This window comes from Mycolicibacterium nivoides (assembly GCF_003855255.1).
Classification (GTDB): domain Bacteria; phylum Actinomycetota; class Actinomycetes; order Mycobacteriales; family Mycobacteriaceae; genus Mycobacterium; species Mycobacterium nivoides.
In genome coordinates, this window is record NZ_CP034072.1 from 2348430 (window position 1) to 2463772 (window position 115343).

Consider the following 115343-nt stretch of genomic DNA (forward strand, 5'->3'; position numbering starts at 1 on the left):
GTGTCCTGGACACCCCCGACGGCTGGCACGTGACGGTGGCCGGCTCTAACGAGACCCTGCTGCCGGTGGCACCGCTGACCACCGCGATATCGTCGCGCGAATACCTCGTCGGAGGGACCTTCACCGGAAAGGTCTCGGGTGGCGGCAAGACCAAGCTCACCGGCGGCACGCTGGAGGCCGGCGCCCAGATCGGCTGCGGCATCATCAGCGATGAGGCCGAGATCAACCCGGGCCTCAGCTTCACTCCGGGTATCAAGATTCCGTTCACCGGTTCCGCGGGCGACGCCAGCCTCGGTACCGGAATCAGCTTGCAGGGCAAGGTGTACCTGAAGCCGGGCACGGTCACCATCGTCCCGATCGACAAGAAGTCGTTCAAGGGCACAGGTACCCGCGTGACCATCACGGGCGTCCGCATCAAGTTCGATCAGTGCGCCGGTCAGTCGTTCATCCGCACCTACGCGACGCTGACCAGTTCCACCGACAACACCGATGACGTCATCACCTACCTCGGCGTCACCAAGGCCGTCTGACCCCGGCCCGGATACCACACCATGATTCGCCCTGATCACCACGCTGATCCCTCGGATTCGAACCCCACGAGAGGCACAAGTTCCCGCATGTTGAATCGTTTCGCCACCCTGGCTGCTGTCTGCCTGTTGGCCCCGGTTGCGCTGGCGCCCCTCGCGTCGGCGGACCCACCGCCTCCGCCGCCGGACCCCGCCGCACCCGCCGTTGACGCCGGACCCCCGCCGGACAACGGGCTCGTCGCATCCGCCGAGCCGGGTGTCGTCAAGACCCCGGACGGTTGGACACTCACCGTCTCCGCGAAAGACGAGAGCCAGCTGCCGGTCGCCCCACTGACCACCGCCGCGTCGTCGCGTGAGTACCTGGTGGGTGCCACCTTCACCGGCACCGTCACCGGCGGCGGGTCCACCACGCTGTCCGGCGGCACGCTGGACACCGGCTATCAGATCGGCTGCGGCATCGAACTCGGACAGGTTCGCCTCATCGGATCGATCGGTCTGAGCACGTCGGGCTCCACCCTGGCCGGCATCATCCCCACCGGTGTGAGCATGCCGATCTCGGGCACCATCGAGATCCATGCCAAGCCCGGCACTGTCACCAATGTCTCGGTGAACAAGAAGTCGTTCAAGGCCGCGCCCGTGCGCGTCACCGTGAAGGACGTTCACATCAAGATCGACGGCTGCGTCGGCCAGTCCTTCCTGCGGTCGTACGCAACGCTGACCAGCTCCACCACCGATACCGACGATGTGGTCGCGTACTACGGCGTTACCAAGGCAGTCTGACGGGCTGGACGTGAAAGCGAAACACGAAGGCATGAGCGAGAACTCGGACGGCGCGGTCGCGGTCAAGAACGCGATGGCCACCCTCGCCGCAGCCGGGCTGTTCGCGGTAGGCGCGGCGGTTGCCTGTTCGGCCACCGCCGCGGCCGACCCGGCACCGCCGGAGGTTCCAGGCGCGCCCGCGGTCGCCGCACCCGCACAGGAACCGGCTCCGCCACCCGGGCCGGAGGTACCCCTCATGGGGGCACCTCTCGGGCCGGGCGGGTTGTCGGTTCTGGGACAGACCGGCACAGAAACGGCGCCCGGCCGGCTCGGCGTCCCGAACGGGGTCGACATGAGCCCGGGCGCGCTGCTCGGCCAGTATGCGGCTCCGTCTGCACCAGGCGGTCCGCCACCGACCGAGGCGCCCAACCTCAGGGCGTTCAACAACGGACACTTCTTCCCGCAGAACGAGAAACCGTCGGCGCCCGGCCAGGGCACCGTGGTCGGAGTTGAGCCGGGCCAGGAGAATGCGGACATCTCCGGGCTCGACTGGATGCGGCAGATGCACACCATGTACCGCAACGGGAACCTGCGTGGTGCAATGCTCGGCCAGTTGCCCAAAGAGCAACTCGGTGAGCCACTTCCGGGCACCGCTCCCCCACCCGGGACGAACATTCCGTCCGGTCTCGGGGAGAACCTTCCGGATCCGGCGGCGCCGGGAGTGCCGGTACCAGCCCCTCCCGCACCGCCTGCTCCATGACACATTCGGGCAGCGTCCGGTAACCCCGGATGCTGCCCGATTTTTTTGCCCTCGATACCGCCCGGCAGAGAATTCGTCACTTCCTGTTAACTTCCTGTACACCCGGAATACACTGGTGGGTGACGGCCGGTGCTACCGGTGAGAGCGACAGCGTGAGATCCGACCGCCAGGAGGGTCGGGATGCTGTTCCATGCGCGATGTAGGAAAATCACTGGACTGGCCATGCTCATGCCGGCCGTTGCAATCGGGGGTGCCCCGCTTGCCGCGGCGGAACCGACTGCGGGCAGCGGGCAGCGGGCCGACGAGACCATCTCAGCCCTGAGTGCCGAGGGCTACACCGTGGCGATCAACTGGGTCGGCGGCACCAGCACACTGCCGCTCGACAGATGCCGGGTGAATTCGATCCACAACCCCAACCGTGGGGTGCCTGCGCTGCCGAAGACCTCGGTGACGGTCTACGTGGATGTGCAGTGCCCGGACGAATCCGAAACATCCTGAACCACGTCAACCCCCGTCCCGGCGGAATAGACTGACCAGACCGGTCCGGCCGCCGGGAGGGTGATCATGCTGCGAGCAAAGCGGTGCGTAAAGACGTTCTCCCCCTTGATGTTGTGCTGCGCGTGGACTCTTGTCATCTGCACCCCTCACGCTGGAGCGGACCCCACGGCCGGCGAGCAATCGGCCGACACGGTCATCAGCGACCTCGAGGATCAGGGCTACAACGTCGAGATCAATTGGGTCGGGGGTGTCAGCACGACCCCGTTGTCGGAGTGCTCGGTCAAAGGCATCCAAAACCCCGACCGGTCCTCGCCGCCTGCGCCGAAATCCTCGATCACGGTGTACGTCGACGTGTCCTGCCCCAACGAACCCGACGACTCCTCCGTGATCTTCGGTCCGATAGGGCCTTTCGGCCCGTTCGGTATCGGCTAGAACGCACCCGCATTGGGTACCGACGTAGTGGCGTAGGGATTCGACATGGTCGTGGTCGGCGGCGCGGTCGTCTCCACCGGAACTTCTGGCGGCGGCGGTGGCGCACTTGATGTTCCGATGTCTTCGCTGGTGCTCACCGGTGTCCGCGGCGAGGTACTGGTACTGGTTGTCGTCGAACGCGACGACACCGGCTTCGTCGACGTCACCGGGGTGAGCCGCTCAGGCTGGGCCGGCAGCACCGAGTGGTGCGACGTCATGAGGATCGCGAACACCAGCGCACCGATGGCCACCACGCCACCGATCCCCGCGACCACGATCGCCGCGGTGGTCTCGTACCACGGAGTTCTCGGCGGACTCTCCTCTGAAGCGGCGTGGTGGTCCAGGTCAACTTCCGGCATGCGGCCCCGGGTCCCTGGCGGCGCCATTGAACGGAAAACCCGACAGCGACAACGCAATCAGCCAGACCACGCCCGCCAGCACGGCGAGATCCGCGATGTTGAAAACCGGCATCGGGCCGATGGCCAGGAAGTCGACTACATGACCCCGCAGCGGGCCCGGGGCGCGGAAGAACCGGTCGACGAGATTGCCTGCAGCGCCGCCCAGGATCGTCCCGAGGCCCAGCGCCCACCACGGTGAGCGGACATGCGCTCCGATCCAGGCGATGGCCGCGGCCACGGACAGGACGACAACGGTCAGCATCACGGTCCGGTCCGCGGCCATCGACAATGCCGCACCGGAATTACGGGTGAGCTCGCACGCCAGCCAGTTGCCGAGCAACGGGACTGCGCGGCCGGGTTCGAGCATCCCGACAGCCAGGGCTTTGGTCGCGACGTCGAGCAGAAAGACCGCACCGGCGGCCAACAACAGCAGACGCCGCCGCGTCGGCCGCACCGACCCGGCGCCCGGAGCGCCAGAAATACCGGCAATGTCGGCCGTCACCGAATCATTGTCCGCTCGCGAAAGCCGGATCGCTGGGCAACGCGGCTGACGTTTCGGTGAACATTTGTGGCGGATCAGGGATTCGCTCGGCCACCTCGGCACACAAACGACAACGATCGTTAGGCTAACCTAACGCAATGACCCTCTTCGATGAAGCTGCGTACGGGACCGGTCAGCCGCAGCCGCGGTGATCACCTACCAGCCGGCGGCCCCACCGACCGGACCCGTCCGACGCCGCCGCGGTTTCGGGCTGGCGATCGCTGCCACGTTGCTGGCGGCAATGTGTTTGGCCAGCCTGGCAATCGGCACCGAGAACGTGTCCCTACCGACGGTCTGGCACGCGGTCACCGACTACCGCGACATCGGCGACCAGTGGATCGTGCGTGACCTGCGGATCCCCCGCACGGCGCTCGCACTTCTCGTCGGGCTCGCCCTGGGCCTGTCGGGCACACTCATCCAGGCGGTCGGACGGAATCCGTTGGCTGACACCGAGATCCTCGGAATCAACGCCGGTGCGGCGTTGTTCGTCGTCAGCGCAATCGCCTTCTTCGGCCTGACCGGCATCTGGACCTACATCTGGTTCGCCTTTGCCGGAGCGCTTTTCGCGATGGTGGTCGTATATCTGGTCGGCATGACCGGCCGGGTCACCGTCGCCCCGGTGCGGGTTCTGCTCGCAGGCGTAGCAGTGGGCGCCGTGCTCGACGGCATCGGATTCGTCGTGCGGTTACGCAATCCCCGCGCCTTCGACAACATGCGCTTCTGGGATGCCGGGGCGCTCGACGGCCGGTCGCTTGAGGTGGCGGTGGCCATCAGCCCGTTCATCGCCCTCGGCGCGGCGCTGTGCGTCATCGTCAGCCGTTCACTCAATGTCACCGCCCTCGGTGAGGATCTGGCGAAGAGCATGGGCGGCAACGCCGCACGCACACAAGCCCTCAGTCTCATCGCCGTCACGCTCCTCGCCGGGGCCGCGACCGCGGGTGCGGGACCGATCGGCTTTGTCGGCCTGATGGTTCCGCACGCCGTGCGGCGATTCACCGGCCCGGACTGGCGCTGGATCCTGGCGTATGCGTGCTTCGTAGCCCCTGCACTTCTGCTGGGGGCCGACATCGTCGGCCGCGTGATCATCCGGCCCGCCGAACTACCCGCAGGCATTGTCACCGCGTTTCTCGGTGCCCCGGTGCTGATCTGGCTGATCCGTCGCCGTGGGACGGATCGCGGATGAGCGTCGAGTTCGGTCACCGCCAGGTTGTCCTGCGCTGCCGCGGCATATCGGCCCGGGCATCGTGGCGCTCGATCCTCGTGGTGGTTTCGCTTGTGGCCACTGCCGTCGTCGTCGGTGTGATCGCCATCGGATTCGGCAAGTACACCGTCGCGCCGCTGGAGGTCGTGAAGGTTCTGCTCGGCGCCAACACCTCGTTCGACCGCGTGGTGGTGCTCGAATGGCGAATGCCACGGACCGTGATGGCGTTGCTGGTCGGTGCCGCGCTGGGTGTCTCGGGTGCGATTTTTCAAGCGCTGACCCGCAACCCGCTGGGCAGCCCCGACATCATCGGGGTGAACACCGGCGCCTACACGGGAGCCTTGATCGTCATCGCCGGATTCGGCGGCGGGTACTACGCCGTCGCGGCCGGCGCGTTGGTGGGCGGCCTGATCACCGCACTCGCGGTGTATCTGCTGGCTTACCGCAACGGGCTGGCGGGATACCGGCTGATCGTGGTGGGTATCGCGCTGGGTGCGGTTCTGAGCTCGGTAAACCAGTGGATCGTCATCAAACTCGACTTTCACGCTGCGGTGACCGCATCGGTGTGGCAGCAGGGCACCCTGAGTGGGTTGAGCTGGGTGCAGGTCGTTCCGATGACGATCTGCCTGCTGGCCATCACCGTCGGATTGGTGGCGCTTGGCCCGCAGCTTCCGATACTGCAGCTCGGCGATGACGCGGCAGGCGCCCTCGGGGTACATCCTGAGCGAGCGCGATTGGCCTATCTGGTCGCCGCGGTGGCACTGGTGGCACTGGCTTGTGCCGCCGCGGGACCGATCACGTTCATCGCACTGGCGGCGCCGCAACTCTCGCGCCGGCTGACTGCCAGTGCGGGCGTCGGCCTGATGCCGTCCGCGGCGATGGGCGCTGTCCTGCTGCTCGGCAGTGACGTCATCGCCCAACATCTGTTCGGCGGCAACGAACTCCCGGTCGGTGCGGTGACGGTGTCGCTGGGCGGCGCCTACCTGATCTATCTGCTTGTCACGCAGGCACGTAAACGGTGAAGGGACAATGCATATGGAGGGCAGTCGGCTACATGCCAGCCATCTGTCGATCGGCTACGAGGACAACACCGTCATCGCCGGCCTGTCGGTGCAGGTGCCCGACGGACAGGTCACCGCGATCGTCGGCCCCAACGCGTGTGGCAAGTCCACCCTGTTGCGAGGGCTGGCCCGGCTGATCAAACCGTCCGGCGGCCAGGTGGTTCTCGATGGCCAGGACATCGCGTCCCTGCACACCAAGGAGGTGGCCCGGAGACTGGGCCTGCTGCCTCAGACATCGATCGCCCCCGAGGGCATCACGGTGGCCGATCTCGTGTCCCGAGGCCGCTTCCCACATCAGAGGGTCATGCGACAGTGGTCGGCCGACGACGAAGCCGCGGTCGCCGATGCGATGGGTCAGACCGGGGTGACGGAGTTGGCCGGTCGGCTGGTCGACGAGCTGTCCGGCGGTCAGCGGCAACGTGTCTGGGTGGCGATGGTGCTCGCCCAGCAGACCCCACTGATCCTGCTCGACGAGCCAACCACCTACCTCGACATCGCCCACCAGGTGGAGTTGCTCGACTTGTTCGCCAAACTCAACCGCGAGCAGAGCCGCACGGTCGTCGCGGTCTTGCACGACCTCAACCACGCGTGCCGCTACGCCGATCACATCGTCGCCATGAAGTCCGGGAAGATTGTCGCGCAGGGTGATCCGGCAGCAGTCATCACCGAAGAATTGGTCGAGGACGTCTACGGCCTTGCCTGCCAGATCATCGAGGACCCTCAGACCGCGACACCGCTGGTCATCCCGCGGGCGTCTGCCTACACCAGGAGGCCGTCGTGAGTTCCGGTGGGGCGGTGCTGCGCCGCACCGTAACCCGCAATCTGCGCTGGTTGATTCCTGGTACCGCACTGACGTCACTGCACCAGGTGTGTGAGGCCGCAGTGCCGGTGCTGATCGGGGTGATCGTCGACCGCGCGGTCGGCACCGGAAGCGTGCCGGCCATCGTCGCCTGGATCGTGGTGCTGGCCGCCCTTTTCCTCGTGCTGTCGGTTCTGTGGCGGTTCGGGTCCCGGCTGCTGATGTATGCGGTCGCGCGCGAATCGCACCTGTTGCGCATCGAGATCAGCGCCAAGCTCCTCGACCCGCTGGGCATCCAAACGGATTTCAAAGCCGGTGAACTACTCTCGATTTCGTCTACGGATGCCGATGAAACCGGCTACGTCATCGACTACCTGCCGCGCGTCGCCGGTGCGGTTGTCGCCACAGTCGTATGCGGCGTCGTGCTGCTGAGCATCGACCTGCCGCTGGGCCTGATCGTGCTCATCGGCATTCCCCTCGTAGTGTCCGCACTTCAGTTGACCGCACCGCTGATCGCCCGGCGTGTGGAGGAACAGCAGGCAGAGATGGGGCGGGCGACCGCGTTGGCCACGGATCTGGTCAGCGGGCATCGACCGTTGCAGGGCATCGGGGCGCAAGCCAATGCCGCGGCACGCTACCGCGTGGCCAGCCGCACATCGCTCGCCGCCACCTTGCGCGCCGCCCGGATCGAAAGCGTCCAGGAAGGTGTTGCGGCAGCAGCGGGAGCGCTGGCGGCCATGACCGTCGCCGTCGCAGCCGCCTACTTCGCACTGCACGGCGACCTGTCACTGGGCCAGTTGATCACCGTGATCGGTCTGGCACAGTTTCTGATCGAGCCGTTCTCCACACTTGCGATCGTGCCGAGTTGGGTGGCCGAGGCGCGGGCCTCGGCCAATCGTGTCGCGGCGGTGCTGAATTCCCCTACGGCCCATTCCCCCGATCCTGTGACCGCGGCGCCTGAGGAGGTACTCCCCGGTGCCCTGACCGCGCAGCTCGACGGCTGGACCCTGCAGCTTCAGCCCGGCGAGTACGTGGCCGTGCTGACTGCTGACGCGCGCGACGCGACGACGCTGATCGACGTGCTTTCGGGCCGGGTGCGGTCAACCGCTTCGGTGCATGCCGGCGGGCACCCGATCGGCGCGATCAAGCACGGCGAGCGACGCCACAGACTGCTGGTCGAGCACCACAACGGTGAACTGTTCACGGGCACCCTGGAATCCAACCTGCACGTCGGCGCGCAGGACCGAGACGCAGGGCCCGCGCTGGCAGCCTCGTGTGCGGTCGATGTCGTCGAACTTCATCCCGACGGACTGTCGCACCCCGTCCTGGAGCGCGGAGCAAGCCTGTCCGGCGGTCAGCGACAGCGCTTGACGTTGGCCCGGGCATTGGCCGCCGACCCCGACATCCTGGTCCTGCACGACCCGACCACCGCGGTCGACGCCGTCACCGAACAGGCCATCGCCGACGGCATCCGGCGGCTGCGGCCGCCCTCGGGTCGCACCACGCTGATCGTCACCAGCAGTCCTGCCCTGCTCGCCACCGCCGACCGCGTTGTCGTGGTGGCAGACGGCCGGGTGCGCGCCGAGGGAACGCATCGCGAGCTGGCCGACTCTGACCCCGTCTACCGAAAGTTGGTTTCCCGGTGACGATCAGCGAATCGATCACCCCACCTGTCCTGCCGGTGGCCTCGGCCGCGCGCAGTCGTCGGTGGCTCGTAGCCGAACTGCGGACCAGGCCGGCCCGGACCACCGCAGCGTGCGCAATCGGACTTGCCGCGGCAGCCGTCGCCACGGTGCCGGTCTACCTGCTCGGTACGCTCGTCGATCGAATCCGAGACGGCGCCACCGTGGGCAGCCTCGCAGGCCTGGCGGCGTTGATCGGTGTGTCCGCGGTTCTCGGTGGCTTGGGCAGCGGACTGTCGGCGTACCTGATCAACCGGCTCGGCGAGCATACGGTCGCCGACCTCCGCGAGGACGTGCTCGCCCGAGCCTTGAACCTGCCCGCCACCACGATCGAGGAAAGCGGCCGAGGCGATCTGCTGTCGAGAGTCGGCCCAGACGTCGCCGCGGTGGCCAAGGCGGTGTCACAGGTATTGCCCACCATGTTCAATGCCCTGTTTCTCGGTGTGGTCACGCTTTTCGCGATGGGAAGCCTGGACTGGCGGCTTGGTCTGGCCGGCGCGCTGTGCATCCCCGCCTATGCGGCGGGCCTGCGGTGGTTCCTACCGCGATCAGCACCGCTGTATGCCGAACAACGCATCGCGATGGCACAGCGCACGCAGCTCACCATGGAGTCGGTCCAAGGTGTCAGAACCATCGACGCCTATGAGATCCACGCCCAGCAGCTGGCCGGAATCGAGGACGCGTCGAACCGCGTGCGGGACCTCTCGGTGACGGTCTTCACCCTGTTCACCCGCTTGGTCGGGCGCGTCAACCGTGCCGAGTTCATCGGATTGTCAGCGACATTGGTGGTCGGGTTTCTGCTGGTGCGGTCCGATTCGGTCACCATCGGCGCGACGACGGCGGCCGCCTTGATGTTTCATCGGTTGTTCAACCCGATCGGCATGCTCATGTACAACTTCGACGAGATCCAGGCCGCGGCAGCGTGCCTGGCGCGGCTCGTCGGAATCGTCGACCTGCCCGAGCCGGCCGGACGGCCCGGCTCGGCGACCCCGGCCGGATCCGACGTCGAGATCCGCGCATTGTCGTTCCGCTACAACGCCGGACCCGAAGTCCTGCAGGATGTTTCCCTCAGCATTCCCGCCGGGACCCGCTGCGCGCTGGTCGGCTCCACCGGCGCGGGCAAGAGCACGCTGGCCGCCATCGTGTCAGGTCTGTACGGGGCCACCCGGGGGCGTGTCGAGATCGGCGGTGTCGCCGTGGGCGACATCGATCCCCACCTGTTGCGTCGCTGCGTGGCCACCGTCACGCAGGAGATCCACGTTTTCTCCGGTCCGCTCATCGATGATCTGCGCCTGGTGGCACCGGAGGCCACGCGTGACGAGATCTGGGATGCCCTTCGCGTGGTCGGCGCGGACGACTGGGTCGATGCCCTCGACGCGGGGCTCGACACCCCCGTCGGGGAGCAAGGCGTATCCCTGACCGCCGCCCAGGCCCAGCACATCGCGTTGGCGCGACTGGTGCTGGCCGACCCCGCGGTGGTGGTTCTCGACGAAGCAACCGCCGAAGCGGGTTCGGCCCATGCCGTCGGGCTAGAACGCGCGGCCGCCGCGGCGACCGAGGGCCGAACGACGTTGATCGTCGCGCATCGGCTCACCCAGGCTGCCACGGCTGACCAGATCGCGGTGATGGAGGGAGGGCGCATCGTCGAAAACGGGACGCACACCGAACTTCTCGGGCACGGCGGCCGCTACGCGCAGCTGTGGGCCGCGTGGAGTGCGCCCGGGTAGATCAGCCGTTCGACAGGTCGGTCACCGGACGGCCGTTGAGCGCATTCGCCAGCTGTGGGGTGAGCACGTCGAGTGAGTACAGCAGGGCGCTGGGCCCGCCGTAGGTCAGCGCGCCGTTGAGGTTGGACTCGAAATTCGTGTACAGCGTGCGGCCGTCACGAACCACACCGAGGCGCGCGAAGGCCGGCGAGGCCAGCATCTGATCTTTGGTGGCGCCTGCGACGAACAGCACGTCGTGATCGAGCAAGTCGAGTTTCTCCTCGCTGACATCACCATCGACATCCTGGGTCTTGAAACCGAGCGCGTTGAACACCGCGCGCCGAGGATCGTTCTGCGGCAACAGGTAATGCCCGCCGTTCTCGGGTCCCTGATCGACCACCAGCGTCTTGCCGTCGAATTCCGGATTGGCCTTGCGTACGTCGTCGATCCGGCCCTGGACCTTCTCGACGAGCGCTGTGGCCTCGGCTTCCTTGCCCAACGCCGTACCCGTGGTCAGCAACTGCACGTTCCACGGAGTCTCCTCGTCGGCGTAGTCAGCGGACTGGATCACCGTGGGCGCGATCTGGGAGAGCCGGTCGTAGGTCGGCTGATCGATCGACTCGTAGATCGCGAAGATCAGGTCCGGCTTCTGCGCGGCGATCGCCTCGAAGTCGATCTCATCGCTACCCCATGTCGGGATTGCCTTGCCGCCAGTGGCCGAGGCAACCCACGGATAGTTGCTGTAGTTCTCCTCGAAGTCTCGCGTGCTCACCGGGATCACACCGAACGGCAGCACGAAGTCCTGATCGGTCCACCCGACGGTGACCACGCGTTGTGGAGCCGGAGGCACCTTCGTCTCGCCGAATTTGTGCGTGATGGTCACGGCATCTGCCTGCGGCATCTGGTTCTCGCCGGATCCACAGGCGGTCAGCAAGCCCACCGACATCGCGACTGCCGCAACGACGCGGCCCCAATGACCCAATTTCACCCGCACATCTCCCCCTCGGCCGGACGACTCCGACGGAGCATAGCTTGGTTAGGCTAGGTTTACCTGCCTTGCCGCAGTGCCGCCGGGCCTCACGTGACGCTCACGGGGCGATGCGCACGGAGGTTAGGGTGACAACGTGTCCGATTCAGTGTTGGTCAGCGTCGACGATCACATCGCAGTCATCACCGTCAACGACCCGGATCGCCGCAATGCGGTGACCTTCGAGATGTCGGCGGCCCTGCGCGCCGCGGTCGAGGCCGCCGAGGCCAACCCCGATGTGCACGCCGTGATCGTCACAGGGGCCGGCAAGGCGTTCTGCGCCGGTGCCGACCTCACCGCGCTGGGCGAGGCCACCGAAGACGGACTCCGCAAGATCTACGACGGGTTCCTGGCGGTCGCCAATTGCACGCTCCCGACGATCGCCGCGGTCAACGGCGCCGCCGTCGGCGCCGGCCTCAATCTGGCACTGGCCGCCGACGTCCGGATCGCCGGCCCGAGCGCGCTGTTCGATCCACGGTTCCAGAAGCTGGGCATCCATCCCGGCGGCGGCGCCACCTGGATGCTGCAGCGAGGCGTCGGCCCGCAGGTGGCCCGGGCGGCATTGTTGTTCGGCATGCGCTTCGACGCCGAGTCCGCGGTGCGCCACGGGTTGGCGCTCTCGATCGCCGAGGATCCGGTGGGCGCCGCACGCATGCTCGCCGCGGGGCCCGCGAGCGCCCCGCGCGACGTGGTGATCGCGACGAAAGCCTCGATGCGGGCCACCGCCAATCCGGGGACGGTCGACATCGACCAGCACGGGACTGCCGTCGACATCGAACTCGGCCCGCAGGCACGCTCCATCGAATCTCCGGAATTCGCAGAGCGTTTGGCCGCCGCCAAGCGCAAATAGCCACTACAGGTCGATCAGAGCCAACTCCGGCGCCTCGATCAGCGAACGCAGGTCACGCAGGAACGCGGCCGTCATCGCGCCGTCGACGATGCGATGGTCGAAGGCACAGGTCAGTGACATGGTGGGACGGGCCACCACAGCCCCGTCGACCACGACCGGCCGCGCTTTCATCGAGCCCATCCCCAGAATGGCCGCCTCCGGATAGTTGATCACCGGTACGCCGTCGTCCAGGCCGAGCGCACCGAAGTTCGACACCGTGAACGTCGATCCGCTCAGCTCGGCCGGGCTGAGCGTCCCGGCTCGCGCCTGTTCGATCAACCGGGCCACCGCTGCGGCCAACTCGCGGGTCGTCATCGATTGCGCGTCGCGGACCACCGGGACCAGCAGTCCGCGCGGCGCCGCCACACCGAAGCCCAGGTGTACGGCCGGATGCCGGTGAATCTGAGGACCTTCGGCGGTTTCGAGCCACGTGGAGTTCAGCATCTGATGGCGCCCGAGCGCCAGGACCAGCAGCCGCAGCGTCAGCACGAACGGCGTGGCAGGCAGTGCCGCATCGGCTGCCATGATGCGGTCACGCAGCTGCAGCAGCGCGGAGCAGTCCACCTCCACCCGGGCGTGCGCATCGGGAATTTCCTTACGTGACAATGACATCCGTCGCGCCATCGCGGCCTGAACGCCGCCGACGTCGACGATGTCCGAACTGCCCGCGGCGGCCAGCACGTCGGCACGGGTGACGATCCCCTCGGGGCCGGATCCCGGTGCCAGCTTCTGGAGGTCGACGTGCAGATCGGCGGCCAGTTTGCGGACCGGCGGTTTGGCCCGCGCCCGCGTGCTGCCGGGCGTCGCCGTGCGCCTGCTGACATCCATGGTGTCGTCGGCGCCGTAACCGACCAGGACGGACTTACGCGGTGTACCGCCATTTTTCGTGGTTGCGGCTGCGGCAGCGGCCGGCTCACGGGTGTCGATCCGGACCAACAGTGACCCGACGGTCAAGGTATCCCCCGCCGCACCGCCGAGTTCGAGCACCTGGCCGGCGAACGGGCTGGGGATCTCCACCTCGGCCTTGTTGGTCTCGACCGTGCACAGCGTCTGATTGAGCTCGACGGTGTCGCCCACGGCAACGCTCCAACTCGTGATCGTGGCGTCCTGCAGCCCTTCACCGAGGTCAGGGACCAGGAACTCCCGGTTCACGGCTGGCCCACCGAACGCTCGACGCAGTCGAGCAACCGGTCGACGCCCGGCAGCCACACCTTCTCCAGCCGGGCCGGCGGGTAGGGAGTGTCAAACCCGGTGGCACGCAACACCGGTGCCTCAAGATCGTAGAAGCACTCCTCGGAGATCCGGGCGGCCAGTTCGGCCCCGAAGCCCAACGTGCGAGGCCCCTCATGCATCACGACGGCCCGGCCGGTGCGCCGCACCGAAGCGGCGACCGTGTCGAAATCCAGCGGGTTCAGCGAACGCAGGTCGACAACCTCGAGGCTCCAACCGCGTTCGTCGGCCAGGTCCGCGGCGTTGAGCGCGGTGGCCACCAGGCCGCCGTAGGTGATCACGGTGACGTCGGTTCCGTCGCGCCGCACCAGTGCCCGGCCGATCGGCGGAGCGGGCGCACTGGTGTCGACGAGTTCGCATGCCCAGTAACGTCGTTTGGGCTCCAGGAAGATCACCGGGTCGGCGCTGCTGATCGAGTGCCGCAGCAGCCAGTACGCGTCGGACGGGGTGGACGGTACGACCACCTTGAGCCCGGCCGTATGCAACCAGTACGACTCGGTGGACTCCGAGTGGTGCTCCACCGCGCCGATGCCGCCGAACGACGGGATCCTCACCGTCACCGGCATGTTGATGTCCCCGTGGGTGCGCATCCGGTATTTGGCCAGGTGACTGGCGATCTGGTCGAAGGCCGGATAGCTGAACCCGTCGAACTGGATCTCGGGCACCGGGATGAACCCGCGGATCGCCAGACCGATCGCCACACCGATGATCGCCGATTCGGCCAGCGGGGTGTCGAAACACCTTTCGGCACCGAAGGTCTCGGCCAGCCCCTCGGTGACCCGGAAGACGCCGCCCAAGGTGGCGACGTCTTCGCCGAACACGAGCACATGGTCGTCGGCGACCATCGCATCGTGCAGGGCCCGGTTGATCGCCGCCACCATGGACAGTTCGGTGGTCACCGGGAAGTCCGTCGGCGGTGCCGCCACGTCGGCAGAGGTGAAGTCCGGCTCCCACGGCTCCGGCGAATCACCTTGAGCGGCAGGCCGATCGATAATCAGGGTCACTGGTCTCACGCCTCCTTCGCCAGTTCGGCCAACAACTGATCGCGTTGGCGTGCCAGATCCGGGGTGATCTCGGCGTACACGTTGTCGAACAGTTCGGCCGGATCGGGGTCTGCCGCCCCGACCAGCGAGTCGCGCACCTCGGCGCACAGCCGCCGTGAGCGTGCGGCGACGCGCTGCTCAAGCCGCTCGTCGAGCACGCCGGCGTTCTGCAGGTAGGTGCGGTACCGCGCGATCGGGTCGCGGGCAAGCCACTCGTCGACCTCATCTGCCGACCGGTAGCGGGTGGGATCGTCGGAGGTGGTGTGCGGCCCCATCCGGTAGGTGATTGCCTCGATGAGCGTGGGGCCTGCGCCCGCGCGGGCCCGCTCGGCGGCCTCGGCCATCACCGCATAACAGGCCAGGACGTCGTTACCGTCGACGCGGATACCCGGCATGCCGTAGCCGATGGCCCGGTGCGCGATCGACGGCCCGGCATGCTGCTTGCTCACCGGCACCGAGATCGCCCACTGGTTGTTCTGCACGAAGAACACGCACGGCGCCTTGAACACCGAGGCCAGGTTCAGCGCCTCGTGCACATCGCCCTCACTGGTGGCGCCGTCACCGAGGAACGCGACGGTGACCGAATCCTCGCCGAGGCGCTGCGCGGCCATCGCAGCGCCGACCGCGTGCAGTCCATGGGTGCCGATCGGAATCGCGATCGGGGCGACGCAGCGGCTGGTGAACTCCAGGCCACCGTGCCATTGACCGCGCCACACCGCACCCATCTGGGCCGGGGCGATCCCGCGCAGCAGGAACGCCCCGATCTCCCGGTACTGCGGGAACAGCCAATCGGTCTTCCGCAGGCAGGCGGCCGCCCCGATCTGGGCGGCCTCCTGGCCGCGGCACGACGCGTACAGCGCCAGCTCACCCTGACGCTGCAGATTGACGAACTCGACGTCCAGGTCACGGGCCACGACCATCGATTCGTAGAGCCAGGCCAGTGTCTCGTGGGGCAGATCGCGGCTGTAGCGCGTTTCGCTCGTGGGAGACCCTTCGGCGTCGACCAGACGCATCGGATCGAGATCGACACTCAACGGTGCCGAGAGCCGCTCAGCCATACCGCCTCCTTCTCGGGTGACGGCATGTCGCGCCGCCAGTCCATGAGGTGCTCAGAGCAGCGGCGGTACGCGCAAAACCCCTGGTGAGAGGCCTCCGGCTAGATGCCTGGGTGTGGCGCTAGCTGGACGATCCGCTCGGCCCGTCGCAGCACTGGGGCATATCGCCATTATGCGCCCGAAACCGATGCGGCCACGCTCATCGCCGGTTACGGAACGGAGGCGTGTCGTTTTCCCGGCGCGAGCAGACGCGCAGGTACCCGAAATCAGTGGTTTTGGGGTACCTGCGCGTCTGTTCGCGAGTGAAGCTACGGAGCCAGCGCGACGATGCGCTCGGCACGCCGCAGAACCGGAGCGTCGACCATCAGACCGTCGTGCTGGAAGACGCCACGCTCGGTCGCCACGCGGTCGAGCACCGCCCGCGCCCAGGCGATCTGCTCATCGGTCGGCGCATAGGCCGAGCGGATGACGGCGACCTGAGTCGGGTGGATCGCCACCTTCGCGTCGAAGCCGACGGCAACGGCGTCATCGGACTCCGCCCGCAGGCCGTCGAGATCCTTGATGTCGAGGTACACCGAATCCAGGGCCAACTTCCCGTAGGCCTTGGCCGCCAGCAGGGTCTGCGACCGCACGTGCTGGGCGACGTCGCGGTAGGTGCCGTCGGGCCAGCGGTTGGCGGTGCCGCCGGTGACCGCGAACAGGTCCTCCGCGCCCCACATCACCGCCAAGGCGTTGTCGGGCGGCACCAACTCCGCCACCTTCAGCGCGGCGAGCGGGGTCTCGATCAACACCACGACATCCAGTGGGGCCAAGGCCGTCACCTGGTCGACAGCCTCGGTCTTGGCGAGCATCACGGTGGTGTAGTCGGTGGCCGCGACCGCCTTCAGGTCGAGCTCGTGGTCGGCGGTGCTGGTCGGGTTGACCCGCACCACTGTGCGCGTCGGATCCAGCGGGGTGTCGATCAGCGCCTGACGCGCAGCCGGGCGGTCCTTGGCCGCGCACCCGTCCTCGAGGTCGAGGATCACCACATCGGCTGCTGCCGCGGCCTTTTCGAACCGCTCGGGACGGTCGGCCGGGCAGAACAGCCAGCCCGGGCCCGGCGCGCTCAAGCCAATTCGCTCCTCGCGTGCGCGGTGAGCCATCAGGAATCCCCCTCCGGACGCATCCGCACCATGGTCTTGCGCGATGCCGTCGCCACGATGTCACCGTGCTGGTTGCGGCCAGTGTGGGCGAAGGTCACGATGCCCTCGCCCGGCCGGCTCTTGGATGCCCGCTTCTCGGTGATCTCGGTTTCGGCGTACAGCGTGTCACCGTGGAAAAGCGGCTTGGGGAAGGCGATCTCGGAGAATCCGAGGTTGCCGACGATGGTGCCCTGGGTCAGCTGCGCCACCGACAGGCCGACGAGCGTCGACAGGGTGAACATCGAGTTGACCAGCCGGGCGTTGAACGGCGGCAGGGCATCCGAGAACGCCGCATCCAGGTGCAGCGCCTGGGTGTTCATCGTCAGCGTGGTGAACAGCACGTTGTCGGCCTCGGTGATGGTGCGCCCGGGACGGTGCAGGTAGCGCACCCCGATCTCGAACTCCTCGAACCACAGTCCGCGCTGCTCTATTACTTTCTGGGACGCTGCTTCCCCCGCACTCACAGGCCCGCCTCCCGCGCGATCAGCATCAGCTGCACTTCAGTTGTCCCCTCGCCGATTTCGAGAATCTTGCTGTCACGGTAATGCCGCGCCACCGGGTATTCGTTCATGAACCCGTAGCCGCCGAAGATCTGGGTGGCGTCACGGGCGTTGTCCATCGCGGCCTCGCTGGACACCAGCTTGGCCACCGATGCCGCTTTCTTGAACGGCTTGCCGGACAGCATCAGCGCCGCGGCGTCGTAGTACAAGGCGCGCGCCGTGTGGGCCCGGGCTTCCATCCGGGCGATCTTGAAGGCGATGGCCTGGTAGGTGCCGATCGCCGCCCCGAAGGCCTGACGTTCCTTGGCGTACTTCACACATTCGTCCACACAGCCCTGTGCGACACCGACCGACAGCGCCGCGATGGCGATGCGGCCCTCGTCGAGGATGCGCAGGAAGTTGGCGTAGCCGCGGCCACGCTCGCCGAGCAGGTTCTCGGCCGGCACCCGGACATCGTCGAAGCTCAGGGGGTGGGTATCGGAGGCGTTCCAGCCGACCTTGTTGTAGGCCGGTTCGGCGGTGAACCCTTCGATGGGCACCGGCACCAGGATCGACGAGATCTCCTTCTTGCCGCCTTCACGCTCACCGGTCACGGCGGTCACGGTCACCAGCTTGGTGATGTCGGTGCCGGAGTTGGTGATGAACTGCTTGGAGCCATTGATTATCCAATGACCGTCGTCCATCTTCGCGGTGGTCTTGGTGGCACCCGCATCACTGCCACCGCCGGCCTCGGTCAGGCCGAACGCACCCAGCGCCTTGCCGCTGGCAAGCAGCGGTAGCCACTCCTGCTTCTGTGCTTCGTTGCCGAAGCGGTAGACCGGCATGGCGCCCAACGAGACGCCCGCCTCCAGCGTGATGGCCACGCTCTGGTCCACCTTGCCGAGTTCCTCCAAGGCCAGGCACAGCGCGAAGTAGTCGCCGCCCATGCCGCCGTACTCCTCAGGGAACGGCAGACCGAACAGCCCCATGTCGGCCATGCCGGAGACGACCTCGTAAGGGAACGAATGTTCCTCATCGTGCTTGGCGGCCACCGGAGCGACCACGCTCTGGGCGAAGTCGCGGACGGTCTTGGCCAGTTGCGCATAGTGATCCGGCAGGGTGCCGGTCGACAAGAAGTCGCTCATTGTTCGTTCTCCTGTGTGTGAGCGGTGATTCGAGCCAGTGGCTGACCCACCTTGACCTGGTCGCCGACGGCGACGAGTAGTTCGGCCACACCGTCGATCGGTGCGGTCAGGGCGTGCTCCATCTTCATCGCCTCCACGGTGACCACCGTGGTACCGGCCGTCACCTCGGCGCTGTTCGTGACGCCCACGGCGACAACCGATCCCGGCATCGGGCTGACGAGTTCGGCGTCGCCGCTGTGCTCGTCGTCGGGGCGCACCGGCGCCTCACGGACCTCCTCGACGACATAGCTGTGTCCCGTGCCCGCAAGCCAGAGCTGGCCTATCCCGCCGCTCAGCTGTGCGGCGATGAGATACTCGGTCCGCAGGCCGTCGAGCGTGACGGTGAACCGGTCGCCGACGAATGCGGCGCTGACAGTGTGGGTTTCGCCGTTCTCAACGGTGGCGGTGGCCTGCTCCGGGGTACCGGTCAGGTACACGTGATCGGTGCGATCCCCGGCCCGCAGCCGGAACGCCGCCGGGGCGCGCTCCCCGACCCGCCAGCCCGTCGGGCGGGCCCATAGGCAGTCACCGGCCTCTGACCAGTCGTTGATCCACTGGCAAGCCGCGGCGGCGATCAGCTCTACGTCGCCGACCACCTGGGGCGCGAAATCCGGTGCGCGACGGTCCAGCAGGCCGGTGTCCAAGCGGCCCGCGGCCACATCGGGATCGGCCAGCAGGAAGCGCAGGAACTCGGTGTTGGTCGTCAGCCCCAGCACCGCGGTGTCGGCCAGCGCCCGATCCAGCTTGTGCAGCGCCGCCGTCCGGTCGGCGGCGTGGGCGATGACCTTCGAGAGCATCGGGTCGTAGTCGCTACCGACGACGGTGCCTGCGGCCAGGCCGGAGTCCACCCGCACGCCCGGTCCGCTGGGCTCACGCAGTCCGAGCACCGGGCCGCCGGTGGGCAGGAAGCCGTTGGCGGGATCCTCGGCATAGACCCGCGCTTCCACGGCATGGCCGGTCATGACGATGTCGTCCTGGCCGATGGCGAGCTTCTCACCGGCGGCGATCCGGACCTGCTGCTCCACCAGGTCGACTCCGGTGACCATCTCGGTGACCGGATGTTCGACCTGCAACCGGGTATTCATCTCCATGAAGAAGAACTCGTCGGGTGCATCGGCGGACACGATGAATTCCACGGTGCCCGCACCCGTGTAATCGACACTACGCGCGGTATCGCAGGCGGCCGCACCGATGCGCGCCCGGGTGGCCGGGTCGAGCAGCGGCGACGGCGCCTCCTCGATGACCTTCTGATGCCTGCGCTGCAGGCTGCATTCCCGCTCGCCAAGATGGATCACGTTGCCATGGCCGTCGGCCAGCACCTGCACCTCGATGTGCCGGGGCCGCAACACAAATCGTTCCAGGAACAGGGTGTCGTCGCCGAAGGCGGCGGCGGCCTCGCGGCGGGCACTCGCCAACGCCCCAGGCAGATCGGCGGCCTGCTCGACCACCCGCATGCCCTTGCCGCCGCCACCCGCCGACGGCTTGACCAGGACGGGGAAACCGACCTCGGGCGCCCCCGCGATGAGATCCTCATCGGTCAGGCCCGGACGCGATATGCCTGGCACAACCGGGACGCCGAATGCCGACACCGCGGCCTTGGCCGCGATCTTGTCGCCCATGGTGGCGATCGCCGATGCGGGCGGTCCGATGAAGGCGATGCCCGCGGCCTGCAGTGCGGCGGCGAACTCGGCGTTCTCGGAGAGGAATCCGTAGCCGGGGTGCACCGCCTGCGCACCGGTGCGCTGCGCGGCCGCGACGACCGCTTCGATGTTCAGATAGCTCTGCCGCGCCGCGGCCGGCCCGATGTTGACCGCCACGTCGGCCTCGGCCACATGCCGGGCACCGGCGTCGGCGTCGCTGAACACCGCGACCGAGCGGATTCCCATCTCGTGCAGGGTGCGGATGACCCGCACCGCGATCTCGCCGCGGTTGGCGACGAGGACTGTGTTGAAAGTCGTCATCTTCACATCACATCCGGAATACGCCGTAGGAGACCGGCTCGAGCGGAGCCTGGCCGACAACCGAAAGAGCAAGTCCGAGCACGGTTCTGGTGTCGGCCGGGTCGATGACGCCGTCGTCCCACAGCCGGGCCGTCGAGTAGTACGGGTTGCCCTGGTGCTCGTATTGAGCCCGGATCGGCGCCTTGAACTGTTCTTCCTCTTCGGCGCTCATGTCGCCGCGCACGGTGGCCAGCACCGATGCCGCCTGCTCGCCGCCCATCACCGAGATACGGGCGTTGGGCCACATCCACAGGAACCGCGGCGAATACGCGCGCCCGCACATGGAGTAGTTACCCGCGCCATAGGAGCCGCCGATCACCACGGTCAGCTTCGGCACCCGGGCACAGGCCACCGCGGTGACCATCTTGGCGCCGTGCTTGGCGATGCCCGAGGCCTCGTAGTCGCGGCCGACCATGAACCCGGCGATGTTCTGCAGGAACAGAAGCGGTGTCTTGCGCTTGTCGCACAGCTCGATGAAATGCGCTCCCTTGAGCGCGGATTCACCGAACAGCACACCGTTGTTGGCGACGATGCCGACCGGGTGGCCGTGGATGCGGGCGAACCCCGTGACCAGGGTGGTGCCGTACTCGGCCTTGAATTCGTTGAACTCGCCACCGTCGACGATGCGCATGATCACCTCGTGCACGTCGTAGGGCACGCGTGCGTCGACCGGGACCACGTCGTAGAGCTCGGTCTGGTCGGCGACGGCATCCACGGTGGGTGCCACCGCCCACGGCGGCGCTTCGGCCGGCCCCAGGGTGGCGACGATGTTGCGCACGATCCGCAGCGCGTCGCGATCGTCGTGGGCCAGGTGGTCGGTGACGCCCGAGGTCTTGGAGTGCAGGTCCCCGCCGCCGAGCTCCTCGGCGGTGACGACCTCACCGGTGGCGGCCTTCACCAGCGGCGGACCGCCGAGGAAGATCGTGCCCTGATTGCGCACGATGACGGCCTCGTCGCTCATCGCGGGCACATAGGCCCCGCCCGCGGTGCACGATCCGAGCACGGCGGCGATCTGCGCGATGCCCTGCGCGCTCATGGTGGCCTGGTTGTAGAAGATGCGACCGAAGTGCTCACGATCCGGGAACACCTCATCCTGGCGCGGCAGGAACGCGCCACCGGAGTCGACCAGGTAGATGCACGGCAGCTTGTTCTGCAGCGCGATCTCCTGGGCCCGCAGGTGCTTCTTGACCGTGACCGGGTAGTACGTGCCGCCCTTGACGGTGGCGTCGTTGGCGACGATCAGGCATTCCCGGCCGGACACCCGGCCGATGCCGGCGATCATCCCGGCGCCGGGACATTCGTCGTCGTACATCCCGTCCGCTGCCAGTGCGGCGATCTCCAGGAACGGGCTGCCCGGGTCCAGCAGGCCGTCGACGCGGTCGCGGGGCAGCAATTTACCCCGGTCGACGTGGCGTTGACGGGCCCGCTCGGGGCCGCCGAGGGCGGCGGTGGCGAGCTTGGCGCGCAACTGGCCAACCAGCGCCAGATGCTCGTCGCGGTGCGATGACAAGGCAGCTCCCATTTCGGTTAATGACAACTAACTCGTGATAGGTTAGTTTTCATTAACTGAGTTGTCTACCCTCCGGAGGCGCCATGTCCGACAGCGCCGTCACCCGTCGCAGCAAGGCCAAGTCCGATCGCCGCGGCCAGCTGATCGCTGCCGCCGAACGGCTTGTGGCCGAACGCGGTTATCTCGCGGTGCGCCTGGAGGACATCGGCTCTGCCGTCGGAATCAGCGGACCGGCCATCTACCGGCACTTCCCCAACAAGGAAGCCCTGCTGGTCGAACTGCTCGTCGGGATCAGTACCCGCCTGCTCGCCGGGGCACAGGAAGTCACCGCGGCCGACGAAGATCCCGCCGACACCCTAAACAGCCTGGTGGACTTCCACCTCGACTTCGTCTTCGGCGAATCCGATCTGATCCGCATCCAGGATCGCGACCTGGCCCACCTGCCCGACGCGGCCCGGCGACAGGTGCGCCGCGCCCAGCGGCAGTACGTGGAGATCTGGGTGACGGTCCTGACGCGGCTCGACCCGGGCCTGGCCGAGGACGATGCCCGGGTAATGGCCCATGCCGCGTTCGGCCTGCTGAACTCGACCCCGTACAGCGTGAGACCCGCTGTGCCCAAGACACATTCACGCGCAGTGCTGCGCCGCATGACGCTGGCGGCGCTCACCTCGGGCTAGTTCATCGATTGGCGGTAGCAGGCAGTCGAGCCTGGCCGAGCCCTCTTGACTATGAATCAAGACGGCTGGCAGACTGCCTGTTAACCGTCAGTTAACACATTTCCTAGGAGCCACGATGGCCTCACCCGCCAAACTCGCCCACGTAGTACTGCGCACCGGGCAGCTGCAACCGATGCTCGATTGGTATCTCGAAGTTCTGGAGGGCACGGTGACCTTCGCCAATGAGGCCATTGCCTTCCTGACCTACGACGACGAACACCATCGCATCGCGATCGCGAACACCGGAGCCAGCCAGAGGCCGGGAGACAGCCATACCGGCATGCATCACATTGCCTTCACCTATGCCAACCTCGCCGACCTGCTGGGAACTTACCAGCGACTGAATAACCAAGGGATCAAGCCTTTTTGGACCATCAACCATGGTCCAACCACATCGATGTACTACGCCGATCCGGACGGCAACAACATCGAACTGCAGATCGACAATTTCGAGACCGACGAGCAGCTTCAGCAGTTCTTCGACTCCGGAGCCTTTGCGGCCAATCCGATCGGGGTGGAGTTCGATGCAGCGGAACTACGCGCGCGCTACGAATCCGGTGAGCCGATCGCGGAACTGGTGAAGCGGCCGTGACGGGCTCACTGAGAGCATCTGTCGTCATCGTGGGTGCCGGACCGGTCGGCATGGCAACGGCATTGTCTCTGGGGCGCCACGGCATCCGAACCGTCCTGCTCGACAAGCACAAGGGCATAAATCCTCATCCCCGAGCTCATGTGGTGAACACACGTTCCATGGAGTTGTTTCGCCGGTGGGGAATCGTCGACGGGATCGTCGAGGACGCCGTCAGCCAGGAGTCTGCCCGCAACATCGTCTGGCGCACGACTCTGACCGGAGAGGAACTCGGAAGAATCGACGTGTTCGGCGATGCTGCCAGTGCTGCAACACGCCGACACTCATCTCCACAATCCATCGTCTCGTGTGCCCAGAATCGCGTTCAACAAAGATTGCTCCAGCAATTGATGGAGCTCGGTCACACCAACATCCGGTATGGAGCGCGCGCCGCGGGTGTCACGCAGGGGCCGTCGGGTGTCACGGTCGATATCAGCACCGATGCCGGGAGCGAAACGATCGAGGCCGAGTATTTGGTCGTCGCCGACGGCGCGTCGGGGAGCATCAGTGCCACCATGGGCCTGGAAATGGAGGGCCTACCGCCCTTCGGCCATCAACTCAACATTTACTTCCACGCCGATCTGCGTCCGCTACTGGGAGACAACCCGGCGATGCTCGTATGGGTTCTCAACTCGACGGCACCAGGCGCGTTCATCGGTATGGATGGCGCGCACCGGTGGACGTTCAACATCGGGTTCGACCCGGAAACCGAAACCGTGCAGGACTATCCACCAGCGCGATGCATCCAGCTGATCAGGGATGCGGCGGGGGTCAGGGACCTACACGTCGATATTCAATCGGTGGGCACCTGGAGCTTTGCGGCCCGCACTGCCAATCGCTACCGCCACGGCCGGGCATTCCTCGCCGGTGATGCGGCACATCAGTTTCCACCCACCGGCGGGCTGGGTATGAATACCGGATTGGCCGACGCCGACAATCTGGCGTGGAAGCTGGCTGCAGTTCTGCACGGTTGGGCCAGCGACAGTCTGCTCGACACTTACGAAGCAGAACGACGCCCGGTTGCTCTGTCGAGTGCACAACAAAGTGTCGCCAATGCACTGAACATGTCCGAAGTTGGAATCGGACCTTCGGCGGTCGCTGTCGCCGGTCGACTGGAAAGCGCCGATGCCTCGGTTCGGGCCGCCGAGCGTGCGCATCTCTCCGTGGCGATACCGCGTCAACGCGGGCACTTCGACGCCCTGGATCAGGAGATCGGCCACATCTATTTCCACGATGGTCCGCCCCGCGTCGTGGACGTGGCGACCGTCGGCGCCCGGCTGCCACACGCCTGGATCCTACGAGATGGGACACCTTGTTCGACAATTGATTTGGCAGCATCTGGCTACATATTGGTAGTGGGGCGGTCCGGATCTGCATGGGCCGGGAAACTGGCCGACTCTGCGCTGGGACGGCGCATTCCGTGGACTGAGTTGACTATTGGCCGCGACATCGAACTGCTGAACACCGATCCCTTCGACATCGGCGACGACGGTGCCGTATTGATTCGACCTGACGGGTATGTGGCATGGATCAGCGGTGAGTTAGCGGTCGGCACCCGCTCCGGAGCATTCAGCGAAGACCTATGCGCAGGACCTTCGGTCGGGTGAAGCGCATGGACATCATGGAGGATGAATGCATCGTGCACTTGACGGGGATCCAGGCGCTGGCCCGCATGGTCTTCGAGGTCCGGCGTGCAGATCTACGTGCTGGCATGGACACGGCCGGCTTCGTGTCGGGATATGAAGGATCGCCGCTGGCGGGTTTCGATACCGAGCTGAGCAGACACACCGATCTCCTTCATCATCTGGGGATCGTGTTCCAGCCCGCGGTGAACGAGGAACTGGCGGCCACAGCGGTCCAGGGCTCTCAATTGGCGGCGACGCAACCAGGCAGCCGGGTTTCGGGGGTCACCGGATTCTGGTACGGCAAATCTCCGGGCCTGGACCGCGCATCCGACGCGATCCGGCACGCCAACCTGATGGGAACCCATCCCGACGGGGGCGTCGTAGCGCTGGTAGGCGACGACCCGGCCGCCAAATCGTCAACAGTGCCGGGCGCGTCAGAGTACCTGCTCGCCGACTTGGGCATCCCGACGCTCTATCCGGCAGACCCGCAGGAACTCATCGACTTCGGGATGCACGCCGTGGCGTTGTCACGTGCTTCGGGACTGTGGACGGCACTCAAGGTCGTGACCAATGTCGCCGACGCCAGCGGGACCATCAATCCGGCTGGCTCCAGGATCGGTCTCGTTGAGCATGCTGCGGGCGAATCGCCATACCGACACCGTGTCAGTGCGCACATGCTGCAACCGTCACTGGAGCAATACGAGATCACCCGCGACGGCATCCGCCGTGACATCGCCACCCGCTACGCCGCGGCCAATGGCCTCAACCCGATAACTGGAGACCGCACCGAGGCCCGTATCGGTATTGCAGCAGCCGGCAAGACCTACCTTGACCTGATGGCTGCCCTGCGCATTCTCGGGTTGGACCAACAGGAGTGCGGCCAGCGTGGAATCCGACTGCTCCGCTTCGGAATGATCAATCCGCTCGACAGTCAGACGCTGTCGAGCTTTGCGGCCGGGCTGTCGGAGCTCATTGTGGTGGAGGACAAGCGGCCGTTTCTGGAGTCTGCCATCAAGGACGCGCTCTACGGTGTGGCCGGAGCACCCCGCGTCACCGGCAAGAAAGACATTGTCGGCCAACCGCTGTTCGCATTGCACGGCGAACTTGAGCCGGACACGATTGCACTTGGCCTGGCCCGTCGACTGCGCGACATCGGTGGATTCCCGTCGGTGGACGCCTGGTCGGAGCGTCCGAGGCCACGGCCCAGCATCTCGGCACTGCCTTTGATCAACCGGACGCCTTACTTCTGCTCAGGGTGTCCGCATAACAGCTCCGCCAAGGTGCCCGACGGAACTCTGGTCGGTGCCGGGATCGGCTGCCACGGAATGGTGACATTGATGGACGAGGGCCAGGTCGGCCACGTCACGGGCATGACCCAGATGGGCGGCGAGGGAGCCCAGTGGATCGGGATAGCCCCGTTCGTCGAGCCCACCCGCTATGTGCAGAACCTGGGCGACGGAACATTCCATCACTCCGGGAGCCTGGCGATCCGCGCAGCGGTGGCAGCTGGTATCACAATCACCTACAAACTGCTTTACAACTCCGCGGTCGCAATGACAGGCGGGCAACAAGCCGTCGGTTTGATGACTGTCGCGCAGATCTGCCGAACGATGGCGGCCGAAGGGGTTGCGCGCATCATCATCACCACCGAGGACACCACCCGCTATCGCCGCACCGACCTGCCCGCCAATACCAGCGTCTGGGATCGCACCCGCCTCGACGAGGCGCAACTGACACTGACCGACACCGCGGGTGTCACCCTACTGATCCACGACCAAGAGTGCGCAACGGAACTGCGGCGCAAGAGAAAACGCGGACTGACACCCGCACCTTCCCAGCGGATCTTCATCAACGAACGGGTATGCGAGGGATGCGGTGACTGCGGGCAGAAGTCCAACTGCCTGTCGGTGATTCCGGTTGACACCGAATTCGGCCGCAAGACGCACATCGACCAGTCGTCGTGCAACCAGGATCTGGCATGCCTGGCCGGTGACTGCCCGTCGTTCATCTCGGTCACCACCTCGGGTTCCGGACGCCGCAGATTCGACGCGATTCCTGAAGTCGCCGCTGTCGCCGATCCGTCGGTTCCGGAGTGGTCCGTGCACACCACCCGCATCGCCGGAATCGGAGGATCCGGTGTAGTCACGCTGGCGCAAATCCTTGCCACCGCGGCAGCACAGTCAGGTATCCATGTCCGGGCTCTCGACCAGACCGGCTTGGCGCAGAAGGGCGGAGCGGTAATCTCCGACATCAAGCTCACCCGCCGGGAATCCGTGACCGCGCACAAGGCAGCGAGTGGTGAATGCGATCTATATCTGGGCTGTGACCTGCTGGTAGCCGCGGATCCGAAGCACTTGACGGCGGCAGATCCGCACCGGACCGTTGCCGTCGTCTCGAGCAGCGAGGTGCCCACCGGACGCATGGTCGTCGACCCGACTGTCGGCTATCCAGACCACGATCTGCTGGAAGCCCCGATACGGGCTGCGTCCAGGCGCACCATGGTTCTCGACGCCCGACGCGCTTCCAACACATTGCTGGGTGACGAGCAATACGCAAACCTGCTCCTCGTCGGGGCCGCCTACCAAATCGGTGCTCTGCCACTGCCCGCATCAGCCATCGAGAACGCCATCGCCACAAACGGCGTCAAGGTCGAGGCCAACATTGCAGCACTGCGCTACGGGCGGTTCGCCGTCGCCGACCCAGGAGGTTTTGCCGAGATGTTGGCAGCTCGATCAGCCGCGCCGGCGTCGCCGCCACAGAGCCCCACCGCAGATCGGCTCATCGATCGTGTGGGACCCACAGCAGGATCGGAACTGTTGCGGCTCTTGCGGATACGGATACCGGAGTTGATCGCCTATCAGGACGTGCGCTATGCCGAACAGTACAGCGATTTCGTCTCCGGGGTGCTGCGTGCCGAAGCCGCCAAAGCGCCTGGTTCCACGGCGTTAACCGAGGCGGTCGCCGCCAACTTGTACAAGCTGATGGCATACAAAGACGAGTACGAGGTGGCGCGCCTGTCCCTTGACCCAGCCGTACATGCCGCGATTCGTGCGGAATTCGGTGCGGACGCTGCGGTGAGCTACCGCCTGCATCCGCCCGCGCTGAGAGCGATGGGGATGCAGCGCAAACTCGAACTCGGACCCTGGATCAGGCCGGCATTTCGGGTCCTGATCGCCATGCGCAGGCTCCGCGGTACCGCACTCGACCCCTTCGGCCATGCACGCGTGCGTCGACTCGAGCGCGCGCTCATCGGCGAGTACCGCCAGACAGTCGAGGCCGTCCTTCGCGGACTGTCACCGGCGAATATCCAACTGGCGGTGGAGATCGCCAGGCTGCCGGACGGTATCCGGGGTTACGAATCAATCAAGACCGAGTCGGTGCACCGCTACCGCGCAGAGCTTGCTGAAGCCCTGGCCCGGTACCCTGCCGGTCACGACTGAGCCTACCGTTCGGGGCTGACCGCGGATTCCGCCGTTGCCGAGGCCACCAACGCGTCGATCAGCAACCGCACGATCTCACCGATCGGGCGGTCCAGGTCGCGTTGGCTTACCAGCAGCCCCTCGAACAGCACGTGCGCAACGTCGGCAATCGCGGCCGTGTCGTACCCAGCAGGCAATCGCTGTTCCACCGACAACAGCAGCTGGCACTCCAGCCACTCGGCCGTCTCGGAGTACACCGCGCGCAGCCCTTGGGATTCGGCCATTCTTTCGTACGCCTCGCGGTGAATGATCCGGTAAGCCTTGGTGGCCTCAAGAAGCCTGACCAATTTCTCCTCGGGTGTGACGTCGAGATCCTCGACGTCAGCACGAGCCTCGTCGAAGATCTGGCCGAGCACGGCAGCGAAAAGATCGTCTTTGGTGGGGAAGTACCAATGCACGGCGGCGCTGGCAATGCCGGCGGCCTTGCCCACCTGGGTGACGCTGGTGGCGCGATAGCCCTTGGCCACGAACAGCTGTCGTGCATGGGAAAGCACTTCGGCCTGGCGGTCGGCCTTTGGTATCTGTTGGCGGTTCCGAGCCATGACCTCAACCCTAGTCCCGCGCACCCCTCTTGACTAATGATCAAGATCCGTCTTGACTATGAATCAAGAGACCTGGTTCGAACCGAGAGGTTGTTTCATGCGGCTGTACAACACGACGAGCGGTTGGGCTCGCGAGGACCAACCAGGAGTGCTCTCACTCCTGGCAGCCTCCGAGGGGACGGGGATCGATTCCGTCGAAACGCTGGCCACATCGGCGGTGCGTTCCGAGATCCCACTGGATCAGGCTCATCTGCTGGCCCCAGTTCGGCGTCCGGGAAAGATCCTGATCATCGGTCTGAACTACCCCAGCCACGCCGAAGAGGCCCGCGCGGTACTCGCCGCACTCGGCAAGGCGGAGGCCGACCTGCCAACCGAACCGACCTTCTCGATCGTGGCCGGTAGCGCTGTGACGAATCCCGGCGAGAGGATCCGACTGCCCGTGATCGCCGCCGAACAGGTTGACTACGAAGGCGAGTTGGCCGTTGTCATCGGACGGGAATGTGCCGACGTCTCTGCGGACGAAGGGTGGTCCTGCGTCGCCGGATTCACCATCGGCAATGACGTCTCGGCCCGCGACATCCAACGCCGCGCGATGCACGGTGACCCAGCAGCATCGATCGGACTTGCCAAGAGCCTAGACACCTTCAAACCGCTGGGGCCGTGCCTGGTCACAACTGACGAGTTCGATGGTCTACCCGATCTTTCCATTCAAACCCGAGTCAACGGCGAACTTCGCCAAGATGATCGGACCGGGACCATGCTGCATCCGATTCCGGAGTTGATCTCCCACCTCTCCCGCTATCTCACCTTGAATCCCGGTGACGTGATCTGTACGGGCACTCCAAAGGGGGCGGGATTCTTCTCAGGCCGGTTCCTGGCGCCCGGGGACGAGGTGACCGTCGCGATCGAGCGAATCGGCACACTGTCGAACCCGGTCGGTGCGGCATGATCTGCTCCACTGATCCGGTCGAATGGTTGAAACATGTTGAATCCGAACCACTGTCTGATCGAGATCTGCCGGAGAGCAGTTACGCACTACTGTGCGGTGCTGCAGCCAAATTTCCGGACCGTGATGCAGTTCACCACCTTCCACGCGGGTTGATCCCGGGGGCGCATTCCTGGACATACCGTCGGCTGCTCCACAACGTCCACCAAGGTGCCAACCTATTCTACGAACTCGGCGTCGAGCCGAACGGGGTCATCGCAACCCTGCTACCCAACGGACCAGCCACCTTTCAGGCGATCTTGGGCGCTCAACTGATCGGGGTCATCAACCCGGTGAACCCCGCGCTGCGCGCGGAGCACATTGCCGACATCGCCGAGCTGACCGGTGCCCGGGTACTCCTTTGCCCCGCACCGCAATCGGACATCGACCTATGGGGAAAGGCCAACGAGGTCGCGTGCCGCATGCCCGGGCTTCGGCTCGTCACGGTCGGCGGTCCTGCCGGATTCGAGGAGATGGCATCCCGACAGCCGGGCGACCGACCGCGATTCGATCATCGTCCACAACCCGACGATGTCGCGGCATACTTCCATACCGGTGGGACGACCGGCATTCCGAAAGTGGCTGTGCACACCCACGCCAACCAGATCTACACAAGTTGGGCGATCGCACTCGCGTTGGGCTTCGACCAGGACAGCGTGCTGCTGTCCGGGCTGCCGCTGTTTCACGTCAACGCCTTGCACGTCGCCACATTGGCGCCCATGTTCGCCGGAGGCGCCTCAGTCAGCCTGGGACCGGACGGGTACCGCGACCCCGCCGCGATCGCCGGGTTCTGGGGCATTGTGCAGGATTACCGCGTTACGGCGTTTTCCGCAGTACCCACCGTCTATTCGACACTGCCTCCCCTGCCTGTCGATGTCGACGTGTCGTCTGTCCGCTACGGAATCGTCGGCGCTGCACCACTTCCCGACCGGGTCCGGACCAACTTCGAGCAGTCCACCGGCATCCCTATGATCGAGGGATACGGACTCACCGAGGGGACCTGTGCCAGCGTGATCGCTCCGCTCGCAGGGACACGTGTGGACAGGCTGGGACTGCGCCTGCCCTACCAGCAGATCAAGGCTGTGCGAATCGACGCGGATGGCGAGCGTTACGTCAACTGCAGACCGGGCGAGACAGGGGTGCTCGCGATCGCCGGACCCAACGTGTTTCCCGGGTACCTTCGGCACGAGGACGAAGTGCGGTACCCAGACCCTAGCGGAACCGTGGACGATGGCTGGCTCATCACCGGTGACCTCGGCGCCGTGGATGAGGACGGGTTCGTCACGCTTATCGGCAGGAGTAAGGACGTCATCATCCGCGGTGGCCACAACATTGACCCTCGTCCGATCGAAGCGGTTCTCCTACAACACGACGACGTCACCGGCGCGGCAGTGGTGGCACGGCCGGACGCGCATTCCGGCGAGGTTCCGGCAGCCTACGTCACCGTACGGGAGGGCGCCGACAGTACCGAGGAGGAGCTGATGCGCTGGCTGCAATCGCGTTGCCCGGAGCCGGCCTCGGCGCCCAAGTTCGTCCATAAGATATCCGCGCTGCCGATGACGGCCGTGGGCAAGGTCAACAAGGCAGCTCTGGTTCGGGACTGTATCTTGCGGGTTGCCCGCACCGAACTCGGCCGATTCGGCGATGAGGCATTAGTGGATATCGGCGATGAAGAGGGATCCGCCGGAACTGTACGGATCCGCTTGCCTGCGGGCACTTCTCGTGAACTGGCCGGAGATCTGCGCGACCGCATGAATCGGTACCCAGTGACCGTCCACGTAACGACGGACGAAGTGGGTTCCTAGTGCCCGCCGAGTACGTGACGTATGTGGGTAGGGCACTGTTCGCCATGCTGTTCGTGTTGGCAGGTACGGCTCAAGTGATCGCCCCCCATCGGGATGCTGAACTTGCCGCGGTCCGGCGTGTCCGTTTTGTCACGCCAGGACTAGTCAGGCTGGGCGGGGTCGTTCAAGCATTGGCAGGGATAGCTGTGATCCTGGGGATCCGGACCACCGTGGCAGCCGGGATGCTGGCTGTGTTCCTGGTGGTCGCGACACTCACGATGCACCGGTTTTGGGCCGCTGAAGATCCGGCGGAGCGAGCCTCCGAGCAGGCGCACTTCCTGAAGAACGTCGCCCTGATCGGCGGCGCACTGGTGGTGTCGGTTGCCTGACAGCGAAGAGGAGAAAGCGGTCCATCGCTGCTACCGACGCCTCCATCGAGCGGGGGCCGGTAGCCCCACACAACTCGTCAGCGACGATGTCCACGATGCGGCCATCAATCGCATTACGCTGACCGATCAGCTCCAACAACCAACTCCGTGAACAACCCCTCCGCACGCTGCTCAGGACACACCTCAGCATCGAAAGATGCTGAGGGCGAAGACATAACGTCATTGCCTCAGGAGGGTACGACACGTTTCTGGACCTCACCCAGTCGGTAGCCGCCAGCTAGACGTCGAAGGCCTTGATCAGCCAGCGGGTCATGGCATCCACCAGGACCGCGCGGTTTTCGCGCTTGATGATCTCGTGACCGTCGTCGGCGAACGTCAGCATCTCCACGGTGCGGCCCAGCGCACGCAACGCGTCGAACATCTGTTGCGATTCGCTCGGCGGCACGTTGGTGTCGTTGGCACCGTGCACCAGGAGCAGCGGCGCCGTCAGCGCGTGTGCCCGCAGCAGCGGCGACAGCCGCTCCAACAGCTCCCGGTCACCGACCGGATGACCGTATTTCGGATAAGCCGCCGCCGCGATCCACGGCTCGGTGTTGCGGTAGAAGGTGTTCAGATCGCTCATGCCGCAGATGCTGATCCCTGCCGCGAACAGCTCCGGGTGAAATGTCAACGCCGCCTGGGTCAGATAGCCGCCATAGGACCACCCGCAACAGGCAATTCGGTCGGCGGCAGCGTAGCCGTTGTCGACGAGGTAGCTCACGCAGTCGGCGACGTCGTCGATGGCCGCGAACCGCAATTCCTTGTCGTCGGCGTGCATGAACGCGCGACCGAATCCACCGGATCCGCGCACATTCGGTGTCAGCACGGTGATCCCGGCTTCCAGCAGCTGCGGATAGAACTCGTTGTAGTCGGGCCGCGACTGACCCTCCGGACCGCCGTGCAGAAAGATCATCGCGCCGATCGGTTCGGCGTCAGGTTCGTACAACCAGGCGTTGAGTTCCAGCCCGTCGCGCGCGGTGATTCGCGCCAAAGTCGGTGTCCCGGTGAGCGGACCGACGCTCGGATCGCGGTCGATCCGCTCCCATTCGCGGGTGCGTGGGTCGACGAGTTCGACCGTGGGAGGCAATGACGGCCCCTGGACCGTCATCGCCACCATGGAGCCACCGGCACTGATGCTCAATTCGGTGGCGACCATGCCGGGTAACGGAATCGGCTCGGACAGCGTCCCGTCGGCGTACTGGAGGATCTGAAGTTCGCTGCAACCGTCGATGTTCCACAGCATCGCCACCGTCGACAGATCATCACTGACCACGAACTCGTCGAGCTCATAGCCAGGACGCTCGGCAACGACGTAATAGCCGACCCCGTCGGCGGTGACGGTCACTTCGAGCAGCCGGGCATGCGACGCCCCGTTCTCGCTCCGAATCAGCGCCCGCACATAGCCATCCGTACTGTCGGAACTGTAGGACTTGGCCGGTTCGACCAGTGACATCGCGTCCCCGTCGAACCCGGTGCGCAGCCGGCGGGGTTGGTGATCGTCGAGGATCACGCCGATGTCGGTGGTCGAGCCCGGATCGTAGGGCAGCAGACCGATTTCGGTGAGTCCCCACAGCATGATGAGCTCCCGGTAGCCGCGTGGGCCGACCCGCACCAGCGAAGCGCCGGCCCATGAATCCACCAGGCGGCCACCCGAACGGCGGTCGAGAACGACGATGTCCCCCGAGGCGGGGTCGATCAGGCAGGAACTACCGACGCCGTCCTCTCCGGTCAGGATCGCCGCCACCTGTGTCCCATCCCAACCGATCAGTTCCGCGGTGCCCTCGGCGACATCGGGCGACCAGTGATCGATGCGACGCGCGTCCCGGTCATCCGGGTCGGTGGTCACCACCCAGATCTGGGTGCGCGACGCACCGTCCGGAGCCACCTCGCAGGCCAGCCAATGGCCATCGGCGGAATGGATGACTTTCGTCACGGGACCGGCCACGGGCAGTTCGACGTCGCGCGAGGAGCTGGCGCGCCATCCCCGCAGGAAGCGCTGCACCGCCCGTGGATAGCCGCCATCGTCGACCAAGTGGGCGAATGCCGTCGCATCCGGTGACAGCGACGCGCCGTAGTTCACCCGCACATGCCGATCCGCGGCCACCTCACGTCCTCCCGTCACTTATGCAGTCCTCTCCAGCATCTCTCATCATCACGCAATCGCCCGGGACCTCGGCCGCAGCGGACTGAGCATCCGCACAGGTACCCTCGCAGCCATGAGGTGGGCATGACCGATTCACCACGCCGCGACGGGTCCGAACCGACCCAATCTTTCGGTAGCGGCTATCCCGTGGACTATCCAGATCCGGCGTACTCGAACCAGCCGCCGTATCAGGGCTCGTACCCGGCTGTACCCCAAGCGGTGCCGCCGGCCGGCTCCTCGGTGTCCAATCCCACCCAACAGCTGCCGCCCTACCCTCCCTACGGATACGACCCCTACGCAACCGGCCAGCCGCCGGGCGGACCCACTCCGCCGCCGGGTGCGCCGACCCCGCCGGAGCCCGACGATCGCGAACCCCGGCTGTGGCTCTGGATCCTGGCCGCGGTGGCGGTCCTGGTGGTCCTGGGCCTCGTGGTCGCACTGGTGATCGCCAACGGGTCGAGCCAGGAGACCGTGGTCGCACCGCAGATCACCCCGCAGCCGGGCTTCACGACGTCGCCGACGGCGCCCACGACAACCACGCGTGCGCCGCGGCCGCTCCCGCCGCCCACTGCCACCTCGCCCACGGAGACCACACCGGGGCCCACCGAGACCGTCACCTACGAGGTCACCGGTGAGGGCAGGGCGATCAACATCACCTACCTGGATACCGGCAACATGCTGCAGACCGAGTTCAACGTCCCGCTGCCGTGGAGCAAGCAGGTCGAACTCGCCGCACCGGCGACGGAAACCGCCAGCGTGAGCGTCGTGAACTTCGGCCCTGACGTCGCGTGCACGGTGACCGTCAACGGTGTGCAGACCCAACATCGCACCGGGTCGGGCATCACGATCTGCGTCGGCACTCCTTAGCCGTCACGTCATCGCAGCGCGACCGACTCATCCGGTCGCGGAGCTGACCGGCTGCCGCGAGGGTGTCCGCACGGCGATCATGCCTGCCAGTCCCACGACCAGCACCAGGACCAGGCCGCCCATCCCGGCACGGTCGGTGCCGAACAGGTCGATGAAGGTGAAGAACAGCCAGGGCGCCAGGAAGGACGCCGCACGTCCGACGGTCGTGTACAGCCCGAACGCCACGCCCTCTTTGCCGTCCGCGGTGATCCGCAGCATCAAGGTGCGTGCCGAGGACAACGTCGGCCCGATGAACAGGCACAGCAGCAATCCGCACACCCAGAACGACACGGGCCCCGACAGCACCAACAGCGCCAGGCCCACCACGATCAGGCAGACCAGCGATCCGACGATGACGGGCTTGGAGCCGACCCGATCATCGAGCTGGCCACCGGTGACAGCCCCGAACGCCGCGACCACACAGGCGCTGATGCCGAACAACAGCACGTCGGCCTCGGAGATCCCGTAGACGTTCACCCCCAGCACGGCTCCGAACGCGAACACTCCGGCCAGCCCGTCGCGGAACACCGCGCTCGCCACCAGGTAGTAGACGACGTTGTGGTCGCGTTTCCACTCCCCGCGGATCTCGGCCCACAGCTTGCGGTAGGCGCCGAAGAAGCCGACGCGTTCGACCGGGCCCGCGTCTGTCACCCGCGGCACCATCACGAACACCGGCAGCGCGAACAACACGAACCAGACCGCGGTGAGCAACATCACCGCCCGCACGTTCTGTCCGTCCGCGGCCGGGATGCCCAGCAGCCCACGAGTGTCCCCGTCACCGGCGATGAACCCGACGTAGGCCAGCAGCAACAACACGACACTGCCGGCGTAACCCAGCGCCAGGCCGAGGCCGGAGATCCGCCCGGACGTCGCGGGCGTGGACAGTTGTCGCAGCATGGCGTTGTAGGGCACCGTGGCCAGCTCGTTGCACGCGGCGGTGCATGCCAGCAGCACGAGCCCGGGCATCAGGTAGCGGTGGTCATCGCGGATCAGGCTCATCGCCGCGGTGAACACGACGGCCGCGCCGGTCATCACGGCCAGCACCCGGCGTCGCCGCTGTGGCGCGTCGACCCAGATACCGGTGACCGGCGCAAGCAGGGCCACCACGAGACCGGCGACGGTCATGGCCCGGCCCAGCCAGCTGGCCGGCGTGGTGTCCCCCGGCAGGTCCGAGCCGACGCTGCCGGTCAGGTAGACCGAGAACACAAAGGTGACGGCGATTGCATTCAGGCCCGTCGCGCCGCAGTCCCACAATGCCCACGCGAGCACCCTCGCCCGCCCGGGGTTAGTCATGACCGCCACCCTATGGGTTTCGGCTCCTTCTAGGATTGGCGCCATGCCCGTACCCGCACCCAGTCCGGATGCCCGTGCCGTCGTCACCGGCGCCTCGCAGAACATAGGCGAAGCGTTGGCCACCGAACTCGCTGCCCGTGGCCACCACCTGATCATCACCGCGCGACGCGAGGACGTACTGACGTCACTGGCGCAGCGCCTCACCGAGCGCTACGGGGTGACCGTCGAGGTGCGCGCCGTCGACCTCGCCGACCCCGCCGCCCGGGGCGTCCTGTGCGACGAACTGGCCCAACGCGAGATCTCGATCCTGTGCGCCAATGCGGGCACGGCGACCTTCGGCCCGGTCGCCGACCTGGACCCGGCCGGCGAGAAGGCCCAGGTGCAGCTGAACGTTCTCGGCGTGCACGATCTGGTGTTGGCGGTGCTGCCCGGAATGATCAAGCGTGGCTCTGGCGGGATCCTGACCTCCGGGTCGGCGGCAGGCAATTCACCGATCCCCAACAACGCCACCTACGCGGCGTCCAAAGCGTTCGCCAACACGTTCAGCGAGTCGCTGCGTGGTGAGCTCAAGGGCGCGGGCGTCCACGTCACGGTGCTCGCGCCGGGCCCGGTGCGCACCGACCTGCCCGACGAGTCCGAGCAGTCCCTGGTCGAGCGGCTGATCCCCGACTTCCTGTGGATCTCAACCGAATACACCGCCAAGCTGTCGCTGGACGGCCTGGACAAGAACAAGATGCGCGTCGTGCCTGGCGTGACATCCAAGGCCATGTCGATGGCCAGCGGCTACGCGCCGCGCGCCATCGTCACCCCGATCGTGGGCGCCGTCTACAAGAAGCTCGGCGGCGGATAGTTTCGCCGGCGATTCTCTGGCGAGTTGCGATTGCACTGAGGGCTGTGGTTCTTGCCGAACCACAGCCCTCAGTGCAATCTCAGCGCCCGAACTAGCGGCTCCAGCCTGATTCGACGCTCAGCGGCGGCAGCCTGATTCGCCGCTCAGCGGCGGCGGCCCGTCCCGAAGATGCTGCGGGTAATCTCGCGGCCCAGGACGGTACCCGCCGAGCGCATGGCGCTCTTGAACGCCGAGCTCTTGAGCACCTGCTCGAGCATTCCCGGCTCTTGCGGTTGCGCCGGGGCCGGCATCGCCTCGATGTCACCCGAGGCCTCGACACCGCCGAAGCCGCCCGGATCGTCGGCGCTCGGCGGCGGGGCCAGCCTGGCGGCCAGCCGCTCGTAGGCGGAATCACGGTCCACGGTCTGGCCGTAGGTGGCCTGCAGCGGGCTGGCCTGCGCGGCGGTCTTGATGGCGTCGTCGCCGATCGCGGCCATCAGCGATCGCGGCGCCCGCATGCGAGTCCAGGCCACCGGCGTCGGGGCACCCTGCTCGGACAGCACCGTCACGATCGCCTCGCCGATACCCAACGAGGTCAGCGCCTTCTCCAGGTCATAGACGTCGGTCTTCGGGTAGGTCCGGACGGTCTTCGAGAGCGCCTTCTGATCGTCCGGGGTGAAGGCACGCAAGGCGTGCTGCACCCGGGCGCCCAGCTGCGACAGCACGTTGTTGGGGACGTCGGTGGGCAGCTGCGTGCAGAAGAACACGCCGACGCCCTTCGAGCGGATCAACTTCACCGTCTGCTCGACCTGCTCCAGGAACGCCTTGGACGCGTCGGCGAACAGCAGATGCGCCTCGTCGAAGAAGAACACGAGCTTCGGCTTGTCGACGTCACCGACCTCGGGCAGCGTGGTGAACAGATCAGCCAGCACCCACATCAGGAACGTCGAGAACATCACCGGCCGCGCGGCCTGGGCTCCCAGCTCCAGCAGGCTGATGATGCCGCGGCCCTGCGCATCGGTACGCAGCAGATCCTTGGGCTCGAGCTCGGGTTCGCCGAAGAACGTGTCGGCGCCCTCGGCCTCCAGGTTCACCAGTGCGCGAAGGATCACCCCCGCCGTCGTCGCCGAGACCGCGCCCAGCGCCTTGAGCTCGGGCTTGCCTTCGTCGCTGGTGAGGAACTGGATCACCGACCGAAGGTCCTTGATGTCCAGCAGCGGCAGGCCCTTCTGATCGGCCCAATGGAAGATCAGGCCGAGCGTGGACTCCTGAGTCGCGTTGAGGCCCAACACCTTCGACAGCAGAATCGGGCCGAAACTGGTGATGGTGGCGCGCACCGGGACGCCGATGCCCTCGGTGCCCAGCGACAGGAACTCCACCGGGAAGGCGGTCGGCGTCCAGCTGTCGCCGGTGTCCTTGGCGCGCTGCTCGGTCTTCTCGTTCGACTCACCGGGCCTCGACAGCCCCGACAGGTCGCCCTTCACGTCGGCCATCACCACCGGGACGCCCGCCGCCGACAACTGCTCCGCGATTACCTGCAGCGACTTGGTCTTGCCGGTGCCCGTGGCACCCGCGATCAAGCCGTGCCGGTTGACGGTGGCCAACGGGATGCGGACCTGAGCAGTGGGATCGACGGTGCCGTCGACAACCACCGTTCCCAATTCCAGTGCCTGGCCTTCGACTGCGTAACCGGCAGCGATCTGCTGCGCGGGGGTGGCTGTCGATTCGGTGGTCATGCCGCGGTCCTCCCAGTTTTCGCGAACGAGCCAATCGGGGTCTGACACTACTTGCCGGACGGCACACGCGGTGGGTGTGGCGGCTCGACGCCCGGCATGGGAATAATGTGGATCTTCGTGCGAGACGAACTTGTATGGATCGACTGCGAGATGACAGGCCTGGACCTCAAGTCCGACCGCCTGATCGAGATCGCGGTTCTGGTCACCGACGCCGACCTGAACATCCTCGGGGACGGCCTGGACGTGGTCATTCACACCGACGATGAGGCGCTGTCGTCCATGGTCGACGTGGTCAAACAGATGCACACCCGGTCCGGGCTGATCGAAGAAGTACGGCAGTCGACCGTCGATGTGGCCACCGCAGAAGAGATGGTGCTCGATTACATCCGCGGGCACGTCAAGACGGCCAAGGCCGCTCCCCTGGCGGGCAACTCGATCGCCACCGACCGCGGCTTCATCGCCCGCGACATGGCAAAACTCGACGATTACCTGCACTACCGGATGATCGACGTCAGCTCGATCAAGGAGCTGTGCCGGCGCTGGTACCCCCGGATCTACTTCGGCCAGCCGGAAAAGGGTCTCGCACACCGCGCCCTGGCCGACATCCACGAGTCGATCCGCGAACTCAAGTACTACCGCTCGACCGCGTTCGTCGCCCAGCCCGGCCCGTCTACCAGCGACATTGCCGCCATCGCGGCCGAGCTCGGCCCGCCGAAGGACGACGCGCCAGAAACCGATTCGGCTCTGGAGCACCCGAGCAGTTAGTATCTACGAGCCGCATACGCCGAAAGGCACCGCGGCGATGGTGGCTGTAGTTCAGTTGGTAGAGCACCAGGTTGTGATCCTGGCTGTCGCGGGTTCGAGTCCCGTCAGCCACCCCGATATCGGGAACGCCGTCTGCGCAAGCAGGCGGCGTTCCTGTTTTCGGCGCTCTACCGGGTTTGCGATCATTCAGCTCGGGCTGCAGGACCAATCCCGAAGACGCTGCCCGCCAACCTGCTGGCCCACAGGCGGGAACATGAAAGCGCCTGTGGCCAAGCGCCCCTCAAGACCGCTGGCCGCCACCGACGCTGGTCTGCCACCGAAGGCGAGGTGTCGTCGCGCCCGGTGTGCATGACTTTGACGGCGCCGTGGCAGCTGGGGCTACCGACGGCAGGTCCGCTCAATCCTTGACGTCCGGATCCCAGGTCGAAGGCAACATCGGCACCGTCGGACCGTCACCGAACCCGGCATCGCCCAACGTCGTCAATCCCGTCGTCGTGGCATCCGCCTTGTCCCGCACCCCAGAAAAGCCCAGCGGCCCCGCACCGCGATCCGACACCAACGGCGGCGCCTCCGGCGCGGCACCCCCTTGCAGGTCATCCTGCAGGTCCATGAATTCGTTGCCGTGGCCTCTGTCGCGCATCCCGGCTCGGCGACGTCGGCGAGCCCGCGCCTCGCGGGCGTTGGCTCCGGCTCCGGTCGCGGCCATATCGGGCTCGGGGGCTTTCTTCTTGGCGGTGGTCGCCGCGGTGGCCCGTGTCGCGGCCGCGACGCCGACGCCGGGGGCGCCGATCAAGTACGGCGGGACGAATCCCGACCCACCACCCGGAGCGGCCGACGGCCCTGGCGCGGAGGCGACGGTTGCGGTCGCCGACGCCCCGGTAGCCGGGGCCGTGGGGGCCGAGGGAGCGGTCGGAGCCGGTGGGCTTCCGGACACCGTCGACGCGCCCCCTGCGGCCGGCCATGACCCCGGTTCGGCGCCGGCCGGGATCTCCGCGGCACCGGGTGCGGGCGGCTGGATCGCGGCCAGGCCGGCTATCGCCCACCCCAGGTTCGCGGCCACAATGCCCAGAGCCGGCTGAATCAGCGCCGGGGACAACTGGACGACGACCTGCAGCAACTGGGCCGCGTGGAAAGCCATGTCGGCCAACACCATAGGGAGGTTGGTCAGCAAGGCAGCGGGGTCGTTGAGCAGATTGTCGATCAGTAGGTGAATGTTCTCGATCTGCTCTTGTCCGACTTCCAGCCACCATCGCGGGTCGAGTGGGCTCAAGTCTCCGTGGCCATGGTCGTCATGGTCATGATCGTGGTCATGGTCATGGTCATGGTCATGGTCATGGTCATGGTCGTCGTGGTCGTGCTCGCTGTGCAGGATCCGCGGGGCCGCCGGGGTGGACGGGGTGGATGCCACGGCAGCCTCCGACACACCTTGATAGCCCTCCATCGTGGTGGCGGCCTGGACCCACATCCGCACGTAATCGGCCTCGTTCAACGCGATCGGAATGGTGTTGATACCAAAGAAGTTGGTGGACACCAGGACTGCGTTCCGCGCATGGTTGGCGGCCAACTCGACCAGGGTGGGCATCACCGCCAAGGCACTGGCATAGGCCGCGGCTGCGGTTTCATGCCGGGCAGCGGCCGCAGCGCTGTCGGCGCCGGCCTGGTGTAACCACGCCAGATAGGGAAGATGAGCGGCGACGTACCGTTCCGCACTCGGCCCCTGCCACGCACCTGCCTGCACCCCACCGAGCACCGCTGCGAGTTCTTCTGCGACTGCGGCATATTCGACGCTCAAGGACGCCCATGCGCCGGCGGCAGCCAACATCGCGCCGGGCCCGGGGCCGCTGCTGAGCAACGCGGAATGCACCTCCGGTGGCGAGGCCATCCATACCGCGGCCATGAGAAACCCTCCTTGTAGACCGTCTACTCGAAGCGTCCAAATTATTGAATATGATTGTCATTATCAATGAATCTGGTGAAACTCATAGAAAGCCCGCCGGAAGCAGCTTCAGGTTCTGCACGGTCGCCACAGCACCGCGCCGAGATGGAGCGGTGAAAGTTATTGTGGTTCAAAATATCTGGCGACGTACCGATGACATGTCGGCCGCGCCCAGAAGGCATACAGCGGTCACCAACGGCTCACCGCCAACAGACAGGCAGTCAAAATGTGCCTGCCCGGACACCGGCCCATCCACAACGGCGGCCGGGAAATGATCGAGCCGGGACACCCCCGGCCGACCGCTACTTCGACGCGCGCCCTGCGCCCTTCTTGATCCGCGGGGCCAGCTGCACGACTTCGGGCACGACGGTCGGATTCTCGTATGCGGTGGTCACCAGCGACACCAGGGTGTTGGCGACGTCGCGCAGGGCCGACATCCGGGCTGGAAGGGCACCTTGGGCCACCCACGTCGCGACCAACTGGTCCAGCAGGTCGCGGTCGGCGCCACGAAGGATCTCGGTGTCATCGGTGGGGCCGACGCCGACCCGGATGAGCGACAGCTCGGGATGCTCGATGCGCCACGAGTGCAGGATCTCGTCGAGGGCGGCCTTGCTTGCGCTGTACGCCGCCACGCCGGCCCGCGGGCGACCCACGTCGTAGCTGGACGCCACCAGGACCACACCGTTCTCGGCGAGTCGGGGCGCCGCGGCGCGCAGCACGTTGTTGGCGCCGACGGTGTTGACGCTGAATGCGTGCAACCAGGTGGCGACGTCGGTGTCCTCGATATAGGCGAACGGGATCACCGTGCTGGTGAACACCACGGCATCCAGGCCGCCCAGGGCGTCCGCCGCGTCGTTGACCACTCGGTTGATCGCCGCGGAGTCCTCGACGTCGAGTTCGAAGGCGTGTCCGCCGGTGACCTCCGCCAGGGAATTCAGCAGGTCGATGCGCCGTGCGGCCACCGCGACCTTGGCGCCGCGTTCGGTGGCACTGACCGCAACAGCGTGGCCGATGCCCGACGAGGCACCGACGACGAGGAGACGCAGACCGGCTGCATCGGCTCGCTGACTGCTCATTCTGGATCAACCTCCATGGGGTCATCTCGAGGTGTTAGGTCACCCTTTGCTCGTCGGACATTACCGCGTGCGATGAGTTCCGGACGCGCGGCGGGTCCACTTAAGAGAACGAGATTCTCCGAACTTCGATCAGGAGCCCTTCATGACGACAGGAAAACCTCCGATAGTCGACCAGCAGGCCTGGCGCACCGCGCTGGACGACCTGCGGCGTCGGGAGAAGGCCGCCACCCGGGAACTGGACGCGATCGCTGCGGCACGACGACGCCTACCGATGGTGGAGTTGCCGGACTACACGCTCATCGGCGCCGATGGGCCGGTGCGGCTGGCCGACGTATTCGACGGCCGCAGCCAGCTGATCACCTACCACCACATGTGGACCGACGGCGCCGAATGGCAGTGCGGCGGCTGCACGGGGTTCACGTCGCAGTTCACCCGCCTCGACTTCCTCGACAACTACGACGCCCGCTTCGTCATCGTCACCAACGGACCGATCGAAGAGGCACTGGCCTACCGCGACAAGGTCGGCAACCGGATGGACTGGTACTCGTCGTCGGACAGCTCCTTCGGCGCCGACGTCGACGCCGCGCCGGGCGAAGGCTTCGCGGTCAATGTGTTCCTGCGTGACGGCGATACCGTGTACCGCACCTGGCACACCAATGGCCGTGGCACCGAACAGCTAAGCCACTCCTTCGCCCTGATCGACCTGCTGCCGTACGGCCGGCAGGAGGAATGGCTCGATTCCCCCGAAGGGTGGCCTTCGCGACCCACATACTCGGGCTGGCTCGACAGCCCGGACATTGCCCGCCTGTATGGAAAGGACCCTCGATGACCGCATCAACCGACCAGGAACGCTTTGTCGTCACCCGCACCATCTCCGCGTCCCCGGCCCGGGTGTTCGCCGTCCTGGCCGACCCGGCCCGGCATTGCGACACCGAGCCGGGCGACTGGCTGCGCGACGCGATCGATCCCGAGCCGATCACCGGGACCGGCCAGATCTTCGCGATCAACATGTTCCTGCCGCAGGCCGGCGGGCACTACGTGATGCACAACCTGGTGACCGTCTTCGACAAGGACCGGACCATCGCCTGGCTGCCCGGCCAACTCGACGAGACCGGCCAGATTGCACCGGGCGGCTGGAGCTGGCGCTACGACCTGGCCCCCAACGGCGACCAGACCGACGTCACCATCACCTACGACTGGACCGACACCCCGCAGAGCTTCCGCGACCAGATCGGCGGGATGCCGCCGTTCGACAGCGACTTCCTCGCCGAATCGCTTGCGGCACTGGACCGCGCGGCGAAGTAATCAGGCGGGCACCTGGTCCAGGAACCCGAGCACGGTCTGTATCCGTCCTTCGGGGTCGGTGGAGAGCACGTCGAAACCGACCACCACCGGCTCGGCGTCGCGCGGACCGAGACCCCACTGGAAACGCGCCTGCTGGTGGTGGGCGTCCGGCCCGCTGACGAGTGTGAACACATAGCCCGGGAACTGGGCCTGCACGGCCTCGACGGCGCCGGAAATACCGTCGTGCCCACTCACCTGAGCCAGCGGATCGGTGTAGGTGACGCTCTGCGCCCAATGCCGCTCGAGCAGCGCCCGCCGCTCGTTTGTATCGGTGGCATTCCAGGTGCGCAGGTACGCGGTGACGGTGTCGTCGAACTCGGCCATGTCGCCTCTTTCACGGTAATCAACTGGGACCCAGTTAGATTCACCGATTCGAGAAGCGTTGTCGATTACCGCGCAGGTAATCGGGCGATGCCGAAAATCAGGTGCTGGCGTTGCCGGTGCGCCACTGGTCCCAGGGGATGTTCCAGTCCCCCAGGCCCTCGGTGCCCGGCAGTATCGAGCCCACGGTGTTGACAACCTCGACGATGTCGCCACGCTTGGTGTTCTCGTAGAACCAGCGGGCGTTGGCTGTGCTGACATTGAGGCAGCCGTGGCTGACATTGCTGTAGCCCTGGCTGCCGACCGACCACGGCGCTCCGTGCACATAGATGCCGCTGTAGGACATCTGGGTCGCGAAGTCGACCTCGGTGCGATAACCGTTGGGCGAGTTGACCGGTACCCCGTAGGTCGACGAATCCATGACCATGTGGTCGAAGCGGTCGCCGATGATGTAGACGCCGTTGTTGGTCGGAGAACTGTTCTTGCCCATCGAGATCGGCATCGCCTTGATGACCTCGCCGTTGCGCCGGATGGTCAGCGTCTTGGTGTTGTCATCGGCAGAGGCGATCACCTCGTCGCCCACGGTGAAGTGGGTGGACACGTCGCCCTGCCCGAACAGTCCGTCACCCAACGCGACGCCATAGGTGTTGACGGTCACGTCCACCGAGGTGCCGGGCTTCCAGTATTTGGCTGGGCGCCAACGCACTTCGCGGTTGTTGAGCCAGTAGAAGGCCCCTTCGACCGGCGGGTTGGTCTTGACCGTGATGGCGCGCTGGGCGGCCAGCCGGTCGGTGATGTTCTCGTCGAAGCGGATTGCCACCGGCTGACCCACCCCGACCACTTCCCCGTCGTTGGGCAGGACGTAGGGCATCGTCAGGTTCGCCGGCGAGTGCGTCTCGAACCGCAGCCGGCGGTTGGCGACACCGCCGAGCCCCAGCGACTGCGCATTGAGGGTGTACTGCTCGTTGTAGTCGAGCGGGTCGGTGGTCGACCACGTCAGCCCGTCTGCGCTGAACTTGCCCGCAACGCTGCCACCCTCTTCGTTGGTCATGGTGACCCCGCCGAGCACACCGTTCTCTGCGCTCACCGTGACCGGTGCGTCGACGGTTACCCCGACCGCACCATCGGTCACCGAGGCGTTGACCCTGGGGACCAGCAAGTCGCCGTAAGGAGTGCCCTTGTCGGTGATCACCGGCGGCGGCCCCTGCGGATCTTCGCCCCCGCACGCCGTCAGGCCCAACATCATCGCCGGCACCATGGCAACCACCGCTCGGCGGAGCGCACCCCGATACGGACGGGTCAGCGTCTGGGCCTGCCCCATGTTCGTCCTACCCCTCGCACGGTCGATAGCAAATTCTTGGCAATAGTCTAAGGGTTCCAGCCGGATCGAGCCGACTTGAACATGTCTCCAAGCCTGCCACCAGCGGATTTCACTGTTGAGTGAAACTCCTGTTATTGTCTCTCACGCGCGCCGTTAGCTCAGTTGGTAGAGCAGCTGACTCTTAATCAGCGGGTCCGGGGTTCGAAACCCTGACGGCGCACCAACCAAAAACCCTGCCTCGGCAGGGTTTTTGCGTTTCAGCGTTCGAGAGTTACTGCGGCGGTACATCTATCTGGCTCGATACCTGTCGGCGAGCCTGTCGCCGATGCTGGGTTCGGCTTCTTCCAACAACATCTCCACCGCACCGGCCAGATGCGCGGCGGCGTAGCCGTTATCGCGGTACTGCACGGTTTTGAAGCGGTCGAGTTCCCTGCGTAGATCGCCGAGCGTTTCATCGCTCACATGCGCCATATGGCTACCTCCAGTCGGTGTGACCACGGCCCACATCCCCACCTAGAGGTTCGACATGGGCCATCGGGTGTTGTCAGCGAATCCCGACGATGAGTCCGTCGGGACCGGCGCTACCGGCGAAGGCACACGCAGCAATCCTGGCAAACGGAAAATAAGTTAGCTGCAACGCAATACCCCCTTGTCACACGTTCGTCGCGTGTTGCGGCCGAGATCAACACCCAGGTCCGACTCCCCTATCCTGACCCGACGTCGACCTTAGCTGGACACCTATGCGCTAGCAACCGGTTCGACGAGAATGAGCCGTTCCCGCGGTGCAATGCAGCGGATTTCAGCTACGGCGACTCTCGAGCACAAAGTTGCACAGGGCACCTGGAGCTACCAGACGGTCACGCGTTTGCCAATCATTTTCCCCATCAAATCGGGGTAAACCGGCACGGAGCAGCCAAAGGCCCGTCGCGCGAAGCCGACACCTCAGCAAACATTTCAGCCGATCGCGCCAGTTTCTGCCGAAGCCACGGCGCCAATGCCGCACAAACCGCCTGAGATGCCGATCGACTTTGCCGTGAGCACCCCTACGGCTGCCGAGAATCCTCCCTGCGATATGCGCAGATAATGTGCTGATAATCCTGTCGTAACACAGCGAGTCGTGATAGAACTCTCAAGTTGACGTGATCGTAAGTTACTCCTTAGTATTCGGCTTCAGCGCTTCCGCTGGTCAGACGCAAGAAACCGTGTTAATCTCGAGTTAGCTGATCCATTGCGATCCAGTACCGCGTGGCGATTGCGCCAGGATAAGAGGTGTTAGCTGATGGCTACCGCAGGTGGCGTAGACCCCACGGCTGCATCAACCTCCGCATTTGTTGCTACGAATCAGCCTGTCATGGTGTATAGCTGCAACCGTCTCGGGCGCGTCGCCAATCCTCCGAGCTTCTCGTTGGCGGACTGGCTGCTGTTCCGCCGCCGCTGAGCGGCGTATCAAACTTGGAGCCGCTGAGCGGCGTATCAAACCACAAAGGCCGCTGAGCAGCGCATCAAGCGTCGCCCAGCGGCCCGTGTATCACGTCAGGGCACACTCGCCCTGCAATTCAGCTCAGCGCCGTTTGATCCGTCGGACGACGACGAACACAACCAGCACACCCGCACCGGCCAATGATGCCGTCACTGCGGGTTTCTTGATGAAGCCGATCACCGCCGACTTGAAATCGTCGGCCAGACGCTGCGGGTTGGCCCGCTCGGCCAGGGAGTCGACCGTCACCGCCAGCTGATCGCGAGCCTGGTCGATGTCCCGCTTGATGCTCTCCGGATCCCGGTTCGCCACTGTTTGCTCCTCCAAGCCGCTCCACGTCGTGCTGCCCTGCCGCACTACCCTAGATCAGCCGGCGCCGTGACGACGGAACCGGTCGACAAGAAGGGATACCCGCGCATGCCGCCAACCCCGCGCCTCGAGGTGGGAGACACCGCCCCGGCTTTCAGCCTGCCCGACGCCGACGGCAACGTCGTCAAGCTCTCCGACTACAAGGGCCGCAAGGTCATCGTGTACTTCTACCCCGCAGCCTCGACACCCGGATGCACCAAGCAGGCGTGCGATTTCCGGGACAGCCTCGCCGAACTGAACGGCGCCGGACTCGACGTCATCGGCATCTCCCCCGACAAGCCGGAGAAGCTCGCCAAGTTCCGCGACAAGGAAGAGCTGACCTTCCCGTTGCTGTCGGATCCCGACCGTGCGGTGCTGACAGCCTGGGGCGCCTTCGGCGAAAAGACCATGTACGGCAAGACGGTTCAGGGCGTCATCCGCTCGACGTTCGTCGTCGACGAAAAGGGCAAGATCGCCGTCGCGCAGTACAACGTGCGCGCCACCGGTCACGTCGCCAAGCTGCGCCGCGACCTGTCCCTCTGACTCGACCCGGTCAGGACTGAGTCGTCAGCAGGAAAACCAGGAAACCGAGGTAGGCCGTGACCATCGCGGCCCCCTCGGCCCGGTGCACCCGCCGGCCCGAGACGAAGATCGGGATACAGGCCAGGCTTGCGGCCACCATGAGCGGGATGTCGATCCACACCAGGCTGTGTGTCAGCGCCAGCCCGTTCGCCGGCACCAGGCAGGTGATGCCGAGGATCAGCAGGATGTTGTAGACGCTGCTGCCGAGCAGATTGCCCACCGCGATGTCACGTTCGCCGCGCACCGTCGAGACGATCGTCGTCACCAACTCCGGGGCCGAGGTTCCGATCGCCACGACGGTCAGACCGATGAGCGCATCTGACACCCCGAATTCACGGGCTATCCCCACCGCCCCGCCGACCAGCCACTCGGCGCCGAGAATCACCACCGCGATACCGGTGGCGGTCATGACGACGTGCTGAACCGTTGTGCCGCCAACGCGTTTGGTCGCCTCACCGCGTTCCGTTACAGCCGGAAACGCCTGGGTGTACTCGGCCACTGTGGCCTGGCTCTCGCGCCGCGACATGTGAATCAGCACCGCCGTGTAGACGATGGCGCTGCACACCAGGATCAGACCGTCCAGCCGGGACAGCACCCCGTTGACGGCCAACACCCACAGCAGTACCGCCGCGCCGGCCATCACCGGCAGGTCGAAGCGCAACGTCCGTCGCTCGATCGCCAGCGGACTGATCAGCGCGCTGAGGCCGAGGATGAACAGCATGTTGACCACGTTGGTGCCGGCGATATTGCCGACTGCCATCTCCCCGCTGCCTTCCAGTGCCGCGGTGACGCCGACCGCGAGCTCGGGCAGACTGGTGCCGATCGACACCACGGTCAGCCCGACCAGCATGGGGCTGATACCCAGCCTCGATGCCAGCTGTGCGCCGCCGCGGACCATCACCTCGGCACCGATCGCCAGGGCGACCAGGCCGACGACGAACCAGCCGACGCTGCTGGCCATCTCGGTTTAGCGGGCCAGCGCTTCGAGCAACAGCGCCTCGGCCGTCGCCGCCTTCTGCAGCACTCCCAGGTGCAGGCTTTCGTTCACGCTGTGCGCCTGGGTGCCGGGATCCTCGACACCGGTCACCAGGATCGTCGCGGCCGGGAATGCTTCGGCGAATTCGGCGATGAACGGGATCGATCCACCCATGCCCATGTCCACCGGATCGGTTCCCCAGGCGGTGCGGAACGCCGAACGGGCCGCGTCGTACACCGACCCCGAGGCATCGATCGCGTAGGGCTGGCCGACGTCGCCCGGGGTGACCGTGACCTGGGCGCCCCACGGGACATGGGCTTGGAGGTGACGGGTCAACGCCTCGAGATGCGCGTGGGCGTCGCCGCCGGGCGCGACCCGCATGCTGATCTTGGCGCGGGCGCGTGGAATCAGGGTGTTCGACGACTTGTCGATGGGTGTGGTGTCGATGCCGATGACGGTGATGGCGGGCTTGGCCCACATGCGTTGCACGACTGAGCCGGAACCGATTTCGGACACGCCGGCCAACAGGCCGGATTCCTGCCGGACCCAGTCGGGTCCGCGGTCCACGTCGGCTGCGGTCGCCTCGTGCAACCCGGCGACCGCGACATTGCCGTCGTCGTCGTGCAGGCTGGCCAGCAGTCGCACCAACACGCTCAACGCGTCCGGCACGACGCCGCCCCACAGGCCCGAATGCAGCCCGTGATCCAGGGTGGCCACCTCGACCACGCAATCGGCCAGGCCGCGCAGGGTCACGGTCAACGCCGGGATCTCGGTGCTCCAGTTGTCCGAGTCGGCGATGACGATGACGTCGGCTGCCAGTGCATCTTTGTGCGCGGCCAGCAGTGCACCCAGTGACGGTGAACCGGATTCCTCCTCGCCTTCGACGAATACCGTGACGCCTACCGGAGGTTTGCCGTCGAAGGCCCGTATCGCGGCCAGATGTGTTGCGATACCGGCCTTGTCGTCGGCGGTGCCGCGGCCGTAGAGCCGGCCGTCACGTTCGGTGGGCTCGAACGGCGCGGAATCCCACTGCGTCGGATCCCCTTCGGGTTGCACGTCGTGGTGGGCGTACAGCAGCACCGTGGGTGCACCGGCCGGTGGTGGGTAGTGCGCGATGACCGCGGGCGCACCGCCCTCGCTGACGATCCGGACATCGGGAAAGCCCGCGTCCTTCAACAGCTTTGCGACCGCCTCGGCGCTGCGATGCACTTCGTCTCGCCGGGCCGGGTCGGCCCACACCGATTGGATGCGGACCAGGTCCTCCAGATCGGACCGCACCGAAGGCAACACCTGCTGGACCCGCGCCACCACGTCACTCATGGTGACGAGCGTAGTAGGTCCGCCGTCCACCGCGAGCGACCGCAAAATGCCATGAAATGCGGCGTGTCGGCGTACAGACACGGTCGCTCGCGGTGCAGAGCGGTGCACAGGGGTGCAGAGGCTAGGGCTCCTCGATGATGGCCACCGCCGCGGCGGTATCGGCCTCATGGGTGAGCGAGACATGAATGGTCACGGTCTCAAGGTGCTTGGCGATCTCGCCGGACAGCCGCACCTTGGGCCGACCCCACATGTCGGTGACCACCTCGATGTCGCGGTGGATCCCCTCTGGCAGGGCCGGCCGCTTGGAGAAACGCGAGCTCGACCAGGCCTTGATCACGGCTTCCTTGGCCGCCCACCGGGCCGCCAGGTGCCGGGCCGCCGACGAACTCTTGTCCGCGGCGTCCCGGCGCTCACCTGGCGTGAACGTCTCGGCGAATACGGTTCCCGGCCGGTCCACCTGCTCGGCGAAATCAGGTATGGAAACCAGATCGATGCCTACTCCCACTATCGCCATGGAAGCGAACCTAGCTCACCTGTCCGTGCGCGCATTCACCGCACATAGAGATCGTCATCACCGAGTCGGGCGTCCGCGTTCAGCAACATCGCGGCCTCCTGACGCTTCTCCGGCACGTCGTGGTCGAACCGGCGGTCGGCGGGCTTCTCGTACATCGGACGTCCACCGGCGATCGCCCCAGCGAGTCGACGCTGACCGGCCAGCGTGCGCTGCTCGGCACGCTTGCGGTAGTCGTCGCGCTCGGCCGGATCCAGCGCCGCGATGAACGCCTCCGGGTGCACCAGGGCAACCAGACCCGACACGTGCCCGAACCCGAGGCTGGTGACCAGACCGGCCTTGAGCGGGAACTTGCCGCGCAGGTCGAGGGTTTCGCGCACCCAGACGAAGTGGCCGGAGGTGGCCAGCTCGTCGTCGACGCAGTCCAGGCTGCGGTTCGGCGGGATGACGCCGTCGCGCAGGATCTGGCACAGACCCATCATCTGGAACACCGCCGCGCCGCCCTTGGCGTGCCCGGTCAGCGTCTTCTGGCTGACGATGAACAGCGGGGCACCCGACGAGCGACCCATCGAGTCGGCCAGCCGCTCGTGCAGCTCGGTCTCGTTGGGATCGTTGGCCAGCGTCGAGGTGTCGTGCTTGGAGATCACCGCGATGTCGTCGGCACCCACGCCCAGCTTGGCCAGCGAGCGGGCCAACTGCGAATCCTTGCCGCCACGCCCGGCGCCCAGGGCACCGAGGCCCGGAGCCGGGATCGAGGTGTGGACACCGTCGGCGAAGCTCTGCGCGTAGCCGACGACAGCCAGCACCGGCAGGCCCATCTTGGCGGCGAGGTCGCCGCGGGCCAGCAGGATGGTGCCACCGCCCTGGGCTTCCAGGAAGCCGAGACGACGACGATCGTTGGCGCGGGAGAACTTCGAGTCGCTGATGCCCTTGGCCCGCATCATCTCGGTGTCGGCGGTGGCCGCCATGTCACCGAAGCCGATGATGGCTTCCAGGGTCAGGTCGTCGAAGCCGCCGGCCACCACCAGGTCGGCCTTGCCGAGGCGGATCTTGTCGACCCCCTCCTCGACCGAGACGGCCGCGGTGGCGCAGGCGCCGACCGGGTGCACCATCGCGCCGTAGCCGCCGACGTAGGACTGCATGACGTGTGCCGCAACGACGTTCGGCAGCACCTCCTGCAGGATGTCGTTCGGCTTGGACTTACCCAGCAGGTTGCCGTGGTACATCGTCTGCATCGAGGTCATGCCGCCCATGCCAGTGCCCTGCGTGGAGGCCACCAGGCTCGGGTGCACCCAACGCATCAGCTCGGTCGGGGTGAAGCCCGAGGACAGGAACGCGTCCACGGTGGCGACGATGTTCCACAGCGCCACCCGGTCGATCGAGTTGGCCATGTCCGGGGTGATGCCCCACACCGTCGGGTCGAACCCGGTGGGGATCTGGGCACCGACCGTGCGCGACAACTTGGTCTTGCGCGGAACCCGAATCTCGGTGCCCGCCTTGCGGATCACCTGCCAGTCACCGGAATCCGGCACCGGCTGGGCCACGGTGTGCTCAGGGTCGAAGGACACGAACGCCCGGGCGTCGGCCTCGCTGGACACCACGAAGCTGAAGTCCTTGTCCAGGAACACACTGACCAGCAGCGGCGAGGCGTGATCGGGATCGATCGCACCGTCGTCGACGAACTCACGGATACCGCAGCGCTCCACCACGGCGTCGTGGTAACGCTCCACGATCTCCGATTCGGGCACCAGTTCACCGGTCTGGGCGTCGTACCAGCCGGCCTTGGGATCGTCTTCCCACTTGACCAGACCGGTCGTCCAGGCCAGCTCCAGAACACCGGCCGCCGACAGCTCGCCGGAGACCTCCATCTCGAAGCGGGTCCGCGACGAGCCGTACGGCCCGAGTTCGGCGCCACCGACGATGACCACCAGGTCCGCCGGGTCGACGTCGAGATCGGCCCACTCCGGCGCGGGGGCCGGGTTGTATCCACGCGGCGGGGACGGCAGCGCGGCAATCACACCCTCGTCCTCGTCGTCCTCGGATTCCCCTGCGGCACTGGCCATGTCCTCGCGAGCCTTGGCAGCCAGCTCGGCCATGTCGATCTTGATGTCGCCCAGTCCGCCGGTCAGGTCCGCCTTGACCGGAGCGTTGGCCGCGGCCACCTTGGCGTCCACCGTGCACAGGTTCAGCAGCATGGCTGCCATCTCCGCGGTGCTGTAGGTGGTGACGCCGGCCTCCTCGACCGCGCTGACGATGGCATCGTTGTGCCCCATCAGCCCGGTGCCCTTGGTCCAGCCGATCAGCGCATGCGCCAGGCTGACCCGATCGGCCCACGAAGCTTCGGCGCTCCAGCGGTTCACCAACGCGTCGAGCGCGGACTTGGACTCGCCGTAGGCGCCGTCGCCACCGAACATGCCGCGGTTGGGCGAGCCCGGCAGCACCACGTGCAGTCGCGACGCGATGTCGCGCTCGGCACCGATCGTCGACAGCCCGCCGATGAGCCGCTGCACGGCCCACAGCAGCACCTTCATCTCCATCTCGGAGCGGGAACCCGCCTCCGACAGATCCCCGGCCACACGCGGTGCGGCGAACGGGAACAGCAGCGTCGGGGTCTGCGCATCCTTGAGGTGGATCGATTGCGGCCCAAGGCTTTCGATCTGCTCGCTACCGACCCACTCGACCAGCTTGTCGATGTCGGCGTAGGACGCCATGTTGGCCGGGACCACCCAAAGGGTGGCGCCGAAGCGGGCGTTCTCGCGGTAGAGCTCCTTGTAGAACGCCAACCGGTCGTCGTCCAGACGCGAGGTGGTGGCGATGACGGTCGCGCCGCCGTCGAGCAGCTGCCCGGCGACCGACGAGGCGATCGAGCCCTTCGACGCACCGGTCACCACCGCGATCTCATCGCTGTAGCGGCCCTTGCCCGGGTTCTCCGCACCGGCCGCGATGCGACCGAACAGCGAGGCGTGGATGGTGCGGCCGGCGGCCAGCGCCTTGCCCTGCCACCAATTCGCCTGGGTGGCAACGACATGTCCGGCACCCTCGAAGCGCTCCGACAGGCGCGGCCACTCGGCGTCGATCTCGCCCTCGTCAGCCAGCCACAGCTTGACCAGGTCCTCACGGGCACTGGCCCAACGGTCGTCGAACACGACGGCCTTCTTGGCGTCGAACGCCGGAGCCACCAATCGCGGCCAGTCCGAACCGAGTTCGGTGGTGACCAGGTCGATCAGCTCGGCGTCGGTCGCAGCCTCGGGGGCACCGACCGGAGCGTCCAGCCCGAGCTGGCCCAGCACCAGGCGCGCGGCCGAGGCCAGCACGCCGTCGGGACCGGTGACCTTCTCGGCGAACTCGTTCAGCGCGGCCGAATCCACCACGCCGCCGCCACCGGCACCGCCGGCCGAGGGCAGGCTCACCGGCACACCCTGCCGGGCACCCACCGCGACCACCGCGGCATCGATGACCTTGTCGACGTCGGCGGCACTCGCCAGCGCGCCCGGGTGCAGACCACCCAGGTCGCCGCCACGAACGCTGCTGCCCTCACGGGTGCCCAGCGCCACCTCGACGGTGACGTGCTTGGCCCAGCCCGGACCCAGCTCCCAGGTCTTGGTGACGCGCTCGGCGATGTAGGCCGGGCGCTTGCCCGACGGGCCGAACACGGTGCGCAGCTGATCGTTGATGGCGTCCGAGAGCACCGGGCCGAACGGCTTGTAGGTGCGGGCCAGCTTGCTGACCTGTCCCTTGAGGGCGCCCAGATCCGCCTCGGCGGCACCGTCGATGGCACCCAGGTTCAGCTCGGAGCCCAGGTCGACCAGCAGCTGGTTACGGCGAGAGGACGCACCGTCGGTGATGGACTCGATGGAGTCCAGCCCCTCGATCTGGTCGATGCGCATCTTGGCGCTCAACGCGATCAGGCCGACAGTGGCATCGGCTGCGTCGAATCCGATGTCCTCGGGACGGGGCCCGCCCGACGGGGCAGCCGGGGCGGCCGCCGGTGCCGGGGCTGCCTCGGCGGCAGGCGCGGCTGCGGAACCGGAAGCCTCCACCGGTTCGTCAGCCTCGGGCTCCGGTTCCGGATCGGTGTCGCTGGCGAACAGCACCGCGGCATCGCGCTCGGCGTTGAGCACCTCGACGGTGCTGTGGGCGTACTCCGGCAGCTTCAGCGTGTTGGTGGCCAGGCCCGCGACCGTCGGCGCGTTCTTCACGCCGATCTCGACGAACCGCTCGACGCCGAGGCCTCCCGCAGCCTCTTCGATGAACAGCAGGTCCTGCGTCTCGATCCAGCGCACCGGGCTGGCGAACTGCCAGGCCAGCAGCTCGATGACGACCTTGCGGCACAACTCGATCGGGCGCTCGTTACGCCAGGTGTCGTAGTCGGCGAGGATCTCGTCGAGCGGCTCGGCCGGCACCAGATCGCGGATCTCCTGGATGAAATCCCGGTCCAGCGTGAACGGCCGGGGCACCAGGTTCGGGATGTAGCGGCCGACGACCAGCTCCGGGTCACGATCGCGGGGCAGGACGCGCTCCAGGCTGCGCCGGAAGTCGTCCACACCCACCCGCAGCACGCTGGAGTGGAACGGCACGTCGATGCCGGGCACCAGGATGAACGACCGCTTGCCGCCGCTGATCTCGCGGCGACGCTCGACCTCTTCCTCCAGCGCCTCCAGACCGCGCACGGTGCCGGCGATCGCGTACTGCGAGCCGCGCAGATTGAAGTTGACGATCTGCAGGAATTCACCTGTGCGCTCGGCGATCTCGGCGACGAAGTCCTCGACGTCGTCGTCGGCGAGGTCGATCTGCGACGGCCGGATCGCGGCCAGCCGGTAGTTTGAGCGGCCTCGCTCGTCGCGCGGCACGATGTCGTGCATCTTGGAGCCGCGGTGGAACACCGCCTCCAGCAGACCTTCGAGCTCGATGACACCGGACACGCAGGCCAGCGCGGTGTACTCACCGACGGAGTGACCGCAGGCGATCGCGCCCTCGACGAACGCGCCCTGCTCACGCATCTCGGCAACCTGGGCGGCAGCCGTCGTGGCCATCGCGACCTGGGTGAACTGGGTCAGGTACAGCACGCCCTCGGGGTGCTCGTAGTGCACACCGGAGGCGATCAGCGACGTCGGGTTGTCGCGGACCACGTGCAGCACTGAGAAGCCCAGCGTGTCGCGGGTGAACTTGTCGGCCTTGTCCCACACCTTGCGGGCGGCCTTGGACCGGGCCCGGACCTCCATGCCCATGCCCTTGGACTGGATGCCCTGGCCGGGGAACGCGTAGACGGTCTTGGGCGCCGCGAGTCGCGCGGTCGCGGCCATCACCAGTTCGGAGCCGATGCGGGCCTGAACCTCGACAACCTCTGCGCCGACGTCGATTCCGACCCGGTCAACGCGGAAATCGACCTCGTCGCCGGGCTTGACCATGCCCAGGAAGCGGGCGGTCCAGCCGACCAGGTTGGCCGGCGGAATCGGCTTGCCGTCGGTGGCGGTGACGACGTGCTGCGCTGCGGCCGACAGCCACATGCCGTGCACGATCGGCGATTCCAGACCGGCCAGTAGTGCGGCAGCCCGGTCGGTGTGGATCGGGTTGTGGTCGCCGGACACCACGGCGAACGGCCGCATGTCCACCGGCGCACCGATCGTGACGTCGCGACGGCGACGACGCGGGGTGTCGGTGGCGTTGTCCGAGATCGCGCCGCCGGCCCGGACCGGGTCGGTCAGCTCGGCCTCGCCGGTGCGGCCGCGGATCGCGAACCGCTCTTCGAGCTTGGCCAGCTCGGTGCCATCGGCAGACCTGACGACGACCGAAACCGGCACAACGCGGCCGACCTCGGTGTCGTGGGCGGCCGAAGCCGTTGCGGTGACGGTCAATTCGGCAGGCTCGGCCGGCAGCGCGGCCAGCAGGTGCGCGGCGTGGTCCAGGTGGACCAGGCTCAGCAGACCTTCGACGACCGGGAAGCCGGAGTCGGTGACAGCCGACCCGATCGCGGCGAACACCGCGGGCCAGCAGCGGCCGACCAGGGCATCCGGCACGACGGTGAGCGTCGGCGCCAGCGGTGCGCCGAAGGTGGCGGTGACGCCGGTGTGATCGGCGACCTGCTCGGGGTTCCAGGTGACGGTGACCTTGGCGGTCCCATCCACCACGGGCGGCAACGCGTCGGGTCCGTCGACGCCGGCGGCGATGGCGAGCACCGAACGCATCGCGGTCGCGGCATCGGAGACCTCGACGACCGGCGCACCACCGCTGCGGATGGCCTCGGTCAGGGTGAACCGGATGTCGATCCAGGTTCCCGACAGCGGCACCGACAGCACCACGTGCTGATCGTCGGCCACCTCAAGCCGGGCTCCGGTGGACGGATGATTGGCGGAACGGTTCGCAGAACCTTCACGCACCTGCCACTCGGCGGCCGGCGCGATCCGGTGCACCGGATTGACCGAGGTGCGACCGGCCCACAACACGTCGGGGGCATCCAGCAGCACGGCCAGCGGACCGGTGACATCGCCGCGACCCTGACGGCGCGACAGCACGGGCTGCGGCTGGGCGCCGGCGGCCAGCACCTCGTCGACGGCGGCCTGCTCGAAGCGGTCCAGCAGCTCACCGACGGGCTCGTCGACCCGGGTGATGCCGGCGACCGCGGCGGTGCCGGGGATGACGCACACCTGATCGGCGGCGTAGCGCGCATCGTGGGCCTGCCACAGCGAGTCGCTGCGCCACCAACGGCGCACATCCTTGTCGATCACCGGGACGAAGTTGACCGGCTTGCCCAGCGTCTTGCACAGCTCGACGAAGAACGGCACATCGGCCGGGTGCAGCTGCACCGAAGCGGCATCCGGGTAAGCCGAGACCAGCGCGGCCAGCGCGGCCTTCGGGTCCTCCAGCAGCGCCTCTCCGTCACCGGAAGCTTCGAACAGCGTCTCGATCGGACCGAAATCCTGTGCGTGCAAACGTGCTTCGGCACGCTTGAGCATCTGCTCGAAACGGTCGCGCCAGGTGATGTCCAGCCACGGCGAGTCGTCACGCTTGGTGTCGGCGGTGCTGTTGCCCTCGCCGATCGACAGTTCGAGATAGCGACGCAGCCACTGCAGGTAGGTCATGTCGGCGACATCGCCGAAGTACGGCTTGGCGGTGTTGGCCATCGCGGCGATGATCTCGTCGCGGCGCGCGGCCACCGCGTCGGCGTCACCGGCCACCTCGTCGAGCAGCCGGCCGCAGCGCGACGCGGTGTTGTCGATCTCGTGGATGTCGGCGCCCAGCTGGCTGCGTCCGGAGGCCATGCCGCCCGAGGCCTTGCCCGCACCCACCCATGCCTCGGTGCCCTTGGTGTCCACCAGCAGCTGCTTGACCTGCGGGCTCGTGGTGGCCTCGAGGGCGGCCATGGCGGCGGTGCCGACCAGGATGCCGTCGATCGGCATCAGCGGGTAGCCGTGGGTGGCCGACCAGCGGCCGGACAGGTAATCGGCGGACCGCTCCGGGGTGCCGATGCCACCGCCGACGCAGATGGTGATGTTGGACCGGCTGCGCAGCTCGGAGTAGGTGGCGAGCAGCAGGTCGTCGAGGTCCTCCCACGAGTGGTGGCCACCGGCGCGGCCGCCCTCGATGTGCACGATCACCGGCTTGGTGGGCACCTCGGCCGCGATCCGGATGACCGAACGGATCTGCTCGACGGTGCCCGGCTTGAACACCACGTGGCTGATGCCGAGGTCATTGAGTTCGCCGATCAGCTCGACGGCCTCTTCCAGGTCCGGGATGCCGGCACTGACCACGACGCCGTCGATCGGCGCACCGGACTGACGGGCTCGCTGCACCAGCCGCTTGCCGCCGACCTGCAGCTTCCACAGGTACGGATCGAGGAACAGCGTGTTGAACTGGATCGCGCGGCCGGGCTCCAGCAGCTCGCCCAACTCGGCGATGCGATCGTTGAAGATCGGCTCGGTGACCTGCCCGCCACCGGCGAGTTCGGCCCAGTGGCCCGCGTTTGCTGCGGCCGCGACGATCTTGGCGTCCACTGTGGTGGGGGTCATACCCGCCAGCAGGATCGGCGAGCGTCCGGTGAGCCGGGTGAACTTGGTGGAGAGTTTGACCGATCCGTCGGGCAGGCTCACCACGGTCGGGGCGTAGCTCGACCACGGGCGGGCCACCTCGGGCACCGCGCCGATGGTGAACAGATTGCGCTGGCCACCGCGGGTCGCCGCGGGCACGATCCCGATGCCGAGGCCGCGCACCACCGGGGCGGTCAGGCGGGTGAGGATGTCGCCGGGGCCGAGGTCCAGGATCCAGCGGGCGCCGGCCTCGTGCAGGTCGGTGATCTCGTCGACCCAGTCCACCTGGCTGACGAGGATGGCCTCGGTCATCTCGCGGGCGAGCTTGACGTCGATTCCGACGGCCTCGGCCCAACGAGCGACGATGTCGACGCCATCGGCCAGGCGCGGGGTGTGGAAACCGACCTCGACCTGCACCGGGTCGAAGACCGGGGCGAAGACCGCACCGCCGCGGACTTTGCTCTTGCGCTCGGCCTCTTCCTTCTCAGCGATCTGGTTGCAGTAGAGCTCGAACCGCGACAGCTGCTCAGGTGTGCCGGTGATCACAACGGAGCGACGGCCGTTGCGGATGGAGAGCACCGGGGGCAGCACGGTGCGAACGTCCTGGCTGAACTCTTCGAGCAGTTCGTAGATGCGCTCGGGCTCGGCGTTGGTGACCGACACCATCGGCGGGCGGTCGCCCAGCACAGTGATCCCGCGGCGACGGGCCACCAGGGTGCCTGCCGCGCCGATCAGCTGCGCCAGCGCCAGCAGCTGCACATCCTTGGTCCCCTTGGCGGCCAGGGCCTCGACGGCCAGCACGCCCTGGGAATGCCCGGCGACGGCCACCGGCGGGGTGGCGGCGAGGTCCATGCCCTGACGGGCCAGTGCACGCCCTGCGGCGATCTGGGTGAGCAGGACACCCGGAACCGAGACGGCGGCCGACGTCAGCTGCTTGTCGGACGGCACCGGCTCCTCGGCGGCCAGCGCGCGGACCCACTGCAGCGGCTCGAACCCGATGGGCCGCACCACGACGAGCTCGGAGGCAACCGGCTCGAGCAGCAACTCGGCCTCGCCGGCCAGGGTCGCCAGTTCGGCCTCGATACCGGCCGAGGACACCAATTCCTCAAGAGTCTCCAGCCAGGCGCTGCCCTGGCCACCGAAGGCCACGGCGTAGGGCTCTCCGGCGCTCAGCCGGTCGACGAGCGCGTGGGTGGAGTCAGCCTGCCGACCGTCGGATCCTGAGTCGTCGTTGCGACCGGCGGACACCCGGTCGTGTTCGTAGATCGTCACTGGCGCTATCTCCTCGTGCTGCTCTGGTGTTGTCGCGTGTGGCTGTCGCGTGCGGTTAGGTATCTGTCTGCATGTCTGGGGCGGTGTGGCTGCCCGGGCGACAGGCCAACGGCGATTCAGCGTCGAATCAGGCTGGAACGCCGGCCGCCGGAGCTATCCGGACGGTGTCACTCGCGTTCCCGCCGTACTAAGAGTGTCATAAGAGCGGATGGGCTTTTTCCGCCCAGATTGGTTACTGGCGAGTTCTACGCATGGGTAACCGCCGGTAACGTAACGCGGCATCGACCGGCGGCCAAAGCCATTCGGGACAAACGTCCTGTTGGCAGGTGGTTACGGTCGAGTAGCCACAACTGCGCAGATCAAGGCAGTATTGTTATCGAATCGTTATCTAAATTTTCCGCCACATCGAAGGCCCTGAAGCGGTCGCGAACCAGCAGACAATCAGGCCGATTCCGTCTAGCGAATCCGGCGCGTCCGAGCAAAAAGTTTGCTGGAATATCTTACTCGTCGGTAACTATTCAGTCCCACTGGCCGAATCGCGGCTTGAGGATGTGGTTGACGTCCACCCCGATACCACCGACATTGCGCTGGTCGATCTCCACCTGATGCAGGTGTGCCGCGGGATGGGCGACCCGCCCCGGCGAGCCCCAGTTGTGCTGCCAGAAGTACGAGCCGAGCCCGTCCTGCACCGCCCATTCGATCGTCTTGGAGTTGGCGTACACACCGACCCGTTGATGGCCGAGCACGGCCTCCCAGCCGCGCAGATACGGCGCCACCTGCTGTTTGTATTGCTCGAAGCTCGGATCGTCGTCGATCGACGCGTAGATCGGGGCGCCCACCGAACCGCCCGCCGAGGAGTGCAATTGCCAGCCACGCTTGGCGTGCTGAATCCCGGCGTTCTGCCCGCCCAGCCAGTCGGCGGTGTGCTCCTTGCCGTACTGGTAGCAGGACACGATCTTCAGGCCGTTCTGGTACAGATCGCGGGTTTCGGGCAACTGAATCGGCTTACCGAGCATCCACGCGCCTCCGGGCCGGCGGTCCGAGACGTAGCGAATTGCTCCGATGGCTCCTGACGTGCGGATATCAGCGGCACGGATGACGCCGGCGGCGTAATCGAGCAGCACGCCGAGCGGTGCGGCCCCGGCCGACGGCGCGGTCACGCCGGCGCCGACGGACACAGCGCCCGTACCCAGCCCGATCAGCGCGGGTGCAGCGGCCGCGTATTTGAGCAGTTCGCGTCGGGATATCGACACGTGCCTCAGATTACGACACGTACCTCAATAATCACTTCAACGCCACTGGTCACAGGCATATCCAGATTCACATCCGCACCGCTCGGCGATCGAGCGGGCCTCAATCGGCCGGGGTCAACCCCGCCCGCAGGGCCCGGTCCACCCCCGCCGACACCACGGCCCGGGTCAGCTCACGCAGACGGTCGTCGGAGGGCGCGCCTTCATGTTCGGCGACCGCGGCGGCGGTCGATTCGGCCAGCCGATCGATCGCGGTGTCCGTCGACCGGGCGAGCTCGGCCATCGTCCGGATGCAAAGCCGCTGATCCTCGGCGCCGCTGAGGAACGTGACCAATGCAGGATCGGTCACCTCGACGGATCCCTCGGCGATGCGCACCAACCCGAACTCCACGAGTGTGCAGACATCGTCGTCGGCCGGATCCACGTTCAGTGTCAGCGCCTTCGGCCGGCACCAGCCCGAACTTTGGATTCCCAACGTGTCCGGTAGGTCCTTGCCACTGCGCAAGCCTGCGAAGAACTCGGCGATGTGCGCAGAGTTGAAACCCTTGGCGAGTAGCTGGCTGATCGCCGTCAATTGAGCCAGGTGTCGCTCGCCGTAATACGCCGAGCGCCCGACGCGCCGTGGCGAATCCAAGAGGCCGCGCTCACGATAAGCGCGGATATTGCGAGCGCTGACGCCGGAAATGCGCGCCAGGTCTTCCAGGCGATACTCAACCAAGCCGACGTCCTCCGCGTCGGTTTGAACAGCGATTCATGCCGACACCCTACCTTCCGATTAATACCGCGAGCGAATTTACACCTGGATGTCTCGATCATCGATGGACTCGGCACGCACGCCGCTTATCAGCGCATATATCGCAACACTGGTCACAAGCCTTACGCGAGACTGCATTTTCAGCCAACTCCGCGAATCGGGGGAAAGCCGGCCGCGGGACCATATTCACAGCCGCCACAAAGAAGTCCGTTCGCTTCGGCGCCCGCGGTGCGAGAGCATGTACGTCTGCCCCGAGAAACACATTTGGCGAAAGGTGCCCGCGTGCGTCCCTGGATCGTTTGGGCCACCGGACTACTCGCCTACATCATCGCCGTCCTCGACCGCACAACCCTCGGCGTCTCGGGTCTCCAGGCCGCAGACAGATTTGCCGCGAGCCCGGGGGTGCTGTCCACGTTCGTCGTGCTGCAGGTGGTCGTGTACGCCGCGGCTCAGGTTCCGGCCGGATTGCTGTTGGACCGCTTCGGTTCCCGTGTGCTCATCGTCTGCGGGGCCGCGCTGATGACCGCCGGCCAGCTCGTCCTCGCACTCAGCGAGTCGCTGCCCGCGGCGATCGGCGCACGGGCGATCGTCGGCTTGGGTGACGCGCTGACCTTCATCTCGGTTCTCCGCCTGGTGCCGTACTGGTTCGAGCCGGCTCGCGTACCGCTGGTGGCCCAGTTGACCGGGATCTGCGGCCAGCTCGGCCAGGTCCTGTCGGCAGTCCCGTTCCTCGCGATCCTCACCGGCTCAGGGTGGACGCCGGCGTATCTGTCGGTCGCCGCGTTCGGACTTGTCGTGATCGTGTTGGCACTGGCCCTGATCCGCAACACCCCACCCGGTTCGGCGAAGACATCCGAGCCGATCTCCCTGCACACCACGCTGTCTCGTATCAAGACCGTCTGGCTGCGGCCCGGCACGAGGCTCGGATTCTTCACCCATATGGGCACCCAGTTCTCGGTCACGGTGTTCGCGCTGATGTGGGGAGTGCCTTATCTGACCGTGGCGCAGGGACTTTCGGAGACGGCGGCGGGGACCCTGCTGACCGTCTCGGTGGTGGCAGCCATCACTGCCGGAATCATGATCGGCGTGTTCACGGGCCGCCATCCGCACCGTAGGTCGCGCCTGGTGCTGTGGATCATCGCCAGTAACGCCCTGGTGTGGACCGTGGTCCTGGCCCTCCCCGGCCCGGCGCCGGTGTGGTTGTTGGTGGTACTCATCGTCGTCATCTCGGTCGGCGGTCCCGGTTCGATGGTCGGCTTCGACTTCGCCCGCACCTTCAACCCGAGCCACACTCTCGGTACCGCCCAGGGCATGGTGAACATGGGTGGCTTCGTGGCGGCACTACTGGTGATGCAGGCCATGGGCCTGATCCTGTCCGGTACCGACAGCTACTCGTTCGCGTCGTTCCGCCTGGCGTGGTCGGTGCAGTACGTGGTGTGGATCCTTGCCACGATCGGAATCCTGATCACCCGCAGCAAGACCCGCCGGCTGCTGGCGGCCGAACAGGAACGAATGCTGTTGGAGAGCTTCGAAACTCACCCCGGGCGGTGAACGTCCAGACGCCGACCGACGATCTCGGCGGCGTGCCGGTGCCCGACCGCCTCGAACCCGACGACCACCACCACAGGGGCCGCGGTCACGACCAGAAGACACACCGCCATCGACGTCCCGCCCGCTGCCAGCGCCACTGCGGCCACGAGCACCGCCGCGGCCAGCACCAGCAACAGTGCGTGCAGCAGATCGAAATCGCCGACCAGAAGTGAGTAGATGACGAACATCGCGGCCAGGTAGATGCCGACCGGAATCGCCACTGCCAGCACGGTGTCGACGGAATCCAGCTTCGATTGACCGTCGACGTAATAGGCCGCCACGTGTAATCCGGCGCCGGTGGCCACGATCGCCGCGTACACCGCCAGGTGCAGATATCCGTACCAGAACGAGAGCCTGCGCTGGGCATGCAGCAATGCGCCGGCCGGCACCAGGAAGTACACCCACCACATCCCGAAGGTGAGCCCGATTCCGGAGGCTACGAGCAGGATGGCGTCGGTGGACCAGCCGTGCTCCCCCACCGCCGCCGTCAGGGACGCCACCGTGCCGACCACACCTTCGCCCAACGCGATGATCGCGAGCAGTCCGTAGCGCTCGGCGACGTGGTGGGCGTGCCACGGGGTGCCACCCATCAGCCGCTCGGCCAGGATCGGTCCGCTGATCTCCACGACCATCAGTACCAGGGCGGTGACGAAGAAGACCGTCAGCGAGGTCGATACGAAGATCTGCGCCACCCATCCGATCTGGGCGACCACAACCGCGGACGCGTAGGTCAGACAAGCCCGCCTGCGCGGCGGATCCTGCACCGCAGCGCGTAACCACTGCCCCACCAACGCGATTCGCATCACCACATAGCCGGCCACCATCACCACGTTGTCGACGTGCCCGCCGTGTTCGATGGAGGCGAAAACCGGGGGAATGCCCAGCGCGAGGATGATGACGCCGACCATCTGCAGCATCGTCATCACCCGGTAGATCCAGTCGTCGGTGTCGTAGGCGGACGCGAACCAGGTGAAGTTCATCCACGCCCACCAGATCGCGAACGCCGCGAACCCGAAACCCGCCAGCCCGGCCGACACGTGACCCTCGGCCATCAGATGCGCGAATTGCGCGGCCGCCACCCCGAAGGCGATCACAAAGGTCAGGTCGAACAGCAATTCCAGCGGGGTCGCCACCCGGTGCTGCTCGTGCGGGTCACGTCCGGCCATCCGGCTCAACCGGTGCGTTTGAACCGGACTCGGTCTGTCCTCGTTCACACTTATATGTCCCTTCGTCGCCAGATTTCACCGCAATTCCATCGCATCGGCGCGCCGGACCACGGATTGCCCACGGCGTGGTGGAAGAAATGTGCGCCAAATACAGGTAGTGCACTACTGATGTCAGGGCCGCAGCCAGGCTCGAGGATGAGCGTGTGTCCAAGCAATTCACGCTGAACCTCCTCGGCGAGTTCGCCGTCTACCGCGACATGGAGCCGTTGGTGCTACCGCCGTCATGTCGCCGGTTGGTGGCATTGGCTGCGGTGAAGCGCCGCGAGCTGCACCGCAGCTGGGTCTGCGACCTGCTGTGGCCGGACAGCCCGCCCCACAAGGCGGTGTCCTCGCTGCGATCCGCGCTGTGGCGATTGCGACCGCTGGGGGCCGACACCCTGCTGGTCGTGCGACACCAGTACGTCAGCCTGGCGCCCGAGGTGAAGGTCGACTGGCACGAGGCGCTCGCTCAGCACGAGGCGATGACCTTGATCGACGGCCGACCTGTACCCGCGTTCACCCATCCCGCCCTGCACCGGCTGGTTCGGAGCGGTGACCTGCTCGAAGGCTGGTCCGACTCCTGGTGTGTCGCTGAGCGCGACCGCTGCCGGGCCGTCAAGAGGTCCGTCCTGGACTCGCCCGAGGGGGCCACCCCAAGGCAGGTAACGCACTACGCAGGCCCAGGCGCACCGCACCGCCCCGGCTCGCTCGGGGGGCGGCACCACAACGACAACGCCGGGTGCCTGCCATGAGTGCGGTACTGCTCTGCCTCGTCGTGATCAGCGCACTGGTCACCGCGTTGGCGGTACACGAACTCCAGACGTGGCTGGAGCGGTGGGCGTACGAACGGCACGCTCAGGACTGACGCGCGTTCGGCTGGAGGCGCTGCTACACCGGGTCGAACGACGAGATCAACCAGTTGCCGTCGATCTTGTTCATCCCGACCTTGACCGCGCTCGCCGCGAAGCTCCCGTTCGGATTCTCGGCGCTGGTGGTGGCCTGGTTGACGAACACCAGCACCACCGCTGAATCCGGATGGATCTCGGAGACGGCCGAGCGCACGACTGCTGCCGTGGTCTTGACCGACTTCTGCTTGGCAGCGGGGGCGACGATCTCCTGCGTGAACTGGGTGTAGTACGACAGGAAATCTCCGGTCAGGTGCGACTTGGCCGCGGAGAAATCTCGGTCGAGACTGTCCGGTGCGTAGGTGAGCAGGGCCGTCGTGCCTTCGCTGGCAGCCTTGAGCACCGTCGCCGACGCCGCCTCACCGGTCTGCTGGTCGACGCGGAACTGCGCGAAGTACAGCCACCCGGCCAGGGCCGCGGACGCGATCAGCGCCACCACCAGAGCCAGCGGGAACCACAGCCTGGTCAGCGTCTGCCGCCACCCGCGGGCCGGCTCGGCGACAGCCACGTCGCTGTCGGCCGGATCAGCCTCGGCTGCGACCTGCTCCTCGCCGGCATCAGCGGTGTCTTCCGGCTCGACGGTCGTCTCGGCGTCGTTCTCGGTCTCTTTGATGTCCTGGTCCAGGGTCACGGCACGAACTCGACTTTCGACAGCTTGATCTGGTCACCTTCGCGGACCATGTCGACGGCCACCCGCCATGGACGCGGTTGCTTGTTGGCACCGGTGGTGTTGGTGACCTGAGTGTTGACGGCGACCAGGACGACAGCGTTGTTGTCGCTCATGGTGTCGACGGCGGCGGCGGTCACGTTCGCCTCGGTCACCACCTTTGCGTCCTGGGCCAGCTTGACGAAGTCCTTCGACTGCGCCTCGAAGTCCTCCCGGAACTCGCCCGTCGAGTTGTCGAGGATGTTCTTGACGGCATCTTGGGCGTGGTTGAAGTCCAGGGACATGAGGGTCACGACGGTTTGGCGGGCCGCCGCGGTGTATTCGGCCGCCATCTGCTGGCGATGCTCGGCCTGCCGGTGGTGCCAGATCATCCAGCCGCTGACGCCGAGCAACGCGGCGATGACGATGAGTGTCAGGCAGCTCGCGAGGACCTTCCAGAACAGACGCGAAACCCGTACCCGCGGCAGGCGGCGGGCCGACCTGCCCTCTCCCGCGCCGGCCTCTACGTCGACCTTCGGCTCCGCTTCCTCCAGCGGCTCGGCCTCAACAGCCTCCGCCTCTGTGTCGACGCCGGTGGTCTCGGTGATCTCAGGGGTGCCGGCCTCATCGAGACCGGGGGTGTCGGCAGGCTCGGTGGCCGGCACCTCGTCGGCCACATCTTCGGCCACGGTCGCGTCCACGTCGTCCTTGTCGGCGGCAGCCTCATTACGCAGCCGAATGGCGCGGGCTCTTGCCCGCGCGGCGGCCGCCACGGCCTCGGCCTCTGCGGCCTCGGCTTCGGCCTGTTCGGCCAACTTCAGTGCGTCGCTCGGTGACGCGTCATCTTCGCTAGTATCGAGTACCGGCGACGAAGGCTTGCGGGACGGCATGCCGACCTCCTGTCCGTTCAGCAGCCTGCTTAACGAGAATTACGTTATCAGTTTGCGGTAGTGACCCGAGAGTACATCATCGATAGCAGGCGCATAAATGACCATTTACCTGCGGAAATGATGTTTACGCGCTGTGCGCGCACTTAGCCCGGACTCGCCGCAACCCGCGCCTCAAGCTCGTTCTTCATCACCTTGCCGGTGGCATTGAGTGGCAGTTCGTCGAGAAACTCGACATACCGGGGCACCTTGTAGCCAGCCATGCGCTCGCGGCTCCAGCCGATCAATTCCTCGGCCGCGATCGGCGCGGCACCGGGGTCGTCCCGCAGCACCACGAACGCCTTGCCGACCTGGCCCATCCGCTCGTCGGCGACACCGATGACGGCAGCCTGTGCAATCGCCGGATGCTCGAGCAGGAATCCCTCGATCTCGGCCGGGTAGGCATTGAAGCCTCCGACGATGAACATGTCTTTCTTGCGTCCGACGATCCGTAGCCTGCCGGACTCGGTGAACTCGCCGAGATCTCCGGTGTGCAGCCAGCCGTCGGCGTCGATCGCCTCGGCAGTGGCCGCCGGATCGTCCAGGTAGCCCTGCATCACGTTGTAGCCGCGCACCAGCACCTCGGTGTCGTCGGCGATGCGTACGTCGATCCCCGCGCACGGCATCCCGGCGGTGGTGGCCACATCCTCAGCCGAGTCACCTGGCCGTGACAGCGTGACGTTGCCCGCCTCCGTGAGGCCGTAACCGGTCATCAACGTCTGGAACGGCAACTCCTCGCGGATGCGACGCACCAGTTCCACCGGGATGTCAGCGGCACCAGTCACCCCTGCCCGCAGCGTCGCCAGCCGGTCACGGTCTGCGACAGCCAGCAATGAGTGGTAGAGGGTGGGCGGGCCCGGCAGCATCGTGACGCGTTCGCGCTCAATCAGTTCCACCACATCGTCGACGTCGAACACCGCCACCGGCAGCATCGTCGCACCGCGCAGGAAGGACGCCACCAACCCCGCCTTCAACCCGAAGGTGTGGAAGTACGGGTTGATCATCAGGTAGCGATCGCCTTCGCGCAGATCCGCCAGGGTGGCCCACTCCTCGTAGGCCCGCAGCGTCTGGCGATGGTTCATCATCGCGCCCTTGGGCCTGCCCGTGGTGCCCGAGGTGAAGATGACATCGGCGATGTCGGAGGGCTCCACATCGCGGGTGAACGGACTTCCACTACTCAGGAAATCCGACTTGAGATCGATGGTCGGAACATCGAGATCGGTCTCGGCGAACGTGAAATCCTGCCCGAGGAAACCGTTTTGGATCATCACCGCCTTGGCGCCGCTGCGCACCACCACGTCGGCGGCCTCTTCGGCCTTGAACCGCGTGTTGACCGGGACCAGGACGCCGCCGGCGGCCATGATCCCGAATGCGGCGATGACCCACCCGGCTGAATTGGGAGCCCAAACCGCAACCCGGTCCCCCTTGTCCACGCCGAACTCGGCGAACGCACCCGAGGCTTTGCGGATGCGCTCGGCGAGTTGGGTGAAGGTCAGACGCAGCGGACCGTCGGCCCCGGCCGGATTGTCGCCATAGTCGACGACCGCCTCCGTGTCACCGAAACGGTCCGCTGCACTCAAGACCATCTCGGGGATGGTCTGCCACTGATTGATGTGATCGGCCCCTCAGAGCGTGACCAGGCGGCCCAAGTTGCCGCCCATGATCTTGGCCTGGTCCTCGACGGCCAGGTGCTCGAGCGCGGTCACGTAGTGGGTCGGTTCGGCCAGGCCCTCCGGGTGCGGCCAGTCGGAGCCGTAGAGCACCTGGTCCACACCGATCAGGTTGATCAGGTCGTCGATGCCCTCTTCGTAGAACGGGCTGACGTAGATGCGGTTCTTGATCTCCTCGATCGGGTTGCCCAGGAACGCTTCTGGCGCCTTCTTGTACACCTCGGCCATGGAATCCAGAAGCGGGAACATCCACTTCGAGCCGGCTTCGACGATGCCCACCTTGAGCTTCGGATGGCGGAACAGCGCACCGTGGATCACCCAGGAGGCCACCGCATCCTGGATCGGGCGCCACTCGTTGAGGATCGACATGGCGTTGGTCTGGAACGGCAGCATCTCCTGCACTGTGCCGTCCCATTCCGAGGTGTAGCGGGAGTAGCCGCTGTCGGAGGAGTGCATGCCGACGAACAGGTCGTACTCGACGCAGCGCTCCCAGAAGGGGTCGAACTCGGGCAGCGCGAACGAGCGCGGGCCACGGAAGCCGGGCACCGGGGCCGGGCGGATCAGGATGGCGCGGGCGCCTCGCTTGACCGCCCACTCCAGCTCTTCGATCGCCTTCTCGACGATCGGCAGGGTGATGACAGGGGTGGTGAAGATGCGGTTCTGGTAGTTGAAGCCCCAGACCTCATCCAGCCACTGGTTGAGCGAGTGGACGATGACGTGGATGGCGACCGGATTGTCGCGTAGTCGCTCCTCGATGAGGCTGGCCAGCGTCGGGAACATCAGGCTGCGGTCGACGCCGAGTTCGTTCATCAGCTCCAGACGCGGCTCCGGCTCGAAGAACGCAGGGATGGACCGCATCGGCTCACCGAACAGCTCGCGCTTGCTCTTGCCGTCCGGGTTGCCGAACTTGAAGTACTCCTCCCAGGCACCCGGCTTGGCGACATGCGAGAACGTGGGGTTCGGGATGTAGTTGCTGATGTGGCCGTCAATCGCGATCTTGGTGCGGCCGTTGACCTCGACGTACTGGACGATGTCCTTGTACTCCTTGGGGAGGTACTTGGTCATCGCCTCCGGCGGCTCGTAGAGGTGGTTGTCCGCGTCGAACAGCGGAAACGGAATGTCGACCCTATGCGACAGTTGTCCCATGGAAAACTCCTTTGCAATTCGAGAGAATCATATTCTCACTTGATACCTGCCGCAATGCCCAGCCCGGCCCGAGGGCTGCTCACCGGGCGATTGCAGCAATCTCCTGACGGATGACGAACTTCTGAACCTTGCCGCTGGCCGTGCGGGGAAACTCTTCGGCCTGATGTAGCTCTTCCGGCCATTTCTGCCTGGCCACCCCGCATGACTCGAAATGCGCCCGCACCTGATCGAGGGTGGGCATCGTGCCGCCATCGCGCACCCGAAGAACCGCGGCCACCCTCTCGCCCAGCCGCGCGTCCGGTGCGGCCACCACGATCGCCTCGATCACATCGGGCAGGCCGAGCAGCACCTCCTCCACCTCCAGCGCGCTGATGTTCTCGCCGCCCCGGATGATGAGGTCGGTGGTCCGGTCGGTGATGGTCAGGTACCCGTCGTCATCGAGCACTCCGATGTCGCCCGTTCGATACCAGCCGTCGGAGTCGAAATGCTTTGCGGTGAGGGCATCGTCGGTATAGCCGAGGCACAGATCCGGTCCACGGCTGTAGATCTCTCCGTCCGGCCCGAGCCGGATCTCCACGCCCGGACGCACATTGCCGTCGGTGTACAGACGCTTGGCCTCGGGCGCGCCTGCACCGGATCCGGTGATCGACGGATGTTCGGTGCTGCCGTAGGAACGGAAGACGAACAGGCCCAGATCGGCCAGTCGCCGGGTGACGGCTGCTGGCACGGTCGAGCCGCCCAGACCGACAGTGGTGAACCGGGCCAGATGACGTTCGCTGAACTGCGGATGGTCCATCAGGCTGGTGACGAAATACGGTGGCCCGCCACCGATCGACAGTTCGTCACGCTCGATCAACTCCAGCACCTTGCCCGGATCCCAGACGTCGCACAGGTCGATCGGGGCACCCTCCAGCACCGGGATCAGGAACGCGCCGAGCATGCCGATGAAGTGGCCGACGGGTGTGGCGGTGAGCTGACGACCCCGGTCCGGTGGGTAGTTCTCCAGCAACTGGCGGGTTTCGAAGCCCAGCGTCTGATGGCTGTGGACAACACCTTTGGGCTCGCGGGTGGTACCGGAGGTGAAGGCGATCAGGGCCGGCGCCGCCGGATCCGCGGTCAGGGTGCCGCTCATCGGCTCGTCGGCGAGGAGATCGGTGAACGAGCTGTGCCGAGGCTCCTCGCGCGGACCCTCGTCGGCACCGACCAGACCCACGATCGGGACATCGGCACACAGATCGGGCTCGAACTTCATCCGGCCGAATTGCTCGGTGGTGATGAACACCTTCGGCCTCGCCGTGGCCATGATGTGGCCGAGTTCCTTGCGTCCGTAGAAGTGCACGATCGGCACCGTCACGGCTCCGAGGAATGCCGAGGCCCAGAACGCGGCCGCGGCCTCCATCCAGTTCGGCAGTTGCAGGGCCACGACGTCGCCGGGTCCGACCCCGCGATCGCGAAGCCCGGCGGCCAGGCGCCGCGCGGTGCGCTCGACCTCGCCGAAGGTGCCCTGGTACGGACGGGTCGCGGAGTGCACGTAGAACCCGGCATCAGGGCTGGCGGCCAAACCGTCGGCCAACATCTGGCCCAGGGTTTCAGGCCGCCACCAGCCTTCTTCGACGTACCGTTTGGTCAGCTCAACGGGGATGTCGCGCACAACGGTGATGTTATTCTCATCAAACGAGAATGCCAATCCCGGAACTGGAGAACGTTTGATGGTCGACCTCGAAATCGACGGCGAACTGGCGGTCATCACGATCGACCGCCCGCAGGCGCGCAACGCCATCTCGCTGGACACCATGGATGCGCTGAACAAGGCCCTGGACGGCGCCGCCGGCGCGTCCGCCCTGGTGATCACCGGCGGCGGCGACCGCGCCTTCGTCTCCGGGGGCGACCTCAAGGAACTGGCAGCACTGCGCACCGAACTCGAGGCGTCCGAGATGGCTTGGCGGATGCGCACGATCTGCGACCGGATCGCGGGTTTCGACGGACCGGTCGTCGCAGCGCTCAACGGCCACGCCCTGGGCGGCGGGGCCGAGGTCGCCGTGGCGGCAGACATCCGCATCGCCGCCGATGACATCAAGATCGGGTTCAACCAGGTCGCCCTGGCGATCATGCCCGCGTGGGGCGGGGCCGAACGGCTGGCCACCCTGGTTGGCCGCAGCCGGGCGCTGCTACTGGCCGGAACCGGTCGCCTCCTCGGTGCACGCGAGGCCGAACAGGTCGGTCTGATCGACCAGGTCGTCCCCCGGGCCGAGTTCGCCGAGACCTGGCGGTCCACGGCGCAGCTTCTGGCCCGGCGTCAGGCCGGCGAGGTCAAGCGGGTGATCAATGGGGTTTCGACCACCGAGGCGGTCGCGGCCTTCGCCCGGCTGTGGTGCTCCGACGAGCACTGGGCCGCCGCGGACAAGGTGATGAACAAGGGCAAATAAGCCCACCGGTGCCGCTGGGCTGTCGTCAGCCGCCGCCCAGCTCCCGGACCGGATCGCCGCCGTCCCAGCCGGCGGCCTGCGCGCGCACATACGCGGCCATACCGGCCGAGGCCTCGGTCAGCTCCATGATCTCGACGATCGAGGCACCCGCCGGCGGTTCGAAGTAGGCGAAACGCACTCCCTCCCGTTCCCCGCCCGACCACACCTGGGGCCAGCCCGCCTCGCCGAGCTTGGCCATCGCCGCATCGAAATCCTCCGCCCAGTAGGCAAGTTGGTGAAAGCCTCCCGCGCCGGAGCCGTCGAGGAACTCGGTGAAGATGCTGGGAGTGTCGTCGAGTTGCTGGATCAACTCGACCTGGAGGTCGCCGCTGTTGGACAGCGCCAGGGACAGTTTCACCTCGCAGGGCGCGCCGCGGTAGGTCACCCGCTGCGGCAGGTCGCGGATCACGAACCACGGGCCGACGCCCATCTTCAGCCAGCCCCCTATCGCCTCGTCCAGATCGGTGACCACGTACCCGATCTGACGGACCTCCCCCGGTAGAACCTCGCTCACGCCGCCTCCATCTGTCCATACCGTCTCAACTGCCCCAGCGAGCGTACCGAGAGCCGGTTCTCACTAGACGAGAATTGCATTTCCAGTTATCGTCAGCGACGTGTCAACTCAGAAGGCTCTGGCGCCCGTCTAGAGAGGCCGCGCAACATGAGCAACTCCGCGAATGATGTAGCCATCATCGGCGTCGGCCTGCACCCGTTCGGCCGATTCGACAAAACCGCGATGCAAATGGGCGCCGAGGCAATCCAATTCGCGCTCGAGGATGCGGGCCTGGAGTGGAAGGACATCCAGTTCGGGTTCGGCGGCAGCTATGAGGTGTCGAATCCCGACGCGGTCACCAGGCTGGTCGGGCTGACCGGCATCACGTTCACCAACGTGTTCAACGCATGCGCCACCGCGGCCAGCGCGATCCAGCAGACCGCCGACACGATCCGGCTGGGCAAGTACGACATCGGCATCGCGATCGGCCTGGACAAGCACCCGCGCGGTGCGTTCACCGACGACCCGGCCAAACTCGCTCTGCCGCAGTGGTATGCCGAGAACGGCCAGTTCGTCACCACCAAGTTCTTCGGGATGAAGGCCAACCATTACATCCACAAACACAACATCTCCGAGGAGACGCTGGCGCGGGTGGCCAACAAGAACTTCCGCAACGGTGAGAAGAATCCGAATGCGTTCCGGCGCAAGGAGATCTCGGTCGAGGAGATCATGGCCTCCCCGGTGCTGAACTACCCGCTGCGGCAGTACATGTTCTGCGCACCCGACGAGGGCGCGGCCGCGGTGATCATGTGCCGGGCGGACATCGCACACAAATACACCGACAAACCGGTGTACGTACGGGCCAGCGAGATCCGGACCCGGACGTTCGGCGCTTACGAGGTGCACGGCACCTCGGCGCCGCTCGATGAGGATCCCTCACCGACGGTCTACGCAGCCAAGGCCGCCTATGAGGCCGCGGGCATCGGCCCCGAGGACGTGGACATCGCCCAGTTGCAGGACACCGATGCCGGCGCCGAGGTGATCCACATGGCCGAGACCGGGTTGTGTGCCGATGGCGAGCAGGAGAAGCTGCTGGCCGACGGCGCCACGGAGATCGGCGGGTCGATCCCGGTCAACACCGACGGCGGTCTGATCGCCAACGGCGAGCCCATCGGGGCATCGGGCCTTCGTCAGATGCACGAGCTGGTCAGACAGCTGCGCGGCGAGGCAGGCGAGCGCCAGGTGCCGGGCAATCCCCGAGTCGGCCTGGCTCAGGTCTACGGCGCGCCAGGCACAGCCTCGGCAACGATCCTCTCGCTCTAGTCCCGTTGGCGGCCAGAGGTGAATGTCCCCCGCAACCATCGGTTCGGGGGACGTTCACGCCTCACACAGGGACAGGCTTCAGGCCGGCAGTTCCAGCGGCTGCGGTTCACCTTCCAGACGTCGCAGCCAGTCCTCGCAGAACTTCAGCACCTCGGCGTGACCTGCCGTCATTCCGAGCGCCTGCTCCATGACCATCACCCGCGACACACTGGCCGCGATGAATGTCCACACGATCGGCGGCACCTCGGACGCTTCGACGCCGTACCGCTGCAATGCGCCGTCGATCGCCTTGGTTTCCGCCTCGCGGAACATTTCCGCGTAGCGGCCGATCTCGGCCCGCAGCGCCGGTCGGTGGTTGGCAAGCCCCGTCATCTCCATCGTCAAGCGCGTAGCGCTCGGGTCGGTGCCGAACCGCCACAGCGCCCACAGCGGCTGCGGCGAGTTCAGAGCCTCGGCCTGCGCAGCCAGCCCCTCCTCGGCCCGCCGCACGAACACCGCCAGGAACAGGTCGTCCATGGTGCGGAAGTAGTAGTGCACCAGCTGGGGCTTGAGACCGGCCCGCTCGGCCACCCGGCGAGACGTGACCGCGACGTACCCCTCCTCGATCATCAGCGCCTCGGCAGCGTCGAGCAGCACGATCCGGTTCTTCGCGTCGGGCGCCCCGATCCTTCGCGCCGATGCCATACCCGATCCTCCTCACGACTTGCCCCCGACAACGTCTGGCTGATCGTAACTTCAGCACAGCCACGCGATCTTGACCCCGACTCTACCGCCATGCTAAGCAGGTGCTCAGCAATTTTCGATAATTCTTCGCGCGGTGCAGCCCGTCGCGAAACCACCGCAGCGCATATCGATTTCGGGAGGCAGCGCACATCATGAGCGATTCCGGCACGACCAACTACGACACAGTCGACTACTTCACCGACCAATCGCTGGTTCCCGACCCGCACCCGTACTTCGATCACCTGCGCAGCAAGTGTCCGGTCGTGAAGGAACCGAACTACGGCGTCCTGGCGATCACCGGGTTCGAAGAAGCCACCACTGTCCTCAAGGACACCGAGCTGTTCTCGTCGTGCATCGCCGTGGCCGGCCCGTTCCCGCCGCTGCCGTTCACCCCCGAAGGTTCGGACATCACCGAGCAGATTGCGGAGCACCGGCCCCAGATGCCGATGTTCGAGCACATGGTGACGATGGACCCTCCTGACCACACCAACGCCCGTTCCCTGCTCAATCGGCTGCTGACACCGCGCCGGTTGAAGGAGAACGAAGACTTCATGTGGCGGCTGGCAGATCAGTGCCTCGACGATTTCATCGCCGACGGCAAGTGTGAGTTCCTCAGCGCCTACGCGAAGCCCTTCTCGCTCCTGGTGATCGCCGACATGCTGGGCGTACCGGAAGAAGACCACGAGGAGTTCCGGACGGTGCTGGGCGCGCCCCGGCCGGGTGCTCAGGTCGGCTCCCTCGACGGCGACCTCGTTTCCAGCAATCCGTTGGAATGGCTCGACGAGAAGTTCATCAGCTACCTGGAGGACCGCCGGAAAGAACCCCGCGACGATGTGCTGACGGCGCTCGCCACGGCGAACTACCCGGACGGTTCCGTACCGCCCGTCATCGAGGTGGTTCGATCCGCGACCTTCCTCTTCGCCGCCGGCCAGGAGACCACCACCAAGCTGCTCTCCGCGTCGCTGCGGGTGCTCGGCGACCGTCCGGACATTCAGCAGGCCCTGCGCGACGACCGCAGCCGCATCCCGACCTTCGTCGAGGAAGCCCTGCGGATGGACGCACCGGTCAAGAGCCAGTTCCGGTTGGCCAAGAAGGACACCAAGCTCGGTGATGTCGACGTGCCTGCCGGCACCACGCTCATGGTGTGCCCCGGCGCGGTGAACCGCGACCCGGTCCGCTTCGAAGATCCGCACACCTTCAGCCTGGATCGCAAGAACGTCCGCGAGCACATCGCATTCGGCCGCGGTGTGCACAGCTGCCCGGGCGGCCCACTGGCCCGCGTCGAGGGCCGGGTGTCGCTGGAGCGGATCCTGGACCGGATGGCTGAGATCGGCATCGACGAGGAGTTCCACGGGCCCGCCGACGATCGTCGCTACAACTACGAGCCGACGTTCATCCTGCGCGGCCTGACCGATCTGCACATCACGTTCAAGCCGGTGCGCTGACGCGATCGCCAGACAGACGAATCCGCGTATCTCGTCTCCGCCGTATTTGCTATTCTCCGATTGCGAGAATCACAATCTCACTGGCGAAGACGAGATTCCGGTTTCGGCACGGTGAAGCCTGATCTCGTTCTATAGTCAGCCGACCAGTGCCGATCCGTGGAGGTGTGCCTGTGAAGTCCAGCTTGATCCGTGTGGCGATGAGCGCCGCGCTCGGGTTGGGGACAGCAATCGCAATGGCACCACCGTCGCAGGCCATGTTTTTCGGCAACTACAGCCTCAACATGCCGGACCGCAGGGACTTCCACACGTGGTTGTGGTCGGCGATCACGCCGTGCCGCGAACCCGGATCCGACTTCAGGCAGAAGGACTGCGTCACCATCATGACCATCCCGCAGCCGGTCGCCAAGGCGGTCTCCAACCGTGGTGACGCGAGGCTGGTCGACGGTCGCTACACCTTGACGATCGATGAGTTCTACGGCCTGCGGTGCGGGGACATCTACTACGGGCCGACCATCCCGACCCACGACGTCTACACGTGGGACGCGAACACACTCACAGGCGAGATGGTCTCCACCTTCGATGCCGGCTGCGACGGCGCTCCCGGCGGCTCCTTCACCTACCCGTTCAGCCTGACGAGGATGTGATCGATGCGCTACCCGACGAGCCGAGCCCTGACCATCGCGACGGCCGCCACCCTGGCGGCCGTCGCAATCGCCACGGCCGCACCGGCATTCGCCGATGATCCGGAACCGGTCGGTCCGCCCCTGCACCACGTGCAGTACACCGTGACCGCTGATGCGCCGTACTGGGCGCACATCTACTACCGCGACACCGATCCCGTGCAGTTCTCGGACTACAGCCACAATCCGTACGAATTCAGCCCGCGGGCCGACGTGGACATCGCGCCGGACAAGCCATGGGTATTCGATGCCATGCTCGCCGATCCCGATCTGTGGGCCATGGTCCTCGTGCAGAGCGGTGAGTCGCCCAACTTTCCGACCCCCGGGTTCAACTGCAAGCTGGCAGTCGACGGTGTGGTGGTGAAGACCAGCAGCGGCCCCAAGGGCGCACTGTGCTCGATCCGGAACTGGTAGGCCTCGGTTCCACAACCTAAACGTCAAAATGCCTGAGGGTGACGCGATTCGCGTCGCCCTCAGGCATTTTCAAACATTTGACTCAGGCGGTCGGATCAGGCGTCGCCGCGGAGCCAGCGCTGCTCGCCGTTCATCGGAACACAGCTCAGGAACAACCCGTCCGGGGCCTGGGCCACCGAATCCAGCTCATTGATGCACAGGCTGTTCTCGTCGCGGATCCCCACCATGGGTGGCGACCGGAACCACCGCGGCTCATAACGCCGCGGCGAGCCGCAGAACACCAGGCGTCCCCATCCGTTGCGCGCGTCGACCCCGAACACGTAGTAGGAGGTGTTGTCGCACGGAGCGCCGAGTACCGCGTTCGGGTTGATACCCGGCGTGCAGAAAGCGTCATTACATGTCTGCGGTCCCGCGTTTGCCTGCGGAGCAGCCAGCATCCCGGCGACAATCATTGAAGCGGTCGCCATCACCGTCACACGCACGTTGCTACTTTCGCATAGCTGGAAATTAAACTCTCAGTTTTGGAGAATATTACTACGAACGACGCGCCGCTGGTCCCCAGGCCGGCAACATGATGGGATGGCCTCGCCGAATCGATCGTGGACCAGACATTGATAGTGATATTCTCCGAAACTGAGAACATGGCTACCGCCTCGTCAGGTCGGCCAGAAGGAGCGTTCATGTCAGTCTCCCGGGTAAGCGCTGGTGCGGTGGCGATCGCCGCTGCGGCAGTTGTCGGCCTGAGCGCCGCCGCCCCCGCCACCGCCGGCGAGCAGTGGGGTATCAACGGCACCTTTGCCACATCGTCCAACGGCGAATGGGCCAAGATCAACGACCGCTACGAGAACCAGCCATCGGTACGTAGCAACTGGACCATCTCGACCCAGTGCATCTCGCCCACCGAATGCAACGGCACGGTGACCAGCGACGCGGGCTGGTCCGCACCGATCTACACAACGAATGGCCTCTGGTACATCAAGCGTGTCGTCCCCAACTGGCGTTTCTGCGCCGACGGCACCCCGGTCGAGGGTATGCAGGTGTACAAGATCTACCCGGTGGGCTTCGACGGCCACGTGGACCTCGCCTCAAGCGAATACACCGGCGAGGACGTGACCATCGGCCCCAGCGGCTCGTGCGGGCGCAATCAGTGGCCAACCGTCCGGATGCCGTTCTACATGCGGCCTGCCTAGCCGAAAACCGAAGAGAGACAAAAGGACTGGCCCCGGACGATTGCCCGGGGCCAGTTCTTTTCGTATCGCGCTAGGTCGGCATCAGGTCCTGCCACGTCTTGGGCGTGGACACCAGATCCGTCTGCTTGTATAGATTGCCGTCACTGCCCATGTACTCCCCCGTGCGCGGGTTGTACTTGGCGATAGCCACCGACGGCCCTTGGCCGCCCCCGCCGTTGAACGCGCTCGGCGCCACACCGGGCTGCGCGGGCATCGGAAGCTCAGGAGCATCCGGAAAAACCCCTTGCCCATGCGGGACGGGCGGAACCTCGGTTGCCTGCGGCTGGTCCACCGCAGGCACCGGAACCGCGTTGGGATCGCCTGGGGGTGGCGGCGGTACACCGGGCACCGGAGGCTCCAGGTACATCGGCTGGCCCGGGAGCAACGGCCCCGGACCCGTGCCGGCGAAGTTCGGCGCCGGTTGCTGTTCGGGTGCCGCCCCTGGCGGCGGAGCTGTCACCCCCGGCGGCAGCGGGGTGCCGCCGAGCGGCCCGAAGATCTTCTCGTCCGGTAGTACCCGGGTGTCCGGGGGCACGCCCTGGGCGATCAGGCTGGGGTCGAGCGGATACGGGCCGAGTGCGTGCTGGCGCTGGGCGATCGGCTGGAATCCCTTGGGGTCGTTACACAATTCGACCGTGGGAGCGCGCTTGCCCGGATGCCCCATGCACGGGTAGTTCCGCGCGCCGCGGACACCGATCGGGGAATCCTGCGGCAACTTGCAGTAGATGTTGTCCGGCGTGTCGATCACGGTGGTATCGGCCGGGGAGCGCCATGCCGACGGCGGCAGGAACCCCACCGTGCAGGTCGGCGGATCACCCAGGCCGAGCGAGAAGTCAGCCATCGGCAGGCCGCTCGTATTGTTGGTCGGCGCGTAGGTCTGCAGCTGAGCGACGTACGGCGGCAACAACACCAACAGCTGCTCGATCGACGGGTTGTAGGTGACGGCGATCTGGCCGAACGTGGTCAGATTCGCCAACAGGATCGGCAAGGTCGGCTTGATCTGCTCGAGCAGCTTGGTGGTCTCCTGGGCGAAACCCGGACCGTTGCGCAGCAGCGAGCGGATCTCGGGATCGTTGTCGGCCGCCTGCCCGGTGATGCCGGCCAAGCTCGCCGCCCAGGTCTTGATCGAATCGGTGGTCTGGGCTTGCGCATCGAGGAACGGCTTGGAGTCGTCGATCAGCGCACGCGTCTGGTCGGAAACGGCGTTGGACTCCCTGGTGATCGTCGATGCCGAGTCGAGCAGCGAGCCGAAGTCGTAGCCGGTGCCGTTGAACGCGTTGTAGGACTCGTCCAGCAGCTGGCTCAGCTTGTCCTTCGGGATGGTGTCCACCAGTGCGCTGAGCTGATCCAGCATCGGGCCGACCTGCTGCGGAATCTTGGTATTCGACACCGCGATCACCGAGCCGTTGTCCAGGTAGGGCCCCGAGTTGGTGCGCGGCAACAGCTCGACGTACTGCTCGCCGACCGCTGACATGCTCCGGACCTCGGCTGCCAGGTCCGCAGGCACCTTCGGAGAGCGGTCCAGGGACAGCGTCGCCTCGGCGCCCTTTTCGGTCAGCTCCACCGAAGTGACCTTGCCGATCTGGGACCCGCGATAGGTGACGTTGCTGAACTGGTACAGACCTCCGGTCGCCGGCAGTTCCATCTTCACGGTGATACGACCGATCCCGAGCAGCGTCGGCAGTTGCATATAAGCGAACAACATGACGGCCACACCGACCACCGAGGCGACGGTGAACAGGATCAGCTGAGTCCGGATGAAGCGGGTGAGCATTTATCCGCCACCCCCTGTCGGTGGAGTAGGTGCAGTAGGTGCCGGCGGCTGGTCCGCTGAATCACCTTGAGGTGCATACGGTCCCGCGAAGATCGACGTCGACCCGCTGGACGGGGCCACCGGCTGGGGCATCCCCCCGGGCATGGTCAGCGGCGCCGGCGGTACCACAGGCAACACCGGACCCGAATAGGTGGGAGCCGGGAGACCCGGTGCGGGCGCTGCGTCCGGAGCCGGCGGGAACGCGTCCGGCGGCGGTGGGTTGACCCCGGTCTTGAGCGGGTCGTAGGTGTAGTTCAGATAACCCGGATCGCCGGGCACCGGGACGTTCTGAGCGTTTCCGTCTTCCCACCGGGTCCCCATCATCAAGCTGCGCTTCAGGTGCGGGATGGTGAGGTCGAAGTACGCGAACAGGTTGTAGTAGTCACCTCGGATCACCCGGTCCATGAAGCTCTGGGTGAACGGGAAATGCGGGGCATACTCGAGCACCGAGGTCAGGTCCGGCCCGATGTTGGCCAACGCCTTCAGCGCGGGCTCCAGGTTTTTCAGGTTCCTGACGAGATCGGCCTGCGAATCGTTGACGAACTGGTTGGCGGTCGCGCTGAAGGTGCCCAGCTTCTGCAGTGCGGTGGTGAATCTCGGCCGCTCCTTGATCAGTACGTCGAGCGCCGGCGGAATCTTCTCCAGCGCGCGGGTGATGACGTCGCGTTGCCCGGCGAAGGTCGACGCCAGGCGGTTCAGGCCCTCGATGGACGCGACGATGTTGTCGCGCTGGGCATCAAGTGCGCCGACGAACGTGTCCAGCCGGGTGAGAAGGTCACGAAAATCAGTTTCGCGACCGTTGATCGCGGCACTGAAGTTGTGGATGATGTCGCCCATCTGCCCGAGACCGCCGCCGTTCACCACCGCGGCCAGTGAGGACAGCGTCTGCTCCGTCGTCGGATACGTCGACGAGTTGTTGAGCTGAATCGTGGCTCCCGGTGGGAGTTTCCCGTTGGGAGCCTGACCCGCCGGCGGATTGAGCGCCAGGTGCATCGAACCCAGAAGGCTGGTCTGCCCGACGCTGGCCACCGCGTTCGCCGGCACCACGACGTCCGGCTGTACCGAGAACTCGACGTCGGCGTGCCAATCCCTCACCGACAGGCTGCGCACGCTGCCGACGACGACGTCGTTCATCATCACCGGCGAATTCGGTTCCAGCGTAGCCACATTCGCGATCTCGACGTGGTACACGCTGGAGTCCGCACCCCGTCCCACCGCCCCGGGCAGGGGCAGTGAGTTGACGCCTTGGAAGGCGCACCCGCTGGCGGTCAGCGCAACGCAGGATCCGACGGCGATCGCCAGTCGTACCGGCTTTCCCCTGATCATGCTGGTGGCGTCCCTTCTGCTGGTGACGGAGCTCCGGGCGCCGGGGCTTCGGCGGCCAGTGGACCGGGCGCTGGACCCGGAGGCGGCCCGGGTTGCCCGGCAGTCGGATTGAGCATGTCCGACACCGTGTTCGGCATGTTGGGCGGGTAGAACTCGCCACCCGGCAACAGCTGCTGGGCCCCTGGTGGCGGCACTCCGGGCTCCCGGCCGGTGAATGGCGGAGGCGGCTCGGGGCCAGGGTTATAGGCCGAGATCGACGGCGGAATCTCGGGCGCCACGGGCGATCCACCGCTGCCACCGGGTTCCAGACCCGGCTCGGAGTACTCGAGCTGCTCGGGGCTGGCCGACGGCATCAGGTACGGCGAGATCGGGAACGGCAGGTAGTTGAAGTTGATCAGCCGCAGCGCCGGCCCGAGGTACTGCGAGCAGAGTTTCGCGGTCTCGGGTGCGGTGGTGTTCTCGACGGCACCGATGGCACCGCAGATGAACTCGACCGGGTTGGAGAAGTTGTTCATCACGAACTGACCGACGGCGCTACCCGAGTCCGGGTTGTAGATGTTGTAGCCGTTCATGAACGCGTTGGGCGCGACGTGGAGCAGATTCTCGATGTTCATCTTGTTGTCGACGAGGTTCTGGGTGACATTGGCCAGCCGCTGCACCTGCTCGGAGGTCTGATCGCGGGATCCCGCGACGAACCGCTGCACCTCGACGACCGCCACCGACAGGTTCGTGAGCGCCGCGTCGAGGTCGGATCGGCTGCCGTCGACCACGCTGGTCAGGGTGGCCAACCGGTTCTGGAACGACACCACCTGCTGGTTGCTGTCCCGCAACGCGGTGACGAAGGTCTGCAGGTTCTTGATGATGTCGACGATGTTGCCGCTGCCCTCGGCCAGCACGCGGGCAACGCCGGACAACTGCGAAATCGTCTGGCGCAGTTTGTCACCGTTGCCGGCCATCGCGTCGGCCGTGCTGTTGATGAACCGGGACACCGACGTCCCGTCGACACCGCTTTGCGGTCCCAGGTCGGTGGACAGCCGCATCAGCTGTTCCTTGACCTGGTCCCACTCCACCGGAACGGCGGTGTGGTCCAAGCCGATCACCGCGTTGTCGGGCAGCGTCGGGCCACTCGACCGGTAGGCGGGCGCGAGCTGGACATAGCGCGCGGCCACCAGGTTCTGGGCCACGATCACGGCTTTCGCGTCCGCGGGGATCGGCACGTCGTGGTCGATCTTGAGCGTCACCCGCGTTTGGGTGCCCTCCGGCTTGATCGACTCGATGGTGCCGACCTTGACCCCGGACACCCGGACGTCGTCGCCCGGGTAGACGCCGGTGGCTGAGGTGAACAACGCGGAGATGGTCTTCTGCCCGAAGAAGGTCTGACGCAGCAGCACTGCCGCGCCGACGACGAGCAGCGCCACCAACGCCACCGCCAGCCACTTGCCGAGACGACTGCGGTTCATCAGCGTGAACCTCCGGGAATTCCGTTGTAGGGCAGCGGCAGTTCGGCGCGTGGGCCGGCATTGTCCGGTGGTTGGCCGGCGTTCGTCCCGCGCCGGAACCCGAACGCGTAGTCGAAGAACGGCTGCAGCAACTGGGCGGGCTGCAGGTTCGGGACATAGGCGTTGTAGTACGCGCCGTTCGCCAGGGTTTCCGCCTGGGACAACTGGAACTTGTTCAAGTTCGGCAATGCCTTGCTGATGTTGTCGCGATTGCGTTCCAGCATCGCGGTCACCGAGTTGAGTCGCTTGAGCGTCGGAGCCAACTGCGCCTCGTTGTCCGCGACGAGTCCGCTGAGTTGCTGCGAGACCGCCGCGGTATTGGCCAGCAGATCGACGATGGCCTGGCGCCGGTCGTTGAGCACACCGAGCAGATCATTAGCGTTGAGGATCAACGTGTTCAGCTGATTGCTGCGCTGTGACAGCACCACTGTCACGTCGCTGGCGCTCTTGAGCAGGCTGGCCAGGCTCTCGTTGCGGCCGTTGATGGATTTCGACAGCCGGCTGAGGCCGTCGAACGTCGGCCCGAGCTTCGGTGCGACCTGATCGATCGTCGCCGAAAGCGTGTCCAGGGACTGATTCAGCGACGCCGTGTCGGTACCCGCCGAGTTGGTGGTGAGGTCACTGACCGCGTCGGTCAGCGAGTACGGCGACGACGTGCGCGACGTGGGGATCACATCAGTGGTGCGCAGCGTGCCTCCGCCATCGGACTCCAACGTCAGCACCCGCTCACCCAGAAGTGAGCCGGTTCGGATGTGCGCGGTGGTCAGCGACCCCAGGGGGTACTTGCCCTCGGTGGTGAAGGTGACCAATGCATCGCCGTTCTGCAGCGCCACCTCGGTGACCGAACCGATCTTGATTCCGGACAAGGTGACGTCGTTGCCGGTGGCGATACCGCCGGCTTCGCTGAACAGTGCCTGATGGCGCACCGACGAGGCCCATTGCTGCAACCGTTCGGGCTGGAGCCCGACGGCGATGATGAGCATCATCAGTACGACACCGATGAAACCCGCCTTGATCAGGTTTGATTCACGGTATTTAAGCATCAGGGCTCCGCGCACCTCCCGCCTTCTTGTTTGATCATCGGGAAGTGCGCTGTACGTCCCTGCAGATCGGTGACACGGATACCAAGTCCGCAGATGTAATACATGATCCAGCTGCCGTACGAGCCCAGCCGCGCTAGCTTGCGGAAGTTGTCGGGGGCTTTCTGCAGACCACGATCCAGGACGATCTGGTGGTCGTCGAGCAGCGGGGCCAGTCGGTTGAGCTGGTCGACGGTGCCCTTGAGCGGCGGCCGCGCCTCGGTGAGCAGGCTTGCGAGCGAGGCCGTTCCGTTGTCCAGCTGCGTCACCGCTGTGCCCAGCGGATCACGATCCTGAGACAAGCCACTGATCAACTGTTCGAGACGGTCGACCGTTCCGTCGAACTTCTTACCGTCCTTGGCCAGGGTTCCGACCACCGAGTTCAGGTTGTCGATCAACTGCTGGATGACCTGGTCGTTGTTGGCCAGCGTGTTCGAGAACGACGAGGTCTTGCTCAGCAGTGAATCCAAGGTGTCGCCCTGCCCTTGGAAGATCTGAATCAGCGAGGATGTCAGCGCATTGACGTCCTGGGGGTTGAGCCCCTGGATCACCGGGCGCAGGCCACCGAGCAACAGATCGAGGTCGAGCGCACTTGCGGTGCGGTCCTTGGGAATCTGTGATCCGGCGGGCAGCAGTTTCGTCGACCCGGGACTGTCGATCAGCTCCAGGTACCGGTCCCCGACCAGATTCAGATAGCGAACCGCGACCTTGGTACTGGTGGTCAGCGCGACGTTTCGATCAGTGTCGAAGTCGACCTTAACCGACTTATCCGGTTGCAGCGAAACACGTTTCACGGTTCCCACCCGGACCCCGGCAACCCGCACCGAGTCTCCGGCCTCAAGGCGTGACGCGTCGCCGAAGACCGCCGAGTAACCCGAGTAGGAGCCGCCGCGGTACTCCGAGAACGTCATGAACAGGAAGGCCGTGAGGACGGCCATCACCACCGCGAAGGATGCGAACTTGATGAATGTGGTTCTGCCGCGCTTCATCCCGGTTGTCCGATCTGTGCGGTGTTACGTGGCGGGCCGTCCAGCGGACCGAACAGGATCTGCTTGAGCCCGTCCGAGTTCAACAGGATGCCCTGGTTGCCATACTTGAACGGATTGGCGTTGGTGTCGGTGACGAGGTACTTCGCCTTGTTACCAAATCCGATGTACGGCAAGCCCATGCAGTGCGGACCGCCCTTCGCTGCCACCTTGGGCAGGTTCTGCGGGTAGCGGTAGCGCTCGATCCCCAACGTGAAGGCCACGTTCACCACGACACCGGGGTCCGGCTGTGGCGGCTGGTGGTAGAGGTACAACATGCCCTTGAGGCCGCACTCGATTCCGGGTGCGTACTCGTTGAGCAGATCAGTGGTGGGCGCCAACAGGTTCAGCGTGGTGCTGAGTGCCTGCCGGTTGCCGCCGATGACGTCGTTGCCGGTGTCGGCCAGGCCGATCGAGCTCACCAGGAAGTTGTCGAGGTTCTTCTGCTCGTCAATGATGCTGTCACTCAGCCGGTTGGTGTTGTCGACAGTCTTGAGCAGGTCCGGTGCCGCGTCACCGTAGGCCCGCGACACCGCGGCCATGCTCTCGATGTCGCCGGTCAGATTGGGCAGGCTGGGCTCGATCTTCTTCAGCACCGCATCGAAGTCGGACAGCGACTGCCCCATCGCTTCGCCGCGCCCGGAGAAGGCCGAGGACAGCGCGCCCAGGGTCTCGTTGAGCTTGGCCGGGTCGATCTTGTTCAGCACGTTGGTGAGCTGTTGGAAGACCGTGTTCATCTCCACGGTGACATGATCGCCTTGAAGCGTCTGGCCGGGCCGAAGCTTCTCGGGCGAGGGATTGTCCGGCGCGACGAGTTGGACGTACTTGGCGCCGAAGACTGTGGTGGAGGCGATGTCGGCCTGCACGTTGCCCGGGATCAGGTGCAGCTGTGACGGGTTCATCGCCAGGTGCAGCACGGCCTTGCCGTCGGCACGCTGCTCGATCGAGCTGACGGTGCCGACCTGCACCCCTCGCATCTTCACCTTGGCGTCCGGATTCATCACCAGGCCGGCGCGGTCGGAGATCAGGGTGACGGGCTCGGTCTTGGTGAAGCTGCCGCGGAACAGCGCGACCGCCAGGCCGAAGATCAGGCCTATGGCGACCACGGTCGCCAGACCGGCCAGTGGCCGCGAGGAGCCGCCCGCGCCGAAGCTGCGGCCGGGGCGCGCCGCCACTGGCGAAGCGCTACTTGTGGTTTCGGACCGGTGGGCTGGGCCCGGTCCAACGTTTCGTGTCAACTCTTCTCCCTATCCCGACAGGTTGAAGTTGCCGTTGGAGCCGTAGACCGACAGTGACACCAGCAGGGTCACCGAGACCACGACGATCAGCGAGGTACGTACGGCGTTGCCGACCGCGACACCGACCCCGGATGGTCCGCCGGAGGCGAAATAGCCGAAGTAGGTGTGGATCAGCAGGATGGTGATGGCCATCAGGACGGCCTGCAGAAACGACCACAGCAGGTCGATCGGATTGAGGAACGTCGTGAAGTAGTGGTCATACAGACCGCCGGACTGCCCCAGCAGCACCACGGTGGTGAACTGGGACGCCAAGAACGACAGGATCACCGCGATCGCGTACAGCGGGGTGATGGCGATCATCCCGGCCACGATGCGGGTGGACACCAGGTATTCGACCGGGCGGATGGCCATGGCTTCCAGGGCGTCGATTTCCTCGTTGATCCGCATCGCCCCGAGTTGGGCGGTCACACCGGCGCCGAAGGTGGCGGCCAGGCCGATCCCGGCCACCACGGGCGCGGCGATACGGACGTTGATGAAGGCCGCCAGGAATCCGGTCAGCGCCTCGATGCCGATGTTGCCCAGCGACGAGTAGCCCTGGATGGCGAGCACACCACCGGTGGCCAGGGTCAAGAACCCCACGATCACCACGGTGCCGCCGATCATGGCCAAGGTGCCTGCGCCCATCGAGATCTCGGCGATCAGCCGGACCAGTTCCTTGCGATAGTGCATGGCCGCGTGCGGGGTGCCCGCCAGTGCCTTGAGATAGAACAGCGTGTGATCGCCGATCCGGCTCAGCGTCGAGACCGGCTTGTTGAACTGCCGGGTGACCCGCGGATAGGTCGACCGCAGGATCGTCATCGTTCCCATTGCGTCCCCTGCCTCAGTGCGCTGTCATGCGGATACCGATGGCCGTGACGACCACATTGATGACGAACAGGGCCATGAAGGCGTACACCACGGTCTCGTTCACCGCGTTACCCACTGCCTTGGCTCCACCGCCGCTGATGGTCAGCCCGCGGTAGCAGGCCACAAGCCCGGCGATCAACCCGAACAGCGCGGCCTTGACGCAGGAGATGATCACCTCGGGCACCCCGGTCAGCAGCGTGATGCCGGCCGCGAACGCACCCGGGTTCACGTCCTGGATGAACACCGAGAACACATAGCCGCCCAGGATGCCGATGATCACCACCAGACTGTTCAGCAGCAGCGCGACCAGTCCTGAGGCCAGCATCCGCGGGGTCACCAGGCGCTGGATCGGGTTGATACCCAGCACCTCCATCGCGTCGATCTCTTCGCGGATGGTGCGGGATCCCAGATCCGCGCACATCGCGGTCGCCCCGGCCCCGGCCACGATCAGCACCGTGACCATCGGACCCAGCTGGGTCACGGCGCCGAACGCCGCACCCGCACCCGACAGGTCGGCCGCACCCAACTCCCGAAGCAGGATGTTCAACGTGAACGAGACCAGCACCGTGAACGGGATCGCCACCAGCAACGTCGGGGCCATCGACACCCGCGCCACGAACCAGCACTGCTCCAGAAACTCCCGTCCCTGGAACGGCCGCTTGAAAATGAACCGGATCGCATCCAACGACATCGCGAACAACGCACCCACAGCCTGCATCGGACCCGACAGGTTGCGTAGCGATACTCCGGTCGACCACTTATCCGCCATGATCACTCCTGTCCTGGCTGATGGCTGCCGACACCCCAGTCGGTGCGCCGATGTTAGGTGCTGCACCGCACCGGCGCTCGAATAGCTCTACTACATACGGTGCGGCCGTCGGCCCCAACGGGCTCATGCCGCAACCTCTGACCCGGAACGTGCCAACCGGCCGGTCGGGTGCCCGATGTTCACCGAATCCAACTGGGACGCAATGTCATTCATTTGCACGTCGATTCGCGAACCGGATGGCTCGACCACGAGCGGCAAATGCGGAGTGCGCTGCAACATCTGACGCACCTCCCGCTTTCGCTGGGTTCTCTTCGCTTCACCGGACTTACCGGTGACGCCGGACAGACTTGCCCCACGACCGCCCCCCGACCGCCTGATGCTATCGGACGGGGCATCTGTCGCGAGGGCAAATAACTCAGAACTTGCTCGGGTAGTTGACAATTGGGGCTGGACGCTCGGCAGCCCGCCGCGCAGTTGCACGAGACTGCCGTTCTTGTCGTGGGACACGATGGCAGCCGCCCACGACAGACGGGTTCCGATGGTGGTGTTGAAGGGCATTGCGACGGCGGCCTAGGTGACGGCGCCGGCGGTCTTGAGTTCGATGATGCGATCCCAGTCCAGGCCGAGTTCGCCCAGGATGTCGTCGGTCTGTTCGGCGAACCCCGGCGCCGGCCCGGTGTTCGGCGCCGTGACGTCGAATTGCACTGGGTTGGCGACCAACTCGAGTTCACCGGCCCGCACCAGGTACTCGTTGGCCCGGATCTGGGCGTCCTGCGCCGCCTGGAGGGTGTCCTGCACCGGAGCCCACGGACCGGCCAGCGTGGTGAATCGCTCGCTCCACTCTGGCAAAGTCCGCTTCTTCATCGCCTCGGTGAGGATCTCGACCGCTTCCGGTGTGTGCTCGGCGAACGATTCGGCAGTCGCGAACCTCGGGTCGTCGATGTAGCCCTCCAGGTCCATGTGCCGGCAGACGTCGGCCCAGAACTTGGTCGGCTGCATCATCACGAACGAGATGTAACGGTCGTCCGCGGTGCCGTACAACCCGACGAGCGGGTTGATCGGCGACCCGTGCACGCCAGGTGGCGGTGTCACCATCAGTTGGTTCAAGTGCTGGGTGAGCGCCACGGTGTGGCCCATCGACCACAGGCCGCTGCCCAGGAGCGATACGTCCACTACCGACGGCTCACCGGTGCGCTCCCGCTTGAACAAGGCCGCGGCGATGCCGCCGGCCAGGTTGGTGCCCGAGATGGTGTCGCCGTAGGCAGGCCCGGGTGGGGCGATCATGCCCTCCATCCCGGCCGGCGTGATCGTCGCGGCGGTGCCGGCCCGGCACCAGAACGCGGTCATGTCATAGCCACCCTTGACCGACTCCTCGCCGCGGGGGCCGAGAGCGCTACCGCGGGCGTAGATGATCTTCGGGTTCACCGCTCGGATGTCGTCGACGTCGATACCGAACTTCTGCCGGTGCCCGGGCAGGAAACTGGTGAGGAACACATCGGCCTTTTTCGCCAGTTCGAGCAGGATCTCGCGCCCTTCGGGCACCGACATGTCCAGCCCGATGCTGCGCTTGCCGCGGTTGGCGTGCTCGATGTTCGGGTTGGGATCGCCCTCGACGCGTAGCGGCCCGGTCTGACGCAGCCCGCGTTGCGGGTCGCCGGTGACGGCATGCTCGACCTTGATGACGTCGGCACCCCACTCCCCCAGCACGGCCCCGGCCGAGGGGACGAAGCCGTACATCGCGACCTCGAGGATGCGGACTCCCTGCAACGGCCCGTCGGCGCTCATGACAGCACCCGGGCGAACGTCTTGGATTCCATGAACTCCTCGAGTCCCGCGGTGCCCATCTCCCGGCCGATGCCGGACTGCTTGTACCCGCCGAACGGACTGTCGGGACTGAAGTAGTTGCCGCCGTTGATCGAGAAGGTGCCCGTCCGGATCCGCCGGGCCACGCCCAGCGCGCGGTCCTCGCTGCCGAACACCGCTCCGGACAGCCCGTAGATCGAGTTGTTGGCGATGCGCACCGCGTCGTCGTCATCTTCGTAGGCGATGACGGCCAGTACCGGTCCGAAGACCTCCTCCTGGGCGATCTCGCTGTCGGGGTCGACATCAGCCAGCAGCGTCGGGGTGTAGAAGAAGCCGGGGTCGACCTTCTCGCCGCCGGTGACCAGGGTCGCGCCGGCCTCGACGGCGCGCTTGACCATGCCGTCGACCTTGTCGCGCTGCTTCTCACTGATCAGCGGCCCCATGTACGTCTTGGGATCGGTCGGATTTCCAAACCGCACGTGGCCGAAGTTGTCCTTGATCAGCTCGACGATTTCGTCCTTGTGCTTCGCGGGCACCAGCAGCCTCGAGGTCAGCGCGCAGCCCTGACCGGCGTGGGTGACCATGCTGAAGGCCGAGAACAGTGCGGCGGTGTTGAAGTCGGCGTCGTCGAGGACGATCGCGGCCGACTTGCCGCCGAGTTCCAGGAACACCTTCTTCAAGGTCTCGCTGGCCGCGGCCATGATGCGCCGGCCGGTGGGCGTGGAACCGGTGAAGGTGACCATGTCGACGTCGGGACTCGTGGTCAGCACCGCACCCACCTCCGGGTCGGCGCCCGACAGCACGTTCACGACGCCGGCCGGAATGTCGGTGTGGTTCGCGATCAGCTCGCCGAGCGCGAGCGTGATCAACGGGGTGTCCGGAGCGGACTTGAGTACGACGGTGCAGCCGGCAGCCAGCGCCGGAGCGAGCTTGGCGAGGGCCAGCTGATTCGGATAGTTGTAGGCGATGATCGCGGCCACCACGCCGCCCGCTTCCTTCTCCACCCACCGGTGGTGCTGCATGCCGCGGCTCTCGATGTTTCCGAGATCTTCGGTCAGCGGGTAGGTCTTGAGCAGCTCGGCGTAGTACCGCACGATGTCGATCGGACCGTCCAGTTGCGCACCGGCGCACAGCGCCGCGGTCGCGCCCACCTCCGTGGTGGTCAGGGCGGCCAGCTCCTCACGATGCTCTGTCAGCGCCTGGTGCAGTTGCTCCAGGCAATGGATCCGCAGTTCGGTGTTGGTGGACCAGTCGGTGTTGTCGAATGCCTGCCTGGCCGCGGCGACCGCAGCCTCGGCATCGGCGACCGTGGCGTCCGGCGCGTAGCCGAACACCTCACCGGTAGCTGGATTGACGGAAGGAAACGTCCGCGGCGTCTCGCGCAGCTCTCCGCCGATCAACAACTTCCGGTCAGCCCGCTGTTCTTGCGCGATGGTCGGCGCTTCCTGCTGCATCATCCTCCTCAGGCGATTCCCTACTGTGATGGAAACTGCATTCTCATCACCGGCGAATCATACATTCGCTCGATGAGAACTCAAGTGAAAGCTAGATCAGCTAGTCATGCCCCATTCGCTGCAGATCCGCCATCCGCGCAGGCGGCGCGCTGGTTGCACTCAGATCTTGCGGTGCACACCGCTCCGAGAGTACGGTTCTCATAATCGGAAGGATGATTCTTGACCCCTGAGAAAGCCCGGCTTCGCCCGGCGGCCGGAGAACTGTCATGAAGAATGCCGTTGTCACCGGAGGAGGTTCGGGCATCGGGGCAGCCATTGTCGCCCGGTTGCGCGCCGACGGCCTCAACGTCGCGATACTCGACCTGCAGCCATCGGATGACGATTTCGCGCATGTCGCGGATGTGACCGACCGCGCAGCTGTCGACACCGCACTCAATGCGGTTCGGGCCCAACTCGGCCCGATCTCGGTGCTGGTCAACGCCGCCGGCCTGGACTGCTTCAAGCGCTTCAGCGATGTCTCGTTCGAGAAGTGGCAGCAGATCATCGACGTCAACCTCAATGGCGTATTCCACTGCATCCAGGCAGCACTGCCAGACATGCTCGAGGCCGGCTGGGGTCGCATCGTCAACATCTCGTCGTCGAGCACGCATTCGGGCCAGCCCTTCATGTCGCCCTATGTCGCGGCCAAGTCCGCGGTGAACGGCCTGACGAAGAGCCTGGCGCTGGAACTGGGCCCCAGCGGCATCACGGTCAATGCCGTGCCGCCGGGCTTCATCGACACGCCCATGCTGCGCAAGGCCGAAGGCAAGGGCTTCCTCGGGGACACCGACAGGCAGATCGAGCAGACCCCGGTGCGGCGCATGGGCAAGCCGGAAGACATCGCCGCCGCCTGCGCCTTCTTCGTCTCCGACGAGGCGAGCTACATCACCGGCCAGATCCTCGGCGTCAACGGCGGCCGTAACACCTGACGCGCACGCGGCGCACCCGAAACATCATCAGCGAAAGGAACAAACGTGGGAAACAGCGCAGAAGGCCGGGTTGCCGGGAAAGTCGCATTCATCACCGGCGCGGCACGTGGTCAGGGGCGCAGCCATGCAATCCGGCTGGCCGAAGAGGGCGCCGACATCATCGCGGTCGACATCTGTAAGAACTACGACACCGTCGGCTACCCGATGGCGACGGCAGAAGACCTCGAGGAGACCAAGAACTACGTCGAGAAGACCGGTCGGCGCATCGTCACCGCCCAGGCCGACGTCCGCAACGAGGCCGAACTGCGTAGCGCGCTGGAATCGGGACTCGCGGAGTTCGGCAAGCTCGACATCGTCGTGGCGCAGGCCGGCATCGCCGCGATGAAGGGGCAGCCCGCGATGCAGGCCTGGACCGACGGCATCAACACCAACTTCGTGGGCACCATCAACGCCATCCAGGTCGCGCTTCCGCACCTCAAGGAGGGCGCTTCGATCATCGCGACCGCATCGGCCGCCGCGCTGATGGACGCCCACAACAAGCCCAACCCTGGCGCCGATCCCGGCGGCATGGGCTACATGATCTCCAAGCGCCTCATCTCCGAGTACGTGCATGCACTCGCCACCGAGCTGGCGGTGCGCGGCATCCGCGCCAACGTCATCCACCCCACCAACTGCAACACCAACATGTTGCAGAGCGAGCCGATGTACCGCTCGTTCCGGCCGGATCTGGAGAACCCGACGCGCGCCGACGCCGAACCGGTTTTCGGTGTGCAGCAGGCGATGAAGGTCAACTTCATCGAGCCCGAGGACATCAGCAACGCGGTGTTGTGGCTGGCTTCCGAGGAGTCACGCTTCGTCACCGGCATGCAGCTGCGGGTCGATGCCGGCGGCTACCTCAAGTGGTACGACTACCACGTGTGATGCCGTACCCACTGATTGGAAAGGAGTTGTCGTAGTGAAGGTTTCGGTCGATGCCAGTCGCTGCCAGGGCCACACCCTGTGCTCGATGATCGCGCCCGACTCGTTCGTCCTCGACGACGTCGACGGTCACGCGTCACCGGTTTCCGATGTGGTGCCGGCAGATCAGGCGGACGCGGTGCGCGAGGCCGCGCACTCCTGCCCCGAGCAAGCCATCGTCATCGAAGATTGACGCAGACCGAAAGGCCAAGGGAGACAACGCCGTGAGTGTCGACAGCGATGAGCCGCGTGCGCGAAGAGCAGAACGCGATGTCACGACCGACGACGACCGTAAAAAGAACAACTATCACTTCGACCGGCACACCCCGGAATATCGGGAGCAGTTCGAGAAGATCACCGAGGAGATGCAGTCCAAGTGCCCGATGGCGTGGACTGACGCCTACAACGGGCACTGGGTCGCAGCGGACAGCAAGCACGTTTTCGAGCTGGCCCGCTGCCCGGTGGTCTCCAACCACCACGACATCAGCGGTGAAACGCCCTACCAGGGCATCACCATTCCCAAGGCCAGCCGCGCCACCGTGGTGCGTGGCGGCATCCTGGAGATGGACGAGCCGGAGCACAGCGCCTATCGCGGCGCGCTGAACCCGTACCTGTCGCCCGCCGCCATCAAGCGGTGGGAACCGTTCGTCGACGAAATCACGCGCGCCGCCCTGGACGAGCACATCGAGTCCGGCCGCATAGATTTCGTCGAGCATCTGGCCAACGTCGTTCCCGCCGTGTTCACCCTCGCGATGATGGGTATCGAACTCAAGAAGTGGAACGTCTACAGCGAGCCGACGCACGCGTCGGTGTACACCCCCGAGCACTCCCCCGATCGCGAGAAGATCAACGAGCAGCATCGCGAGATGGGCATCGACATCATCAACAACATGATGGAGATCCGGGAGAATCCACGCCCTGGGCTGGTGAACGCGATGCTGCAGTTGCGGATCGACGGTGAGCCGGCCCCCGACATGGAGATCCTCGGCAACCTCGGTCTGGTCATCGGCGGCGGTTTCGACACCACCACGGCCCTCACCGCGCACGCCCTGGAGTGGCTCGGCGAACATCCGGACGAGCGCGAGCGGCTGTCCCGTGAACGCGACAGCCTGCTGCATCCCGCCACGGAGGAGTTCCTGCGGTTCTTCACCCCGGCGCCTGGTGACGGCCGGACCTTCTCCGAAGACGTCGAGGTCGAAGGCCAGCAGTTCAAGCAGTACGAGCGGCTGTGGCTGTCCTGGGCGATGGCCAACCGCGATCCGTCGGTGTTCGACCAGCCCAACGAGGTCATCCTGGATCGCAAGGGCAATCGGCATTTCAGCTTCGGCATCGGTGTGCACCGCTGCGTCGGTTCGAATGTGGCCCGCACGGTGTTCAAGTCGATGCTCACCGCCGTCCTCGATCGGATGCCGGACTATGTCTGCGACCCCGAGGGCGCGGTTCACTACGACACCATCGGCGTCATCCAAGGCATGCGCAACCTTCCGGCCACGTTCACGCCGAGCAAGCCACTTGGTCCGGGTCTGGACGAGACGCTGGAGAAACTGCAGCGCATCTGCGTCGAGCAGGAACTCGCCCGACCGATCACCGAGCGCAAGGAGCGCGCGGTCATCGACTGAGGCCGGTTTTGTGAGGACGCCTTGTACGTCTGCCGCCTGTTAACCTCGAATGAGGTCGGGTCCGGCAAACGTGCAAGGCGTCGCCTTTTTGGGCGAACAACATGGGGGTTCCAACAGGTGATCAAGTCTTCTTTCAAGTACATCGCGGCCGCCCTCGGTGGGTTCGCCGTGGCGGTTCCGCTGACTGTGCTCTCTTCGGGGTTGGCATCCGCCCAGCCCGATTTCAGTGGCGTGGTCAACACGACATGTAGCTACGAGCAGGTGATGGCGGCGCTCAACGCTCAGCGTCCCGACCTGGCCCAGCAGTTCAACGCTTCCCCGTTCGCCCAGGGCGCGTTGCGCAACTTCCTGGCCTCGGGGCCCGCCCAGCGTCAGCAGACGGTGGCCCAACTGCAGGCCAGCCCGGCCGCTCAGGAGTACTTCGGGCCGATCAACTCGATCGCGGGCAGCTGCAACAACTACTGATCTTTCCCGCGTTGTCACGCTGGAGCGGCGCCGGATCTCGACCGCCACTCCAGCGTGACATTTGCGCACCCTGACAAGCGCCGGCCGGCTATTTCGGCTGATTCGGCACTCCGGGGAACAACTGCTCGGTCGGCCCCACGGTCACCCACCCGCCCAGTTTGGTGACCAAGTGCGGCGCGAAGACCGAGGCGTAGACCGCGTGCCCGACCACGATCACGGCGATCACCGACAGCACTGCCGACTGCAGCCGCGTCTTGGAGATCTTGTCGGCCCACATCTCGATCACGTTGCGGCCCTCGGCGTCGGTCCGGCCCAGCAGGTAGGTGAACACCATCATCTGCACACCCATCGCGATGGCGTCGTAGATCGGGTACTGGTGTTTGGTCCCCTCCCACAGGCCCAGCCCCTCGATCACGTAGCCGTAGTAGAACAGGCCGAGCCGCGCGCCGATGATCGCATTGAAGAACAAGGCCCAGCAGAAGCCGACCACGAATCCCACCAGCAACAGCGTCTGCGGCCGCCGCCAGTTCCACTTCCCGGCTGCCCACCGCCCGAGTGCGGCACCGATGATCGCCGGCAACACGAAGTAACCCATGTAGCCGACGGGTACCGCCGAGGGGAGCCCTCCCCACGTCATGTTGAGCGGCCACCACGATGGCATCCGCGGCAGCGCGGGCGGAAACTGTGCGTACATCGCCCAGTCGTAGGGCGCTTCGATCCAGGAGAACGAGAGCGCCGAGATGCAGAGCAACAGCAGCGGATGCAGACGCCCGCGCCGGTAACTCAGATAGATCCCGACCGCCAGGAAACCCAGGCCGGTGATGTACGCGAAGGCCACCCCGGCTTTGATCAGGAAGTCGACGCTCACGGCTCGACCTCCTCGGCCGGCCTGCGCCGCGCTTCAGGATCGAAGTAGAGCACCAGGCCGACGATCAACACGATCAGGACGAACAGGCTGCCGAGCATGATGAGGGCGCCCACCGCCACCTCCTTCTAGATGCGATGCCCGGCGCTATCGGCCAGGCCCGTTGGGCCACTTGAGCAATGAGCCCCCATCGACGCGGATCTGCTGTCCGGTGATGTAGCGGCTGTCGTCGCTGGCCAGGAACACACCGAGGTTGGCCATGTCCTCTGGTTCGATATACGGGATCGGCATCGCCTGGAAGATCGTGAACAACGGCTCGGCATCCTCACGGGTTGCCTTCTTGCCCTCGGCGGTCAGATCGGGCCGGAACATGGAGTACATGCCGTCGTTCTGCAGCAGGTGGGTGTTGCAGTTGGTGGGGTGAATGGCGTTGACCCGGATCATCTTCGGAGCCAGGTGCAGGCTCATCTCCTCGACGTACTCGATGACGACGCGCTTGCTCCATCCATACCCCGCCCCGCCGGGGCCCATGTTGGGGTTGTCGGTGGTGCCCCGGATCATGCCGGCGGTCGATCCGGTGACGATGATCGACGATCCGTCGGGCAGGTGCGGGACGGTGACCGCGACGGTATTCATCACCCCGACCAGGTCCACGTCGGAGGCGTCGACGAACTGCATGGGATCCGGCCTGCCCATCGCCATCGGAAGGATGCCGGCGTTGGCGACCACGATGTCGATCTTGCCGAGGTCGGCGATCCCGGCCTCGACCGCATCCCGCAGCTCATGGCGCTCCCGGACATCGGCGACGCGGGCGACGATGCGCCGGCCGAGCTCCTTGATCGCCCTTTCGGTTTCGGCCAGGTCATCGGGCGTGGCCAACGGGTAGGGGTTTGACGGGATGTCGCGGCAGATGTCGACCGCGATGATGTCGGCACCTTCCCTGGCCATCGCGATCGCGTGCGCCCGCCCCTGTCCGCGGGCGGCGCCGGTGATGAAAGCGACCTTGCCATCGAGCTTTCCGGTCATCTGTGCTCCTAGTTGTGCTGGCCGGTCAGGCGGCCGGTTTGAATTCGATGTGAAGCTCGCTGAGCCCACGCATGATGAACGTCGGCTCATAGGTGTATCGGCGGTCCTCGGCGGGACCGTGGTGCTCGGTGGAGATCGTGATGTCGGACATCCGGTCCAAGATCCGGTTCAGAGATATCCGGCCTTCCGCGCGCGCCAGTGGCGCGCCCGGGCAGGAGTGCACTCCCCGGATGAACGCGATCTGTTCGCGCACGTTTCCACGATCAGGCTGGAAGGTGTTGGGGTCCGCGAATTTTCGCTCGTCACGATTGCATGCCCCCGGCAGCACCATGACGGTGGTCCCGGCGGGCACCTCGATGTCACCGATACTGGTGGTCTTGCTGGCCATCCGGAAGTGAGATTTGACCGGGCTCTCCATCCGCAGCGTCTCTTCGAGGAACGACGGGATCCTGCCCCGGTCGTCGCGCAGCATCGTCTCGAAGCCCGGGTTGTCCGCGATGAACCGGACCGCCGAGCTGACCAGCTTCGTCGTGGTCTCCGTACCCGCTGCGAACAGGAACGTCGACAGGTTCATGACGTCCTCGATGTCGGGGGTCGATCCGTCCTCGTACTTGGCCAACGCCAGACCGGTCAGCACGTCCTCGCGCGGTGCGCGCCTGCGGTCCTCGATGTAGGCGTAGAACTTGTCGTTGAGCCACTGCAGGGGGTTGTGCGTTGTCGGTGCCTCCTTACCGAGCTCACCGACCGTCTCCAGCGCGAACGCCGCCTTGAACTCCTCATGGTCCTCGCCCGGAACTCCCAGGAGATCGGCAATGACCAAGAGCGAGAACGGCTTGGCGTAATCGGCCAGGAACTCGGCCGATCCGCGGTCGACGAATGTGTCGAGTTGCTGATCGGCCAGCCGCCACATGAAGTCCTCGTTCTCCTTGAGCCGCTTGGGAGTGATCAGCTTGTTCATCAGACCGCGCGTCCGGGTGTGCAGCGGGGGATCCTGCGAGGTGATGTGCTCACCCATCGGCACCGCGAGCCGGTGCTCCTCGATCAGCTCCGACACGTCGTCACTCTCCCCCGGTCCGAACGGCAGGCCGGAGAACGGTCCCGCCACCGACACACACGACGAGAACGCCGGATCCTTATAGACGGCCAGCGCCTCGTCGTAGCCGGTGACGGCCAGCACGTTGAACGGAGTGGCATGGGCCACCGGGCATTTCGACCGTAGGTGGTCGAAGTAGGGGTAGGGGTCCGGCACCAGTGATTCGTCGGTGAAGAAATCCACTTCTTCGAAGCCGGAACGGATTTGGGTCATTGTTTCGCCTCCTGTACGGGTCGGCCGGAACCTACTTCCAAGACCTGCCCGGTGCTGAGATCCATGATCGTGCCGAGGTTTTCGGCGATGTCCTCCGCGGTCAACGGGGTCTGGTTGATGCCCTGCGAGGCCACTACGATCGCGGCGGCGCCGGCCTCGTCGGCCACCGACGCGAAGCAGGTCACCGACTCGCCGCCTGCCGCCTTGATCTCCGCAACCACCTCGGTGGCCGGTTCCGCCGAAGAGCCGTCACCGTCGATACCCACGCCGTAGTCGGCGACGACGACGCGCGCGCCCTTCGAGGCCAGCAACAGTGCGTGACTACGGCCGACGCCCCTGCCCCCGCCTGTCACGATCGCCACCCGACCGTCGTAACGGAGTTCGGTCATCGGGCGCCGGCCACATCGAAGAGAACCGGCAGCGAGGTCGGCGACCGGAAGACCTGTCCACGGATGTGCGGGTCGTCTCCGTCCGGGTCCAGCCGCAGGTTGGGCAGTCGGTCCAGCAGAAGGTTGATGGCAGTGCGCATTTCGAGCCGAGCGAGGTGCATGCCCAGACACACGTGCACCCCGTGGCCCCAGCCGAGATTGCCCTTGGACGCACGGAAGATGTCGAACGCGTCCGGATCGGCCCACCGGTCGTCCTGCCGGTTCGCCGAACCGAGCATCGGCATCACCGAACAGCCTTCCGGAATGTGAACGCCGCCGAGCTCGGTGTCACACGTCGTGGTGCGCGTGATGGTCAGCAGCGGCGGGTTCCAGCGCACCGCTTCCTCGATGGCCTGCGGCAGCAACGACCGGTCGGCCCGGACCGCGTCCAGCTGCGTTGTGTCCGAGAGCAACCCGAACAGCAGGTTGCCCAGCGACCGATAGGTGGTCTCCACCCCGGCGGGCAGCAGCAGTCGCAGGAACGAGAAGATCTCCTCGTCGGTGAGCTTCTCGCCGTCGATCTCCGCCTCGGCGAGAAGGCTGATCATGTCTTCCTTCGGCTCGGCGCGCCGGGCCTGCAGGATCGGTGCGAAGTACTCGCACAGCGCGGCCGACGCCGCCAGCCCGCGCTCCGGGTTCATGATCCAGCTCAGCAGCGAGATGGACCAGCGCTGGAATTGCGGATAGTCCTCCTCCGGCAATCCCAACAAACCCGCGATGATGCGGCTCGGATAGTCGAATGTGAACGCCTTCACCAGGTCGACCTTGCCGTCGGCGGCGAACTTGTCGATGAGCTCGTTGGCGACCCGACCGACCAGCTCGTCTTCCCAACGCGCCAGAGCCTTTTGCGAGAACGCCTTCGACACCAGCGATCGCAGGCGGCCGTGCACCGGTTCGTCCATGCCCAGCATCACTCGATCGCCGAGCACCGGGCCGAATGCCGCGATGACACCGGATGACGAGAATGTCAGATTGTCGCGCAGCATCTGCTGTGCGTCCTCGTAGCGGTACACGATGAAGACGGGCTTGCCCTGCTCCCCTGGCATCGCGGACATGTCGATCCGCTGGATCGGTTCCTCGCGCCGAAGCCTGGCAAGCTCCGGGTACGGGTCCCGAACGTCACCCGAGACGGCGTCGTCGAACGAGCCGAAGTCCTCGAGGTCGTCAAAAAGCTGTTCCACAGAAGTTCTCCTCTATATCGCCGGGTAGGCGACGGACTTGATCTCGGTGTACTGCTCGAATCCGGCCATGCCGTTCTGGCGACCGACACCGCTGTTCTTGTAGCCGCCGAACGGTGTGTCCGCCCCGTAGCCCGCCGTGCCGTTGAGGCCGATGAACCCGGCGCGCAGCCGGCGCGCGACGGCCAGCGACCGCTCCAGCGAGCTCGACATCACGTTGCCGGCGAGTCCGTACGGGCTGTCGTTGGCGATCCGGACGGCGTCTTCTTCGTCCTCGTAGGGAATCACTACGAGGACGGGACCGAAGATCTCCTCCTGGGCGATGGTCATCGAGTTGTCCACGTCGGTGAAAAGTGTTGGACTGACCCAGAATCCCCTGTCGAACTGCTTGGGCGGCTCGGTGCTGCCGACGAGCATCGTGGCACCTTCGTCGACGCCTTCTCTGACGTAGCCGAGGATGCGGGACTGCTGCTTGGCCGAGATGACCGGGCCGCAGAGGGTTCCGGGGTCCTGGGGGTCGCCGGGCGCGATGTTCTCGTAGATGGCCTTCAGAATCGCAACGCCCTCGTCGTAGCGGGAACGCGGCAACAGCATTCTGGTAGGAGCCGCGCAGCCCTGCCCGGCGTGCAGCAACGGGCCGATACCGATCAGGCAGGCGGTGTTGAAATCCGCGTCTTCCAGGACGATCGTCGCCGATTTGCCGCCGAGTTCGAGGAAGAGCCGCTTCATCGTCGCGGCACCTTTTTCCATGATCCGCTTGCCCACGGCCGTAGAGCCGGTGAACGAGATCATGTCGACCTTGGGCGACAGGGTCAGTTCTTCGCCGACGAGGTGGTCGGATGCCGTCACGACATTCACCACACCTGCGGGGATATCGGTGTTCTCGGCGATGAGCCGGCCGAGCCGCGTGGCGTTGAAGGGAGTGTCCGGCGCCGGCTTGAGGATCACCGTGTTGCCGGTTGCCAGCGCCTGGCCCAGCTTGTTGATGGCGACCTCGAACGGAAAGTTCCACGGCACGATCGCACCGACAACCCCGACCGGTTCATGCCACACCTTGCGCGTGGTGTTCACGCCGGTGACCGACACCACGGTGTCACCGAGATCGGTTTCCCACGGGAAGGTTTCGATGAGCCGGGCCGGATACTTGAGGCCGTCGGCGAGCGGGGCATCGAGTTGTGGTCCGTGTGTCACAGCTCGCGGAGCACCCACCTCGGAGATGAGTTCCTCGCGCAATTCCTCCAACTCGCCCTCGATCGCTTCATGCAGCTGTTCGAGGCACCGCTTGCGGAAGTGGTGGTCGCTCGACCAGGCGGTCTCGTCGAATGACCGGCGGGCGGCGTCGATGGCCCGGTTCATGTCCGCCTTCGAGGCATCCGAGACCTCTCCGAGGATCTCTTCATTTGCCGGGTTGACGTTGGTGAACGTGCCTACCTCGCCGTCGACGAGCTTGCCGTCGATCAGCATTCTCGATTCGAAAGTCACTTTCGAGCGCTCAGCCATGGCGGGTGCCTTCCCCTCGGAGTGCGCCGAACCGCGGGATGCCCATCATCAGCCGGGTCATCTGGTGCAGTCCCGCCGCCGGGATCAAACGGTTGGCGATCAACAACATTCGTGCATCGGGCCCGACAGCGGTCCTGACGAACGGCTTCGAGTTGTCGAGCGCTTTCGCCAGGCCTTCGGCGAACTTCTCGGGTGATCTGGCCGCGCGTTTCATCATGGCCCGCCCGCGCTTGTCCATCGTGCGGTGATGGGGAGCATAGGGTCCGTCCAGATCACGGTCGTCTGTCGTTCCCGCGTCGGTGATGATCTCTGTGTCATAGGTCCCGGTGACCAGGATCGTGACACCGATCCCGAATGGCGCGACCTCCCCGGCCATCGATTCACCCCACCGCTCCAGCGCACCCTTGACCGCTGAATAGGGTGCGGTTGCGGGCATTCCACGCACGCCCGCGGCACTCGAGATCAGCACGATGCGGCCGCGTCCGGCCCTTCGCATGGTGGGCAGAAGAGCCTTGGTGAGCGCCACCGGGCCGAAGATGTTCGTGGCGAACATGCGCTCCCAGAGGTCGGGCGATGTTTCCTCCACCATTCCCGCCGCCGAGATACCGGCGTTGTGCACCAACGCATACGGCGCGCCGACGGCCTCCGTGATGCTCTTGGCTGCGGCCGCGATCGACGCTCCGTCGGTGAGGTCGAGCTGGACACCGATCAGCCTGTCGTCGTCCTCGCCGACTCCGACCGCCTCCCGCAGCACAGGCAGCGCCTTCTCGGGGCTCCGCATCGCAGCCACCACGCGCCACCCCTCGCGATAAAGGCGCGTGGCAGATGCGAAGCCGAGTCCCCGGGATGCCCCGGTGATGACGACAGTCCGATTCTCTTCGCGCAAGCGCTCATCGGGTGTCCGCGGCTCAGCCATCCTGGCCACCTGTCGCGCACCGGTTGCTCGTCGAACCCAACTCGACGTCGGGGTTGCGAGCGGGCCCCTGCTGCCAGGTGGACCACTTGCCTACCGAGTAAGGCCCCTCGGCTCCGTTCGCCCGGTAGAACCCTTGTGGGTCATAGATCTTGGCTTCGGGGAAGGGCCACGGGCAGGCGACGGAGGTCGCCGCGCCGCTGGCCTTGATCACCCAGAACCAGCTGCCGTAGGCGAAGTACGACACGTTGATGATCGCGAACATCACCAGGAACGTGCCGAGTACCGGCCTTGACGGGAACAGCTTCGCCTTCGCGGCGAGCTTCTCCGCCACCGACTTTCCGGTGTCGTCGCGGTAGACCAGGATCGCCGCCGGGACCATCACGAAGGTCACCGAGAGCGATTCCCAGATCAACGGGAACTGGAAGGTGCTGCCCGGGAACAACGTGCCGAACGGAATGGCCTGCGAGTAGATGTACAGCCCCGTGCGGACCAGGCTGACCTCCAGGATGGCATCGAAGATGAAGCCGATGACCAAAACCAGTGCGCCCAAACTGATCAGTGGGTGCCGGGTGACGAACGCCTCGGGACCGCGCTTGGCCTGCAGCTTGCGCAGGATCCAGATCCCCGGGAAGTACGGGCCGAAGTAGAACAGGACGTAACCGAACACGATGAACGGTTCCACCGTCGGCGACATCATGATCAGGTACCAGTTCTCCGGCCAGTGCAGCAGCATCGGGTTGTACACCGCATACGGCGACCAGTTCATGATCGGGTCCTGCCAGACGATCAACGTCGTCACCAGGACCATGAGCAGCACCGGACTGCCGGGGTTCTTCCGCCAACCGACGATGAACATGACGGTGAACACCACGACGATGATCACGGCGCCCACCTGCGGGATGATCTGCCAGTGATCGAACGCGGTCAGGAACGCGACGGGACGCGGCCGGCCCTCGACGTTCGGGTTGGCCACCCGCGGGTCGACGTCGGTCCGCCCGACGGCCGCGAACAACCCCAAGAAGCCGAGCCAAGCGAGCAGGGCGATCACGCGACCCCAGTTCGGGCCCTTGCGCGGCGGCGGTTTGACCTGAGTATCACGCGGTAGGGATTCCCTGGTGGTCACGTCATTCCTCCCCGAACCGGTCGACCAGGTGCGAATTGATACCGTCCGCATCGAGGGTCCGGGCGACCAGATAGCCCGATCCCATCCACGCGCGCCGTGTCCACTTCCCCAGGGACACCCGGGTTCCGGGTGCGCCGGAAGCCGCGGGCATCATCTTCACGCGCTCTAGTGCCTCTTTGACGCCGCGCGGGCTCAGCGGATGGGCATCGGTGAAGGCGCGCACCAGCGTGGCGGCCACGTCGTGATTGACCACCGACACGCAGTATTCGGGACGACTTCCGCTGTACCGCTTGGCGTATCGGTCAAGCCAGGCCTGTCCGACCAGGTTGCCCTCGTCGTACTGATCGACCCCGACCCAGCCGAGAAACGCGTTCCACATGATCGGGTTGACCCAGGCGTTCTGGAATGCGGTGGTGGTGAAGCGCGGGGGATCCCAGTTGACGGCCTCAAGCGCCGGATTGATGAACACGATGCCGAAACCGAACCCGAGATGGACGATCGCCTCGGCCTTCGCTTCGTGCAGCGTGCTCACCGCGGCGTTGATGTCCTGCGCCGTCTGCGCGATCGCGGCTTCGGCGACAATCCGAATGCCCTTGCGGGCACAGGCTGTTCGCAGGTTCTTCAGGTAGCTGTCGCCGATGAGGTTCTGCTCGACGAGTACGCCGATCTCGGTCAGGCCCCGCTTCGCGACCAGGTCCGCCAGGAAGATGGGTTCGTCGGTCATCGACCCCTGGGGAAAAGCGAACGTCCACTCGCCGAGCCAGTCGTCGGTTCCCGTGACACTGATGGCCGGCACCTTGAAGCGCTCTTCGATCGCCTCCCGCAGCGGCACGCAGTTGTCGGTGATGTTCGGTCCGAACACCACCAGGCAGCCCTCGTCGACCAGTTCGCCGTAGGCATCGATGACCGCTTTCACCGAACCCTTGGGCAGCCCTTCCACCTCGCGGTAGATCATCTGCACCGGCCGATCCATCAGCCCTTGCTCGACGGCTTCTTCGAACACCAGGTCAAACGTCTGGGTGAATGAAGCCAGCAGTTCGTCCGGGAAGCCCGGCGGCAAGGTGAAGTCCATCAGGTAGCCGACCTTGATGGGCTCCGCGGTGCTCTCGTATGACATCTGACCTCCATGGCGCGGGCGTTCGTCGCAGGAACACGGGGCGACCTAATATTTGTTCTGAACCTAACGGCGGTGCCGCACGGCGTCAATCACCAGCTGCCGATCCGCCCAGGTAGACATCGATGAGCTCGTGCAAACCGCGGCCCACCGCCACGTCGTCGGTCAGCGGTCCCGCGACCGCCACCCTGGCCGCCACGGTCATGGGCAGCCCCTCGGCGACCAAGCGCCCGGCGGCGATCAGCACGCGGGTCGACGCGACTTCGCGCAGGCCACCGGTCTCCAGGCGCCGGATGGCCTGCCCGAACCGCACCAGCTCGGCCGCGGTGGAACGATCGACTCCCGCCTCGTGGGCGATGATGCCCTCTTCGACTTCGGGTTCTGGAAAGCCGAACTCGATGGCCACCATCCGCTGGCGGGTCGAGTCCTTGAGGTCTTTGAGAACGCTTTGATAGCCGGGGTTGTAGGACATGACCAGACCGAACCCCGGCGCCGCGTCCAGCGTGATGCCGAGGCGCTCGATCGGCAGCTGGCGGCGATAGTCGGCGAGCGGATGCAACACCACGGTGGTGTCCTGGCGGGCTTCGACCACCTCGTCCAGGTAACAGATCGCGCCCTCGCGCACCGCGCGGGTCAGCGGGCCGTCCATCCAAACCGTCTCATCGCCCCGCAGCAGATACCGGCCGACGAGATCCGCGGTGGTGAGGTCGTCGTGGCAGGCGACGGTGATCAGCGGCCGGTCGAGGTCATGGGCCATCGCCTCGACGAAGCGCGTCTTGCCACACCCGGTCGGACCCTTCAGAACCAGCGAAAGACCCTGGCGGTACGCCGCCTTGAACACCGTCTCCTCGTTGCCGACCGGCTTGTAATAGGGACGCGTGCTCAGGGTCTGTGAGTTGGCTCCGTTCTGGTGAGCGAGTCCGGACTCGTCGGCCATCAACACACCTTTCGTCGTATCCGCGACACTGCGGTACTGAAGCGAGCCTAACGCGGAACAGATGTTTGTTTCAAGCACTTGTTGCGCAGCCGTTGCGCGAGCATCGACATTGCCAATGACATTCTGGGACTTGACATCACCGCAAGGGGCGACCTTCAGGACACCCGGCGACGAACCTCGCCAGAGCGAATCGCCGAGCGGAACAGCGGCCCGATGACGCCGGCGAGCTGATCGGGACTGGAGATGGTCGCGTGCGCGGTGCTACCGAACACCCGGCGCAAGGACTCCACGTCGGTGCTGGCGCCGATGGTCAGACAGACACAACCGGTCCCCCGGCGCCGCGCCTCGGCCAAGGCGCGTCTGGCGTCCGCGGCGCCGTAGGCCCGCTCGTAGCCGTGGTCGTAGGCCAGTCCGTCGGACAGGACGACCAGCAGTCGCCGCGATGTGCCACCGCGCTTCTCCAGGACCGACGAGCCGTGCCGGATCGCCGCTCCGAGTCGCGAATAGGCGCCGGGTTCAAGACTGTTCAGCCTTCGGATCACCTGCGCATCCAGGTGGTCGTCGAACCGTTTCACCGGGACCATGGTCACCGCGGACCGCCCCTGGGAGTAGTAGGCGTACAGCGACACCCGGTCGCCCAGGTCATGCAGCGCGACCATGAGGTGCGCCACCGCCGTGCGCTGCTGCTGGTGCACGGTGCGGCCGACGGTACCCGGCTCCGCCGTCGAGCCGGACACATCCAACAGCAACAGCACCGACAAGTCCCGGCGCCTTCGCAGACTGTCGAGATAGACCGCCTCATCCGGTACCGATCCGGCCCGGACCTCCACGCGCGCCTCCAGCGCGGCATCGATGTCGATGTCGTCGCCCTGGGGCTGGCGATGACGCCGGTGCAGACCCATGCCGAGACGAGCCAGCGGGCGCCGCACGCTGATCGCATCCTCGATCTGCTGGGTGGCATGCGCCTTGATCTGCGGGTCAGCCTCGCGGACGGTGCACCAGTCAAGCCGATAGATCCCGCGGTCGGCGTTCCATTCCGGGTACTTCACGCCCTCCGTCTTGATGTCGACGGCTGTCTCCGACGACACCGTCGCCAGCGACGAGACTGCATGCACCCCGCGTCTGGTCGAGTTGGTGCGGTGGGTCGGCGAGTCGGCGCCCGGCGGTCCCCCACCGCTGCCACCCGTCTTGCGTGACGAGGACAGCAGTTTCTTGAGCCATTTTCCGATGGCCCCGCCCCCGCCGACCGGGCTGGAGAACAGATCGGGGTCATCGGAATCGTCCCAACTATCGGGGTCGCCTTCCTCCAATTCCTCGAGTTCCTGCTTGCCCTGCCGCCGCGGCACATGTCCCACCGACTGCTGATCGGCCGGCTTGACCGCCGCGCACACCGCCAGAACCTTCTTGGCCTGAATCACCCCGAAGCCCACAGGCGGGGCGCTGAGCGCATCCCGCCCGCGGGCGATCGCCAGGGACGATGCGGCCGAATCACTGCGTTCGGCGATACTTCGGTCTGTCAGAGCGCCAAGAGAATTCGGCAGCAGTGCGTGATTGGCCAGCAGCGCACGGTGCCCCTCCACGGCCAGGTAACGTTCGGCCAATCGCCGATGCCGGACCAGGGCTCCGACCACATCGGGGTCCAGGCTGCCTGCCGCGATCAGCGACGCCTGCACGGCTACCGATTCGAGCCGTGCGCGGGCGGGCGCCGACGGGTCGACGAACACGGTCTTGCCATCGGTCCACGGTGCGCTCCCCGCGTCGGCCGGGGCCACCGCGACCGGACGCGCTGCCAGCGCGGACGCCAGCATGCCCAGACCCGAGAATCGGCCGCCGTCACCGCCACCGTCAGACACCCGATACCTCCGCCGCACGCATCGCGTTGACCAAATATCTGTTCCACCGTAGAGTTCGGCACCACGGGAGTCAATCGACCGGAGCAGGAACATCAACTAGCAAGGGCTACAAAGTGATCGACTTCAAAGACCAGGTCGCCGTGGTGACCGGCGCCGGCCGCGGCCTCGGCCGGGAGTACGCGCTCGAACTGGCACGGCGCGGGGCCGCTGTCGTGGTCAACGACCTCGGCGGCACGATGGCGGGCCAAGGCTCCGACACCGCAGTCGCCGATGAGGTCGTCGAGGAGATCACGGCCTCCGGCGGCACCGCCGTGGCGTCCTACGATTCGGTCGACAGCCAGGAGGGCGGTGAGGCGATCGTGCGCACGGCGGTCGAACGCTTCGGCCGGCTCGACGCCGTGGTCAGCAATGCCGGCATCTTCAACAGCATCCCGTTCGACGAGCTGTCCGCCGAAGAGTGGCGACGCATGTTGAGCGTTCACCTCGACGGCGGGTTCTATCTCGCCCAGCCCGCCTACCGCGTGATGAAGAGCCAGGGCTACGGCCGGTTCGTGTTCGTCGCCTCATCGGCGGGGATGTTCGGCCAGCACCTCGAGGCGCACTACGCCGCGGCCAAGTCCGGACTGGTCGGGTTGACCAACGTGATCGCACTCGAGGGTGCACCGCACGGGATTCTGGCCAACACCGTACTGCCGTTCGGTATCTCGCGAATGGTCACCGAGACCCTTGGCGATCCGAAAGTCCTTGAGGACAATGGCTTCTTCAAGGCGATTCGGCCGGAGCTGGTCGCCCCGCTGGTGGTGTACCTGGCCAGCCGCGACTGCGGGCTCAGCCACCAGAACTTCTCGGCCTGCGCGGGCCGTTTCGCCCGCGTGTTCGTCGGTTTGGGCGAGGGCTGGATGGCGCCACCGGACTCCAACCCGAGCGCCGACGACATCGCCGCGCACCTTTCGGAGGTCGCTGCGACCGAGCCGTTCACGATTCCGGGATCGATCTACGACGAAGTGTTCGGGGTGACCGAACGGCTCAGCGTCACTTCGTGACCCGGGCTGCGGCGTTGCGGTCGAGACAGTCGGCGCAACTTCGCGGACCCCGGGCGTGAGTGCTCCACCGGCACATACGGCTGCACGGGATCCCCAGCGCACCACACTGTTCTGGTAGCCTCTAACCAAATATTGGGTCAGACGCCCAAATCGTATGACGGGAGCCAGCAATCATCGTGGAGGCGCTGTGGGCCGTCCCCAGGTAACGCCTGGGGAGCGCAGGACGCTCAAGCGCACCCCAGGTCGCGCCATCGACGCCGGCTCCGCTGCTGAGGATCGCACGCGCCGGACCGAGATCCTCGAGACCGCTGCCACGTTGATCGCCACGTCGGGCCTCCGTACGTCGCTGCAGGAGATCGCGGATGCGGCCGGCATTCTGCCGGGCAGCCTGTACCACCATTTCGAATCCAAGGAAGCGATCCTGGTGGAACTGCTCGAGCGGTATCACGAGGACCTCGACCGCATCGCCGGGCAGGCCCAGACCCGGTTGGACGGTCCCGATCCCGCGTCGCCGTTCGACCGTATCGCCGAACTCGGCTCGGATATCGCTCGGTGCGCCGTCGCACACCGGGCCGCGCTCCAGATGTCGTTCTACGAGAGCCCGAGCTCCAACCCCGACCTCGTCGCACTGGCCCAGCGCCGCCCGACTGCCACGCTGGACGCCATGCAGCAGACCCTGCGGGCCGCGCGATGGGCCGGTTACCTGCGGTCGGACGTCGACCTGGCCGTACTGGCCGACCGGATCTGCCAGTCCATGCTGCAGGTCGGACTCGACGTGATGCGCCACAATGCCGCGCCGGAGAAGGTCGCCACCCTGCTGTGCCGGATCCTTCTGGAAGGCTTGTCCACCGGTCAGCCCACCGACGCCGAGCTCGACAAGTCCGTCCCGTTCATGGCAGCCGACGACGTGGTGCGGAGCTGGATCGAGGAGGCCGAGTCCGAGGCCGATGACAAGACCGCCCATATCCGGGCGGTGGCACGGGCCGAGTTCGGCCGGCGCGGCTACGAGGGCACGACCGTGCGGGATATAGCCTCGGCGGCAGGCATGGGTACCGGCACGGTGTACCGGCTCATCGGGTCGAAGGACGAACTGCTGGCGGCGATCATGCAGTCCTTCGGCGAGAAGATCGCGGTGGGCTGGACGGAGGTCCTCGGGTCCGAGGGCACCACCATCGAAAAGCTCGACGCGCTGAGCTGGATCCACACCAACGCGCTGGACCAGTTCGGAGACGAGTTCCGGATCCAGCTGGCGTGGATGCGCCAGTCGCCGCCGGACACCCCCAACCCCGGCTGGTTGTTCATGCAGCGCGTCAAGCAGGTCAAAGCGCTTCTCGCCGCGGGGATCAAGGCCGGTGACATCAGTATCGACAGCCCCTCGAACGAGATCCTGGCCCGGTCGGTCATCGGCGTGGGATGGATACCCGAGAACATTCTTCGGCAGTTGGGCACCCGCGCATCGCAGATCCACGTCCGGGACACCAGCCTGCGCGGTGTGATCGTCCGCTGATCGCGGACTGGCCGAAAACGTTCAATCTCTGGCGCTAGAAGGCATAGTGGAGCACTACATTGCCTCTCCTGGATACCGCAGTGCTCGGCGCGGTCAGCCGGTTCATCAGGCGAAGGCCCACCGGGAACCTGGCGACCTCGGGCTCTCGGGTGCAGAGGATCTCTTTGACCAACTTCAGTTTGGGGTGCCAGCGTTCGGGATACCGGGGATCGTCGAAGCCGGGGAATCTGGTGACAGCCTTGATGGATTCGGCACCGGCAAAACGCTTCTGGGCCCAGACGGCGAACTTGCTGTAGCCGTTGAACGCGATTTCCCCGCTGGGGAAGTGTTCGATGATGCGGCATACCATGGTCCTCATTTCGTCTTCGGAGAGAAACGCGATCAGCCCGTCGGCGACAATCACGGCAGGCCGGTCGGTGGGCACGGTGTCCAGCCAAGTCGGCTCGATCAGGTCAGCGCCGATGGGGTGCGGGTTGGCGTCGTGGGGCAACAATTGCGGCCGTGTCCCAACGACCTCTGGGAAGTCGACGTCGTACCAGTCGACGGTGGGCGGCGGCGTGATCCGCAGCGCCCGGCTGTCCAGCCCGGCGCCGAGGTCCAGGCCAACCGCGTCGGGGTGACGCGCGATGAACCGTTGGGCGATCTCGTCAAGCTTCTTGGCCCGATGCGCGATGTAAATCGCACTGCTCGTGGGGATGTGGAGCTTTTTGTAATCGAAATCGACCTTCCGCACGACCTCGTCGGCCATGTTGTCGCCCAGAATCGGCCGCGACAACCTGTTGTCGAGCGCTCTGCCGCAGAGCGTCAGCCACAGGCTCGCCTGCACCGCGTTGAAGGTCGGAACAGTCATAGCCATCTGGTTTCATCCTCTTCGCAGTGAGCCCGGGGACTCATCGGCTGTGCAAGAGTTCGCCGATCACCGCGTCGCGGGCTGAGCGGCCGACGCCGCACCGACTGAACGCATGTTCAGTACATTAAACACTCGTTCAGTGCGAGTCAAGGGTTTGCCTCCGCCCCGGCCAATTGCTGCCCGGACCGGTGTCGTGAGCTGGGACCGCACTGCATTGATCAGTCGAAAACGTGCCGCGGCAACGTATTCGGTATATCGAGCGAGCTCAGCAAGCCCGCAGGCGCGTCGACAACGTAGGGGATCGCGTTGACCACGCGCATCGCGGTGGCAGCCATCGCCGCCTGCCCGGCGCCGTAGCCCTCGGCCGCCCCTAGGTTCATCGCACAGTGGATGTCGGGATCGCCCTCGATGTCAACCCGGTAGGTGGCATCGAATTCCGAGGCCGGCCAATCGGGTGCGACGTCGCGTGACATCCGGATGATGTGCTCGACGACGATGGCCTCACGTCCGTTCACCACACCGGCCGCGCGCGTGCACACCGCGCCGCAGGTTCCGGCGGCGATGGTCCCGAATGCCACGGTGATGTCGCGGTCGGTGATCCTGCGATCGAGGGATCCCCGGATCTCGGACACCTCGGCCCCGAGCGCATCGGCCGTCATGTGAATCGGTGCTTTCCAAGCCATCTCGATGAATCCCGGGGTCTTCAGCATCGGCTCGAATTCCAGCGGGCGCCCGAAACCCATCCCGTCCATCATCACGTCGGCCACTGGATAGTGATCGTTGAGGGACATCTCGGTGACCGTGAGGCGGTCGATCTTCTTGGATTGTGTAGCCAGCATCAGCGCCAGTTGATCCGAGCCGAATCCGGGGAAGACTCCCGATGCGTAGAACGAACAGTTCCCGACCTTGGCCGCGGCCTCCAACTGGTCGCGCCATTCCGCCGAGTAGTAGGCCGGCGGGTACACCAGGTCGGTCGATGTCGTTGCCACCACGTTGATTCCGGCGTTCAACAGTCGCACGTAGTCCGGCACCGCGCCGGCATCGCGGTCTGGCCCGCTCGCCGCGTACACCACGCAGTCGGGGGCCAACGCGATCAGCGCGTCGGCGTCGTCGGTGGCCGGCAGGCCGAGGGGCGCACGCCCGGCCAGCACACCCGCGTCGTGTCCGACCTTCGACGGCGAATGCACCCATACGCCGGCCAGTTCGAGGTCCGGGCGCCGGGCGATCGCGTCGATCGCGATCGATCCGACGCCGCCCGTCGACCAGACGACGATCCGCAGGGGTCGCACAGGTCTTGTCATGCTTGACTCCTCATCCGACATTCGGTCATGCCCGTTCGGACGCCATGACGGCCCGTTCGAGGTAGAACCAGGCGACGTCGGGCGGCAACCCTCCGCACAGCGGTAGCAGGGGCAACGGTCTGCCCGCACGGATGTAACCGGCGGCCTCGTCGACGGTCAGGATCTGATAGGGGCCGCCTGCCTCCCGTAGCTCCGGCACGGTGTGGGCGCGCGAGATGCTCGCGACCGTATTGTCGCCGTGCCGGTAGGCGGCAGCGGTCACCGCATCGTGAAGAAGGAAGGGACCCAGCTCATCCCATGCCCGGTCCGCGTCGCCGGCCACGAACACCGCAGTGGGCGTGTTCGGCGCGGGCAACTGGACCACACCGGGTTCGTGGCCGTTGGCCCGGCATTCGGACTCGTAGAACTCCTTGAGTCCCGGGGTCGCGGACTGCGATATGAACCCGAGGCCGTGGCGGGCGGCACGTCGCGCGGCGGCCCGGGTGCCGCCCGCGATGAGCAGGTACGGTCCCGACGGATTCGCACATCCGGGTGTGACCGTGATCAGCCGGCCGTCATGGTCGACGGTCTCCCCCGCCAACAGACGAAGCAACAGTGCCACCTTCTCGTCGGCCAGCTTGCCGCGCGCGCTCATCTCCACACCGAAGTGTTCGTATTCCTCGGCGCGATGCCCGATGCCGAAGGCGTACGAGACCCGGCCACCGCTGATGATGTCCAGCGCGCAGATCTCCTCGGCCAGGCGGACCGGATCCCAGAACGGAATCGGCACCGCGGCAAGCAGAATCGGCAGTCGATCAGTGCGGGCGGCAATCGCCGAGGCGAGGACTGTCGGCGCGGCGAGGTGCCCGTCGGCGGTGCCGTGGTGCTCCGACAGCACTGCCATCACCGCGCCGCGCGTCTCGGCCCATGCGCACATGTCGATGGCGGCGCCGTAGAGGTCAGTCGTTGAGGTATGCGGCGCACGCATGTCGAATCGCAGCGTGAACATCACGCCGACTGTAACCTAAGTTTTGTTCCGCGTCACCGATAGCCGCGAGCAGACGCGAATGTCCTCGAGATCATCGGATCTCGGGGACATTCGCGTCTGGTCGGCGCGACAAACTCAGCGGCGCGGCAGCCCAAGCACCTGGGTGGCGATGATGTTGCGCTGAATCTCGGAAGTCCCGCCGGCGATGGTGCCGCCGAAGCTTCTGGCGTAACGCTCGAACCAACTCGCGAAGTAGTGGTCGAGGTTCATGTGCTCGTACGGACCCGAGGTGGTCGGGTGGATCAACCCGTCGGGACCGGCTGCGGTCAGCGCATTCTCGAACGCGTTGCGCTCGGCTTCGGATCCGAACAGCTTGAGCACCGACACCGACGCGGTGTCCGCCTCGCCGCGTGAGGCCTTCGCCAGCGCCGCGGATCCCATGGCCCGCAAGGCCTGGTAGTCCATGATCGTGGTGGCGTACTGGTCACGCTCCAGCTCGGTCTTGGGCTGGAAGTCAGCCAGCATGTTGTCGATCCGGTCGGCGAAACCGAGCCACATCATCGTGCGCTCGTGCCCGAGCGAACCGTTGGCCACACCCCACCCGCCGTTGAGCGGACCGACGAGGTTCTCGGCCGGTACCCGGGCGTCGGTGAAGAACACCTCGTTGAAGTCGAGATTCTCCTCACCGGTCATGTCGGCGAACGGCCGGCACACCACCCCCGGCGTCTCGGTCGGGATGATCAGCACGCTGATTCCCTTGTGCTTCGGCGCATCCGGGTCGGTGCGCACGAAGGTCAGCAGGAAGTCGGCGTCATGGGCGCCAGAGGTCCACACCTTCTGGCCGTTGACGACGAAGTGGTCCCCGTCCAGGACGGCGCGGGTACGCAGGGACGCGAGGTCCGAACCCGCGCTCGGCTCGCTCATGCCCAGCGAGGCGGTCTTTTCACCGCGCAGCACCGGCACCGCCCAGCGATGCTTCTGCTGCTCGGAACCGAACGTGAGCAGCGATGCCGCAATGATATTGACGCCCTGCGGGTTGAAGCTGTGGTAGATCCGGCGGCGGCACAACTCGTCGAGGTGGACGAAGGTCTGCACCACCGACGCGTTTCGTCCGCCGAACTCGGGCGGCTGAGCCGGGAGCAGCCAACCGTTGTCGAACAGCAGCCGCTGCCAGTCGCGGGCCCACTGCGGCATGTGCGATACCGACCGGGGCCGCTCGAGCGTCTGCGCCTCCGAGGGCAGGTTGGCATCGAGGAATGCGGAGAACTCGGCGCGG

The 115343-nt window shown here is 66.0% G+C and carries 99 protein-coding genes, 2 tRNA genes and 1 pseudogene (1 of these 102 only partly in view); 41 read left to right on the top strand and 61 right to left on the bottom strand.

Annotated elements, in window-relative coordinates:
* Nucleotides 1-5: 5 nt before the first annotated feature.
* From EH231_RS11090 to EH231_RS11110, 5 genes are all read left to right on the top strand, one after another.
* Nucleotides 6-530, top strand: a complete 525-nt coding sequence (locus tag EH231_RS11090) for an MspA family porin (protein ID WP_241178167.1) — start codon at nt 6-8, stop codon at nt 528-530.
* 87 nt (nt 531-617) lie between these two features.
* Entirely contained in the window at nt 618-1307 is a 690-nt protein-coding gene (locus EH231_RS11095; RefSeq protein ID WP_090431954.1) for an MspA family porin, read from the top strand.
* Nucleotides 1308-1338: 31 nt separating this feature from the next.
* Nucleotides 1339-2046 carry a hypothetical protein gene (locus EH231_RS11100; RefSeq protein ID WP_090431956.1) on the top strand — a complete coding sequence of 236 codons (708 nt, stop codon included), beginning with the start codon at nt 1339-1341 and terminating at the stop codon, nt 2044-2046.
* Between the two features lie 228 nt (nt 2047-2274).
* Nucleotides 2275-2544 carry a hypothetical protein gene (locus EH231_RS11105; RefSeq protein WP_124712418.1) on the top strand — a complete coding sequence of 90 codons (270 nt, stop codon included), beginning with the start codon at nt 2275-2277 and terminating at the stop codon, nt 2542-2544.
* Between the two features lie 66 nt (nt 2545-2610).
* The gene (locus EH231_RS11110; protein WP_124712419.1) at nt 2611-2976 is read left to right on the top strand and encodes a hypothetical protein; all 366 of its coding nucleotides are present in this window, start codon (nt 2611-2613) and stop codon (nt 2974-2976) included.
* On the opposite strand, the gene EH231_RS11115 is transcribed toward EH231_RS11110, so the two are convergent.
* Both EH231_RS11115 and EH231_RS11120 read right to left on the bottom strand, forming a co-directional pair.
* Nucleotides 2973-3374: a hypothetical protein gene (locus EH231_RS11115; RefSeq protein ID WP_124712420.1), complete on the bottom strand. Its 402-nt coding sequence runs from the start codon at nt 3372-3374 to the stop codon at nt 2973-2975. The two genes, EH231_RS11110 and EH231_RS11115, sit on opposite strands and share 4 nt — an antisense overlap.
* A complete protein-coding gene (locus EH231_RS11120; RefSeq protein ID WP_124712421.1) occupies nt 3361-3915 on the bottom strand; it encodes a signal peptidase II in 555 nt (184 codons plus the stop codon). Before EH231_RS11120 ends, EH231_RS11115 begins: the two co-directional genes overlap by 14 nt.
* A 187-nt stretch (nt 3916-4102) precedes the next feature.
* On the opposite strand from EH231_RS11120, the gene EH231_RS11125 reads away from it, so the two are divergent.
* Genes EH231_RS11125 through EH231_RS11145 form a run of 5 tightly spaced genes read left to right on the top strand, consistent with a single transcriptional unit; the run spans nt 4103 to nt 10424 of the window.
* Complete coding sequence (locus tag EH231_RS11125; RefSeq protein ID WP_234927223.1) at nt 4103-5137, top strand: FecCD family ABC transporter permease; 1035 nt, start codon at nt 4103-4105, stop codon at nt 5135-5137.
* Nucleotides 5134-6177 carry a FecCD family ABC transporter permease gene (locus EH231_RS11130; protein ID WP_124712422.1) on the top strand — a complete coding sequence of 348 codons (1044 nt, stop codon included), beginning with the start codon at nt 5134-5136 and terminating at the stop codon, nt 6175-6177. Before EH231_RS11125 ends, EH231_RS11130 begins: the two co-directional genes overlap by 4 nt.
* A gap of 13 nt (nt 6178-6190) precedes the next feature.
* The gene (locus EH231_RS11135; protein WP_205264157.1) at nt 6191-6997 is read left to right on the top strand and encodes an ABC transporter ATP-binding protein; all 807 of its coding nucleotides are present in this window, start codon (nt 6191-6193) and stop codon (nt 6995-6997) included.
* The gene (locus EH231_RS11140; RefSeq protein WP_124712423.1) at nt 6994-8661 is read left to right on the top strand and encodes an ABC transporter ATP-binding protein; all 1668 of its coding nucleotides are present in this window, start codon (nt 6994-6996) and stop codon (nt 8659-8661) included. Before EH231_RS11135 ends, EH231_RS11140 begins: the two co-directional genes overlap by 4 nt.
* Entirely contained in the window at nt 8658-10424 is a 1767-nt protein-coding gene (locus EH231_RS11145) for an ABC transporter ATP-binding protein (protein ID WP_090431970.1), read from the top strand. The genes EH231_RS11140 and EH231_RS11145 overlap by 4 nt, the downstream gene beginning before the upstream one ends.
* Before the next feature lies 1 nt (nt 10425).
* Here the strand turns inward: EH231_RS11145 and EH231_RS11150 are convergent, their stop codons facing one another.
* Nucleotides 10426-11391, bottom strand: coding sequence for an ABC transporter substrate-binding protein (locus EH231_RS11150; protein ID WP_338134354.1), 966 nt, complete (start codon nt 11389-11391; stop codon nt 10426-10428).
* Nucleotides 11392-11527: 136 nt separating this feature from the next.
* Between EH231_RS11150 and EH231_RS11155 the strand changes: the two genes are divergently transcribed.
* Nucleotides 11528-12280, top strand: a complete 753-nt coding sequence (locus tag EH231_RS11155) for an enoyl-CoA hydratase (RefSeq protein WP_090431973.1) — start codon at nt 11528-11530, stop codon at nt 12278-12280.
* A 3-nt stretch (nt 12281-12283) separates the two neighbouring features.
* Here the strand turns inward: EH231_RS11155 and EH231_RS11160 are convergent, their stop codons facing one another.
* The 8 genes from EH231_RS11160 to EH231_RS11195 all read right to left on the bottom strand — a co-directional run bounded on the left by EH231_RS11160 (nt 12284) and on the right by EH231_RS11195 (nt 22013).
* Nucleotides 12284-13471, bottom strand: a complete 1188-nt coding sequence (locus EH231_RS11160) for a dihydrolipoamide acetyltransferase family protein (protein ID WP_124712424.1) — start codon at nt 13469-13471, stop codon at nt 12284-12286.
* Nucleotides 13468-14553: an alpha-ketoacid dehydrogenase subunit beta gene (locus EH231_RS11165; protein WP_090431978.1), complete on the bottom strand. Its 1086-nt coding sequence runs from the start codon at nt 14551-14553 to the stop codon at nt 13468-13470. Before EH231_RS11165 ends, EH231_RS11160 begins: the two co-directional genes overlap by 4 nt.
* Before the next feature lie 5 nt (nt 14554-14558).
* Nucleotides 14559-15650 carry a pyruvate dehydrogenase (acetyl-transferring) E1 component subunit alpha gene (pdhA, locus tag EH231_RS11170; protein WP_124712425.1) on the bottom strand — a complete coding sequence of 364 codons (1092 nt, stop codon included), beginning with the start codon at nt 15648-15650 and terminating at the stop codon, nt 14559-14561.
* A gap of 305 nt (nt 15651-15955) precedes the next feature.
* Nucleotides 15956-16789: an HpcH/HpaI aldolase/citrate lyase family protein gene (locus EH231_RS11175; RefSeq protein WP_277425629.1), complete on the bottom strand. Its 834-nt coding sequence runs from the start codon at nt 16787-16789 to the stop codon at nt 15956-15958.
* Nucleotides 16789-17292, bottom strand: a complete 504-nt coding sequence (locus tag EH231_RS11180; RefSeq protein ID WP_090431981.1) for a MaoC family dehydratase — start codon at nt 17290-17292, stop codon at nt 16789-16791. The genes EH231_RS11175 and EH231_RS11180 overlap by 1 nt, the downstream gene beginning before the upstream one ends.
* The gene (locus EH231_RS11185) at nt 17289-18452 is read right to left on the bottom strand and encodes an acyl-CoA dehydrogenase family protein (RefSeq protein WP_090431983.1); all 1164 of its coding nucleotides are present in this window, start codon (nt 18450-18452) and stop codon (nt 17289-17291) included. Before EH231_RS11185 ends, EH231_RS11180 begins: the two co-directional genes overlap by 4 nt.
* Entirely contained in the window at nt 18449-20452 is a 2004-nt protein-coding gene (locus EH231_RS11190; protein ID WP_124712426.1) for an acetyl-CoA carboxylase biotin carboxylase subunit, read from the bottom strand. Before EH231_RS11190 ends, EH231_RS11185 begins: the two co-directional genes overlap by 4 nt.
* Nucleotides 20453-20459: 7 nt before the next feature.
* On the bottom strand, nt 20460-22013 hold the full coding sequence (locus EH231_RS11195; RefSeq protein ID WP_124712427.1) for a carboxyl transferase domain-containing protein: 1554 nt from the start codon (nt 22011-22013) through the stop codon (nt 20460-20462).
* Nucleotides 22014-22084: 71 nt separating this feature from the next.
* On the opposite strand from EH231_RS11195, the gene EH231_RS11200 reads away from it, so the two are divergent.
* From EH231_RS11200 to EH231_RS11215, 4 genes are all read left to right on the top strand, one after another.
* On the top strand, nt 22085-22678 hold the full coding sequence (locus tag EH231_RS11200) for an SACE_7040 family transcriptional regulator (protein WP_124712428.1): 594 nt from the start codon (nt 22085-22087) through the stop codon (nt 22676-22678).
* Nucleotides 22679-22793: 115 nt separating this feature from the next.
* The gene (locus tag EH231_RS11205; RefSeq protein WP_124712429.1) at nt 22794-23309 is read left to right on the top strand and encodes a VOC family protein; all 516 of its coding nucleotides are present in this window, start codon (nt 22794-22796) and stop codon (nt 23307-23309) included.
* A complete protein-coding gene (locus EH231_RS11210) occupies nt 23306-24952 on the top strand; it encodes an FAD-dependent monooxygenase (RefSeq protein WP_124712430.1) in 1647 nt (548 codons plus the stop codon). The genes EH231_RS11205 and EH231_RS11210 overlap by 4 nt, the downstream gene beginning before the upstream one ends.
* Nucleotides 24953-24957: 5 nt before the next feature.
* Entirely contained in the window at nt 24958-28410 is a 3453-nt protein-coding gene (locus EH231_RS11215) for an indolepyruvate ferredoxin oxidoreductase family protein (protein WP_124712431.1), read from the top strand.
* Nucleotides 28411-28412: 2 nt separating this feature from the next.
* Here the strand turns inward: EH231_RS11215 and EH231_RS11220 are convergent, their stop codons facing one another.
* The gene (locus EH231_RS11220; protein ID WP_124712432.1) at nt 28413-28991 is read right to left on the bottom strand and encodes a TetR/AcrR family transcriptional regulator; all 579 of its coding nucleotides are present in this window, start codon (nt 28989-28991) and stop codon (nt 28413-28415) included.
* Between the two features lie 97 nt (nt 28992-29088).
* On the opposite strand from EH231_RS11220, the gene EH231_RS11225 reads away from it, so the two are divergent.
* Genes EH231_RS11225 through EH231_RS11235 form a run of 3 tightly spaced genes read left to right on the top strand, consistent with a single transcriptional unit; the run spans nt 29089 to nt 32149 of the window.
* Nucleotides 29089-29940 carry a fumarylacetoacetate hydrolase family protein gene (locus EH231_RS11225; RefSeq protein ID WP_124712433.1) on the top strand — a complete coding sequence of 284 codons (852 nt, stop codon included), beginning with the start codon at nt 29089-29091 and terminating at the stop codon, nt 29938-29940.
* A complete protein-coding gene (locus tag EH231_RS11230; RefSeq protein WP_124712434.1) occupies nt 29937-31781 on the top strand; it encodes an acyl-CoA synthetase in 1845 nt (614 codons plus the stop codon). Before EH231_RS11225 ends, EH231_RS11230 begins: the two co-directional genes overlap by 4 nt.
* Before the next feature lie 44 nt (nt 31782-31825).
* On the top strand, nt 31826-32149 hold the full coding sequence (locus tag EH231_RS11235; RefSeq protein ID WP_124712435.1) for a DoxX family membrane protein: 324 nt from the start codon (nt 31826-31828) through the stop codon (nt 32147-32149).
* Between the two features lie 277 nt (nt 32150-32426).
* Here the strand turns inward: EH231_RS11235 and EH231_RS11245 are convergent, their stop codons facing one another.
* On the bottom strand, nt 32427-34310 hold the full coding sequence (locus tag EH231_RS11245) for a S9 family peptidase (RefSeq protein WP_234927225.1): 1884 nt from the start codon (nt 34308-34310) through the stop codon (nt 32427-32429).
* Between the two features lie 105 nt (nt 34311-34415).
* Here EH231_RS11245 and EH231_RS11250 point away from each other — a divergent pair, with 105 nt between their 5' ends.
* Entirely contained in the window at nt 34416-35198 is a 783-nt protein-coding gene (locus EH231_RS11250; protein WP_124712437.1) for an MmpS family transport accessory protein, read from the top strand.
* A gap of 27 nt (nt 35199-35225) precedes the next feature.
* Here the strand turns inward: EH231_RS11250 and EH231_RS11255 are convergent, their stop codons facing one another.
* Complete coding sequence (locus EH231_RS11255) at nt 35226-36530, bottom strand: MFS transporter (protein WP_090432267.1); 1305 nt, start codon at nt 36528-36530, stop codon at nt 35226-35228.
* 43 nt (nt 36531-36573) lie between these two features.
* Here EH231_RS11255 and cmrA point away from each other — a divergent pair, with 43 nt between their 5' ends.
* A complete protein-coding gene (cmrA, locus tag EH231_RS11260) occupies nt 36574-37380 on the top strand; it encodes a mycolate reductase (RefSeq protein ID WP_090431988.1) in 807 nt (268 codons plus the stop codon).
* Between the two features lie 143 nt (nt 37381-37523).
* Here cmrA and EH231_RS11265 read toward each other — a convergent pair whose 3' ends face one another.
* Nucleotides 37524-39095 carry a helicase HerA-like domain-containing protein gene (locus EH231_RS11265; protein ID WP_090431990.1) on the bottom strand — a complete coding sequence of 524 codons (1572 nt, stop codon included), beginning with the start codon at nt 39093-39095 and terminating at the stop codon, nt 37524-37526.
* A gap of 117 nt (nt 39096-39212) precedes the next feature.
* Here EH231_RS11265 and orn point away from each other — a divergent pair, with 117 nt between their 5' ends.
* Nucleotides 39213-39860 carry an oligoribonuclease gene (gene orn / locus EH231_RS11270; RefSeq protein WP_164480850.1) on the top strand — a complete coding sequence of 216 codons (648 nt, stop codon included), beginning with the start codon at nt 39213-39215 and terminating at the stop codon, nt 39858-39860.
* Nucleotides 39861-39900: 40 nt separating this feature from the next.
* Nucleotides 39901-39973: transfer RNA gene (locus EH231_RS11275), tRNA-His, on the top strand.
* Nucleotides 39974-40257: 284 nt separating this feature from the next.
* Here EH231_RS11275 and EH231_RS11280 read toward each other — a convergent pair.
* Both EH231_RS11280 and EH231_RS11285 read right to left on the bottom strand, forming a co-directional pair.
* Nucleotides 40258-41757 carry a PPE family protein gene (locus EH231_RS11280; RefSeq protein ID WP_124712438.1) on the bottom strand — a complete coding sequence of 500 codons (1500 nt, stop codon included), beginning with the start codon at nt 41755-41757 and terminating at the stop codon, nt 40258-40260.
* Nucleotides 41758-42098: 341 nt separating this feature from the next.
* Nucleotides 42099-42872, bottom strand: coding sequence for an SDR family oxidoreductase (locus EH231_RS11285; RefSeq protein ID WP_090431996.1), 774 nt, complete (start codon nt 42870-42872; stop codon nt 42099-42101).
* 142 nt (nt 42873-43014) lie between these two features.
* Here EH231_RS11285 and EH231_RS11290 point away from each other — a divergent pair, with 142 nt between their 5' ends.
* A complete protein-coding gene (locus EH231_RS11290; protein WP_090431998.1) occupies nt 43015-43701 on the top strand; it encodes a DUF899 domain-containing protein in 687 nt (228 codons plus the stop codon).
* A complete protein-coding gene (locus EH231_RS11295; RefSeq protein ID WP_124712439.1) occupies nt 43698-44177 on the top strand; it encodes an SRPBCC family protein in 480 nt (159 codons plus the stop codon). The genes EH231_RS11290 and EH231_RS11295 overlap by 4 nt, the downstream gene beginning before the upstream one ends.
* Here the strand turns inward: EH231_RS11295 and EH231_RS11300 are convergent, their stop codons facing one another.
* Nucleotides 44178-44540: a nuclear transport factor 2 family protein gene (locus EH231_RS11300; RefSeq protein WP_090432001.1), complete on the bottom strand. Its 363-nt coding sequence runs from the start codon at nt 44538-44540 to the stop codon at nt 44178-44180.
* Between the two features lie 97 nt (nt 44541-44637).
* Nucleotides 44638-45858 (bottom strand): L,D-transpeptidase, encoded by a 1221-nt coding sequence (locus EH231_RS11305; RefSeq protein WP_124712440.1) that lies wholly within the window; start codon nt 45856-45858, stop codon nt 44638-44640.
* A 147-nt stretch (nt 45859-46005) separates the two neighbouring features.
* Between EH231_RS11305 and EH231_RS11310 the strand changes: the two genes are divergently transcribed.
* Nucleotides 46006-46081: transfer RNA gene (locus EH231_RS11310), tRNA-Lys, on the top strand.
* 65 nt (nt 46082-46146) lie between these two features.
* Here EH231_RS11310 and EH231_RS11315 read toward each other — a convergent pair.
* Nucleotides 46147-46329, bottom strand: coding sequence for a hypothetical protein (locus tag EH231_RS11315; RefSeq protein WP_044522430.1), 183 nt, complete (start codon nt 46327-46329; stop codon nt 46147-46149).
* Between the two features lie 1090 nt (nt 46330-47419).
* Nucleotides 47420-47647, bottom strand: a complete 228-nt coding sequence (locus tag EH231_RS11320; RefSeq protein ID WP_044524135.1) for a DUF3618 domain-containing protein — start codon at nt 47645-47647, stop codon at nt 47420-47422.
* A 105-nt stretch (nt 47648-47752) separates the two neighbouring features.
* On the opposite strand from EH231_RS11320, the gene bcp reads away from it, so the two are divergent.
* The gene (gene bcp / locus EH231_RS11325; protein WP_044524133.1) at nt 47753-48226 is read left to right on the top strand and encodes a thioredoxin-dependent thiol peroxidase; all 474 of its coding nucleotides are present in this window, start codon (nt 47753-47755) and stop codon (nt 48224-48226) included.
* 10 nt (nt 48227-48236) lie between these two features.
* Here bcp and EH231_RS11330 read toward each other — a convergent pair whose 3' ends face one another.
* From EH231_RS11330 to EH231_RS11360, 6 genes are all read right to left on the bottom strand, one after another.
* Entirely contained in the window at nt 48237-49226 is a 990-nt protein-coding gene (locus EH231_RS11330; RefSeq protein WP_124712441.1) for a calcium/sodium antiporter, read from the bottom strand.
* A 6-nt stretch (nt 49227-49232) separates the two neighbouring features.
* Nucleotides 49233-50561: a dipeptidase gene (locus EH231_RS11335; RefSeq protein ID WP_205264175.1), complete on the bottom strand. Its 1329-nt coding sequence runs from the start codon at nt 50559-50561 to the stop codon at nt 49233-49235.
* A 121-nt stretch (nt 50562-50682) separates the two neighbouring features.
* Nucleotides 50683-51075, bottom strand: coding sequence for a holo-ACP synthase AcpS (gene acpS, locus EH231_RS11340; protein ID WP_090432005.1), 393 nt, complete (start codon nt 51073-51075; stop codon nt 50683-50685).
* Nucleotides 51076-51110: 35 nt separating this feature from the next.
* Nucleotides 51111-60368: a type I polyketide synthase gene (locus EH231_RS11345; RefSeq protein WP_090432007.1), complete on the bottom strand. Its 9258-nt coding sequence runs from the start codon at nt 60366-60368 to the stop codon at nt 51111-51113.
* Nucleotides 60369-60886: 518 nt separating this feature from the next.
* Nucleotides 60887-61621: a DUF1906 domain-containing protein gene (locus EH231_RS11355; RefSeq protein WP_124712443.1), complete on the bottom strand. Its 735-nt coding sequence runs from the start codon at nt 61619-61621 to the stop codon at nt 60887-60889.
* A 100-nt stretch (nt 61622-61721) separates the two neighbouring features.
* Nucleotides 61722-62336 carry a MerR family transcriptional regulator gene (locus EH231_RS11360; RefSeq protein WP_164480852.1) on the bottom strand — a complete coding sequence of 205 codons (615 nt, stop codon included), beginning with the start codon at nt 62334-62336 and terminating at the stop codon, nt 61722-61724.
* Between the two features lie 318 nt (nt 62337-62654).
* Between EH231_RS11360 and EH231_RS11365 the strand changes: the two genes are divergently transcribed.
* A complete protein-coding gene (locus EH231_RS11365; RefSeq protein ID WP_124712444.1) occupies nt 62655-63923 on the top strand; it encodes an MFS transporter in 1269 nt (422 codons plus the stop codon).
* Here the strand turns inward: EH231_RS11365 and EH231_RS11370 are convergent.
* Nucleotides 63908-65128, bottom strand: a complete 1221-nt coding sequence (locus EH231_RS11370; RefSeq protein ID WP_124712445.1) for a low temperature requirement protein A — start codon at nt 65126-65128, stop codon at nt 63908-63910. The two genes, EH231_RS11365 and EH231_RS11370, sit on opposite strands and share 16 nt — an antisense overlap.
* A gap of 203 nt (nt 65129-65331) precedes the next feature.
* Between EH231_RS11370 and EH231_RS11375 the strand changes: the two genes are divergently transcribed.
* On the top strand, nt 65332-65919 hold the full coding sequence (locus tag EH231_RS11375; RefSeq protein WP_090432015.1) for an AfsR/SARP family transcriptional regulator: 588 nt from the start codon (nt 65332-65334) through the stop codon (nt 65917-65919).
* A gap of 136 nt (nt 65920-66055) precedes the next feature.
* Here EH231_RS11375 and EH231_RS11380 read toward each other — a convergent pair whose 3' ends face one another.
* The 5 genes from EH231_RS11380 to EH231_RS11400 all read right to left on the bottom strand — a co-directional run bounded on the left by EH231_RS11380 (nt 66056) and on the right by EH231_RS11400 (nt 72111).
* Nucleotides 66056-66703: a twin-arginine translocation pathway signal gene (locus EH231_RS11380; protein WP_090432016.1), complete on the bottom strand. Its 648-nt coding sequence runs from the start codon at nt 66701-66703 to the stop codon at nt 66056-66058.
* A complete protein-coding gene (locus EH231_RS11385) occupies nt 66700-67608 on the bottom strand; it encodes an Rv1363c family protein (protein WP_124712446.1) in 909 nt (302 codons plus the stop codon). Before EH231_RS11385 ends, EH231_RS11380 begins: the two co-directional genes overlap by 4 nt.
* 143 nt (nt 67609-67751) lie before the next feature.
* Nucleotides 67752-69230, bottom strand: coding sequence for a FadD3 family acyl-CoA ligase (locus EH231_RS11390; RefSeq protein WP_241177928.1), 1479 nt, complete (start codon nt 69228-69230; stop codon nt 67752-67754).
* A gap of 39 nt (nt 69231-69269) precedes the next feature.
* Nucleotides 69270-70460: an amidohydrolase family protein gene (locus tag EH231_RS11395; RefSeq protein ID WP_090432022.1), complete on the bottom strand. Its 1191-nt coding sequence runs from the start codon at nt 70458-70460 to the stop codon at nt 69270-69272.
* A 79-nt stretch (nt 70461-70539) separates the two neighbouring features.
* Nucleotides 70540-72111, bottom strand: a complete 1572-nt coding sequence (locus EH231_RS11400) for an AMP-binding protein (RefSeq protein ID WP_090432023.1) — start codon at nt 72109-72111, stop codon at nt 70540-70542.
* A 58-nt stretch (nt 72112-72169) separates the two neighbouring features.
* Between EH231_RS11400 and EH231_RS11405 the strand changes: the two genes are divergently transcribed.
* Nucleotides 72170-72886, top strand: coding sequence for an enoyl-CoA hydratase/isomerase family protein (locus EH231_RS11405; protein ID WP_124712448.1), 717 nt, complete (start codon nt 72170-72172; stop codon nt 72884-72886).
* Nucleotides 72887-72911: 25 nt separating this feature from the next.
* On the opposite strand, the gene EH231_RS11410 is transcribed toward EH231_RS11405, so the two are convergent.
* Nucleotides 72912-73439: a VOC family protein gene (locus EH231_RS11410; RefSeq protein WP_124712449.1), complete on the bottom strand. Its 528-nt coding sequence runs from the start codon at nt 73437-73439 to the stop codon at nt 72912-72914.
* A 147-nt stretch (nt 73440-73586) separates the two neighbouring features.
* Between EH231_RS11410 and EH231_RS11415 the strand changes: the two genes are divergently transcribed.
* Nucleotides 73587-74741 carry a thiolase family protein gene (locus EH231_RS11415; protein ID WP_090435286.1) on the top strand — a complete coding sequence of 385 codons (1155 nt, stop codon included), beginning with the start codon at nt 73587-73589 and terminating at the stop codon, nt 74739-74741.
* Nucleotides 74742-74819: 78 nt separating this feature from the next.
* On the opposite strand, the gene EH231_RS11420 is transcribed toward EH231_RS11415, so the two are convergent.
* On the bottom strand, nt 74820-75425 hold the full coding sequence (locus EH231_RS11420; protein WP_090435284.1) for a TetR/AcrR family transcriptional regulator: 606 nt from the start codon (nt 75423-75425) through the stop codon (nt 74820-74822).
* A 191-nt stretch (nt 75426-75616) separates the two neighbouring features.
* Here EH231_RS11420 and EH231_RS11425 point away from each other — a divergent pair, with 191 nt between their 5' ends.
* From EH231_RS11425 to EH231_RS11435, 3 genes are all read left to right on the top strand, one after another.
* Nucleotides 75617-76909, top strand: coding sequence for a cytochrome P450 (locus EH231_RS11425; protein WP_124712450.1), 1293 nt, complete (start codon nt 75617-75619; stop codon nt 76907-76909).
* A 170-nt stretch (nt 76910-77079) separates the two neighbouring features.
* A complete protein-coding gene (locus EH231_RS11430; protein ID WP_124712451.1) occupies nt 77080-77553 on the top strand; it encodes a hypothetical protein in 474 nt (157 codons plus the stop codon).
* Between the two features lie 3 nt (nt 77554-77556).
* Nucleotides 77557-78003: an Rv2576c family protein gene (locus tag EH231_RS11435; RefSeq protein ID WP_124712452.1), complete on the top strand. Its 447-nt coding sequence runs from the start codon at nt 77557-77559 to the stop codon at nt 78001-78003.
* A gap of 95 nt (nt 78004-78098) precedes the next feature.
* Here EH231_RS11435 and EH231_RS11440 read toward each other — a convergent pair whose 3' ends face one another.
* Entirely contained in the window at nt 78099-78470 is a 372-nt protein-coding gene (locus EH231_RS11440; RefSeq protein ID WP_234927227.1) for a hypothetical protein, read from the bottom strand.
* 213 nt (nt 78471-78683) lie between these two features.
* Between EH231_RS11440 and EH231_RS11445 the strand changes: the two genes are divergently transcribed.
* Nucleotides 78684-79193, top strand: coding sequence for an Rv2253/PknI dimerization domain-containing protein (locus EH231_RS11445; protein ID WP_090435270.1), 510 nt, complete (start codon nt 78684-78686; stop codon nt 79191-79193).
* A gap of 70 nt (nt 79194-79263) precedes the next feature.
* On the opposite strand, the gene EH231_RS11450 is transcribed toward EH231_RS11445, so the two are convergent.
* The 10 genes from EH231_RS11450 to EH231_RS11495 form a co-directional block, all read right to left on the bottom strand.
* Nucleotides 79264-81006, bottom strand: a complete 1743-nt coding sequence (locus EH231_RS11450; protein WP_090435267.1) for an MCE family protein — start codon at nt 81004-81006, stop codon at nt 79264-79266.
* Complete coding sequence (locus EH231_RS11455) at nt 81007-82371, bottom strand: MCE family protein (RefSeq protein WP_124712453.1); 1365 nt, start codon at nt 82369-82371, stop codon at nt 81007-81009.
* Nucleotides 82368-83831, bottom strand: a complete 1464-nt coding sequence (locus EH231_RS11460) for an MCE family protein (protein WP_124712454.1) — start codon at nt 83829-83831, stop codon at nt 82368-82370. Before EH231_RS11460 ends, EH231_RS11455 begins: the two co-directional genes overlap by 4 nt.
* The gene (locus EH231_RS11465) at nt 83831-84913 is read right to left on the bottom strand and encodes an MCE family protein (protein WP_090435357.1); all 1083 of its coding nucleotides are present in this window, start codon (nt 84911-84913) and stop codon (nt 83831-83833) included. Before EH231_RS11465 ends, EH231_RS11460 begins: the two co-directional genes overlap by 1 nt.
* Nucleotides 84913-85938, bottom strand: a complete 1026-nt coding sequence (locus EH231_RS11470; protein ID WP_090435259.1) for an MCE family protein — start codon at nt 85936-85938, stop codon at nt 84913-84915. Before EH231_RS11470 ends, EH231_RS11465 begins: the two co-directional genes overlap by 1 nt.
* Complete coding sequence (locus tag EH231_RS11475) at nt 85935-87212, bottom strand: MCE family protein (RefSeq protein WP_164480853.1); 1278 nt, start codon at nt 87210-87212, stop codon at nt 85935-85937. The genes EH231_RS11470 and EH231_RS11475 overlap by 4 nt, the downstream gene beginning before the upstream one ends.
* 9 nt (nt 87213-87221) lie before the next feature.
* Nucleotides 87222-88079 carry an MlaE family ABC transporter permease gene (locus EH231_RS11480; RefSeq protein ID WP_036448723.1) on the bottom strand — a complete coding sequence of 286 codons (858 nt, stop codon included), beginning with the start codon at nt 88077-88079 and terminating at the stop codon, nt 87222-87224.
* 13 nt (nt 88080-88092) lie between these two features.
* On the bottom strand, nt 88093-88887 hold the full coding sequence (locus EH231_RS11485; RefSeq protein WP_047037647.1) for an MlaE family ABC transporter permease: 795 nt from the start codon (nt 88885-88887) through the stop codon (nt 88093-88095).
* A gap of 570 nt (nt 88888-89457) precedes the next feature.
* A complete protein-coding gene (locus EH231_RS11490; RefSeq protein ID WP_420891971.1) occupies nt 89458-90624 on the bottom strand; it encodes a CaiB/BaiF CoA transferase family protein in 1167 nt (388 codons plus the stop codon).
* Nucleotides 90625-90668: 44 nt separating this feature from the next.
* A complete protein-coding gene (locus EH231_RS11495; RefSeq protein WP_164480854.1) occupies nt 90669-92147 on the bottom strand; it encodes an aldehyde dehydrogenase family protein in 1479 nt (492 codons plus the stop codon).
* Nucleotides 92148-92410: 263 nt separating this feature from the next.
* Between EH231_RS11495 and EH231_RS11500 the strand changes: the two genes are divergently transcribed.
* The 5 genes from EH231_RS11500 to EH231_RS11520 all read left to right on the top strand — a co-directional run bounded on the left by EH231_RS11500 (nt 92411) and on the right by EH231_RS11520 (nt 96153).
* Nucleotides 92411-93112, top strand: coding sequence for an SDR family NAD(P)-dependent oxidoreductase (locus EH231_RS11500; protein WP_090435250.1), 702 nt, complete (start codon nt 92411-92413; stop codon nt 93110-93112).
* A gap of 45 nt (nt 93113-93157) precedes the next feature.
* Nucleotides 93158-94033, top strand: coding sequence for a mycofactocin-coupled SDR family oxidoreductase (locus EH231_RS11505; protein ID WP_090435247.1), 876 nt, complete (start codon nt 93158-93160; stop codon nt 94031-94033).
* A 34-nt stretch (nt 94034-94067) separates the two neighbouring features.
* A complete protein-coding gene (locus EH231_RS11510) occupies nt 94068-94262 on the top strand; it encodes a ferredoxin (protein WP_090435245.1) in 195 nt (64 codons plus the stop codon).
* A 31-nt stretch (nt 94263-94293) separates the two neighbouring features.
* The gene (locus EH231_RS11515; RefSeq protein WP_090435242.1) at nt 94294-95688 is read left to right on the top strand and encodes a cytochrome P450; all 1395 of its coding nucleotides are present in this window, start codon (nt 94294-94296) and stop codon (nt 95686-95688) included.
* 117 nt (nt 95689-95805) lie between these two features.
* The gene (locus tag EH231_RS11520; RefSeq protein WP_090435239.1) at nt 95806-96153 is read left to right on the top strand and encodes a hemophore-related protein; all 348 of its coding nucleotides are present in this window, start codon (nt 95806-95808) and stop codon (nt 96151-96153) included.
* A gap of 88 nt (nt 96154-96241) precedes the next feature.
* On the opposite strand, the gene EH231_RS11525 is transcribed toward EH231_RS11520, so the two are convergent.
* The 11 genes and pseudogenes from EH231_RS11525 to EH231_RS11575 all read right to left on the bottom strand — a co-directional run bounded on the left by EH231_RS11525 (nt 96242) and on the right by EH231_RS11575 (nt 108354).
* Nucleotides 96242-97021, bottom strand: a complete 780-nt coding sequence (locus EH231_RS11525) for a spirocyclase AveC family protein (protein ID WP_124712456.1) — start codon at nt 97019-97021, stop codon at nt 96242-96244.
* A 144-nt stretch (nt 97022-97165) separates the two neighbouring features.
* Nucleotides 97166-98044 (bottom strand): mycofactocin-coupled SDR family oxidoreductase, encoded by an 879-nt coding sequence (locus EH231_RS11530; protein WP_090435232.1) that lies wholly within the window; start codon nt 98042-98044, stop codon nt 97166-97168.
* 25 nt (nt 98045-98069) lie between these two features.
* On the bottom strand, nt 98070-99350 hold the full coding sequence (locus EH231_RS11535; RefSeq protein ID WP_090435229.1) for a cytochrome P450: 1281 nt from the start codon (nt 99348-99350) through the stop codon (nt 98070-98072).
* Nucleotides 99351-99531: 181 nt separating this feature from the next.
* Nucleotides 99532-99739 (bottom strand): annotated as a pseudogene (locus EH231_RS34905) (short-chain dehydrogenase); the annotation flags it as partial.
* The gene (locus EH231_RS11545) at nt 99736-100959 is read right to left on the bottom strand and encodes a cytochrome P450 (protein WP_124712457.1); all 1224 of its coding nucleotides are present in this window, start codon (nt 100957-100959) and stop codon (nt 99736-99738) included. The pseudogene EH231_RS34905 and the gene EH231_RS11545, both read right to left, overlap by 4 nt.
* Nucleotides 100960-100971: 12 nt before the next feature.
* Nucleotides 100972-102456: an aldehyde dehydrogenase family protein gene (locus tag EH231_RS11550; protein WP_124712458.1), complete on the bottom strand. Its 1485-nt coding sequence runs from the start codon at nt 102454-102456 to the stop codon at nt 100972-100974.
* Nucleotides 102449-103372, bottom strand: a complete 924-nt coding sequence (locus EH231_RS11555; RefSeq protein ID WP_124712459.1) for an SDR family oxidoreductase — start codon at nt 103370-103372, stop codon at nt 102449-102451. Before EH231_RS11555 ends, EH231_RS11550 begins: the two co-directional genes overlap by 8 nt.
* A complete protein-coding gene (locus EH231_RS11560) occupies nt 103365-104495 on the bottom strand; it encodes a spirocyclase AveC family protein (RefSeq protein ID WP_090435212.1) in 1131 nt (376 codons plus the stop codon). Before EH231_RS11560 ends, EH231_RS11555 begins: the two co-directional genes overlap by 8 nt.
* A 1-nt stretch (nt 104496) precedes the next feature.
* Entirely contained in the window at nt 104497-105612 is a 1116-nt protein-coding gene (locus EH231_RS11565; RefSeq protein WP_044522353.1) for an ABC transporter substrate-binding protein, read from the bottom strand.
* A gap of 85 nt (nt 105613-105697) precedes the next feature.
* Nucleotides 105698-106546, bottom strand: a complete 849-nt coding sequence (locus tag EH231_RS11570) for a CbbQ/NirQ/NorQ/GpvN family protein (RefSeq protein WP_124712460.1) — start codon at nt 106544-106546, stop codon at nt 105698-105700.
* Between the two features lie 155 nt (nt 106547-106701).
* Nucleotides 106702-108354 carry a nitric oxide reductase activation protein NorD gene (locus EH231_RS11575; protein ID WP_124714256.1) on the bottom strand — a complete coding sequence of 551 codons (1653 nt, stop codon included), beginning with the start codon at nt 108352-108354 and terminating at the stop codon, nt 106702-106704.
* 158 nt (nt 108355-108512) lie between these two features.
* On the opposite strand from EH231_RS11575, the gene EH231_RS11580 reads away from it, so the two are divergent.
* Nucleotides 108513-109442: an SDR family NAD(P)-dependent oxidoreductase gene (locus EH231_RS11580; RefSeq protein WP_124712461.1), complete on the top strand. Its 930-nt coding sequence runs from the start codon at nt 108513-108515 to the stop codon at nt 109440-109442.
* Between the two features lie 187 nt (nt 109443-109629).
* Nucleotides 109630-110949 (top strand): TetR/AcrR family transcriptional regulator, encoded by a 1320-nt coding sequence (locus EH231_RS11585; RefSeq protein WP_124712462.1) that lies wholly within the window; start codon nt 109630-109632, stop codon nt 110947-110949.
* Nucleotides 110950-110983: 34 nt separating this feature from the next.
* On the opposite strand, the gene EH231_RS11590 is transcribed toward EH231_RS11585, so the two are convergent.
* The 4 genes from EH231_RS11590 to EH231_RS11605 all read right to left on the bottom strand — a co-directional run.
* Nucleotides 110984-111775, bottom strand: coding sequence for a class I SAM-dependent methyltransferase (locus tag EH231_RS11590; RefSeq protein WP_241177930.1), 792 nt, complete (start codon nt 111773-111775; stop codon nt 110984-110986).
* Between the two features lie 242 nt (nt 111776-112017).
* Nucleotides 112018-113100: an NAD(P)H-dependent amine dehydrogenase family protein gene (locus EH231_RS11595; protein WP_124712464.1), complete on the bottom strand. Its 1083-nt coding sequence runs from the start codon at nt 113098-113100 to the stop codon at nt 112018-112020.
* Between the two features lie 25 nt (nt 113101-113125).
* Nucleotides 113126-114088, bottom strand: coding sequence for an LLM class flavin-dependent oxidoreductase (locus tag EH231_RS11600; RefSeq protein WP_124712465.1), 963 nt, complete (start codon nt 114086-114088; stop codon nt 113126-113128).
* Between the two features lie 114 nt (nt 114089-114202).
* A protein-coding gene (locus tag EH231_RS11605) for an acyl-CoA dehydrogenase family protein (protein WP_090435197.1) crosses the window boundary here: on the bottom strand, nt 114203-115343 show its 3' portion. The gene runs 35 nt beyond the window's last position; the window shows 1141 of its 1176 coding nt (coding positions 36-1176); the start codon falls outside the window, past its right edge — the gene reads right to left on this strand; its stop codon occupies nt 114203-114205.

Coding starts and splice junctions, on each gene's coding strand:
- EH231_RS11095 (WP_090431954.1), top strand. CDS start 618: ATGTTGAATCGTTTCGCCACCCTGGCTGCTGTCTGCCTGTTGGCCCCG.
- EH231_RS11100 (WP_090431956.1), top strand. CDS start 1,339: ATGAGCGAGAACTCGGACGGCGCGGTCGCGGTCAAGAACGCGATGGCC.
- EH231_RS11105 (WP_124712418.1), top strand. CDS start 2,275: ATGCCGGCCGTTGCAATCGGGGGTGCCCCGCTTGCCGCGGCGGAACCG.
- EH231_RS11110 (WP_124712419.1), top strand. CDS start 2,611: ATGCTGCGAGCAAAGCGGTGCGTAAAGACGTTCTCCCCCTTGATGTTG.
- EH231_RS11115 (WP_124712420.1), bottom strand. CDS start 3,374: ATGCCGGAAGTTGACCTGGACCACCACGCCGCTTCAGAGGAGAGTCCG.
- EH231_RS11130 (WP_124712422.1), top strand. CDS start 5,134: ATGAGCGTCGAGTTCGGTCACCGCCAGGTTGTCCTGCGCTGCCGCGGC.
- EH231_RS11135 (WP_205264157.1), top strand. CDS start 6,191: ATGGAGGGCAGTCGGCTACATGCCAGCCATCTGTCGATCGGCTACGAG.
- pdhA (WP_124712425.1), bottom strand. CDS start 15,650: ATGGCTGAGCGGCTCTCGGCACCGTTGAGTGTCGATCTCGATCCGATG.
- EH231_RS11175 (WP_277425629.1), bottom strand. CDS start 16,789: ATGGCTCACCGCGCACGCGAGGAGCGAATTGGCTTGAGCGCGCCGGGC.
- EH231_RS11185 (WP_090431983.1), bottom strand. CDS start 18,452: ATGAGCGACTTCTTGTCGACCGGCACCCTGCCGGATCACTATGCGCAA.
- EH231_RS11190 (WP_124712426.1), bottom strand. CDS start 20,452: ATGACGACTTTCAACACAGTCCTCGTCGCCAACCGCGGCGAGATCGCG.
- EH231_RS11195 (WP_124712427.1), bottom strand. CDS start 22,013: ATGGGAGCTGCCTTGTCATCGCACCGCGACGAGCATCTGGCGCTGGTT.
- EH231_RS11200 (WP_124712428.1), top strand. CDS start 22,085: ATGTCCGACAGCGCCGTCACCCGTCGCAGCAAGGCCAAGTCCGATCGC.
- EH231_RS11205 (WP_124712429.1), top strand. CDS start 22,794: ATGGCCTCACCCGCCAAACTCGCCCACGTAGTACTGCGCACCGGGCAG.
- EH231_RS11215 (WP_124712431.1), top strand. CDS start 24,958: ATGGACATCATGGAGGATGAATGCATCGTGCACTTGACGGGGATCCAG.
- EH231_RS11220 (WP_124712432.1), bottom strand. CDS start 28,991: ATGGCTCGGAACCGCCAACAGATACCAAAGGCCGACCGCCAGGCCGAA.
- EH231_RS11225 (WP_124712433.1), top strand. CDS start 29,089: ATGCGGCTGTACAACACGACGAGCGGTTGGGCTCGCGAGGACCAACCA.
- EH231_RS11230 (WP_124712434.1), top strand. CDS start 29,937: ATGATCTGCTCCACTGATCCGGTCGAATGGTTGAAACATGTTGAATCC.
- EH231_RS11235 (WP_124712435.1), top strand. CDS start 31,826: ATGCTGTTCGTGTTGGCAGGTACGGCTCAAGTGATCGCCCCCCATCGG.
- EH231_RS11250 (WP_124712437.1), top strand. CDS start 34,416: ATGACCGATTCACCACGCCGCGACGGGTCCGAACCGACCCAATCTTTC.
- EH231_RS11255 (WP_090432267.1), bottom strand. CDS start 36,530: ATGACTAACCCCGGGCGGGCGAGGGTGCTCGCGTGGGCATTGTGGGAC.
- cmrA (WP_090431988.1), top strand. CDS start 36,574: ATGCCCGTACCCGCACCCAGTCCGGATGCCCGTGCCGTCGTCACCGGC.
- EH231_RS11265 (WP_090431990.1), bottom strand. CDS start 39,095: ATGACCACCGAATCGACAGCCACCCCCGCGCAGCAGATCGCTGCCGGT.
- EH231_RS11280 (WP_124712438.1), bottom strand. CDS start 41,757: ATGGCCGCGGTATGGATGGCCTCGCCACCGGAGGTGCATTCCGCGTTG.
- EH231_RS11285 (WP_090431996.1), bottom strand. CDS start 42,872: ATGAGCAGTCAGCGAGCCGATGCAGCCGGTCTGCGTCTCCTCGTCGTC.
- EH231_RS11290 (WP_090431998.1), top strand. CDS start 43,015: ATGACGACAGGAAAACCTCCGATAGTCGACCAGCAGGCCTGGCGCACC.
- EH231_RS11295 (WP_124712439.1), top strand. CDS start 43,698: ATGACCGCATCAACCGACCAGGAACGCTTTGTCGTCACCCGCACCATC.
- EH231_RS11300 (WP_090432001.1), bottom strand. CDS start 44,540: ATGGCCGAGTTCGACGACACCGTCACCGCGTACCTGCGCACCTGGAAT.
- EH231_RS11305 (WP_124712440.1), bottom strand. CDS start 45,858: ATGGGGCAGGCCCAGACGCTGACCCGTCCGTATCGGGGTGCGCTCCGC.
- EH231_RS11315 (WP_044522430.1), bottom strand. CDS start 46,329: ATGGCGCATGTGAGCGATGAAACGCTCGGCGATCTACGCAGGGAACTC.
- bcp (WP_044524133.1), top strand. CDS start 47,753: ATGCCGCCAACCCCGCGCCTCGAGGTGGGAGACACCGCCCCGGCTTTC.
- EH231_RS11330 (WP_124712441.1), bottom strand. CDS start 49,226: ATGGCCAGCAGCGTCGGCTGGTTCGTCGTCGGCCTGGTCGCCCTGGCG.
- EH231_RS11335 (WP_205264175.1), bottom strand. CDS start 50,561: ATGAGTGACGTGGTGGCGCGGGTCCAGCAGGTGTTGCCTTCGGTGCGG.
- acpS (WP_090432005.1), bottom strand. CDS start 51,075: ATGGCGATAGTGGGAGTAGGCATCGATCTGGTTTCCATACCTGATTTC.
- EH231_RS11370 (WP_124712445.1), bottom strand. CDS start 65,128: ATGGCCGGACGTGACCCGCACGAGCAGCACCGGGTGGCGACCCCGCTG.
- EH231_RS11385 (WP_124712446.1), bottom strand. CDS start 67,608: ATGCCGTCCCGCAAGCCTTCGTCGCCGGTACTCGATACTAGCGAAGAT.
- EH231_RS11390 (WP_241177928.1), bottom strand. CDS start 69,230: ATGGTCTTGAGTGCAGCGGACCGTTTCGGTGACACGGAGGCGGTCGTC.
- EH231_RS11395 (WP_090432022.1), bottom strand. CDS start 70,460: ATGGGACAACTGTCGCATAGGGTCGACATTCCGTTTCCGCTGTTCGAC.
- EH231_RS11405 (WP_124712448.1), top strand. CDS start 72,170: ATGGTCGACCTCGAAATCGACGGCGAACTGGCGGTCATCACGATCGAC.
- EH231_RS11415 (WP_090435286.1), top strand. CDS start 73,587: ATGAGCAACTCCGCGAATGATGTAGCCATCATCGGCGTCGGCCTGCAC.
- EH231_RS11420 (WP_090435284.1), bottom strand. CDS start 75,425: ATGGCATCGGCGCGAAGGATCGGGGCGCCCGACGCGAAGAACCGGATC.
- EH231_RS11425 (WP_124712450.1), top strand. CDS start 75,617: ATGAGCGATTCCGGCACGACCAACTACGACACAGTCGACTACTTCACC.
- EH231_RS11435 (WP_124712452.1), top strand. CDS start 77,557: ATGCGCTACCCGACGAGCCGAGCCCTGACCATCGCGACGGCCGCCACC.
- EH231_RS11440 (WP_234927227.1), bottom strand. CDS start 78,470: ATGGCGACCGCTTCAATGATTGTCGCCGGGATGCTGGCTGCTCCGCAG.
- EH231_RS11445 (WP_090435270.1), top strand. CDS start 78,684: ATGTCAGTCTCCCGGGTAAGCGCTGGTGCGGTGGCGATCGCCGCTGCG.
- EH231_RS11450 (WP_090435267.1), bottom strand. CDS start 81,006: ATGCTCACCCGCTTCATCCGGACTCAGCTGATCCTGTTCACCGTCGCC.
- EH231_RS11455 (WP_124712453.1), bottom strand. CDS start 82,371: ATGATCAGGGGAAAGCCGGTACGACTGGCGATCGCCGTCGGATCCTGC.
- EH231_RS11460 (WP_124712454.1), bottom strand. CDS start 83,831: ATGAACCGCAGTCGTCTCGGCAAGTGGCTGGCGGTGGCGTTGGTGGCG.
- EH231_RS11465 (WP_090435357.1), bottom strand. CDS start 84,913: ATGCTTAAATACCGTGAATCAAACCTGATCAAGGCGGGTTTCATCGGT.
- EH231_RS11470 (WP_090435259.1), bottom strand. CDS start 85,938: ATGAAGCGCGGCAGAACCACATTCATCAAGTTCGCATCCTTCGCGGTG.
- EH231_RS11480 (WP_036448723.1), bottom strand. CDS start 88,079: ATGGGAACGATGACGATCCTGCGGTCGACCTATCCGCGGGTCACCCGG.
- EH231_RS11485 (WP_047037647.1), bottom strand. CDS start 88,887: ATGGCGGATAAGTGGTCGACCGGAGTATCGCTACGCAACCTGTCGGGT.
- EH231_RS11490 (WP_420891971.1), bottom strand. CDS start 90,624: ATGTACGGCTTCGTCCCCTCGGCCGGGGCCGTGCTGGGGGAGTGGGGT.
- EH231_RS11495 (WP_164480854.1), bottom strand. CDS start 92,147: ATGATGCAGCAGGAAGCGCCGACCATCGCGCAAGAACAGCGGGCTGAC.
- EH231_RS11500 (WP_090435250.1), top strand. CDS start 92,411: ATGAAGAATGCCGTTGTCACCGGAGGAGGTTCGGGCATCGGGGCAGCC.
- EH231_RS11530 (WP_090435232.1), bottom strand. CDS start 98,044: ATGACCGGAAAGCTCGATGGCAAGGTCGCTTTCATCACCGGCGCCGCC.
- EH231_RS11535 (WP_090435229.1), bottom strand. CDS start 99,350: ATGACCCAAATCCGTTCCGGCTTCGAAGAAGTGGATTTCTTCACCGAC.
- EH231_RS11550 (WP_124712458.1), bottom strand. CDS start 102,456: ATGGCTGAGCGCTCGAAAGTGACTTTCGAATCGAGAATGCTGATCGAC.
- EH231_RS11555 (WP_124712459.1), bottom strand. CDS start 103,372: ATGGCTGAGCCGCGGACACCCGATGAGCGCTTGCGCGAAGAGAATCGG.
- EH231_RS11565 (WP_044522353.1), bottom strand. CDS start 105,612: ATGTCATACGAGAGCACCGCGGAGCCCATCAAGGTCGGCTACCTGATG.
- EH231_RS11570 (WP_124712460.1), bottom strand. CDS start 106,546: ATGGCCGACGAGTCCGGACTCGCTCACCAGAACGGAGCCAACTCACAG.
- EH231_RS11575 (WP_124714256.1), bottom strand. CDS start 108,354: ATGCTGGCGTCCGCGCTGGCAGCGCGTCCGGTCGCGGTGGCCCCGGCC.
- EH231_RS11595 (WP_124712464.1), bottom strand. CDS start 113,100: ATGACAAGACCTGTGCGACCCCTGCGGATCGTCGTCTGGTCGACGGGC.
- EH231_RS11600 (WP_124712465.1), bottom strand. CDS start 114,088: ATGTTCACGCTGCGATTCGACATGCGTGCGCCGCATACCTCAACGACT.